At 68.9% G+C, this 114,546-nt stretch carries 101 protein-coding genes (2 of these 101 only partly in view); 53 read left to right on the top strand and 48 right to left on the bottom strand.

All coding sequences use genetic code 11. The features are described 5' to 3' along the window. A protein-coding gene (locus DID99_RS01250) for a helix-turn-helix domain-containing protein (RefSeq protein ID WP_044843072.1) crosses the window boundary here: on the top strand, positions 1-286 show its 3' portion. It extends 494 nt beyond the left edge of the window; only the last 286 of its 780 coding nucleotides appear in the window; its start codon lies beyond the left edge, outside the window; the stop codon is at positions 284-286. A 20-nt stretch (positions 287-306) separates the two neighbouring features. Here DID99_RS01250 and DID99_RS01245 read toward each other — a convergent pair whose 3' ends face one another. The 6 genes from DID99_RS01245 to DID99_RS01220 all read right to left on the bottom strand — a co-directional run bounded on the left by DID99_RS01245 (position 307) and on the right by DID99_RS01220 (position 4,643). Beyond that, a complete protein-coding gene (locus DID99_RS01245) occupies positions 307-660 on the bottom strand; it encodes a metal ABC transporter ATPase (RefSeq protein ID WP_124665889.1) in 354 nt (117 codons plus the stop codon). A gap of 169 nt (positions 661-829) precedes the next feature. Beyond that, positions 830-1,069, bottom strand: coding sequence for a UDP-glucose 4-epimerase (locus tag DID99_RS01240; RefSeq protein WP_124519488.1), 240 nt, complete (start codon positions 1,067-1,069; stop codon positions 830-832). A gap of 16 nt (positions 1,070-1,085) precedes the next feature. Continuing rightward, complete coding sequence (locus DID99_RS01235; protein WP_044843069.1) at positions 1,086-1,376, bottom strand: DUF1488 domain-containing protein; 291 nt, start codon at positions 1,374-1,376, stop codon at positions 1,086-1,088. Between the two features lie 103 nt (positions 1,377-1,479). Continuing rightward, positions 1,480-1,878, bottom strand: a complete 399-nt coding sequence (locus DID99_RS01230) for a DUF488 domain-containing protein (protein WP_124484871.1) — start codon at positions 1,876-1,878, stop codon at positions 1,480-1,482. 131 nt (positions 1,879-2,009) lie between these two features. Continuing rightward, the gene (locus DID99_RS01225) at positions 2,010-3,212 is read right to left on the bottom strand and encodes an amino acid aminotransferase (protein ID WP_124484872.1); all 1,203 of its coding nucleotides are present in this window, start codon (positions 3,210-3,212) and stop codon (positions 2,010-2,012) included. A 45-nt stretch (positions 3,213-3,257) separates the two neighbouring features. Next, positions 3,258-4,643 (bottom strand): amino acid permease, encoded by a 1,386-nt coding sequence (locus DID99_RS01220; protein WP_124484873.1) that lies wholly within the window; start codon positions 4,641-4,643, stop codon positions 3,258-3,260. Between the two features lie 318 nt (positions 4,644-4,961). Here DID99_RS01220 and DID99_RS01215 point away from each other — a divergent pair, with 318 nt between their 5' ends. Further along, positions 4,962-5,435: an Lrp/AsnC family transcriptional regulator gene (locus DID99_RS01215; protein WP_044843065.1), complete on the top strand. Its 474-nt coding sequence runs from the start codon at positions 4,962-4,964 to the stop codon at positions 5,433-5,435. Between the two features lie 48 nt (positions 5,436-5,483). Here the strand turns inward: DID99_RS01215 and DID99_RS01210 are convergent, their stop codons facing one another. Beyond that, entirely contained in the window at positions 5,484-6,395 is a 912-nt protein-coding gene (locus DID99_RS01210; protein ID WP_124665888.1) for an EamA family transporter, read from the bottom strand. Positions 6,396-6,739: 344 nt separating this feature from the next. On the opposite strand from DID99_RS01210, the gene DID99_RS01200 reads away from it, so the two are divergent. Beyond that, positions 6,740-8,413: a phospholipase C gene (locus tag DID99_RS01200; RefSeq protein WP_124665887.1), complete on the top strand. Its 1,674-nt coding sequence runs from the start codon at positions 6,740-6,742 to the stop codon at positions 8,411-8,413. Between the two features lie 111 nt (positions 8,414-8,524). Next, the gene (locus DID99_RS01195) at positions 8,525-9,943 is read left to right on the top strand and encodes a cytochrome-c peroxidase (RefSeq protein WP_124665886.1); all 1,419 of its coding nucleotides are present in this window, start codon (positions 8,525-8,527) and stop codon (positions 9,941-9,943) included. Between the two features lie 24 nt (positions 9,944-9,967). Here DID99_RS01195 and DID99_RS01190 read toward each other — a convergent pair whose 3' ends face one another. The 5 genes from DID99_RS01190 to DID99_RS01170 all read right to left on the bottom strand — a co-directional run bounded on the left by DID99_RS01190 (position 9,968) and on the right by DID99_RS01170 (position 14,359). Continuing rightward, positions 9,968-10,699, bottom strand: coding sequence for a class I SAM-dependent methyltransferase (locus tag DID99_RS01190; protein WP_124665885.1), 732 nt, complete (start codon positions 10,697-10,699; stop codon positions 9,968-9,970). Between the two features lie 79 nt (positions 10,700-10,778). Then, on the bottom strand, positions 10,779-12,089 hold the full coding sequence (locus tag DID99_RS01185) for an FAD-binding oxidoreductase (protein WP_124665884.1): 1,311 nt from the start codon (positions 12,087-12,089) through the stop codon (positions 10,779-10,781). Continuing rightward, a complete protein-coding gene (locus tag DID99_RS01180) occupies positions 12,086-12,841 on the bottom strand; it encodes an amino acid ABC transporter ATP-binding protein (protein ID WP_124665883.1) in 756 nt (251 codons plus the stop codon). The genes DID99_RS01185 and DID99_RS01180 overlap by 4 nt, the downstream gene beginning before the upstream one ends. Next, entirely contained in the window at positions 12,838-13,494 is a 657-nt protein-coding gene (locus tag DID99_RS01175) for an amino acid ABC transporter permease (protein ID WP_124665882.1), read from the bottom strand. Before DID99_RS01175 ends, DID99_RS01180 begins: the two co-directional genes overlap by 4 nt. An 88-nt stretch (positions 13,495-13,582) precedes the next feature. Then, the gene (locus tag DID99_RS01170) at positions 13,583-14,359 is read right to left on the bottom strand and encodes an ABC transporter substrate-binding protein (RefSeq protein ID WP_059690034.1); all 777 of its coding nucleotides are present in this window, start codon (positions 14,357-14,359) and stop codon (positions 13,583-13,585) included. 160 nt (positions 14,360-14,519) lie between these two features. Between DID99_RS01170 and DID99_RS01165 the strand changes: the two genes are divergently transcribed. Further along, complete coding sequence (locus DID99_RS01165) at positions 14,520-15,311, top strand: IclR family transcriptional regulator (RefSeq protein WP_059700324.1); 792 nt, start codon at positions 14,520-14,522, stop codon at positions 15,309-15,311. 203 nt (positions 15,312-15,514) lie between these two features. Here the strand turns inward: DID99_RS01165 and DID99_RS01155 are convergent, their stop codons facing one another. From DID99_RS01155 to DID99_RS01145, 3 genes are all read right to left on the bottom strand, one after another. Next, positions 15,515-16,849, bottom strand: coding sequence for a chloride channel protein (locus DID99_RS01155; protein ID WP_124665880.1), 1,335 nt, complete (start codon positions 16,847-16,849; stop codon positions 15,515-15,517). 188 nt (positions 16,850-17,037) lie between these two features. Further along, entirely contained in the window at positions 17,038-18,279 is a 1,242-nt protein-coding gene (gene codA / locus DID99_RS01150) for a cytosine deaminase (RefSeq protein ID WP_124665879.1), read from the bottom strand. Between the two features lie 75 nt (positions 18,280-18,354). After that, the gene (locus tag DID99_RS01145) at positions 18,355-18,819 is read right to left on the bottom strand and encodes a VOC family protein (RefSeq protein WP_124484884.1); all 465 of its coding nucleotides are present in this window, start codon (positions 18,817-18,819) and stop codon (positions 18,355-18,357) included. A gap of 309 nt (positions 18,820-19,128) precedes the next feature. Here DID99_RS01145 and DID99_RS01140 point away from each other — a divergent pair, with 309 nt between their 5' ends. Both DID99_RS01140 and DID99_RS01135 read left to right on the top strand, forming a co-directional pair. Next, positions 19,129-20,280: a porin gene (locus DID99_RS01140; protein ID WP_044843051.1), complete on the top strand. Its 1,152-nt coding sequence runs from the start codon at positions 19,129-19,131 to the stop codon at positions 20,278-20,280. A 223-nt stretch (positions 20,281-20,503) separates the two neighbouring features. Then, positions 20,504-20,806, top strand: coding sequence for a DUF4148 domain-containing protein (locus tag DID99_RS01135; RefSeq protein WP_124484885.1), 303 nt, complete (start codon positions 20,504-20,506; stop codon positions 20,804-20,806). Positions 20,807-20,955: 149 nt separating this feature from the next. Here the strand turns inward: DID99_RS01135 and DID99_RS01130 are convergent, their stop codons facing one another. Continuing rightward, positions 20,956-21,903 carry a LysR family transcriptional regulator gene (locus DID99_RS01130; RefSeq protein WP_124484886.1) on the bottom strand — a complete coding sequence of 316 codons (948 nt, stop codon included), beginning with the start codon at positions 21,901-21,903 and terminating at the stop codon, positions 20,956-20,958. A 191-nt stretch (positions 21,904-22,094) separates the two neighbouring features. On the opposite strand from DID99_RS01130, the gene DID99_RS01125 reads away from it, so the two are divergent. Together DID99_RS01125 and DID99_RS01120 are read left to right on the top strand one after the other, a co-directional pair. Further along, on the top strand, positions 22,095-24,278 hold the full coding sequence (locus DID99_RS01125) for an FUSC family protein (protein WP_124665878.1): 2,184 nt from the start codon (positions 22,095-22,097) through the stop codon (positions 24,276-24,278). Positions 24,279-24,436: 158 nt separating this feature from the next. Further along, positions 24,437-24,649: a hypothetical protein gene (locus DID99_RS01120; RefSeq protein WP_044843047.1), complete on the top strand. Its 213-nt coding sequence runs from the start codon at positions 24,437-24,439 to the stop codon at positions 24,647-24,649. A gap of 147 nt (positions 24,650-24,796) precedes the next feature. Here DID99_RS01120 and DID99_RS01115 read toward each other — a convergent pair whose 3' ends face one another. Then, entirely contained in the window at positions 24,797-25,906 is a 1,110-nt protein-coding gene (locus tag DID99_RS01115) for a P1 family peptidase (RefSeq protein ID WP_124484888.1), read from the bottom strand. A 47-nt stretch (positions 25,907-25,953) separates the two neighbouring features. Next, positions 25,954-27,360, bottom strand: a complete 1,407-nt coding sequence (locus tag DID99_RS01110) for an APC family permease (protein WP_044843045.1) — start codon at positions 27,358-27,360, stop codon at positions 25,954-25,956. 132 nt (positions 27,361-27,492) lie between these two features. Here DID99_RS01110 and DID99_RS01105 point away from each other — a divergent pair, with 132 nt between their 5' ends. Continuing rightward, positions 27,493-28,293: a helix-turn-helix transcriptional regulator gene (locus tag DID99_RS01105; protein ID WP_124665877.1), complete on the top strand. Its 801-nt coding sequence runs from the start codon at positions 27,493-27,495 to the stop codon at positions 28,291-28,293. A gap of 18 nt (positions 28,294-28,311) precedes the next feature. Here the strand turns inward: DID99_RS01105 and DID99_RS01100 are convergent, their stop codons facing one another. Further along, positions 28,312-29,619, bottom strand: a complete 1,308-nt coding sequence (locus tag DID99_RS01100; protein ID WP_409362689.1) for a cytochrome P450 — start codon at positions 29,617-29,619, stop codon at positions 28,312-28,314. A 219-nt stretch (positions 29,620-29,838) separates the two neighbouring features. Here DID99_RS01100 and DID99_RS01095 point away from each other — a divergent pair, with 219 nt between their 5' ends. After that, positions 29,839-30,777, top strand: a complete 939-nt coding sequence (locus DID99_RS01095; protein ID WP_124665875.1) for an AraC family transcriptional regulator — start codon at positions 29,839-29,841, stop codon at positions 30,775-30,777. Between the two features lie 21 nt (positions 30,778-30,798). Here the strand turns inward: DID99_RS01095 and DID99_RS01090 are convergent, their stop codons facing one another. After that, entirely contained in the window at positions 30,799-31,176 is a 378-nt protein-coding gene (locus DID99_RS01090) for a nuclear transport factor 2 family protein (RefSeq protein ID WP_124665874.1), read from the bottom strand. 404 nt (positions 31,177-31,580) lie between these two features. On the opposite strand from DID99_RS01090, the gene DID99_RS01085 reads away from it, so the two are divergent. The 3 genes from DID99_RS01085 (at position 31,581) to DID99_RS01075 (ending at position 34,266) form a co-directional block, all read left to right on the top strand. Beyond that, a complete protein-coding gene (locus DID99_RS01085; protein WP_124665873.1) occupies positions 31,581-32,465 on the top strand; it encodes a LysR substrate-binding domain-containing protein in 885 nt (294 codons plus the stop codon). 164 nt (positions 32,466-32,629) lie between these two features. Beyond that, positions 32,630-33,562, top strand: coding sequence for an AEC family transporter (locus DID99_RS01080; protein ID WP_124665872.1), 933 nt, complete (start codon positions 32,630-32,632; stop codon positions 33,560-33,562). 329 nt (positions 33,563-33,891) lie between these two features. Then, positions 33,892-34,266 carry a hypothetical protein gene (locus DID99_RS01075; RefSeq protein ID WP_044843040.1) on the top strand — a complete coding sequence of 125 codons (375 nt, stop codon included), beginning with the start codon at positions 33,892-33,894 and terminating at the stop codon, positions 34,264-34,266. 161 nt (positions 34,267-34,427) lie between these two features. Here DID99_RS01075 and DID99_RS01070 read toward each other — a convergent pair whose 3' ends face one another. Both DID99_RS01070 and DID99_RS01065 read right to left on the bottom strand, forming a co-directional pair. Further along, complete coding sequence (locus DID99_RS01070) at positions 34,428-35,945, bottom strand: CoA-acylating methylmalonate-semialdehyde dehydrogenase (protein WP_044843039.1); 1,518 nt, start codon at positions 35,943-35,945, stop codon at positions 34,428-34,430. Positions 35,946-35,994: 49 nt separating this feature from the next. Then, positions 35,995-37,353 (bottom strand): aspartate aminotransferase family protein, encoded by a 1,359-nt coding sequence (locus DID99_RS01065; RefSeq protein ID WP_124665871.1) that lies wholly within the window; start codon positions 37,351-37,353, stop codon positions 35,995-35,997. 105 nt (positions 37,354-37,458) lie between these two features. Here DID99_RS01065 and DID99_RS01060 point away from each other — a divergent pair, with 105 nt between their 5' ends. Further along, positions 37,459-38,424 carry a LysR family transcriptional regulator gene (locus tag DID99_RS01060; protein WP_257772540.1) on the top strand — a complete coding sequence of 322 codons (966 nt, stop codon included), beginning with the start codon at positions 37,459-37,461 and terminating at the stop codon, positions 38,422-38,424. A gap of 105 nt (positions 38,425-38,529) precedes the next feature. Beyond that, on the top strand, positions 38,530-39,021 hold the full coding sequence (locus DID99_RS01055; RefSeq protein ID WP_124484895.1) for a 2,4'-dihydroxyacetophenone dioxygenase family protein: 492 nt from the start codon (positions 38,530-38,532) through the stop codon (positions 39,019-39,021). A 113-nt stretch (positions 39,022-39,134) separates the two neighbouring features. Here DID99_RS01055 and DID99_RS01050 read toward each other — a convergent pair whose 3' ends face one another. Further along, positions 39,135-40,283 carry an epoxide hydrolase family protein gene (locus tag DID99_RS01050; protein ID WP_124665869.1) on the bottom strand — a complete coding sequence of 383 codons (1,149 nt, stop codon included), beginning with the start codon at positions 40,281-40,283 and terminating at the stop codon, positions 39,135-39,137. Between the two features lie 76 nt (positions 40,284-40,359). Continuing rightward, complete coding sequence (locus DID99_RS01045; protein ID WP_124665868.1) at positions 40,360-41,319, bottom strand: GlxA family transcriptional regulator; 960 nt, start codon at positions 41,317-41,319, stop codon at positions 40,360-40,362. Between the two features lie 135 nt (positions 41,320-41,454). On the opposite strand from DID99_RS01045, the gene DID99_RS01040 reads away from it, so the two are divergent. The 3 genes from DID99_RS01040 (at position 41,455) to DID99_RS01030 (ending at position 45,125) form a co-directional block, all read left to right on the top strand. Continuing rightward, positions 41,455-42,255, top strand: coding sequence for an SDR family oxidoreductase (locus DID99_RS01040; RefSeq protein WP_124665867.1), 801 nt, complete (start codon positions 41,455-41,457; stop codon positions 42,253-42,255). Positions 42,256-42,266: 11 nt separating this feature from the next. Further along, a complete protein-coding gene (locus DID99_RS01035; RefSeq protein ID WP_124519513.1) occupies positions 42,267-43,028 on the top strand; it encodes an SDR family oxidoreductase in 762 nt (253 codons plus the stop codon). Between the two features lie 306 nt (positions 43,029-43,334). Further along, the gene (locus DID99_RS01030; protein ID WP_124665866.1) at positions 43,335-45,125 is read left to right on the top strand and encodes a sensor domain-containing diguanylate cyclase; all 1,791 of its coding nucleotides are present in this window, start codon (positions 43,335-43,337) and stop codon (positions 45,123-45,125) included. Positions 45,126-45,208: 83 nt separating this feature from the next. Here the strand turns inward: DID99_RS01030 and DID99_RS01025 are convergent, their stop codons facing one another. From DID99_RS01025 to DID99_RS01015, 3 genes are all read right to left on the bottom strand, one after another. After that, positions 45,209-46,564, bottom strand: a complete 1,356-nt coding sequence (locus DID99_RS01025) for an MFS transporter (protein WP_124665865.1) — start codon at positions 46,562-46,564, stop codon at positions 45,209-45,211. 88 nt (positions 46,565-46,652) lie between these two features. Continuing rightward, a complete protein-coding gene (locus DID99_RS01020) occupies positions 46,653-48,026 on the bottom strand; it encodes an MFS transporter (RefSeq protein ID WP_124665864.1) in 1,374 nt (457 codons plus the stop codon). Between the two features lie 182 nt (positions 48,027-48,208). After that, entirely contained in the window at positions 48,209-49,168 is a 960-nt protein-coding gene (locus tag DID99_RS01015; protein ID WP_044843030.1) for an MBL fold metallo-hydrolase, read from the bottom strand. Positions 49,169-49,345: 177 nt separating this feature from the next. Here DID99_RS01015 and DID99_RS01010 point away from each other — a divergent pair, with 177 nt between their 5' ends. After that, positions 49,346-50,998, top strand: coding sequence for an IclR family transcriptional regulator (locus DID99_RS01010; RefSeq protein ID WP_124519516.1), 1,653 nt, complete (start codon positions 49,346-49,348; stop codon positions 50,996-50,998). An 846-nt stretch (positions 50,999-51,844) separates the two neighbouring features. Here the strand turns inward: DID99_RS01010 and DID99_RS01000 are convergent. Beyond that, positions 51,845-52,327 carry an Lrp/AsnC family transcriptional regulator gene (locus DID99_RS01000; protein WP_006755380.1) on the bottom strand — a complete coding sequence of 161 codons (483 nt, stop codon included), beginning with the start codon at positions 52,325-52,327 and terminating at the stop codon, positions 51,845-51,847. A 282-nt stretch (positions 52,328-52,609) separates the two neighbouring features. Here DID99_RS01000 and DID99_RS00995 point away from each other — a divergent pair, with 282 nt between their 5' ends. Then, positions 52,610-53,257, top strand: coding sequence for a LysE family translocator (locus tag DID99_RS00995; protein WP_124665863.1), 648 nt, complete (start codon positions 52,610-52,612; stop codon positions 53,255-53,257). Between the two features lie 90 nt (positions 53,258-53,347). Continuing rightward, the gene (locus DID99_RS00990) at positions 53,348-53,779 is read left to right on the top strand and encodes a YqaA family protein (RefSeq protein WP_124665862.1); all 432 of its coding nucleotides are present in this window, start codon (positions 53,348-53,350) and stop codon (positions 53,777-53,779) included. Positions 53,780-53,849: 70 nt separating this feature from the next. On the opposite strand, the gene DID99_RS00985 is transcribed toward DID99_RS00990, so the two are convergent. Next, positions 53,850-55,502, bottom strand: a complete 1,653-nt coding sequence (locus tag DID99_RS00985; protein WP_124665861.1) for an acyl-CoA synthetase — start codon at positions 55,500-55,502, stop codon at positions 53,850-53,852. Positions 55,503-55,698: 196 nt separating this feature from the next. Here DID99_RS00985 and DID99_RS00980 point away from each other — a divergent pair, with 196 nt between their 5' ends. From DID99_RS00980 to DID99_RS00955, 6 genes are all read left to right on the top strand, one after another. Continuing rightward, entirely contained in the window at positions 55,699-56,463 is a 765-nt protein-coding gene (locus DID99_RS00980) for a Crp/Fnr family transcriptional regulator (RefSeq protein ID WP_124665860.1), read from the top strand. A gap of 239 nt (positions 56,464-56,702) precedes the next feature. Beyond that, entirely contained in the window at positions 56,703-59,870 is a 3,168-nt protein-coding gene (locus tag DID99_RS00975; protein ID WP_124665859.1) for an efflux RND transporter permease subunit, read from the top strand. A gap of 28 nt (positions 59,871-59,898) precedes the next feature. Then, on the top strand, positions 59,899-61,131 hold the full coding sequence (locus tag DID99_RS00970; protein WP_124665858.1) for an efflux RND transporter periplasmic adaptor subunit: 1,233 nt from the start codon (positions 59,899-59,901) through the stop codon (positions 61,129-61,131). Further along, positions 61,128-62,627, top strand: a complete 1,500-nt coding sequence (locus tag DID99_RS00965) for an efflux transporter outer membrane subunit (RefSeq protein WP_124665857.1) — start codon at positions 61,128-61,130, stop codon at positions 62,625-62,627. The genes DID99_RS00970 and DID99_RS00965 overlap by 4 nt, the downstream gene beginning before the upstream one ends. A 21-nt stretch (positions 62,628-62,648) precedes the next feature. Next, positions 62,649-63,344: a heavy metal response regulator transcription factor gene (locus DID99_RS00960; protein ID WP_044843022.1), complete on the top strand. Its 696-nt coding sequence runs from the start codon at positions 62,649-62,651 to the stop codon at positions 63,342-63,344. Then, positions 63,341-64,789 (top strand): heavy metal sensor histidine kinase, encoded by a 1,449-nt coding sequence (locus DID99_RS00955; protein WP_124484911.1) that lies wholly within the window; start codon positions 63,341-63,343, stop codon positions 64,787-64,789. The genes DID99_RS00960 and DID99_RS00955 overlap by 4 nt, the downstream gene beginning before the upstream one ends. 73 nt (positions 64,790-64,862) lie before the next feature. On the opposite strand, the gene DID99_RS00950 is transcribed toward DID99_RS00955, so the two are convergent. From DID99_RS00950 to DID99_RS00935, 4 genes are all read right to left on the bottom strand, one after another. Next, a complete protein-coding gene (locus DID99_RS00950; RefSeq protein ID WP_124665856.1) occupies positions 64,863-65,918 on the bottom strand; it encodes a helix-turn-helix domain-containing protein in 1,056 nt (351 codons plus the stop codon). A gap of 144 nt (positions 65,919-66,062) precedes the next feature. After that, positions 66,063-67,589, bottom strand: coding sequence for an amidase (locus DID99_RS00945; RefSeq protein ID WP_124519524.1), 1,527 nt, complete (start codon positions 67,587-67,589; stop codon positions 66,063-66,065). A gap of 56 nt (positions 67,590-67,645) precedes the next feature. Beyond that, the gene (locus DID99_RS00940) at positions 67,646-68,704 is read right to left on the bottom strand and encodes a phenylacetaldoxime dehydratase family protein (protein WP_124665855.1); all 1,059 of its coding nucleotides are present in this window, start codon (positions 68,702-68,704) and stop codon (positions 67,646-67,648) included. Positions 68,705-68,799: 95 nt separating this feature from the next. Beyond that, a complete protein-coding gene (locus DID99_RS00935; RefSeq protein WP_124665854.1) occupies positions 68,800-69,696 on the bottom strand; it encodes a transporter in 897 nt (298 codons plus the stop codon). A 512-nt stretch (positions 69,697-70,208) separates the two neighbouring features. On the opposite strand from DID99_RS00935, the gene nthA reads away from it, so the two are divergent. From nthA to DID99_RS00915, 4 genes are all read left to right on the top strand, one after another. Beyond that, positions 70,209-70,808, top strand: a complete 600-nt coding sequence (gene nthA, locus DID99_RS00930) for a nitrile hydratase subunit alpha (RefSeq protein ID WP_124665853.1) — start codon at positions 70,209-70,211, stop codon at positions 70,806-70,808. Between the two features lie 46 nt (positions 70,809-70,854). Further along, a complete protein-coding gene (gene nthB, locus DID99_RS00925; protein WP_044843016.1) occupies positions 70,855-71,508 on the top strand; it encodes a nitrile hydratase subunit beta in 654 nt (217 codons plus the stop codon). Beyond that, positions 71,505-72,767, top strand: coding sequence for a GTP-binding protein (locus tag DID99_RS00920; protein ID WP_124665852.1), 1,263 nt, complete (start codon positions 71,505-71,507; stop codon positions 72,765-72,767). Before nthB ends, DID99_RS00920 begins: the two co-directional genes overlap by 4 nt. Positions 72,768-72,951: 184 nt before the next feature. After that, on the top strand, positions 72,952-73,557 hold the full coding sequence (locus DID99_RS00915) for a LysE family translocator (protein WP_124484912.1): 606 nt from the start codon (positions 72,952-72,954) through the stop codon (positions 73,555-73,557). Positions 73,558-73,611: 54 nt separating this feature from the next. Here the strand turns inward: DID99_RS00915 and DID99_RS00910 are convergent, their stop codons facing one another. Further along, positions 73,612-74,460: an AraC family transcriptional regulator gene (locus tag DID99_RS00910; RefSeq protein WP_124665851.1), complete on the bottom strand. Its 849-nt coding sequence runs from the start codon at positions 74,458-74,460 to the stop codon at positions 73,612-73,614. Between the two features lie 161 nt (positions 74,461-74,621). Between DID99_RS00910 and DID99_RS00905 the strand changes: the two genes are divergently transcribed. Beyond that, positions 74,622-75,416: an SDR family NAD(P)-dependent oxidoreductase gene (locus DID99_RS00905; RefSeq protein WP_124665850.1), complete on the top strand. Its 795-nt coding sequence runs from the start codon at positions 74,622-74,624 to the stop codon at positions 75,414-75,416. A 39-nt stretch (positions 75,417-75,455) separates the two neighbouring features. Here DID99_RS00905 and DID99_RS00900 read toward each other — a convergent pair whose 3' ends face one another. The 5 genes from DID99_RS00900 to DID99_RS00880 all read right to left on the bottom strand — a co-directional run bounded on the left by DID99_RS00900 (position 75,456) and on the right by DID99_RS00880 (position 80,626). Next, positions 75,456-75,830: a hypothetical protein gene (locus DID99_RS00900; RefSeq protein WP_044843011.1), complete on the bottom strand. Its 375-nt coding sequence runs from the start codon at positions 75,828-75,830 to the stop codon at positions 75,456-75,458. Between the two features lie 219 nt (positions 75,831-76,049). Then, entirely contained in the window at positions 76,050-77,120 is a 1,071-nt protein-coding gene (locus DID99_RS00895) for an AI-2E family transporter (RefSeq protein WP_124665849.1), read from the bottom strand. A gap of 159 nt (positions 77,121-77,279) precedes the next feature. Next, positions 77,280-78,389 carry an NADH:flavin oxidoreductase/NADH oxidase gene (locus DID99_RS00890; RefSeq protein ID WP_044843009.1) on the bottom strand — a complete coding sequence of 370 codons (1,110 nt, stop codon included), beginning with the start codon at positions 78,387-78,389 and terminating at the stop codon, positions 77,280-77,282. 145 nt (positions 78,390-78,534) lie between these two features. Further along, positions 78,535-79,221: a type 1 glutamine amidotransferase domain-containing protein gene (locus tag DID99_RS00885; protein WP_044843008.1), complete on the bottom strand. Its 687-nt coding sequence runs from the start codon at positions 79,219-79,221 to the stop codon at positions 78,535-78,537. Between the two features lie 370 nt (positions 79,222-79,591). Continuing rightward, positions 79,592-80,626 carry a substrate-binding domain-containing protein gene (locus DID99_RS00880; protein WP_124484916.1) on the bottom strand — a complete coding sequence of 345 codons (1,035 nt, stop codon included), beginning with the start codon at positions 80,624-80,626 and terminating at the stop codon, positions 79,592-79,594. 167 nt (positions 80,627-80,793) lie between these two features. On the opposite strand from DID99_RS00880, the gene DID99_RS00875 reads away from it, so the two are divergent. Continuing rightward, the gene (locus DID99_RS00875) at positions 80,794-82,356 is read left to right on the top strand and encodes a glycoside hydrolase family 68 protein (RefSeq protein WP_124484917.1); all 1,563 of its coding nucleotides are present in this window, start codon (positions 80,794-80,796) and stop codon (positions 82,354-82,356) included. Positions 82,357-82,556: 200 nt separating this feature from the next. Continuing rightward, complete coding sequence (locus DID99_RS00870; protein ID WP_124665848.1) at positions 82,557-84,212, top strand: glycoside hydrolase family 32 protein; 1,656 nt, start codon at positions 82,557-82,559, stop codon at positions 84,210-84,212. Positions 84,213-84,282: 70 nt separating this feature from the next. Here the strand turns inward: DID99_RS00870 and DID99_RS00865 are convergent, their stop codons facing one another. After that, positions 84,283-85,032 carry an SDR family oxidoreductase gene (locus DID99_RS00865; protein ID WP_124665847.1) on the bottom strand — a complete coding sequence of 250 codons (750 nt, stop codon included), beginning with the start codon at positions 85,030-85,032 and terminating at the stop codon, positions 84,283-84,285. 144 nt (positions 85,033-85,176) lie between these two features. Continuing rightward, positions 85,177-86,094 (bottom strand): LysR family transcriptional regulator, encoded by a 918-nt coding sequence (locus tag DID99_RS00860; RefSeq protein ID WP_124665846.1) that lies wholly within the window; start codon positions 86,092-86,094, stop codon positions 85,177-85,179. A gap of 298 nt (positions 86,095-86,392) precedes the next feature. Here DID99_RS00860 and DID99_RS00855 point away from each other — a divergent pair, with 298 nt between their 5' ends. From DID99_RS00855 to DID99_RS00820, 8 genes are all read left to right on the top strand, one after another. Further along, the gene (locus tag DID99_RS00855; RefSeq protein ID WP_124665845.1) at positions 86,393-87,874 is read left to right on the top strand and encodes a PLP-dependent aminotransferase family protein; all 1,482 of its coding nucleotides are present in this window, start codon (positions 86,393-86,395) and stop codon (positions 87,872-87,874) included. A gap of 94 nt (positions 87,875-87,968) precedes the next feature. Further along, on the top strand, positions 87,969-88,406 hold the full coding sequence (locus tag DID99_RS00850; protein ID WP_044843002.1) for a carboxymuconolactone decarboxylase family protein: 438 nt from the start codon (positions 87,969-87,971) through the stop codon (positions 88,404-88,406). Between the two features lie 12 nt (positions 88,407-88,418). Then, a complete protein-coding gene (locus DID99_RS00845; RefSeq protein WP_124665844.1) occupies positions 88,419-88,844 on the top strand; it encodes a cupin domain-containing protein in 426 nt (141 codons plus the stop codon). 430 nt (positions 88,845-89,274) lie between these two features. Beyond that, the gene (locus DID99_RS00840; RefSeq protein WP_124665843.1) at positions 89,275-89,973 is read left to right on the top strand and encodes a TetR/AcrR family transcriptional regulator; all 699 of its coding nucleotides are present in this window, start codon (positions 89,275-89,277) and stop codon (positions 89,971-89,973) included. Beyond that, positions 89,970-90,935 (top strand): HlyD family secretion protein, encoded by a 966-nt coding sequence (locus DID99_RS00835; protein WP_124665842.1) that lies wholly within the window; start codon positions 89,970-89,972, stop codon positions 90,933-90,935. Before DID99_RS00840 ends, DID99_RS00835 begins: the two co-directional genes overlap by 4 nt. Next, positions 90,932-91,903 carry an ABC transporter ATP-binding protein gene (locus DID99_RS00830; RefSeq protein WP_124484925.1) on the top strand — a complete coding sequence of 324 codons (972 nt, stop codon included), beginning with the start codon at positions 90,932-90,934 and terminating at the stop codon, positions 91,901-91,903. The genes DID99_RS00835 and DID99_RS00830 overlap by 4 nt, the downstream gene beginning before the upstream one ends. After that, positions 91,900-93,054 (top strand): ABC transporter permease, encoded by a 1,155-nt coding sequence (locus DID99_RS00825; protein ID WP_124665841.1) that lies wholly within the window; start codon positions 91,900-91,902, stop codon positions 93,052-93,054. Before DID99_RS00830 ends, DID99_RS00825 begins: the two co-directional genes overlap by 4 nt. A gap of 10 nt (positions 93,055-93,064) precedes the next feature. After that, complete coding sequence (locus tag DID99_RS00820; RefSeq protein WP_124665840.1) at positions 93,065-94,555, top strand: efflux transporter outer membrane subunit; 1,491 nt, start codon at positions 93,065-93,067, stop codon at positions 94,553-94,555. A gap of 226 nt (positions 94,556-94,781) precedes the next feature. On the opposite strand, the gene DID99_RS00815 is transcribed toward DID99_RS00820, so the two are convergent. Continuing rightward, positions 94,782-96,002 (bottom strand): porin, encoded by a 1,221-nt coding sequence (locus DID99_RS00815; protein WP_044842995.1) that lies wholly within the window; start codon positions 96,000-96,002, stop codon positions 94,782-94,784. A gap of 503 nt (positions 96,003-96,505) precedes the next feature. After that, positions 96,506-97,570 carry a phytoene/squalene synthase family protein gene (locus DID99_RS00805; RefSeq protein WP_124665838.1) on the bottom strand — a complete coding sequence of 355 codons (1,065 nt, stop codon included), beginning with the start codon at positions 97,568-97,570 and terminating at the stop codon, positions 96,506-96,508. Between the two features lie 426 nt (positions 97,571-97,996). On the opposite strand from DID99_RS00805, the gene DID99_RS00800 reads away from it, so the two are divergent. Beyond that, on the top strand, positions 97,997-99,142 hold the full coding sequence (locus tag DID99_RS00800) for a glycerophosphodiester phosphodiesterase (protein WP_124665837.1): 1,146 nt from the start codon (positions 97,997-97,999) through the stop codon (positions 99,140-99,142). A 92-nt stretch (positions 99,143-99,234) separates the two neighbouring features. Here DID99_RS00800 and DID99_RS00795 read toward each other — a convergent pair whose 3' ends face one another. Beyond that, on the bottom strand, positions 99,235-100,860 hold the full coding sequence (locus DID99_RS00795) for a rhodanese-related sulfurtransferase (RefSeq protein WP_124665836.1): 1,626 nt from the start codon (positions 100,858-100,860) through the stop codon (positions 99,235-99,237). A 122-nt stretch (positions 100,861-100,982) separates the two neighbouring features. After that, complete coding sequence (locus DID99_RS00790) at positions 100,983-101,549, bottom strand: cysteine dioxygenase (protein ID WP_044842991.1); 567 nt, start codon at positions 101,547-101,549, stop codon at positions 100,983-100,985. Positions 101,550-101,623: 74 nt separating this feature from the next. On the opposite strand from DID99_RS00790, the gene DID99_RS00785 reads away from it, so the two are divergent. Next, on the top strand, positions 101,624-102,547 hold the full coding sequence (locus DID99_RS00785; protein ID WP_124519553.1) for a LysR family transcriptional regulator: 924 nt from the start codon (positions 101,624-101,626) through the stop codon (positions 102,545-102,547). Between the two features lie 79 nt (positions 102,548-102,626). On the opposite strand, the gene DID99_RS00780 is transcribed toward DID99_RS00785, so the two are convergent. Continuing rightward, on the bottom strand, positions 102,627-103,964 hold the full coding sequence (locus DID99_RS00780) for an acyl-CoA dehydrogenase family protein (RefSeq protein ID WP_124665835.1): 1,338 nt from the start codon (positions 103,962-103,964) through the stop codon (positions 102,627-102,629). 451 nt (positions 103,965-104,415) lie between these two features. On the opposite strand from DID99_RS00780, the gene DID99_RS00775 reads away from it, so the two are divergent. The 8 genes from DID99_RS00775 (at position 104,416) to DID99_RS00740 (ending at position 112,563) form a co-directional block, all read left to right on the top strand. Further along, positions 104,416-105,501: an LLM class flavin-dependent oxidoreductase gene (locus DID99_RS00775; RefSeq protein WP_044842988.1), complete on the top strand. Its 1,086-nt coding sequence runs from the start codon at positions 104,416-104,418 to the stop codon at positions 105,499-105,501. Between the two features lie 20 nt (positions 105,502-105,521). Next, positions 105,522-106,367 (top strand): class II aldolase/adducin family protein, encoded by an 846-nt coding sequence (locus DID99_RS00770; protein WP_124484933.1) that lies wholly within the window; start codon positions 105,522-105,524, stop codon positions 106,365-106,367. A gap of 35 nt (positions 106,368-106,402) precedes the next feature. Next, complete coding sequence (locus tag DID99_RS00765; RefSeq protein ID WP_044842987.1) at positions 106,403-107,437, top strand: ABC transporter substrate-binding protein; 1,035 nt, start codon at positions 106,403-106,405, stop codon at positions 107,435-107,437. 4 nt (positions 107,438-107,441) lie between these two features. After that, a complete protein-coding gene (locus tag DID99_RS00760) occupies positions 107,442-108,548 on the top strand; it encodes an ABC transporter permease (RefSeq protein WP_124665834.1) in 1,107 nt (368 codons plus the stop codon). Continuing rightward, the gene (locus tag DID99_RS00755; protein ID WP_124665833.1) at positions 108,542-109,366 is read left to right on the top strand and encodes an ABC transporter ATP-binding protein; all 825 of its coding nucleotides are present in this window, start codon (positions 108,542-108,544) and stop codon (positions 109,364-109,366) included. Before DID99_RS00760 ends, DID99_RS00755 begins: the two co-directional genes overlap by 7 nt. A 50-nt stretch (positions 109,367-109,416) precedes the next feature. Then, the gene (locus DID99_RS00750; RefSeq protein WP_124665832.1) at positions 109,417-110,601 is read left to right on the top strand and encodes a cytochrome c; all 1,185 of its coding nucleotides are present in this window, start codon (positions 109,417-109,419) and stop codon (positions 110,599-110,601) included. A gap of 37 nt (positions 110,602-110,638) precedes the next feature. Then, the gene (locus tag DID99_RS00745) at positions 110,639-111,598 is read left to right on the top strand and encodes an ABC transporter substrate-binding protein (RefSeq protein WP_124665831.1); all 960 of its coding nucleotides are present in this window, start codon (positions 110,639-110,641) and stop codon (positions 111,596-111,598) included. A gap of 98 nt (positions 111,599-111,696) precedes the next feature. Beyond that, entirely contained in the window at positions 111,697-112,563 is an 867-nt protein-coding gene (locus DID99_RS00740) for an MOSC domain-containing protein (protein ID WP_124485076.1), read from the top strand. Positions 112,564-112,735: 172 nt separating this feature from the next. Here the strand turns inward: DID99_RS00740 and DID99_RS00735 are convergent, their stop codons facing one another. Then, a complete protein-coding gene (locus DID99_RS00735) occupies positions 112,736-114,136 on the bottom strand; it encodes a sensor histidine kinase (protein ID WP_124665830.1) in 1,401 nt (466 codons plus the stop codon). A gap of 196 nt (positions 114,137-114,332) precedes the next feature. Beyond that, positions 114,333-114,546: the final stretch of a response regulator gene (locus DID99_RS00730; RefSeq protein ID WP_044842980.1), read on the bottom strand. 461 nt of this gene lie beyond the right edge of the window; the window shows 214 of its 675 coding nt (coding positions 462-675); its start codon lies beyond the right edge, outside the window; it ends in the stop codon at positions 114,333-114,335.

The following is a 114,546-nucleotide window of genomic DNA, read 5'->3' as shown; positions in this document are numbered from 1 at the left end:
CAGCGAGATCGTCCGTGAATCGAGCCAGATGCTGCTGCTCGGCACGATGTCGGCCGAGCAGCGCGTCGCGCAGTTCCTGCTGAACCTGTCGGCGCGATTCGAGGCGCGCGGCTATTCGGCATCGGAATTCAACCTGCGGATGACGCGCGAGGAAATCGGCTGCTATCTCGGCATGAAGCTCGAGACCGTCAGCCGGATGTTCTCGCGGTTCCATCGGGATTCGCTCGTCGAAACGCGCGGCAAGCGCGTGCGGATCCTCGACGCGCAGGCGCTCGCGCAGGTCTGACGCCCGACGCGCGGCCGGCGTCATTGCGCGGCCGCGCCCGTCGTGGCCGCATGCCGCGCGACCGCTTCGGGTTCGCCGGCCTGCCAGGCGGACAGCGCCTGTTCGGCTTGCGCGAACACGCGCCGGATCGTCTCGTTCACGTCGTCGCCGCTGCTGCCCGGCAGCACCGCCGGCGCGCGATCATGCATGAGCAGTTCGAGGCGCACGTCGTAGGTCCGGCCGCCGTCGCCGGTCGTGCGCGACTCGATCGCCAGCAGGCAATCGTCGAGCCGCGCGCGGAATCGTTCGAGCCGCACCAGCTGCGCCCCCGCCTCGCCTTCGAGCGCGGCGGAACCCGCGAATCCGACGCAGACGATCTGCATGCCCACGCCCATGTCGTTCCTCCTGACGCGGTCGCCGCTCGTCGACCGGATTGCCTGCCCCATGTTTCCCTGCCCTGCCCGCCGCGGAATCCGCCCGCACGCATGTCGCGCGGCGCGACGACGGATGCGGCGATCACTGCCGTGGCAGCATCGCCTCCGCGCGCCGTCGGCGCGAGGCGGTTCACATGCTGAACGTCTGCGACGCCTTCATTTCGATCCACGTCATCCCGGCCCGCAACCCTTCGATCGCGGCCTCGTGCTCCGTGGGATACGCATGACTGTGCTCGAACGTGTGGTGAAAGCGCGCCGGCCCGGTGCCGTGCTCGACCGACACACGGCAGCGGAACTCGCCGGATTCGCACTGTCGCGTCTCGATCTCGACCGACCAGTCGCGTTCATGAATCGTGCCTTGCAGTGTCATGCGTCCTCCTGCGGAATCAGCCGTCCATCCGGAAGTGACCACTGTGCAGCAACACCGGCCGGCCGCCGATTTCGTCGAGCATTTGTCGTGCCTTGGCCTCGATCGCCGACCGGTGCGCATCGAACGCATCCAGCAAATCCCGTTCCAGCAGCGACGGCGCACCGAAATGGTCTTCCAGTGCTTCGGCCGTGATCGCGCACTGCACGCAGCGGCCGTCGACCAGCGCCGAAAACGCGACGACCAGATCGCGCGCGCAATATTCGGGCGGTTCGGGTGGAAAGGCAATCTGCATCTGTCCGCCTGTCATCGTCGGGGCAATTCATGACATGAGCATAGCGGCCCGCGGCACCGCACGCTTGACCCACGTCAACCGGTTCGCTGCGCCGCACGAAGCAACGCCCGACGGGCGCTCAGCCCGCTTCCGCGTCGATCGCCGCGCCGCGCTCCGCCAGCAGTTCGCGCAGCACGCTGCGATGGCAGCGGCGCTCGTCCTCGCAGTAGCAGCCGATCGAGAACGCGCTCGTCGCCGACAGCGCGGCGAGCAGGTCCAGCACCTTCGGTGCGTCGCCGTGCGCCATTTCCGCGCGGAAGTGGCGCGTGAACGCACGCCATTCGGCATCGGTTTCGGCAGCCTGCGCCTGCGCGACCAGCTCGGGGCTCGGCGACAGCGTCGGCAGCCACACATCATAGTAGTTGCGCGATGCGAATTCCGCCTTGGGTACCCCGCGCGGCGGCCGCCGCACCGTGCCGATCCTCAGGCCCTCGCCGGCCGCGCGCGGCGTGCCGAGCCGTACGATTCGAATTGCCATGCCGCTCCTTCGTCTTGCGTTCGATCCGCCATCGTACCGCCGCGCCGCCGCCGCGCAAGAAAAAACCGGCTGCCTCCGCGAGGGAGACAGCCGGTTCATGCGATGCGATCGGGCGCCCGGGGGCGCACCGGTCAGACGCCGCTCTTCAGCACCTTGCCGATCGCATCCGCGACGATGCCGACGTTCGAATCGTTCAGCCCCGCGACGCACATGCGGCCCGAACGCAGGATGTACACGCCGTGCACTTCGCGCAGCGCATCGACCTGCGATTCGGTCAGGCCCGTGTACGTGAACATCCCGCGCTGCTTCACGTAGCGCGTGAGGGCTTCGCCGCTGACGTAGTCGCGCAGGCCGTCGTGGATCGACTGGCGCATCCGCGCGATCCGGCGGCACATCGCGGCGAGTTCCTCTTCCCACTGCTTGCGCAGCGCGGGCGTGTTCAGCACGGTCGCGACGACCTTCGCGCCGTAGGTTTGCGGGTTGCTGTAGTTCGAGCGCACCGCGCCGGCCAGCTGGCCCAGCACGCGCTCGGCCGCGGCTGCATCGTCGCAGACGACGCTCAGGCCGCCGACGCGCTCGCCATACAGCGAGAAGTTCTTCGAGAACGAGTTCGCGACGAGTGCCGGCACGCCGCGGCGGGCCAGTTCGCGCACGGCGAACGCGTCCGCGTCGAGGCCCGCGCCGAAGCCCTGGTACGCCATGTCGACGAACGGCAGCAGCCCGCGCGCCTCGATCACGTCGATCAGCTTCTCCCACTGGCCTTCGTCGAGATCGACGCCGGTCGGGTTATGGCAGCACGCGTGCAGCAATACGATGCTGCGCGCCGGCAGCGCGTCGATCGCCGCGAGCATCGCGTCGAACTTCAGGCCGCCCGTCGCTTCGTCGTAGTACGGGTACGTGTTCACCGTGAAGCCCGCGCGCTCGAAGATGAAGCGGTGGTTTTCCCAGCTCGGGTCGCTGAGCCACACCTGCGCGTCCGGGAAGTAGCGCTTCAGGAAATCGGCGCCCACTTTCAGCGCGCCCGAGCCGCCCAGCGTCTGCACGGTCGCGATGCGGCCGGCCGCACGCGCCGGATGATCGGCGCCGAACACCAGCGCCTGCACGGCGTCGCGATACGCGGCGAGGCCGACCATCGGCAGGTAAGGCTTCGGGCCGAGGTCGCGCTGCAGCGCGGTTTCGGCTTCGCGCACGGCCCCCATCACGGGAATCCGGCCTTCGGCATCGAAATAGATGCCGATGCTCAGGTTGACCTTCTGATCGCGCGGATCTTTCTGGAAGTTCTCGTTGAGCGTCAGGATCGGATCGCCCGGGTACGCGTCGATGTGTTCGAACATGGCTATGTCGGTCTCGTTTGGAAGAATGGTCGGGAGATGCCCGTGTCAGCGCGCGGACGCGCCGTCGCGCATCACATAGTCCGCATTCTTCTGACGGAAGCGATACCCGACCGCGAGCACCGCGAGCCATACGGGAATCAGGTACACCGACAGGCGGAGATCCGGCGTCAGGTACATCACGACGAGAATGCCGGCCATGAACGCCAGGCACAGGTAATTCGTGAAAGGATAGCCCAGACTGCGGAACGAAGTCTGCTCTCCGGCGATGCGCTTGGCCTGGCGGAACTTCAGGTGGATCAGCGTGATCATCGCCCAGTTGATGATCAGCGCCGACACGACGAGGCCCATCAGCACCTCGAACGCCTTGCCCGGCATGAAGTAGTTGACCAGCACGCACGCGCCGGTGGCGAGCGCCGACGCGCCGAGCGCGGCGAGCGGAATGCCGCGCTTGTTCACCGAGCACAGCACCTTCGGCGCGTTGCCCTGCTTCGCGAGGCCGAACAGCATCCGGCTGTTGCTGTACACGCCGCTGTTGTAGACCGACAGCGCGGCCGTCAGCACGACCACGTTCAGCACGTTCGCGACCAGGTTGCTGCTCAGCGCGTGGAAGATCAGCACGAACGGGCTGCCGCCGGTGACGACCTTCTCCCACGGATACAGCGACAGCAGCACGGCGAGCGCGCCGATGTAGAAAATCAGGATCCGGTAGATCACCTGGTTGGTCGCGCGCGGAATGCTGTGCTTCGGATCGTCGGCCTCGGCCGCGGTGATGCCGATCAGCTCCAGCCCGCCGAACGAGAACATGATCGCCGCCATCGACATCACGAGCCCCGACACGCCGTTCGGGAAGAAGCCGCCGTGCTGCCACAGGTTCGCGACGCTCGCTTCCGGCCCCGCATGGCCGCTCGCGAGCAGCCAGCCGCCGAAGCCGATCATCCCGACGATCGCGGCGACCTTGATGATCGAGAACCAGAATTCCGTCTCGCCGTACGACTTCACGCTCGCCAGGTTCAGCAGGTTGATCGCGACGAAGAACACCAGCGCCGACACCCAGGTCGGCACGCCGGGCCACCAGTACTGCACGTAGATCCCGACGGCCGACAGCTCGGCCATGCTGACGAGGATGTACAGCACCCAGTAGTTCCAGCCGGACAGGAAGCCGGTGAAGTGGCCGACGTACTTGTCGGCGAAATAGCTGAACGAGCCGGCGACCGGCTCGTCGACCACCATCTCGCCGAGCTGGCGCATGATGAAGAACGCGACGACGCCGGCCACCGCGTAGCCGAGCAGCACGGACGGGCCGGCCATCTTGATCGTCTGCGCGATGCCGAGGAACAACCCCGTGCCGAGCGCGCCGCCGAGCGCGATCAGCTGGATGTGCCGGTTCTTCAGCCCCCGCTTCAGGCCGTCCTTCTCGTTTCCAGAAACCATGTCTTCTCCATTTTGCCCGCCTCCGCCGGAAGCGGTGCGGCGCGCCTCGGTGTGCCGGGCGCTGTTTTGCTGTGCCGGCGGCCGTTCGTGGAGCCGCCGGGTTGGGGACTGCAATCTTCGCGTGGCGACCCCCGATTCCTGTCGGCAGGCCCACCAGACCGGCCACCGACCGTCGCTCTCGCCGCCTTGCTGCAGGCGCACACGAAAATCCGGCGTCAGTTTAGCGTCGCGACAGCGAAATCGGGTTGCGTAACCGGCTCATGCAAACCCTACATTATGAGATAAGATTGCGCCCGGGAGACAGATGAGGAAACAAAAATGCCTGAACCGGTTCTCGATCGCATCGATCGCCATTTGCTGTCGGTGCTGCAGGAGAACGGCCGTGCGTCGAACCTCGACCTGGCGAAGGCCGTCGGCCTGTCGCCCGCGCAGACGCTGCGACGCCATCGCCGGCTGGAGGAGATCGGCGCGATCCGCCGTTACGAAACCCGTCTGTGCCCCGACACGCTCGGGTTCGGTGTCACCGCGTTCGTGCACGTGACGATGGAGCGCGGGCATATCCGCGACCTGTCGAAGTTCCAGAAACTCGTGTCGGATCTCGCGCAGATCCAGGAGTGTTTCTCGGTGACGGGCGATATCGACTACGTGCTGAAGGTCGTCGCGCGCGACCTGAAGGGGCTGTCCACGTTCCTGCTCGAAACGCTGATGCGGATTCCCGGCGTGAGCGGCGTGCATTCGAGCGTGTGCCTTGACGAGATCAAGTGCACGAGTGCGATGCCGGTGGAAGGCTGATGCGGCGCCACGCGAACGGCGGGGCGATGCCCGGTTCGGCAGCCGCGCTCAGCGCACCGCCTCGAACGCGCTGATCAGCAACGCGCCGCACGCAATCACCAGACACCCGCCGGCGCGACGCGGCGTCAGCCGCTCGCCGAGGTAGACGCGCGCGATCAGCGCCGCGAACACCACGCTCGTTTCGCGCAGCGCCGATACCGGCCCCATCGGCGCACGCTCCATCGCCCAGATCACGATCCCGTATGCGAGCGCCGCGCACACGCCGCCGCATGCGGCCTTCGCCGTTTCACCGACATCCTGCGCGAGCCGCAGCGGCCCCGCCCGCAGCCGGTAGTACGCGGCCATCAGCAAGCCGGTCAGCACGAACATCCACGCCGTATAGCCGACCGTGCTGCCGCTTTCCCGCACGCCGATCCCGTCGACCACGCTGTACGCGGCGATCGATACGCCGGTGGCGAACGCAGTCGGCAGCACCTGCGTCATCCGATGCCGCGCGCCGCGTCCGCGCTCCAGCCCGATCGCGATGATGCCGGCGCAGATCAGCAAGAGCCCGCATTGGGCACCCGCGTTCAGGCGCTCGCCCGCGAACGCCGCGGCGCCCAGCGTGACGAGCAGCGGCGCGGTGCCGCGTGCGACCGGATACGCGACGCTCAGGTCGCCGTGCTCGTAAGCGCGCACCAGCAGCAGCGTATAGACGACGTGGAGCACCGCCGATGCGACGACGCAGGCCCAGCTCGCGGGCGTGATCGGCGCGGCGGCCGGCAGGAACAGCAGCGCGAACAGCCCGATCGCGATCTGCAGCACCGTGGCCGAGCGCAACCGGTCGCCGCTGCTGCGCACGAGCGCATTCCACGACGCATGCAGGAAGGCGGCGCACAGGACGGCAAACAGAACGGGAATCGGCACGTTGAGTACTCGCTGACGGCCGGCAACGCGAAATCGTCGCCGCGGGCCAACCATCGTATGAATGCGTCACACGATTGTCAAAAAAAGAACGCGGCCCGGCACCCCGCGAACCGGCCCGCCGCGCGCTGCCGCCCGCCCCGCGCGGCATGCGCGGCCGTGACCGTGCCCACCGCCCACTGTGTCGCCCAGGTTGCATCCGCGTGGCCCCTTTCCGCTTTCTTTCGCGCCGCGTCGCGCCGTAATGGAATCGATACCGCGGCGCAACCGTCGCGAAACCGGTCCGCCCCCATATCTTCATACCGAACTGCTTCAATGCCGGTGCTTTATCGCGTTCCGCGCCGGACCGACACGGCGACGGGGCCGATCTTCACCGTCGAAAGCCTACCTGGAGTTTCCCGATGTTCCGTCAAGCCTTGCTCGTCACCGCCTGCGCAGCCGCGGCGCTTGCGCTGTTCGCCTGCGGCGGCAGCGACGATCCCACGTCGACGCCCGCCGTGTCGTCGCAGGACGCGCTGCAGACCGCCACGCCGATCAAGCACGTCGTCGTGATCTACGGCGAAAACGTGTCGTTCGACCACTACTTCGGTACCTACCCGAACGCGTCGAACCCGTCCGGCGAACCGGCCTTCAACGCGAAGCCCGGCACGCCGGCGATCAACGGGCTGACGGGCACGCTGCTCACCGCGAACCCGAACTTCACGAACACGGCCAACGGCACCGACGCCGCGAACCCGTTCCGCCTCGACCGCACGCAGGCCGCGACCGCCGACCAGAACCACGCGTACACGGCCGAGCAGCAGGCCGAGGACAACGGCCTCGCCGACCTGTTCCCGAAGTACACCGGCAAGGGTTCGTCCGGCGGCGCCGGCGCGTTCGGCACGAAGGGCCAGGTGATGGGCTACTTCGACGGCAACACGGTGACCGCGCTGTGGAACTACGCGCAGCGCTTCGCGATGAGCGACAACGCGTACACGACGGTCTACGGCCCGTCGACGCCGGGCGCGCTGAACGTCGTGTCGGGCCAAACCAACGGGATGCAGATCGTCAAGACGTCGAAGCAGCCGTCGACGCTCGCCGCCACCTCGTACTACATCAACGACGGCCAGGGCGGCTTCACGATGATCAACGACGTCGACCCGGGCTTCGACGTGTGCTCGAGCACGACCGACCAGGCGATGATGAGCGGCAAGAACATCGGCGACCTGCTGAACGGCGCGAAGATCACGTGGGGCGGCTTCATGGGCGGCTTCAACCTGTCGACGACCAACAGCAACGGCACGACCGGCTGCAGCCGCAGCACGGTCGCCACCGCCGTGAACGCCGCGACGACCGACTACATCCCGCACCACAACTGGTTCCAGTACTACGCGTCGACCGCGAACCCGCAGCACACGCGCCCGAGCGCGGTCGCGGCGATCGGCTCGAGCCTCGAAGCCGACGGCAAGACGGCCGAACCGGCGAACCACCAGTACGACACCGACGACTTCTTCGCGGCCGTGAAGGCCGGCAACGTCCCGTCGGTCAGCTTCCTGAAGGCACCGGCCGCGCAGGATGCGCACGCGGGCTACTCGGATCCGCTCGACGAGCAGGCGTTCGTGACGAAGGTCGTCAACTTCCTGCAGCAGCAGCCGGACTGGCAGAACACGGCCGTGATCGTCACCTATGACGACTCGGACGGCTGGTACGACCACGCGTACACGGCACCGACCCGTGCGTCGTCCGACGCGGTCGACCAGGTGAACGGCAACGGCAAGTGCGGCTCGGGCGGCACCACCGGCGTGAACGGCGGCACGGTGAACGGCCGCTGCGGCCCGGGTGTGCGCATTCCGCTGGTCGTGATCTCGCCGTACGCGAAGCAGAACTACGTCGACCACACGTTGATCGACCAGGCGTCCGTCGTGCGCTTCATCGAGGACAACTGGCTCGGCGGCCAGCGCATCGGCGGCGGTTCGTTCGATGCGACGGCCGGCGACCTGCGCGGGCTGTTCGACTTCTCGTCGAAGCCGAACACGGCGCCGCTGTATCTCGATCCGGCGCAAGGCACCGTGCTGAGCGCGGCGCCGTCGATCTGACCGGCATCGCGTAACCGGTCGCAGCAGGCAACAGCAGGCCGGCGCATCGTGCGCCGGCCGTTTCCGTTTAACGCGCCGCTTTCACACGGTGCCCGATTTTCGACCGACAGCATGACAGCTCGTCCCGCGTTCCCGTCTCCCGACGCATCCGGCGGCGCCGCGCCGCGTTCCCCTGCCCGCATGCTGCGCCGCGCGGCGTTCGCGCTCGGCGCGGCCGTGCTCGGTTACGGCGCGTTCGCGATCGCGTTTCCGGCCCGCACGCCGGCGGCGATCGGCGACGTCGTCGCCGGCTGGACGGGTGCGAATCCGCATCCGGTCGTGCTGCAGCGCCCGGCCGCGCAGCCGCTGTCGGCGGTCGCGCAGCTCGGGCGCGCGCTGTTCGCCGATCCGTCGCTGTCGGCATCCGGCAAGCAGTCGTGCGCGTCGTGCCACAGCCCCGATCATGCGTACGGCCCGCCGAACGGGCTCGACGTGCAGCCGGGCGGCCTCGCGATGACGCAGCAGGGCTACCGCCCGCCGCCGTCGCTGATGTACCTTTATCGTCAGCCGAACTTCAGCATCGGCCCCGATGCCGGCGAAAACGACGCCGCGCCGAGCGTCGCGCAGCAGGCGGCATCCGCGGCCGGCGTAGTCAAGGCGCAGAAGGTGGCCGGCACGTCGGCCGCGCCGCAGCTCGTGCCGCAAGGCGGGATGTTCTGGGACGGCCGCGCCGATACGTTGCAGCAGCAAGCGTTCGGGCCGCTGCTGAATCCGGTCGAGATGGCGAACGCGAGCATCGACGACGTCGCGCGCAAGCTCGCGCAGTCGCCGCATCGCGCGCAGTTCGAGCAGCTGTTCGGGCCGCGCGTGTTCTCCACGCCGCAGCTCGCGGTGTCGGAGGCGATGTTCGCGATCGCGCGCTATCAGGTCGAGGATCCGTCGTTCCATCCGTACAGCAGCAAGTACGATCGCTGGCTCGAAGGCCGCGCGCGCCTCACGCAGGCCGAGTTGCGCGGGCTGAAGCTCTTCAACGATCCCGACAAGGCGAATTGCGCGGGCTGCCACCTGTCGAAGCCCGGCAAGGACGGCTTGCCGCCGATGTTTACCGACTACCAGTACGAGGCGCTCGGCGCGCCGCGCAACAAGGCGCTCGCGCAGAACCGCAACCCGGCGTTCTACGATCTCGGCGTGTGCGGGCCGTTCCGCGAGGACCTGAAGGACCAGACGCAGTACTGCGCGATGTTCCTCACGCCGACGCTGCGCAACGCGGCGACGCGCCATGTGTTCTTCCACAACGGCGTGTTCCATACGCTCGACCAGGTGATGGCGTTCTACAACGAGCGCAGCATCTCGCCGCAGAAGTTCTATCCGCGCGGCGCGGACGGCAAGCTCGACGTGTACGACGACATCCCGGCGAGGTACCGCGCGAACGTCGACGTGACGGATGCGCCGTTCGACCGCAAGCCCGGCGACCAGCCCGCGATGACCGAGCAGGACATCAAGGATATCGAAGCGTTTCTCGGCACGCTGACCGACGAGCCGGCACGCTGACGGCTGGCCCGCCGCCGCTTTTGGTCAGCGCTGCGCGCGAATGCAGAGGAACGCCGGCGCCAGCGACAGCTCCGCATGGAGCCGCTCCGTCACGGCCTTCATCTCGGGCAGCGGCTTCGGTTCGACGAACCGGTCGAGCCGCCAGCCGGCGTCGGCGAGCGCGTTCAGGATGTCGGCAAGCGGCCGGCGCCACGCTTCGACATAGGGCTTCGGTTCGCCGAAACCCGACCAGTGGAAGCCGAAACGGCTCGTATCGAAGTACGTGGCGTCCCCGCGTGTGCGCTCGTCCATCCAGTCGCGCATCGGGTGCGCCATCGAGAACACGAGCGTCCCGCCGGGCCGTGCGACGCGTCTGAATTCACGCAGCGTCGGGGCGAGGTCACGCACGTAGTCGAGCGCGAGCGAGCACAGCACCTTGTCGACCGACGCGTCGGGCAGCCACGCGAGCGGCGCCTCCAGGTCGCCCTCCACGACGTCGACCGTGAGGCCTGCGCAGCGCGTTTGCGCGAGCGCGACCATCTCGGGCGTGATGTCGAATGCGTGGACGGTCGCGCCGTGGCGCGCGAGATGCGCGCTGCAGATGCCGGGCCCGCAGCCGGCGTCGAGCACCGTCAGGCCGTCGACGTCGCCGAGCAGTGCCATCGTTGTCGGACGCTCGTAGAGTGCGTTGTGCGCCTTGGTCGGCGCGATGTCCGCGTAGCGTTGCGCGAAGCTCGCGTAAGCGCGGCGGGCGGGAGGTTCGGTCGGGTCGGTCATGCGGCGTCCGTCGGTGGAAAGGCGGCAGGCCGATTCTGCCCGATCGGACGATGGATGGCGACCCGCCCTCGCACCGGCGTCAGGACAGGCTGTCGAGCAGCCGATACCACGCGACCCCGGCCGCGATATAGAAGCGCTGCAGCCCGTGCAATGGAATCGGCCGGATCTGCGTGACCCGGAACGGCAGCGGCAGTTGCGCATCGCCCGACAGATGCGCGGCCAGATGTTTACCGAGCGTCGTCGCCATTGCGATACCGCGACCGTTGTAGCCGAGCGCGATCGTCACGCCCGGCGCGGGCTCGTGCACGTGCGGCAGGAAATCCGCGGTGATCGCGACGCGCCCCGCCCAGCGGTATTCGAACCGGACGCCCTTCAGTTGCGGATACAGCAGCGTCGTCGCGCGCTCGAGATGGCGCCAGTCACCCGGCGCACGCGGTTCGGCGAACGGGCCGCGGCCGCCCATCAGCAGGCGCCCGGCGGCGTCACGGCGGAAGTACAGCAGCAGACGCCGCGCATCCGATGCGACCTCGCCGCCGGAGAGGATGTCGCGACCAAGCTCCGGCGCGAGCGGTTCCGTCGCGACGATGAAACTGTTCGCGGCGATCACCGACTGGCGCAAGCCGGGCCACAGCCCGTCCGTATAGCCGTTGGTCGCGATCACGACGCGCTGGGCGGACAGCGTCGCGCCGCCCGACGTCGCGATCCGCCAGCGGCCGTCGACGCGTGTCAGCCCGACGGCGCGGGTCGAGCCGTGCACGACGGCCCCGCTCGCCTGCGCGGCGCGCACCAGGCCGCGCGTATAGCTGAGCGGCTGCACGCTGCCCGCGCGGCGATCGATCCAGCCGCCCGCATACGCATGCGTGCCGAGCCGCCGCGCGACGTCGTCGCGGCCGAGCACCTCGACCGGCGCACCGCGCGCGGCCCATTGCTGCGCCCGGCGCGCGACCGTGTCGAGCATCGCGGCGGTCGGCGCCGGCTGGATCCAGCCGTGGCGACGCGCATCGCAGTCGATCGCGTGCCGCGCGATCAGGTCGAACACGGTGTCGGCCGCGCCGCCGACGATGCCGGCAAGCTGCTCGCCGGCCGAATCGCCGAACCGGCGCACCAGTTCGTCCGGGTCGTATTTCAGCCCGGGAATCACCTGCCCGCCGTTGCGGCCCGACGCGCCCCAGCCCGGCTGCGCGCCGTCGATCACGCGAACGTTCACGCCGCGCTCGGCCAGGTGAAGTGCGGTCGACAGGCCGGTGAAACCGGCGCCGACGATCGCCACGTCGCACGATACGGACGCGTCGAGCGCGGGCGTATCGGGTGCCGGCGCGGCCGTCGCCGCCCATAGCGAATCCGGCCACGGCGAGTCGGGCCATCCGGGTGCCGCGTTCGTTGCACTCATGTTCGATCCGGGTTGTCGGCGCCGTCCGACGCCAGCAGGCGGCGCAGGAATTCCTGCGTGCGGGGATGCGTCGGCTGCGTCAGCACGGCGCGCGCCGGCCCGCTTTCGCAGATGGTGCCGTCGTGCAGGAAGCACACGCGATCGGCCACCTCGCGTGCGAACGCCATCTCGTGCGTGACGACCACCATCGTCATTCCGTCGCGGGCGAGCCCCCGCATCACGCCGAGCACTTCGCCGACGAGTTCGGGGTCGAGCGCCGACGTCGGTTCGTCGAACAGGATCGCCTGCGGCTCCATCGCGAGCGCGCGTGCGATCGCGACGCGCTGCTGCTGGCCGCCCGACAGCTCCGACGGATACGCATTCATCCGGTGCGCGAGCCCGACCTTGTCGAGCAGCGCGCGGGCCTGCTCGCGCGCTTGCGCGGCCGGCCTGCGACGCACGTGCACCGGCCCTTCCATCACGTTCTCGAGCGCCGTGCGGTGCGCGAACAGGTTGAAGCGCTGGAACACCATGCCGACGCGCATCCGGAGCTCGTGGATGCGCTTCGAATGTGCGTCGACCTTCACGCCGTCGATCGTGATCGCCCCTTCGTCGTAGGTCTCGAAACCGTTGATACAGCGCAGCACGGTCGACTTGCCGGAACCGGACGGCCCGATCAGGCACACGACTTCACCCTGCTGCACGTCGAGGCTCACGCCCTTCAGCACCGCGTGTTGCTGAAACCGCTTGTGTATCGATTCGATCCTGATCATGCGCCCCTCCTCAGTGCGAGCCGCTTGCCGAGCCGGTTCACGCCGAACATCAGCGGCAGGCCGAGCGCGAGATACAGCAGCGCGACGAGCGTGTAGACGCTCATGTTCTGGAACGTCGACGACGCGATCAGCTGGCCGGCACGCGTGATTTCCGCGACCGTGATCGTCGACGCGACCGATGAATCCTTCAGCAGCATCACGAGCGTATTGCCGTACGGCGGCAGCGCGATGCGGAACGCCTGCGGCAGCACCACGCGCTGCATGATCATCGGGCCGCGCATGCCGATTGCGTGCGCGGCTTCGATCTGGCCGCGATCGATCGCCTCGATGCCGGCGCGGAAGTTCTCGGCCTGGTACGCCGAATACGCGATGCCAAGGCCGAGCACGCCGGCCTGGAACGCCGACAGTTGCACGCCGAGATCGGGCAGCACGAAGTACATGTAGAACAGCTGCACGATGATCGGCAGCCCGCGGATCACGTTGACGATCGTGCTGCCGGCCGTCGACACCGCCCGGTTGCGCGACACTTTCATCAGCGCGAGGATCAGTCCGAGCACCGAGCTGAGCACGAACGCGCATGCCGTGATCTCGACGGTGATCACCGCGCCCTTCAGCAGGATCGGCAGGAAATCGATCGCGTTCTGAAAAAACATGAGGTCTCCTATGCGACGCCCGAACGGCGCGCCGCGGTGGATGCCCGCGACGCGCGGGCGATGCCGGACGGGAATCGGGCGCCGATGCTCAGCTCATGTGCCACTTCTGCAGGATCTGCTGCAGCGTGCCGTCGCTCTTCATCTTGCGGATCGCGCCGTTGAGCTGTTCGAGCGTCGCGTTGTCGCCTTTGCGCACGATGAAGCAGACCTGCCCCTTCACCACGCTCTGGTATTCCGGCACGAGCCGCACCTGGCGATTGACGCCGTGCTCGATCTGGTAAGCGACGATCGGCTGGTCGGCGAAGCCGGCCTTGATGCGCCCGAGTGCGACGTCGCGCATGATGTCGGCGATCGAATCATAGGTCCGGACTTCCTTGAAGATGCCCTTCTTGTTGAGCGCATCGACGAACGCGGTGCCGACCTGCGCGCCGACCACCTGCCCGTTGAAATCGTCCATCGACGTATAGCGGCCCGGATCGTCGGCCTTCACGATCAGGCCTTCGCCGAACGAGTAGACGGTGTCGGAGAAATCGACGACCTGCTGGCGCGCAGGCGTCTTAAGCATCGCGGCCGAGATGATGTCGATCTTCTGCGTGGTGAGCGACGGGATCAGCGCCGAGAACACGGTCTGCTGCACGTCGACGCGAAACCCGGCCGACTTCCCGGCCGCGGTGATCGCATCGACCATCATCCCCTGGATCGAATTGCTCTTGACGTCGAGAAACGTGAACGGCACGCCGGTGGCCGTCGCGCCGACCTTCAGCGTGGGCTCGGCCGCAACGGCGCTCGCCGAAGCCGTCGAGAGTGCGATACAGGTGGCGAAACCGGCGGCCAGTGCGCCGAACCGCTTGATGAACGAAACCATGATGTCTCCTTCTCGATTAACCCGGTGCGTCGGCCGGCCGCTGATCGACACTGCGACGATGACCCGATCTTAAAACGAATCAAAAATATCGCGAAAAGATTTTTGCGTATCGATAGTCGATACGATAGGATGTGACATCGAATCAATCCCGTCCCTCGCCATGGAAACGTCACCCGATCAATCAAACGATCTGCTGTTCAATCAGTCGCTGGAAAAAGGGCTCAACGTGCTGCGCGCGTTCAGCGCGAAGCGGCGCACGATGACGCTGGCGGAAGTGGCCGACGCGGCAGGGATCACGAAAAGCTCCGCGCAGCGAATGGTCTATACGCTCGAGCAGCTCGGTTACATCCGCAAGCATCCGGTCACGCGGCGTTTCCAGCTCACGCCGCACGTGATGCGGATCGGCTTCAACTATCTCGCGGCCGATACGTTGATCGACGTCGCGAATCCGTTCCTGTCCGAGCTCACGAACCTGACCGGCGAGACCACCAATCTCACCGAGCCGGACGACGACGAAATGGTCTACGTCGCGCGTTTCGTATCGACGAAGTTCGTGCCGATCCACATGCCGATCGGCAGCCGTATCCCGATGTACTGCACCGGCAGCGGCCGTGCATTCCTGAGCGCGTTGCCGCCGCAGGAAGCGCGTGTGCGGCTCGACGGCATGGTGCGTACGCCGCATACGCCGCGTACGGTCACGGCGCTCGACGAGCTCGTCGCATTGCTCGACGGTGCACGGCGCGAAGGCTACGCGACCAACCAGGAAGAACTGTTCATCGGGGACATGTCGATTGCCGCGCCCGTGCTCGGCAGCCAGGGGCAGCCGGTCGCGGCCGTGCACGTGGTCGCGCCGACGAGCCGCTGGACGTTCGACGATGCGCGCCGCAAGCTCGCGCCGGCGGTGATCGACTGCGCGCGCGGAATCAGCAATTCGATCCGGACGCTTGAATAGCGTCGGCGAAACGGCATATGGCGCGCCGTTGCATTGCGCAACGGCGTCTTATCGCTACTGCGACTTCGGCGAATGCTCGGTCCGATAGGTGCTGTTCGGGCGTAATACGAGCTGCTTCGCCGCGGCGTCCAGTTCCTTGCCGTGATATAGATCGATGCACTTCAGCGGCGCAGCCCGGGAGCCGCAGCCTGTGCCGAGGAGGGCTACCGGGTCGCCGTCACCGGCGTGGCGACGGCCGCGGCCGCCCCCAGCCGCCCCTCCACCACCCACTGCGCGAACCGGTACGCAACCAGCGAGCCCGCCACGGCCAGCAGCATCGGCACCAGGCTGTCGTGATTCGCGCGCGTGAATTCGAGCAGCAGCACGACGGCCGTGATCGGCATCTGCATCGACGCGGCGAGGAACGCGGTCGCGCCGACCAGCGCGCATCCGCCGATCGACGCGCCCGGCCACACGAGGCTCCACAGCCCGCCGAGCACGACGCCGAGCAGCGCGCCGTTCGCGAGACCGGGCGTCAGCAGCCCGCCCTCCGCCCCCGCGCGCAGGCTGCCCGCCTCGATCGCCACCTTCAGCACGAGCAGCGTCGCCGCGAGCCCGATCGTCAGCGTGCCGTCGAAGCCCATCGAAGCCGGCCCCTTGCCATTGCCGAGCAGTTGCGGAAAGCGCATCGCCAGCACGCCGATCACCGCGAAGTTGACCAGCGCGAGCACCGGCAGCAGCCGGCCCTTCGGCGCATCCGCCCGTGCGCGGCTCGTGAGCCGCACGAAGCCGTACGCGGCGCAACCGAACAGCGGCCCGCAGACGATCGACCACGCGACGAGCGGTGTGCTCAGCACGAACGCAGGCACCGTGTACTGATGTTCGTTGCCGAGGCCGATCCATGCGACGGCCGCCGCGATCGCCGACGTGACGACGGCGACCACCAGCGCGCGCAGTTCGAACGTGCCGAGCAGCACTTCGAGCACGAACACCGCACCGCCGAGCGGCACGTTGTAGACAGCCGCGAGCCCGGCACCCGCGCCGCACGCGACCATCAGCCGGCAGTCGGCGGGCGTCAACCCCGCGCGGTGCGCGAACTGCCCGGCCAGCAGCGAGCCGATCTCGCGCGGCGCGACTTCGCGGCCGAGCGGCGAACCGAGCGCAACGGTGACGATCTGCAGCAGCGAGTGCACCGTCGTGCTGACGAACGGCATCCGCGGATCGGCGGCACGCACTGCACGGCGGATGCTGACGAGCGGCCGGCCATAGCGATACAGCGCCCACCAGCCGCCGCCCGCGACCAGCCCGCAGACGACGAGCACCGCGAGCCGGCGCAGCGGGTCGGCCTGGCTCACGCCGGTAAGGAAGCTTTCGGTGCCGACCACGTGCGCGAGGCTGTAGTCGTACGCGACGTGCTGGATCGCGTGCAGCAGCAGCGCGAGCAGCATCCCGCCGACGCCCGCGCCGACGCCGGTCAGGATCGTGACGGCAGCCATCCGCGCGAACGGACTGGCGGACGGTGAGGAAGACACGGGAGCAGACGGAAGATCGAGGCGCATGAGGTCGGCGGACGATGATCGACAAGACGGCGCGCACCATGCACGCCGCCGTCAGGACCGCATCGTAGGCGTCGATCTCTCATGAGACAAACGTATTTTTCTGATCAACTCATGCATTCAGCGCATACAAGAAAGACGGCAGTTCCCGACGGGGCGTGCCGCCGTGCGCCGCCGTCGCGGCAGCCGCGTCACTCCGGATACGTGACGCGCTCCGGCTCGCGCCGCATGATCACCTTCCCGTGGCGCACCGACAGCGTGGCCTTCACCTGCCGGCGCACGGCTTCATAGTCGCTGTCGGCATCGAGCACGACCAGGTTCGCCGGCCGCCCGACCGCGATCCCGTAGCCGTCGCCGAGATGCATCGTCGTCGCGCTGTGATCGGTCACGAAGTCGAGGCAGCGCTGCAGGTCCTGGTAGCCCATCATGTGGCAGATGTGCAGGCCGGCGTCGAGCACGCGCAGGATGTTGCCGTTGCCGAGCGGATACCACGGATCCTTGATCGAATCCTGTCCGAAGCACACGTTCAGGCCCGCGCGATCGAGTTCAGCGACACGCGTGAGCCCGCGCCGCTTCGGAAACGTGTCGAAGCGCCCCTGCAGATGAATGCTCTCGGTCGGGCACGACACGAAGTTCAGGCCCGCGCGCTTCAGCAGCCGGAACAGCTTCGAGCAATACGCGTTGTCGTACGAGCCCATCGCGGTCGTGTGGCTCGCGGTCACGCGCGCGCCCATGCCGCGCACGCGCGCCTCTTCCGCGAGGACTTCCAGAAAGCGCGAATGCGGATCGTCGGTCTCGTCGCAGTGCACGTCGACGAGGCAGCCGGTGCGCTCGGCCAGCTCCATCAGGAAGCGGATCGAGCTGACGCCCTGCTCGCGCGTGTTCTCGAAATGCGGGATCCCGCCGACGACGTCCGCGCCGAGTTCGATCGCCTGCGCCATCAGCGCGCGGCCGCCGTCGAACGACTCGATGCCTTCCTGCGGAAACGCGACGATCTGCAGGTCGATCAGCCCGCGCGCCTCGTCCTTCACTTCGAGCATCGCCTTCAGCGCGGCCAGCGTCGGATCGGTGACGTCGACATGGGTGCGCACGTGCTGGATGCCGTGATCGCGCAGCATGCCGATCGCCGCATGCGCGCGCGCCTTCGTGTCCTCGTGCGTGATCGTCGCCTTGCGCTCGGACCAGCGCTCGATGCCCTCGAACAGCGTGCCGCTCATGTTCCAGGCCGGCTCGCCGGCCGTGAGCACCGCATCGAGATGGATATGCGGTTCGACGAGCGGGGCAATCGCGAGACGGCCGCCCGCATCGACATCGCCGGCGCCAACCGATGTGACCGGCGCGGCTTGCGCGTCGATCCGCGCGATCCGGTCGCCGTCGATGCCGATCGTGAACAGCCCGTCGCGGCCGCGCAGGCGTGCATTGAAGAGGTTCATGGTGGGTCCAGGCGTCATGCGGCGTCAGCGCGCCGCGTGGTGGGGAAAAACCGGCTCCTGCGATGCGTGCCGCGCTTATTTGAAATCCTCGATCGTCAGGCCGGTCGCCGCGCTCATCTCGTCGTTCGTCACGTCGCGCACGTGCTTGCCGAACGTCCACACATGCCGGCCGGGATCGCGCGCGCGATACATGCGATCGCCGTAGAACTGGTCGGCCGGCGCCTGCAGGATCTCCGCGCCGGCCGCACGTGCGCGTTCGCAGTGCGCGTCGATGTCGGCGTCGTCGGGAAGATGCACGTGGACGTGCTGCGTGTTCCGGTTGCCCGTGTCCTGCGGCGACGCGATGAAGTCGGCCCACGCGCCGCCGATCATGACGAGCCCGTCGCCGAATCTCATTTCGGCATGCGCGATGTCGCCTTCCGGCGTGGTGACGACCAGCGCGCGCTCGAAGCCGAATGCGCGTTCGAGCCACGCGAGCGCGGCTTTCGGGTCGCGGTAGCACAGCGCGGCACTCAAGGAAGGACGGCGCGGCGTGGTCATCGGGGGGCTCCGGATCTCGGCAATGGTCTGCCCATTCTCCACGCGCGCGGCGCGGCGATCAACTCCCGCGCCGGCGACGTGCGTGTTGTCAATGCGCGACACGGCATGCGCGGCCGCCCGACCGCTCGCGTCGCGCCGTCGGCGAAAACGCACGCCGTCCGGCCTCCGGGCCGATTTGTGAACGCCGTGTGACGCACTCTTGCGCAACTCGCAACGGTGTACTCGCGCGCCTGCGGCCGGAATCGCGCGACCCCGCCCCTACACTTGCGCCGAACTTTGGTCACCCGTCCCACACGCAGGAGCTGTTACATGCACAAAACGAACAAAACCCTGATTGCCGCCGCATCCGCCGCCGCACTCTTCGCCCCGCTCGCGCACGCCCAGAGCTCGGTCACGCTGTACGGCCTGATCGACGCCGGCATCGCGTACACCAACAACGCCGGCGGCGCATCGCTGTGGCGCATGACCTCCGGCACGGTCAACGGCAGCCGCTTCGGCCTGCGCGGCACGGAAGATCTCGGCGGCGGCCTGAAGGCGCTGTTCGTCCTGGAGAACGGCTTCAACGTGAACAACGGCGCGCTCGGGCAGGACGGCAAGCTGTTCGGCCGCCACGCGTATGTCGGCCTGACCAGCAGCGGCTACGGCACGCTGACGCTCGGCCGCCAGTACGACACGATGGTCGACTTCGTCGCGCCGCTGTCCGCGACGGCCGGCGACTTCGGCGATACCGGCTTCGCGCATCCGTTCGACAACGACAACCTGAACCACTCGGTGCGCATCAACAACGCGGTGAAGTACACGAGCGACACGATCGCGGGCTTCAAGGTCGGCGCGCTGTACGGTTTCTCGAACTCGACGAACTTCGCCGGCAACCGCGCGTACAGCGTCGCGGCAAGCTACACGAACGGCCCGCTGAAGCTGGCCGGCGCGTACCTGCAGATGAACGGCACGAAGGGCTCGACGAGCGCAAGCCCGGGCGCGACCGACGTAGCCGAAGCGAAGAGCGTGAGCCAGGGCGGCTGGTCGGTGGGCGCGGACCGCATGCGCTCGTACGGCGGCGGTGTCAGCTACGTGTTCGGTCCGGCGACGGTCGGCTTCGTCTATACGCGCTCGCAGTACGACAACTCGGGCTCGTTCGGTTCCACCGGCCAGGTCGCGTTCAACAACTACGACGTGAACGTGCGCTATGCGGTGACGCCGGCCGTCAGTCTCGGCGCGGCCTACGTGTACACGGACGCCAGCGTGTCGAACCCGGACAGCAAGCACGGCACCGATCCGAAGTGGCATCAGGTCGACCTGCAGGCCGTGTACAAGCTGTCGCGCCGCACCGACCTGTACGCGGAAGCGATGTACCAGCACGCGTCGGGCCGCGGCTACCAGGCCTTCATCAACACGTCGGGCGGCGCCTCGAGCACCGCGAACCAGATCGTCGGCACGATCGGCATGCGCACGCGGTTCTGAGTTCCGCGCCGCGTGAGCGCCCGGCGCCCGTCCGCCAGGACCCTGTCCTGGCGGACGGGTTCGCGCGCTGTGGGCGACCTGCACCAATGTTGTTCCATCTGGAAAGCTGCCTGCCCGGAATCGGGGTTTTTGTGCGCGCGTGGGCTGCATAGACTGGCATCGACGGTTCGGATCGCGCGTCGATCACCGGACCGGCCTCACACCCCGTCTACTGGAGAACATCGTGAAATCGCTCGTCGTTACCGCCGCCGCTGCCGTCCTGCTTGCCGCACCGGCCCTGTCGTTCGCTCAGTCCGCCAAGGCGCCCGTCACGCGCGCACAGGTGCTGCAGGAGCTCTACGACCTCGAATCGGTCGGCTACAACCCGTCGCTCGGCGACGCCGGCAACTATCCGGACGACATCATGGCCGCGCAGGAACGCCTGGCAGCAAAACGGCTCGCCGAGCACAAGGCCGCGCAACGCGCATATGGCCCGGCCGGTGCGGGCGCAACGGAATCGGGCGTGGCGGCAAAGCCCGCGCTGTGAAGACACGCAGCAACGCCGCACCCGCGTGACATGCGTCCCGCGGGCACGGCGGAAATCGCGCGAACCGGTTCGTCACGATGGATGCGGCCGGACAGCGTGCCGTCCGGCACGCGGCCATCTCGTCCTGGATTCGCGCTCGGGCTGCCTGATCAGGCAGCCTGCGGCTCGCGGTCGATCGCGTTCAGCATCTCGACGTCGCGGGCGATCATCCCCGGCACCTGCGCACGCAGCATCTCGACCCAGGTGCGCACCTTCGCGTCGATGAAGCGGCGCGACGGATACAGCGCATACACGTTCATCTTCTGCAGGATGTGCCCGGGCAGCACGCGCACGAGCGTACCGTCCTGCAGCGCGTCGATCGCCGCATACAGCGGCAGCATGCCGATCCCGATACCGTCGCGGATCGCGAGCGCAAGCGACTCGGCCGTATTGGTCTGCACCGGCCCGGTGACATGGATCTGCTCGATGCCGTCGGCGCCTTCGAGCACCCATTCGTGGGTCGGGAACGCCGGCGTGCAAAGTGTCAGGCACGCGTGCGCGCCGAGATCCTGCGGGCGGGCCGGCGCGCCGTGGCGCTTCACGTACTCGGGCGACGCGCACAGGATGCTGAAGGTCGAGCCGAGCAGGTGCGACACGAGCTCCGAATCGGGCAGCGACGATGCGGTCACGACCGCCATGTCGCTCGTGCCGTCGAACAGGTCGGGCATGCGCTGCGACAGCGACAGCTCGATCGACACGTCCGGATATTGCGTGTGATAGCGCGTGAGCGCGGGCATCACGTAGTGATGGCCGACGCTCGCGAAGCTGTGCATGCGCAGCACGCCGGCCGGCCGTTCGTGCGCGCAGCTCGCCTCCTCCTCGGCGCGATCGACGTCGGCAAGAATCTGGCGGCAGCGCCGCAGATAGCTTTCGCCAGCCGACGTCAGCGCGAGGCGGCGCGTCGAGCGATTCATCAGACGGGTGCGCAGACGCGCCTCGAGTTCCGACACCGCGCGCGACATCGCGCCCGTCGTCGAATTCAGCGATTGCGCGGCCGCGGTGAAACTGCCCGTCTCGACGACGCGCGTAAACACCCGCATGTTTTGTAGGGTATCCATTCCTGTGAGCCACCTGTAGCGGAGCCGCTATTTTCCTCCAGCGGGTGCGACAGATTGTTACGCGGCCTGCAACTATCGTTTCCCCGTAGCTGCGTTAATGCCCGCGCGCCGCACTCCTACAATCGGCGCCTCACCAGTCGAACGGACCCGTCCGGACGCGCCGCGGCACCGCACGCGCCCCGCTTTTTTTCATGAAGCCACAACCTGCGATCGAGCGACCTTCCATCGAACCGGCCCGATGGAGAACCTGGCTCGATCCGCTCGGCGGCGCCGCGCGCGACTGGGCCGCGACCGACGGGCTGATCTGGCTGCACCTCGCCAAGACCGTGCTCGCCGCGCTGCTCGCGATGGGGATCGCGATGCGGCTCGAGATGTCGCAGCCGCGCACGGCGATGACGACCGTGTTCGTGCTGATGCAGCCGCTGTCGGGGATGGTGTTCGCTAAGAGCTTCTACCGCATGCTCGGCACGGCGGCCGGCCTCGTCGCCGCGCTCGCGCTCGGCGGGCTGTTCGCGCAGCAGCCTGAGCTGTACATGGCCGGCATCACGCTGTGGGTCGGCGGCTGCATCGCGCTCGCGGTGCGCAACCGCCATTTCCGCTGGTACGGGTTCGTGCTCGCCGGCTACACCGCCGCGCTGATCGGCCTGCCCGCGGTGATGACGCCGCAGACGCTGTTCCCGTCCGCGCTCACGCGCGCCGCGGAAGTCGCGCTCGGCATCGCATGCTCCGGCGCGGTCAGCGCGCTGATCCTGCCGCTCAGTTCCGCGAAAGCGCTGATGCGCTCGCTGAGCGCGCGTCATGTGAAGTTCGCGGCGTTCGCGGCCGGCGCGCTGTCGGGCGACCTCGCGCGCGGCGACTTCGAGCGGCGCTTCGCCGATTTCGTCGACGAGATCGTCGGGTTCGAGGCCAACCGCGCGTTCGCGTCGTTCGAGGATCCGCACATTCGCGCTCGCAGCCGCCGGCTCGCGCGGCTCAACAGCGAGTTCATGAATGCGTGCACGCGCCTGCATGCGCTGCACCAGCTCGTCAAACGCCTGCGCGCGAACCGGTCGGACGCGGTGCTCGACGCACTCGCGCCGCACATCGATGCGCTCGCGCAGCGGATCACCGCATTGCGCGACGAGCGGCAGCGCGGCATCACGTCGACCACCGGCGCACTGCTCGAACTGCGCCGCTTTCACGCCGCGTTGCCGAAGGCCGCGCGCGCGTCGCGTCGCGCGATCGAGGATCACGCGGCCGGCGGCCTGCTCGACTTCGACACCGCGATCGAGCTGATGTATCGCTTCATCGGCGAGTATCTCGGCTACGCCGACACCAACGCATCGCTCGATCGCGACGATCACGCGTTCGAACGCTCGGTCACGCACTACGCGGTGAAGACCAATTCGTTCTTCGTCGGCTTCGCGTTCCTGCGCACGCTCGTCGCCGTCGGCGCGATGAGCGCGTTCTGGCTCGCGTCCGAATGGCCGAGCGGCTCGCTCGCCGTGATCGCGACCGCGATCGCGTGCGCGCTGAGCTCGACGTCGCCGCGCGCACCGAAGTTCGTCGCGCAGATGGGCGTCGGCGCGGCGTTCGCGACGGCCGTCGGCTACGTGTTCCTCTGTTACGTCTATCCGAACATCGACGGTTTTCCGCTGCTGTGCGCGGCACTCGCGCCGGTGCTCGGCCTCGGCGCGTTCCTCGCGATGCGCCCGGGCCTGTCAGGTTACGGCATCGGCTTCGCGGTGTTCTTCTGCCTGCTCGCGGGCCCCGACAACGCGATCGCGTATACGCCCGAGGTGCTGATCAACAACGGCTTCGCCGTCGTCGTCGCGATGCTGGCATGCTCGATCGTGTTCGCCGTGGTGTTTCCGACCCACATGCCGTGGCTCACGTCGCGGATCGCGCACGACCTGCGCCGCCAGGTCACGTTCGCGTGCGAAGGCGCGCGCGACGGGCTCGCCGCGCGCTTCCAGTCGAGCACGCACGACCTGATGGCGCAGCTGCGCACGCTGCTCGTCAAGCGCACGCGACAACATCGCGACGCACTGCGCTGGATGCTGTCGACGCTCGAAGTCGGCCATGCGGTGATCGACCTGCGCGACGAGCTGCACGGGTTCTGCGAATCGAAACCGCCGCAGACGCTGCGCTGGACCGCCTCGGTCGACGCGGTGCTGCACGAGCTGCCGCGCTTCTTCGACGATCCGACGCCGGGCCATCATGCGCGCACGCTCAAATCGGTGAACCTGTCGATTCGCGCCGCACAGCACACGCTGCACGCATGGTACGCGGTGCCCGATGAACGCCACCGCATGCAGCGCATCGTCGGCTGCCTGCACTTCATTCGCAGCGCGCTGCTGGACAAGGATGCGCCGTTCAACCGCCATCGTCATTGAGCGCCGACGAGGGTCGGCGGGAGATCGATGCGTACGCAACGTCACCCTTGTTCCGATTGGAAATAAGCTCTGCACCCGCGGTGATTAATTTACAGGCAGTGCGAGCCTATAGTTTCCTCACTGCCAGCGAGACTGGCACTGACCCAGGAGAAACCGAAATGAAGCCGCTGCACCTCGCCCTCGTTGCCCTGTCGCTCACCGCCGCCGTCGCGCACGCCCAGAGCGCGCCGGCCGACGTCGCGCAACAACCGGCGAACCGCGCCGAAGCCGTCCAGGCCTCGGGCCGCGTCGATCGTGCGCAATCGAAGCAGGAAGACCCGAACGCATGCGTGGGCCCCGTCAGCTTCTGCAACGTCTACTTCGGCAGCTGAGCATGACGCCGCGTCGTCACGGCCGGGCTCGCCGCGCGCACATCGCACGTATCGCACGTATCGCCTGCGCGCGTGCACGACGAGCCGGCCGATCGCCGCAACGACACTGCCCGCCACGCCGCTTCGATTGAAGCGGCGCATGCCGTTTCAGGCGCCGCGCACCGGCCGCCACCCCACTTCGCGCAACGCATCCAGCAAGCGCGCCTGCCCCAGCCCTTCGACCCGCGCGCCGCGCGACTCGACGTCGCTCCCCGCGACCAGCGCATTCACGATCGCTTCCTCCACCGCTTCCGCCGCGGCGACGAACAGTGCGGAGATGTGGTCGTTGTTCACCATCTTCACGGCCGTCGTCGGCGCGCCCTTGCTGCCGTAGTTCGCGGCGGGCAAGCCGTCGTTCCCCGTTGCGAACGCAAGGAAGATGTCGCCGCTCGAATCCTCGGTGCCGCCGCCGACGCGTGCCAGCCCGACGCTCGCACGCTGCGCGAGGCGCGTGCATTGATGCGGCAGCAGCGGCGCGTCGGTCGCGATCGTGACGACGATCGAACCCATCCCGGCCTCGCCCTGCCCGTCGGGCGCGCGAAACGGCGAAGGCACGTGCCGCAGCACGTCGCCGACCGGATAACCGGCCACGCGCAGCATCTCGCGCACGCCGTAGTTCGCCTGCACGAGCGCGCCGACGGTCCAGCCGCCCGCGTCGGCCGTCACCACCCGCGACGCGGTGCCGATGCCGCCCTTGAACTCGTGGCAGATCATGCCGGTGCCGCCGCCGACGCCGCCTTCGGCGACCGGCCCCGACTGTGCGGCGGCCAGCGCGCGCAGCACGTGCTCGGCGCGCACGTGCTGCCCCCAGATGTCGTTGAGCAGGCCGTCGTAGGTTTCCATCACGACTGGCATGCACCAGTACACGCGGCCGGCCGCCGCCTCGCGTTCGTTCGCGACCAGCGCATCGCGCACCGCGCCGACGCTGTGCGTGTTCGTATAGGCGATCGGCGTCGTCAGCAGGCCGGCTTCGCGGATCCATTCGAGCCCGGTCGCGTCGCCGTTGCCGTTCAGCACATGGACGCCCGCGAAGCACGGCGAATCGTGCGCGGCACCCGCGCGCGGCTCGATCACGGTCACGCCGGTGCGGATCGATGCATCGCCGTTCTCGACGTTCAGCGTGCAATGTCCGACCCGCACGCCCGGTACGTCCGTGATCGCGTTGAAGCGGCCCGGCGTGCCGAGTCCGATGCGGATGCCGAGATCCCTCGTGCGCATGATGCAATTCCTCCAGTCTTTCAATGGTTCAGTGTGTGTCGGGTGGTTCAGAGCGAGCGGAACGCATCGCTGTGGCGGGCCCAGACCGCATACATCGCGAGCGCGGCCACCAGCAGAGCGCCGATGATGATCAGGTCGGTCGGCTTGGTCGCCGTCGCCAGCGTCGTGTAGAGCGTGTATGCGGCACCCGCGACCGCGACGAGCGGCGTCACGGGCCACAGCGGCATCCGGTAATGATGCTCGACGTCGCGGCGCACGAGCCGGCTCGCGAGCGCGGCCAGCCCGACGACCAGGTAGATCAGCAGCAGCAGGTCGACCGTGAACGCGGTCAGCTCGTCGAGACTCGACACGAACACCAGCCCCGACGACGGCACGGCGAGCGCGAGCGTCGCGAGCCACGGCGATTCGAAGCGCGGATGGATCGTCGAGAACGCGCGGTTGCAGGTGCGCGACCAGAGCGCATGGCGGCCGCTGCTGTACAGCAGGCGCCCCATCGTGATCACGATCGCGATGATCGCGTTGAATACCGACAGGAAGATCCCGCCGCTGACCGCGCGCGACACCGCCGGGTTGCTCAGCGAGCGCACGACATAGCCGATCGGGTCTGCGCTCTTCGTCAGTTCCGTCAGCGACGGCGCGCCGAGCACGATTGCGGTGAGCGGAATCAGTTCGACGACGAGGATCACCAGCAGCGAATAGATCACCGCTTTCGCGACGTTGCGGTTGCCGCCGCGCAGGTCTTCCGCGAGATAGGCGGCGGAGCCGAAGCCGTTGTAGCAGAAGATCGCCGTGCCGATCGCGGGCACGATCGCCGCGAGCGTGGCCGGCACCAGCGCATTGCCGCTCGCGACGACCGGCGCGACCAGTGCGTCCGCGCCGCGATGCGGCGAGCCGAAGCCGAGCCCCGCAATCAGCATCAGCACGCCGATCTCGACGACGAGAAACGCGCCGGTGATCCATGCGTTCGTCTTGATGTTCAGCATGCCGAGCACGTAGCTGAGCAACACGATCGTCAACGCGACCGACTGGTTGCTGAAGTGCGTGCCGAGCGCGTTGTTCAGGTAGGGCGCGGCACCGCTTGCGAGCACCGCGGGAATGAACACGCTGACGGACAGCACCGTGATGAAGGTCAGATAGCCGGGCAGCGTGCCGAACACGCGTTTGGCCATCACGTATTCGCCGCCCGCGCTGCGGTGCGCGGCGCTGAGCTCCGCGTAGCAGAGCGCGAACGCGAGCGCGAGCACGCCGCCGAGCAGGAACGACAGCACCGCGCCGCTGCCGGCCTGCTGGATCGCGAACGGCGCGATCACGAAGATCGAGCTGGCGGGCGTCACGCCCGACACGGTGATCATCACCGCGTCGCGCACGCTGAGCGTCTGCGACAACGCGCGCGGCGCGCCTTCCGTGGCAGGCGTCGCTTGCAGCGTGCCCGTCGATTCCGACATCATCGCCATTTCGTTCTCCTGTTGCTTCTGTCCTGCGCTTTTTTGAACACCCATACTCGGGCCCGATTGATTGCGTGGCAGTCTAGGAAGCCAATTTCAGGACCGCTATTCCCCCTTCGTGTTACACCCTTCGGTGGTGATATGGATCGACTCTTCTCCGAAATCGCGATGCACCAGGCGCTCGGCCGCGCGATCGATCATCTCGGCCAGCCGCGCTTCTGGCGTTTCCTGGTGCTGCTGCTCAACGAAATGGTGCCGTTCGACAACGCGCTCGCGACCGCGATCGGCCGCGACGGCGTGCCGCTCGTCCTCGACGAATACGACACGGGCGGCGCCGACAGCGCATCGCCCGTGCCGCTTTACCTCAACGGGTTATATCTGCTCGATCCGTTCCTGCAGGCCGCGCACGACGGGCTCGCCGACGGCTGCTACCGGCTCGAGGAGGTCGCGCCCGACCTGTTCCGGCAGAGCGAGTATTTCCTGAACTACTTCCGCCATGCGGTCGGCGACGATGAAATCCAGATCCTGCTGCGGCCGAACCCCGACCTGCTGCTGTCGTTGTCGCTCGGCGCGGCCGCGCGCTTCGACGTCGAACCGCTCGGCAAGCTGACGGCCGCGATGCCGTGGGTGCTCGCGACGATCCGGCAGCACTGGCGGCTGGTGGGCGACGCCGCGCGCGTGACACCCGACGACGATCTCGGCGCGCGCGTCGAGCAGGCGCTCGCGCGCTTCGGCGCGGGCGTGCTGACCGATCGCGAGATGTCGATCGCGCGAATGGTGCTGCGCGGCAATTCGTCGAAGGCGATCGCCGAGCGGCTGGCGATTTCACCGGAAACGGTGAAGGTGCATCGGCGGCATCTTTACGCGAAGCTCGGGATCTCGTCGCAGCCGGAGCTGTTTTCGCGGTTCATCCAGGCGCTTGGGGAGGATGCGGCGGGGTAAACGCGACACGCCGCCGCGTTACGACAATGCGACGTCCGCCGCCAGCCCGGTCGGCGCGATCGCCACGTGCAGGGCGCGCTCGGGCCGCAACGTCACGTTCAGCGCCGCGCGCGGCGCCGCCATGCCGGGCGGCACGGACAATTCATGGCGCTGCAGGATCATCGCCGCCACCACCGTCATCTCCGTCATCGCCAGATGCTGCCCGAGGCACACGCGCGGCCCCGTGCCGAACGGCAGGTATGCGCCGCGCGGAATCGCCGGCGCGTCGTCGGCGAAGCGCTCGGGCCGGAAGGCCCGCGGCTCCGGAAACCATCGTGCATCGTGATGCATCAGCTGAATCGGCAGCATGAACAGCGTCCGCGCCGGAAACCGCCATGCGCCCAGCGCGACCGGCCGCAATGCGCGACGGCTGATCAGGATCGGTGCCGCCGGATACAGGCGCATCGTTTCCTCGAGCGTCTGCGTCAGGTAGCGCAACGCGGGGCGCGTGTCGGCGGTCGGCGCACGGCCGCCCAGCACGCGCACGACCTCGTCGCGCGCGGCGGCCTGCGCGGCCGGATTCGCGGCCATGTTCCACACCCACCAGGTCAGCGTGGCCGCGGCCGTCTCGTGGCCGGCCAGGAATGCCGTCATGCACTCGTCGTGCACGGCCCGCAGCGGCCATGCGTACCCGTCGGCACGGTGCAGCCGCAACAGGCGCGACAGCAGGTCGTCCGGCCAGCCGTGCTCCGGCATGTCGAGACGCGCATGCAGTTGCCGGTCGATCAGTCCGTTCAGCACCGCCAGCGCCCGCGCCTTGCCGCGCTTCCACGGCATCCAGTCCGGCGCGCTGGCCGGCTGGTAGAACTCCGCGTTCGCCGCCGCGCTGACCGTGCGCACGGCCTCTTCGGCAACGCGCGCGTGTGCGCCGATCGAATCCGAGAACATCGTGCGCATGATCACGTCCATCGCCAGCGACGTCAGCGCGCTCTCGACCGGCCAGTGCGCGTCGCACGCGGGCCACTGCGCGAGCGCACGACCGGCTGTCGCGGCGATCGACGGCACGAACGCCTGCACCGGTTTCGGCGCGAAGTTCGCCTGCAACGCGTGCCGCTTGTCGCGCCATGCGTCGCCCTCGGCGACCAGCACGCTGTGCCCGTGAACCCGCGAGAACACGCGAATGCCGCGCTCCCAGCGCACGAACGCATCGTGATGCGTGACCAGCAGCTCGCGCACGAGCGCGGGATCGGTCACGACCACCGCATGTTCGGGCCACATGCGCAGGTGCACGACGTCGCCATGCGCACGCTGCCAGCCTGCGAGCGCGCCGGTCAGGTCGCGCGACATCGCGCGCAGCAGCGGCCAACCCGTCAGGCCGGCACGCGGCCCCGGCGGCCATACGCCGGGCGGGTGAAGCACGGGCGACGCATCAGCGGCGTCCGCATGAAACGGGCATCGGGAAGAGGATCGTGGGTTCATGCTCCGGATTGTCCGGATCGACGCGCTGCCAGTCTTGAACGCAAACGACATCGACACGTGCGGCGCCGGTCCCTATACTCCGGCGTCATGCCCTCCGGTCCGTCTCCGAATCCGTCACCATGTCCCGATCCGCACGCGCGTGCGCCGCGCGTGCGGTGCGACGGCCGGTCGCCGCCCACGCGGCTGTATCCGCCGCCGGCCGCGCTGCGAGGCGCGGTCGTCGCGATCGTCTGCCGCGACACGCGCGGCTTCGCGTTGAGCGACGCGCAGCGGCTCACGCATTTCCCCGCGTCGCCGATCGTCTGCCTGTCGTGGTATCGCGGCTTCGACGTCGGGCTCGTCCGGTGCACGGACGACGGCCCCGTATGGCGGCCGTTCGGCGCATCGGCGACGCTGTCGGGCAGCCAGTCGATGCCGGTCGCGAGCTGGGCGCCGACGGGCGGACAAGGCGGCATCGTCTGCCTGCATGCCGATGCTGCGCGCGCGCTGTTCGGCGTCGCGCTGCCGGCGATCCACGACACCTTCGTCGACGCACATGCATGCCTCGACGACAGCTGGCGGCCGCTGCTCGATGCGCTCGCCGCTGCCGAGCACGACGACGACGCGCTCGCCGCGCTCGACCGACACCTCGCGCCGCGCTGGCATGCGCTGCGCGGCAGCGTGTCGCCGCTGTGGTCGCTCCGCGATGCCGGGCGCAGCTGGGTCGGGCGTCTCGCGTCGATCGCGCGCGAATGGCGGCACACCCACAGCCCGCGCCAGGTGGAACGGCGCATCAAGGCGTACAGCGGGCGCTCGTTGCGCGACTGGCAAATGCTGGTGCGCACCGAAGGCGTGTTCTTCGCCGCGCGCGACCGGCAGGACGCCGGACAACCGGTAGACTGGGCCGCGCTCGCGCTGGACGAAGGATTCGCCGACCAGGCGCACCTGAGCCGCGCGACGCGGCGCATCACGGGCTTCTCGCCAACCGAGTTCGTGCGGCGCTTCGCCGAGGACGAATCGTTCTGGATGTACCGGCTCTGGGTGTGACGTGCCGCTGCACGTCGCGCGTCAACCGCCCGATTCGATGAACGCGCCATCGGGCGCCTGATGCGGCACGTACCAGCCGAAATACACCTCGGCCTCGACGATCCGGCCGTCGCGGACCCGCAACCGCTCCGCATTCCGGAACCGCCTGCCGGCGGTCGTCGCGGCTTCGTACACGACGAACACGTATTCGCCGTGCACGGCGACGTCGACGAACTCGAAACCGGCGAGCATCGCGCTGTTCGGCCAGCAGCGCGCGAGATACGCGTCGCGATCGAGCCGGTTGTCGAGCGGGCTCGTGAAATGGAAGTCCGGCGCGATCAGCGCTTCGATCGCATCGCGGTCCTTGTCGACATACGCGCGATAGCTGGCGCGCGCAACCTCACCGGGGTCCTCTGGCATCGTCATTACCTCCGCAAAGAGCCGGGGCGACGCGACGGCACGCGTCGCCCCGAGGTATCGATGAAACGCAGGCGGGCGGCAGGCGCGAGCGCGGCCCATCCTGCGTTCACGGATGAGCGCGCCCGCCCGGCTCGATGCCATTCGCGAAAACCCGCACCGGCCGGTCCGCATGCGACGCACCGCTCGTTCTGCCGCATTCTGCCGCGGGCAGCCGATGCCGCCGCTGCCGCGGTTGCCCGTTTTCGCACGCGCGGGCATGATGTCCGGCAGCGTGCCGGCCGCACCCGTCCGCTTCGGCGGCCGTCGGCGGCGTCGGCGGCGCAATCGGCACGTCGCCCCTGCACCGCCTCCGGCATCATCGAGCAATCCGCGTGCCGGTCCCGGCCGCCCCTCTCATCGAGCCCATGTCACTACGCGCATTCAGAACCCTGGTCGCGATCGCCCGATACCGCACCTTCGCGCGCGCCGGCGAAGCGATCGGGCTCACGCAGTCCGCCGTGAGCCTGCAGGTCAAGACGCTCGAAAGCGAATACGACGTCCGGCTGTTCGACCGTTCGCGCCGCCAGCCGGTACTCACCGAAGCCGGCAAGATCCTCGTCGCGCAGGCCGAGCAGGTGCTCGCGATGGTCGACCGGATTCCCGATGCGCTCAGCGACGAGAAGAAGCTCGTCGGCCGTCTGCGAATCGGCGCAATCCATACCGCGCTGTCCGGCCCGCTGCCCGATGCGCTGCTCGCGCTGCGCGATGCGCACCCGTCGTTGCGCGTGCACGTATCGGCCGGCATGTCGGCCGAACTGGCGAACCGCGTCGCGGCCGGCGAACTCGACGCGGCGATCACGACGCGCCCGGTGCGCCCGCATCCGGCGGAACTGACGTGGACCACGCTGTACGAAGACCGCTTCTGGCTGCTCGCGCCGCCGCACTACGCGGAGCGCGACGCGGGCACGCTGCTCGAGGCGCTGCCGTTCATCCGCTTCGACGCGCAGGCGTGGGCCGGCCGGATGATCGCCGCCGAGCTGCGCCGCATCGGCGTGCGCGTGCGCGAGGAAATGGTGCTCGACAGCGCGGAGACGATCGCGCGGATGGTGGCGCGCGGGCTCGGCGCGGCGATCGTCGCGCTCCCCGACGCGACGATCGCGCGGCTGCCGCCCGTCACGCGCTTGCCGTTCGGCCAGCCGCAGATGGGCCGCGCGGTCGTGCTGCTCGAACACCAGTCGCGTCCGGCCGAACGTTTCGCACGTGCGCTGGCCGCCGAAGTCAGCGCATCATCGATGAGAATTTCTCATTGAACACCCGATAATTCACCATTATTCCTGCTGCTTGCGCGTGTTAACTTGGCGGCATCGTCACTCTTTCGATTGCGTGCCGCCATGTTGCCCGCCGGATGGATTCCCGCTTCGTTCCGCCGCGCCGCCCGCCGGCCGTTCGGCCCGCGTCGCCTGAAGGCGCGTCGATGATCGGCCCGATCGTGCTCGCGCTCGCGCCGGTCGCGCTGCTGGTCGCGCTCGGCCACGGCCTGCGGCGCACGGGCTTCATCGCCGATGCGTTCTGGCCGCACGCCGAGCGGCTTTGCTATTACGTGCTGCTGCCCGCGCTGTTCGCGCACGGTCTCGCGAATGCGCGGCTGCAAGCGCTGCCCGTCTTGCCGCTCGCGGCGGCGCTGGTCGGCTCGACCGTGCTCGTCGCGGCGCTGCTTCTGCTGGTCCGCCGGTTCGTGCAGGTCGACGGCGCCGGGTTCACGTCGGTGTTCCAGGGCGCGGTGCGCTTCAACAACTATGTCGGCACCGCCCTCGCCGCCGGACTGTTCGGCGCGCACGGCATCGCGCTCGCGGCCGTGTGCGTCGCGGCGATCGTGCCGACCGTGAACCTGATGTGCGTGCTGGTGTTCGCGCGCTACGGCGACACGCGGCTCGGCGCGTGGGCGCTCGTGCGCCAGATCCTGTCGAATCCGCTCGTCGTCGGGTGCGCGCTGGGGATCGCGATGCAGGCCGCCGGCCTCGCGTTTCCGGCCGCCGTCGAACCGGCCGTGCGCGCGCTCGGCGCCGCATCGATGCCGCTCGGCCTGCTGTGCGTGGGCGCGGCACTGAAGTTCGACGCGGCGCGCGGATGGATGCAGCCGATGTGCATCGCGTCGGCGTTCAAGTTCATGGCGATGCCGCTCGCCACGCTCGCGGCCGGCCGCCTGTTCGGGCTCGGCGATGCCGCGCTGACCATCGCGCTGCTGTTCCAGGCGCTGCCGACTTCGTCCTCGTCGTACATCATGGCGCGCCAGCTCGGCGGCGACGCGCCGCTGATGGCCGGCATCACCGCGTTCCAGACGATCGCCGCCGCGCTCGCGATGCCGGCCGTGCTGACGGCGCTCGCATCGGCGCCGGTGTTTCGCTGACGGCGTGGCACTGTTGCCGAACGCAACGAGGCAGCACATGCGGTTCCGCTTCGCGCTGCTGCGGGGACGGATAGCAAATACCGCTGCGCGCGCACGACCGCCGCGACGTTGCGCGACGCCTACGCGCCGCCGATGCGCCCCCGGTTCTTCTCGCAGCCCCGCGAAAAACCGCCTATGGTGAATGAAGCGGGTCCGTTCCGCCGTCATTCGACTTCGCGTCGCTCGCACCGGCGGCCACGGCGCCGCGTTCCGGCACCATTCCCCGCGCTCGCGCGCACGCCCGGCCGTGCGCGCGAGCGCGCCGCCCACCGGACTACAAGGAGGTAATCATGAAAGCCGTGCTGCTCGTCAGCTCCGCCCTGCTCGCCATGGCGTCCGTTTCGGCCTCGGCTCAAGGCTCGATCACCAAGGTCGAAAACGGCGCGCTCGTCGCCGCGAACGGAATGACCGTCTACACCTTCGACCAGGACAAGCCCAACGCCGGCACCAGCGCATGCAAGGGCCAATGCGAGTCCTTCTGGCCGCCGTACAAGGCCAGCGCGACCGACGTTCCGGTCGGCCCCTATACGATCGTCAAGCGCGACGACGGCAGCCCGCAATGGGCCTACAAGGGCAAGCCGCTGTACTTCTTCGCGAAGGACATGAAACAGGGCGACCGCAACGGCGACAACTTCAAGAACATGTGGCACGTGGTCGCGCCGTAAGCGTTCTTTCCCCGTCTTCAGCGTCGGCACGACCGCCGTATATGTAAAAAGGCCCGCCCCGATCGTCGACCGGGGCGGGCTCGTGGGTCCTTGCGCGGGCCGCGTGGCGACACACGCCGAGCGGCGCGCGTCGCGTTGCGGCCCGATCGCGCGTCAGCGCGTCAGCGGTTCGACGGGAAGCTGAACACCGTTCCTTCCCGCACGCCTGCCGACGGCCAGCGCTGCGTGATCGTCTTGCGCTTCGTATAGAACCGCACCGCATCCGGGCCGTACGCGTGGAGATCACCGAATAGCGAGCGCTTCCAGCCGCCGAACGAGTGGTACGCGACCGGCACCGGCAGCGGCACGTTGATGCCGACCATGCCGATCTGGATGTTGTCGCTGAAGTAGCGCGCCGCTTCGCCGTCACGCGTGAACAGGCACGTGCCGTTGCCGTATTCGTGCGCGTCGATCAGCGCCATCGCCTCGTCGAGCGACTTCAGGCGGATCACGCCGAGCACCGGCCCGAAGATCTCGTGCTGATAGATCGGCATGCCGGGCTTCACGTTGTCGAACAGGCACGGGCCGAGGTAGTAGCCGCCGTCGTGGCCGTCGACCTTCACGCTGCGGCCGTCGACGACGAGCGTCGCGCCGGCCGCCACGCCCGCCTCGACGAAGCCCGTCACCTTCTCGAAATGCTGCTGCGTGACGAGCGGCCCCATGTCGACGCCGGCCCCGTTGCCCGGGCCGACCTTCATCTTCGCGATCTCGGCCCGCAGGCCTTCGACCACCTTGTCACCCGTTTCCTCGCCGATCGCGACCACCAGCGGAATCGCCATGCAGCGCTCGCCGCACGAGCCGTACGCGGCGCCCATCAGCGCGTTCACCGCGTTGCCGATGTCGGCGTCGGGCATCACGACCGCGAAGTTCTTCGCGCCGCCGAGCGCCTGCACGCGCTTGCCGTGCGCGCAGCCGGTCGAGTAGATGTATTCGGCGATCGGCGTCGAGCCGACGAAGCTCACCGCCTTCACGCGCGGGTCGGTCAGGAGCGTGTCGACGGCTTCCTTGTCGCCGTTCACGACGTTCAGCACGCCAGGCGGCAGGCCGGCCTCGAGCGCGAGCTCGGCCATGCGCAGCGTCGACGACGGCGTGCGCTCGGACGGCTTCAGCACGAACGTGTTGCCGCACGCGACGGCCATCGGCCACATCCACAGCGGCACCATCACCGGGAAGTTGAACGGCGTGATGCCGGCGGCAACGCCGAGCGCCTGGAATTCGCTCCACGAATCGATCGCGGGGCCGACGTTCTTGCTGTGCTCGCCCTTCAGCAGCTCGGGCACGTAGGACGCGTATTCGACGTTCTCGATCCCGCGCTGCAGTTCGCCCATCGCGTCGGCGAGCACCTTGCCGTGCTCGGCGGTAATCAGCGCGCACAGTTCGTCCGCATGCTCCTCGAGCAGCGTCTTGAAGCGGCTCATCACGCGGGCGCGCTTCAGCGGCGGCGTATTGCGCCATGCCGGGAACGCGGCCTGCGCGGACGCGATCGCGGCTTCGACGGTCAGCTTGTCGGCGAGCGCGACGCTCTTGTGCGATTCGCCGGTGGCCGGGTCGAACACCGGCTGGACGCGGCTGCCGCCGTCGACGCGCTTGCCGTCGATCAGGTGGCCGAGGGTGGAGGTCACATTGCTGTCGTGTTTCATCGTTCAGGCTCTTTCGTGAATTCGGTTGTCGCGGAAAACGGGCCGCGGCTCAGTCCACTTCGTTCAGCGCGTCGGACAGCGCGTTCACGAGGTTGTCGATCTCGCGCTTCTCGGCGATGAACGGCGGCGCGAGCTGGATCGTGTCGCCGCCGTAACGCACGTAGAAGCCCTTCGCCCAGCAGCGCATCGCGATCTCGTACGGGCGCCGTGCCGGCTCGCCCGGCAGCGCCGCGATCGTCAGGCCGGCCGCCAGCCCGTAGTTGCGGATGTCGGTGATATGGCGCTGGCCCTTCAGCCCGTGCACGGCCGCCTCGAAATGCGGCGCGAGATCGCGCACGCGGGCCACCGCGTCTTCCTTCACGAGCAGGTCGAGCGCCGCGACGCCGGCCGCGCACGCGACCGGGTGCGCCGAATACGTGTAGCCGTGCGGGAACTCGAGCATGTACTCGGGGCCGCCCGCGGCCATGAACGTGTCGTAGATTTCCTTCGTCGCGATCACGCCGCCGAGCGGCTGCACGCCGTTCGTCACCTGTTTCGCGAAATTCATGATGTCCGGCACCACGCCGAACGCGTCGGCGCCCGTCATCGCGCCGGCACGGCCGAAGCCCGTGATGACTTCGTCGAAGATCAGCAGGATGTCGTGCGCGGTACAGATGTCGCGCAGGCGCTTCAGATAGCCCTTCGGCGGGATCACCACGCCAGCCGAGCCGGAGAACGGCTCGACGATCACGGCCGCGATGTTCGACGCGTCGTGCAGCATGATCAGGTCGAGCAGGCGGTCGGCCAGGTCGGCGCCGTTTTCCGGCATCCCGCGCGAGAACCGGTTTTCCGCGAGCTGCGTGTGCGGCAGGAAATCGGCGTCGATCCCCTGGCCGAACAGCTTGCGGTTCGCGCCGATCCCGCCGACCGAGATGCCGCCGAAGTTCACGCCGTGATAGCCCTTCTCGCGGCCGATCAGGCGCGTCTTCGTGCCCTTGCCCTTGGCGCGCCAGTACGCGCGGGCCATTTTCAGCGACGTGTCGGCCGCTTCCGAGCCCGAGCCGGTGAAGAACACGTAGTCGAGGCCGGCCGGCGTCAGGTCCTTGATCCTGTTCGCGAGCTCGAACGACTTCGGATGACCGAACTGGAACGCCGGCGCGTAGTCGAGCTGCGCGACCTGGCGGCTCACGGCTTCCGTGATTTCCGTGCGGCCGTGACCGAGGCCCGTGCACCACAGGCCCGACAGGCCGTCGAAGATCTTGCGGCCTTCGCCATCCGTGTAATACGCGTCCTTCGCCGACACGATCATGCGCGGATCGGACTTGAACTGGCGGTTCGCCGTGAACGGCATCCAGTGGGCGTCGAGCCACGCGGCGTCGGTGCGGAGGTTCGTCTCTTCCTGCTGCTTGGCGATGGTCGTATCGGTCATGTCGGTCGGCGCGGCGCGCCCCTCCTTCTTGTGTTGATGTTGCGCATTGTCGGGACGACAATTAGTCTCTTCAATATCGCAATATCAATGTTCACTTGCTCATCTATGCAAGCAAAGAAACCGAAGAGCCGCGCGCTGCTCGGGCAGCTCAGCGACATGGATCTGCGGCTGCTGCGGGTCTTCAAGGGCGTCGTGCAGTGCGGCGGGATGGCGGCGGCCGAACTCGAGTTGAATATCGGCATCTCGACGATCAGCCGGCACGTGAAGGATCTGGAAACGCGCCTCGGCCTCGTGCTGTGCCGACGCGGCCGCGCGGGCTTCACGCTGACCGCGGAGGGTCAGACCGTCTATGAGGAAACCCTGCGCCTGCTCGCATCGATGGAGGCATTTCGCAGCAGGATCGACGGCATTCACGACAAGATGGGCGGAGAACTGCACGTCGCCGTATTCGACAAGACCGCCACCAACCCACAGGCGCGGCTCGGCGACGCGATCCGCCAGTTCGCGGACGAGGCGCCCGACGTCGCGCTGAACCTGCACGTCGCGTCGATCAACGAGGTCGAGCGCGGCATCATCGACGGCAGCTATCAGGTCGGCATCATCCCCGCGCACCGCAGCTCGGGCAGCCTCGTGTATTCGGAACTGTTCGACGAGCGGATGCTGCTGTACTGCGGCCGCCAGCACCCGCTGTTCGACGCGCCGCACGGCAAGCTCACGTGGACGACGATCCGCAACCATGCGTTCGCCGGGCTCGGCTTCCATTCGCCGAACATGGAACTGAGCCATCGCGCGAAGCTCACGCGCAGCGCGACGGCGTCGGACCAGGAATCGATCGCGACGCTGATCCTGTCCGGCCGCTATCTCGGCTTCCTGCCGGACCATTACGCGGAGAGCTTCGAAAACAAGGGGCTGATGCAGCCGATCGCGCCGCACCGCTTCAACTACCGGTGCCGGTTCGTGAGCCTGCTGCGGCGCTCGCCGCGGCCGTCGCGGGCGGCGCTGCTGTTCCAGTCGTGCCTGGAAGCCGCGCATGCGGCGCCGCGACCGGGCGACGACAGCGCCGCCGCGTAGCCCGGTTCAGGCTTCGCCCGCGCTGGCGTCGGGCCGCGGCCGTGGCTGCCGCCCGCTCGCGCTCTGCGATAATGCGCACTTCCCCGTTTCCGCTCTCCCTCCGCCATGACGCAGCCGTCCGCCCCGCTCTCCACCGACCTGCCGCCGATTTCGTGCCTGCCCGGCGACGCGCTGCCGTGGCTGCCGATGAGCGCCGACCTGCCGGGGCTCGCAATCAAGTATCTGCATATCAATGCGGCGGAAGACACGCTGACCGCGCTGCTTAAGATGCCGGCCGGCGGCACGCTGCCGCGCCATCGCCACGACGGCGAGGTGTTCGTCCATACGCTGCAGGGTGCGTGGCGCTACCGCGAGTACACGTGGATCGCGCAGGCCGGCTCGACGGTGCTCGAACCGGCGGGGTCGGTGCACACGCCGGAAACGCTCGGCGCGCCCGGCGACGACGTGATCACGCTCAACGTGATGCGCGGCGACCTGGTGCTGCTCGACGACGACGGCCGCGAGACCGCGCGCGAGAATTGCCGCGTCGCGCTGCTGCGCCAGCGCAAGCATGCGCGTACCGCGCCGCACGATGCGGCGCCGTTTGTAACGCGGTAAGTCATGCGATAAGACGGGCGGGATCGTCGCGTCACGATCCGCACGGTGCCGGCGCTCGCCAGCGCGCGAATGGCCGCCGGCGCACTTCGCCAGCGACGCCGCCTCCCGGCGCCTTACCGAAAACGCCGGAAAAATCGGCGAATATCGCTGGCCAGCAGGTCCGGTTCTTCCATCGCGGCAAAATGCCCGCCGCTCGGCATGTCGGCCCACTGCACGACGTCGAACACCCGTTCGAGCCAGCTGCGCGGCGGGCGGCTGATCTCCTTCGGAAAGCGCGCGAACGCGACGGGCACCGCCACGCGTTCCCCGGCCGCGAAGCGCATCGGCTGCAGCCGGTTTTCCCAATACATCTGCATTGCCGAGCCGATGCTGCCGGTAAACCAGTAGAGCGAGATGCCGGTCAGCAGCGTGTCGTGCGAAAACCGCCGCGCGACGTCGCCGCCGCAATCGCTCCACGCGCGGAATTTCTCGGCGATCCACGCGGCCAGCCCGGCCGGCGAGTCGTTGAGCGCGACGGCCAGCGTCTGCGGCTTCGTCATGTGCACATGCGCGTATCCGCCCTCCAGCGCGGCCCACTCTCCGCGCTGCGTCACGAAAGCCCGTTCGTCCTCGGTGAGCGGCGAAGCCGCGTCGGCCGGAGGCTCGTAGCTGCCGGGCAGGTAGTTCAGATGAATGCCGTCCACCACGCCGGGATGTCGCGCGCCGAGCGCAATCGACACGCCTGCGCCGAGATCGCCGCCTTGCGCGCCGAAGCGGCGATATCCGAGCCCGGACATCAACGCCGCCCAACTGTCGGCGACCTGAAATGCCGACATGCCGCGCGCCGCGGGCGCGGGCGAGAACGCGAAGCCCGGAAGCGACGGCGCGACGACGTCGAACGCGTCGTGCGGATCGCCGCCGAACGCGGCCGGATCGCACAGGCGATCGATCAGCGCGTCGAACTCGAATACGGAGCCCGGCCAGCCGTGCGTGATGACGAGCGGATACGGCTTCGGCCCCGCCCCGCGCCGATGGATGAAATGCACGCGTTGCCCGCCTGCGTCCGCGACGAACTGCGGCAGCCTGTTCAGCGCGCGCTCCGCCGCACGCCAGTCGAAGCGCTCGGCCCAGTACGCAACCAGTTCGCGCAGCCACGCGCCATCCACACCCTGCTGCCACGGGTCGGCGGGCGTCAGCAGCGGTGCGCGCATGTCGCGCAGGCGCCGACGCAGGTCATCGAGCGCGCGATCGGGAATCGCAATGTTGAACGGGGCGGCGTGCATGGTGTCTCCTCGCGAGGAATGCGGGAGATTCTGCGCGATTTTCCCGACCCGCGCTGGCGGCTCGCGCCCGCGAACGTCAGGCCGTTTCGCGCTCGTCTGCCCGCGCGTCGCGCCGCACCGCCTGCGGCGGCACGCCGAAACCGCGCACGAACGCGTCGCGCAGGTGGCGCCGGTCGCGAAAACCGTTCTCCTTCGCGATCACGTCGAGCGAGTGCCGGCTCTGCTCGATCATCAGCCGCGCGGCCTCGAGACGCAGCCGCTCGATCGCCTTCGCCGGCGACTGCCCGGTTTCCAGCGTGAACACGCGGCTGAACTGGCGCGGACTCAGGTGGACGGCGTCAGCCAGCTCCTCGACGGTCAGCGCGCGGCCGAGGTTCTGCCGCGCATAGTTCAGCGCGTTCTGGATCCGGTCCGATTTCGGCGCGAGCTCCAGCATTTCGGAATGCTGCGACTGCCCGCCCGAGCGGCGCTGGTGCATCACGAGCTTGCGCGCGACCGAGCGCGCGGCGTCCGCGCCGAGATCCTTCTCCACCATCGCGAGCGTCAGGTCGAGGCCGGCCGTCATCCCGGCCGACGTCCAGATCGAGCCGTCGACGATGTAGATCCGGTCCTCCTCGACACGAATGTCCGGAAAGTGCTTCTGCATCTCGCGGCCGTACGCCCAGTGCGTCGTCGCGCGGCGCTGCGCGAGCAGCCCGGCCTCGGCGAGCACGAACGCGCCCGTGCAGATGCCGGCGACCCGCCGCGCGCGCGCGTTCGCGCGCCGCAGGAACGCGACGACGCCGGCCGGCGCCGGCGATGCGAGCGGATCGTTGACGCCCGCGACGATCCACGTATCGACGTCGACCCGGCCGCTGAGCGCGCGCGTCGCGACCGACAACCCGAGCGACGAGCGCACGTCGCCGCCCTCGACGGAATAGTTGTCCATCACGTAGAACGGTTCGCCCGCGGCCAGGTTCGCGTACTCGAACACCGATTGCGTGGCGAGCGCCATGATCTGGAAGCCGTCGCTGATCAGAAAGCCGATGCGGTGCATGCGTGTCTCCGGTGGCGGGCGGCACGATCGGCACCCGATGTCCTGAATCATACCCATCTACGTCATTTGTGTCGCGGCGATTCGAGGCCAGAATGCCTTCACGCACTCACCCTTTCCTCGACACGGAGCGACATCATGACTGAAGCACATCGCGGTACCGCCGTCATCACCGGCGCATCGTCCGGCATCGGCGCGATCTATGCGGACCGCCTCGCGCGCCGCGGCTACGACCTGATCCTCGTCGCGCGTAACCGCGACCGGCTGGCCGCGCTCGCCGAGCGCATCACGAACGACACGCAGCGCAGCGTCGAGATCGTCGGCGCCGACCTCAACGACCGCGCGGCGCTCGCCGCCGTCGAAGCGAAGCTGAAGCAGGACGCGAGCATCACGCTGCTCGTCAACAACGCGGGCGTCGGCACGCACACGCCGCTGCTCGACAGCGACGTCGACGCGATGACGCGGCTGCTCGACCTGAACGTGACCGCGCTCACGCGCCTGACCTATGCAGCCGTGCCCGGCTTCGTCGCGCGCGGCCGCGGTGCCGTGATCAACATCTCGTCGATCGTCGCGCTGTCGCCGGAAACGCTCAATGGCGTCTATGGCGGCAGCAAGGCATTCGTGCTCGCGTTCAGCCAGTCGCTGCATCACGAACTCGCGGACCACGGCGTGCAGGTGCAGGCCGTGCTGCCCGGCGCGACGGCCACCGACTTCTGGCAGACCGGCGGCCTGCCGATCGAACACCTGCCGAAGGAGATCGTGATGCCGGCGTCCGACCTGGTCGACGCGGCGCTGGTCGGCTTCGACCGCCGCGAGCTCGTGACGATTCCGTCGCTGCACGCGGTCGACGAATGGGATGCGTTCGAGGCCGCGCGCCGCACGATGGCGCCGCACCTGTCGACCGATTCGCCGGCGCCGCGCTATGCGGCCGCCCGCTGAGGCGCATCGTCATGAAACTCGACGGCAATACCATCCTCATCACCGGCGGCACGTCCGGGATCGGCCGTGCTCTGGCGATCGCGCTCGACGAGCTGGGCAACAAGGTCGTCGTCGCCGGCCGGCGCACGAAGCTGCTCGACGAGATCGCGCGGCAGTATCCGAACATCGACACGATCGAGCTCGACGTCGGCGATGCCGCGCAGATCCGCACGGTCGCGGCGCGGCTGATCGACCGCTACCCGGCGTTGAACGTCGTGATCAACAACGCGGGCATCATGCCGTTCGACGATGCGGCCGGGCCGCTCGACGACGAACAGGCCGTGCGCCTCGTCGAGACGAACCTGCTCGGCCCCGTGCGCGTCAGCGCGGCGTTCGTCGAACACCTGAAGCGGCAGCCGGACGCGACGATCATCAACAACAGCTCGGTGCTCGCGTACGTGCCGCTCGCGTCGGCCGCGCTGTATTCGGCGACGAAGGCCGCGATCCATTCGTACACGCTGTCGCAGCGTTTCATGCTGCGCGACACGAGCGTGCGCGTGCTGGAAATCGCGCCGCCGTGGGTCGACACCGATCTCGTGCACAAGAGCGGCGATCCGCGCGCAATGCCGGTCGATGCGTTCGTCGCCGAGACGCTGGCGCTGCTCGAGACCGCCACCACCGAAGTCGTCGTCGAAGCGGCGAAGCCGTTGCGCGACAATGCCGGGCCGAACGAGCACGCGTTCGTCGACGAGTTCAACCGCTTCGTTGTCGACAACCCGATTCCCGTCGCGTGACGTCGCGCAGCGCAATCCTGCGCACGCATTGATCTGCCGAAAGGCGCCGGCTTCCGCACGATCGGACTGCGAAGCCGGCGCTTGCCGGTTTGCCCGCGCATTCATTCAGGACCTGAAGCGGCCCTTCTCTGCGCTGCTTCTCTGCGACCCTTCTCCACGCCCCGAACTCGCCGCCCACCCACCCGGTTTCGCCCTTGCTTGCCACACATTCCTCGCGACGATAAGCTCTACGATCTCAGCCTCCGAAGCAGCGCCCTCCGGCATTCGTCCGATCATCGGCGCAATCGACCGTCGCGGATTTCGACCATGCGGTTCCGTATGTTCACCACCGGGACCGGCGACACGCCCGGCTCCTGTCGCGCTCCCGCCGACGATCGACCGGCGCTTGCGCCGTTGCCCGAACTCGACACCGTGTGCCGTCTCGCCCGCGCGCATTTCGGCACGGCCGGTGCGTTCATCGCGTCCGCCGAAGCCGGCGCGCAACGCGTGGCGGCGTCCGACGGCACGCTGCCCGCCACGCTTCCTGCCATGCGTTTCCCGTCGCGTGCCGAGCCCGCTCGGGCGGCCGGCCGACGCTTCATCACGCCCGCCGCGGGCGACCTCCCGAATGACGCGCCGCACGTCGTCGCGGCCTGCGAGTTGCTCGCGCCCGACGGCAGCGCGCTGGGTGCGCTGTGCGTCGCCGGCAGCACCGGCCTGACGCTCGACGCCGCGCAGCGCGCTTTCCTGCACGACCTGGCGACACTGGCGGAACGCGCGATCGGCCGCGCGAACGCGCAAGCCGCGCTGCGCGAACGGCTCGGCGTCGTCGAGGAACACAGCGCGCTGACCACGCTGGCGCTGAACGAAAGCGGCACCGGCGTGTGGGATCGCAACGTCGAAACCGGCGAGATCCATTACTCGGCAGCCTGGAAGGCGCTGCTCGGATATGCGCCCGATGAACTGACGAGCCGGATCGAGGATGCATACGAACGGCTGCACCCGGACGACGTCGCCGGCGTGAAAGCCGCGATGCTCGCGCACTTCGAAAGCCGGACCGACAGCTATGCGGTCGAACACCGCATCCGCTGCAAGAACGGCACGTACAAATGGATCTGCAGCCGCGGCAAGGTCATCGCCCGCGACAGCCACGGGCGCGCGCTGCGCATGGTCGGCACGACCACGGACATCACCGCGCTGCGCGAACTCGCCGGCCGGTTGAGCGACTCCGTCACGCTCGTGACGAGCCTGACCGACCAGGTGCCGGGCCTCGTGTTCCAGCTGCGGCAGACCGCCGACGGCCGCCGGTTCTTTTCGTACGCGAGCGCGGGCGCACGCGACATCTACGAACTGACGCCCGAGCAGATCGCCCGCGACGCGGATGCGGTCGAAACCCGGATTCATCCTGCCGATCTGGTTGCCTACCGTCAGTCGCTGCGGGTGTCGGCGGAGCGCCTGGCGCCGTGGCGGCTCGAATACCGCGTGCTGCTGCCGGACCAGGGAATGCGCTGGCGCGAAGGCGACGCGCGCCCGCAACGCACGCCGGACGGCGGCACGGTCTGGCACGGCTTCATCACGGATGCGACCGAGCGCAAGCACATCGAGACCGAACTGCACCGGATGGCGACGACCGATCACCTGACCCAGCTGTCCAACCGCCACGCGTTCATGCGGCATAGCGAAGCCGCGTTGCGCGGCGTGCGCGCGACCGGCCAGGACGCCGCGGTGCTGATGCTCGACCTCGATCACTTCAAGGCGCTGAACGACCGCTGGGGCCATCCGCTCGGCGATCGCGCGCTCCGGCATTTCGCGCGGCTGCTGCTCGCGGAGATCGGGACGGACGGCATCGTCGGGCGCATCGGCGGCGAGGAATTCGCGATCGTGCTGCCGCACACCGGGATCGACGCGGCGTGCGCGCTCGCGCTGCGCGTGCAGCAGCGCGTGGCCGATTCGCGGCTCGTGCACGAGGATCAGCCGCTCGTGCTGACCGTCAGCATCGGCATCGACGCGATGCGGACGTCCGACTTCGGCGCGTACCAGGCGCTGTCGCGGGCCGACAAGGCGCTGTATGTCGCGAAGGAGCGCGGCCGCAACCGGATCGAGGTGTATCGGGCCTAGCGCGCGTTCCCGCCGACAACGGGCTCGCGCCCGTCCTGGCCGCCCACCCCGTCGTACGCGCGCCGCGCCGACACATCACGCGATCAACGCGACACGGGCGCCGCGTCGCGCGAGGTCGCCCGCACACCGAGCAGCATCGCGACCGCGCACGCGGCCAGCAATCCCGCGATCATCAGCATCGCCGCATCCATGCTGCCGGTGCGCGTGCGGATCAGCCCGACGATCCACGGCGTGATCATCCCGCTCGATACGCCGATGCTGCTGATCAGCGCGATCCCGCCCGCCGCGCCGGCGCCCGAGAAATACGCGGACGGCACGGCCCAGAACACCGGGTGCGCGGCGAAGATCAGCATCGCCGCGATCGACAGCAGCGCCATCATCGCGACGATGCTCGGCAAGTGCAGCGTCAGCAACGCGAGCGCCACCGCACCGCCGAATGCGCACGCGGCGAAGTGCCGGCGACGCTCGCGCTTGCGGTCGGAGCGCCGCGCGATCGCGATCAGGCCGGCCGCGCCGATCGCGTTCGGCACGATCGACAGCAGGCTGATGTGCACGACGTCGTGAATGCCGAATTCGCGAATCATCAGCGGCATCCAGAACAGCAGCATCAACAGCGCCGTCGTCAGCGAAAAATAGATGAATGCGAACAGCCAGGTGCGCGGCGCGGCGAGCACCTGCCGCAGCGACGACGCCGCATGTGCGGGCGCCTCCGCCCGGTCGGCGGCCAGGTCGGCCGCGAGCCGCTGGCGGTCGTCGTCGGACAGCCAGCGCGCCTGTTCGGGGCGGTCGCACAGCCAGAACCACGCGATCACGCCGAGCAGGATCGCAGGCGCGCCCTCGATCGCGAACATCCACTGCCAGCCGTGCAGCCCGAGCACGCCCGACATCGCGCGCATCAGCCAGCCCGACAGCAGCCCGCCGACCATCCCGGCCACCGCGACGCCCGCATAGAAGATCGACAGCACCGACGCGCGCCGGCGCGCCGGATACCAGTAGGTCAGGTAGAACACGACGCCCGGGAAGAAGCCGGCCTCGAACAGCCCGAGCAGGAAGCGCAGCACGTAGAAGTGCTTCGCGCTGTCGACGGTGATCATCGCGACCGACACCGCGCCCCACAGGACCATGATCCGCGCGAACGTGCGGCGCGCGCCGAAGCGGCGCAGCAGCGCGTTGCTCGGCACCTCGAACAGCACGTAGCCGACGAAGAACAGCACCGCGCCGAGGCTGTACATCGCATCGGTCAGGCCGAGATCCTGCCGCATCTGCAGCTGCGCGAAGCCGATGTTGCTGCGGTCGAGGATCGACACGATGTAGCAGATGAACAGGAACGGCACGATCCGCGCGCCGATACGGCGGTACAGCGCGTCGTGGTCCGACGCCGGCGCACGGGAACCGGACGCAACCGCCTGCGCGGCGTCCGCTTGAAGGGGGGCTGACATCGATCGTCTCCTCGATGGATGCGGATACGGTGCGGACAGGAAATGCAGCGCCGGTCGCCGCCGCCCGCCGGCAGCGCCCAGCCGCGATTCAGGCGCGGCGTGCGGGTTCGCCCTTCACGCCGAGCATCAGCGCGGCGCCGCTCAGCGCGAGCAGCGCGGCCAGCAGGTACACGGCGAGATCCATGCTGCCGGTGCGCGTGCGGATCAGCCCGATCACCCACGGGCTGACGATGCCGCTCGTGATCCCGATGCTGCTGATCAGCGCGATCCCGGCCGCGGCCGCGTTGCCCGACAGATAGCGGGTCGGCACGGCCCAGAAGATCGGCAGCGCGGCGAAGATCAGCGTCGCCGCGATCGACAGGCACGCGAGCATCGCCGCGAAGCTGTGCAGGTGCAGCGTCAGCGCCGCGAGTGCCAGGCCGCCGCCGATCGTGCAGCACGCGAAGTGCTTGCGGCGCTCGCCGGTGCGGTCGGAATGGCGGGCGATCAGGATCAGCCCGACCGCGCCGACCGCGTTCGGCACGACCGTGTAGAGGCTCACCGACACGACGTCGGTCACGCCGAAATCGCGGATCATCAGCGGCATCCAGAAGTTGAGCGTCAGCGATGCGCAGGTCAGCGAGAAGTAGATGAACGCGAACAGGTAGACGCGCGGGTTCGCGAGCGCGGCGACCAGGCTGCGTTTGTCGTGCGCACTGTGCGCGCCATGCGCACCGCCATCGCTGCACAGCGCGGCGACGCGCGCCTTTTCGTCGGACGTGAGCCACGCTGCGTCCTGCGGCCGGTCGACCAGGTACGTGAACGCGAAGCATGCGAGCACGATCGCCGGCGCGCCTTCGATCGCGAACATCCATTGCCAGCCGTGCAGCCCGAGCACGCCGCTCATGTCGCGCATGATCCAGCCCGACATCAGGCCGCCGAGCACCCCCGCCACCGCGACACCCGCGAAGAACACCGAGATCGCCGCCGCGCGGCGGTTCGCCGGGAACCAGTAGGTCAGGTACAGCACGATGCCGGGAAAGAAGCCGGCCTCGAACACGCCGAGCAGGAAGCGCAGCACGTAGAAATGCGACGGCTGCGACACGAACATCATCGCGGTCGACGCGATGCCCCACAGCAGCATGATCCGCGTGAACGTGCGGCGCGCGCCGAAGCGCGCGAGCAGCAGGTTGCTCGGCACCTCGCAGAACACGTAGCCGACGTAGAACACCGCGGCGCCGAGGCCGTACATCGCATCGCTGAAGCCGAGGTCGTGCTTCATCTGCAGTTGCGCGAAGCCGATGTTGATGCGGTCGAGGAACGACACGACGTAGCAGAGGAACAGGAACGGCACGATCCGCCACGCGATCTTGCGGAACAGCAGCGCGTCGCCGGCAACCGGTGCCGACGCGGATTCGTGGACGGAAGACGACGCGGCACTCGCGTGCGCGATCGTCGCTTCGGCGGGAAGCGATTGGGGCATGTCTCTCTCCAAACGGGCCGCGCGATTCGGGCGCGCGGCAGTCTCCGCGGGCGTACATGCGCCCGGCTTTCTTGTGAGAACGGAAGTCGGCTCCCTGAACCGCCGCGCGATGCGGCCGCCGCTCAGGCGCCGTCAGGAACGCGGCGCGGCGCCCGCCCGGACGCCCCGCCGCGGTGACCCGCTCAGTCCTGCAGCGCGTCCCACATTTCCTTGTCGCGCTGCGCGGTCCAGATGCGCGGATGCGTGATGCCGCTCGCCTCGTCGTACGCGCGCGACACGTCGAACGGCAGACAGTGCTCGTAGATGAACACGTGGCCGAACTTCGGATCCATCGCTTCGCGCGTGAGCGCCATCGACGCCTTCAGGTCGAGCTTGCGCTCGACGGCCTTGCGGCCCTGCGCGAGCAGCGTCGTCACGAAGTCCTTCGTGTAGTCGAGGCCCTTGTTCACTTCGGCCGGATTCAGCAGCGCGGGGCCGCGGCCCGGCACGAGCTTTTCCGCGCCGAGCGCGCGCAGCGCCTCGAGCGTGGCCGGCCACTGTTCGAGCTGCGCGTCGCCGCAATAGCAGGCCGCGTCGTACTCGACCAGGTCGCCCGAGAACAGCACCTTCTGCGACGGCAGCCAGACGATCGTGTCGCCCTTCGTGTGGCCCGAGCCGACGTGCATGATCTTCACCTCGAGCTTGCCGAGGAACAGCGTGATCTCGCGCTCGAACACGAGCGTCGGCCAGGTCAGGCCCGGCACCGTCTCGACGCCCGCGAACAGCCGCGGGAACCGCTCGATCTCCGACTTCATGTCGGCCTCGCCGCGCTCGACGATCATTTCGTAGGTGCCGCGGCTCGCGATCACGTGCTGCGCGCCTTCGTCGAAATACGCGGACGCGCCAAGCACGCGCACCGCGTGGTAATGCGACAGCACGACGTGCTTGATCGGCTTGTCGGTCACGCTGCGGATCTTCGCGATCAGGTCCTGCGCCATCGCGGGCGTCGCGGTCGTGTCGACGATCAGCACGCTGTCGTCGCCGATGATCACACCCGAGTTCGGGTCGCCTTCGGCGGTATAGGCGTACGCGTTCTCGGACAGCTGCGTCCAGGTGACTTTCTTCTCTTCCAGATCGGCTTGGGAGGCGAATGCTTTGGCCATGTTGCGTTCCGTGGCTGCGAGCCATGTGTTGAGGGGAATGAGCGGATCATCTTCCCGCGCCGATTATTTGTCAATGACAAATTAACTTGCTATTGTCTAATTCTGGTAAACCTGCGGGCTGGCGCGTCAAATGGCGTCGGATACCATGCGGGGTTTCGTCAACGGAAGAATCATCGCGTGCAGAACCACGAAGTCAGCGCAGACGACGCGCCGCCCAAGGCGCAGCGCGGGATCCAGAGCGTCGAGGTCGGCGGCCGGCTGCTCGACGCGCTCGCGCGCCGGCGCAAGCCGCTCGGGCTGTCGGAGCTGGCGGCCGCGGCCGACCTGTCGACCGCGCAGGCGCACACCTATCTCGTCAGCCTGACGCGGCTCGCGCTCGTGAAGCGCGACGCGCTCACCGGCAACTACGAGCCGGGGCCGCTGTCGCTGCGGCTCGGGCTGATGTCGATCGAGCGCCAGCCGGCCTATCGCGCGGCGCTGCCGCACGCGGCGCGGCTCGCGGAAGCGGTCGGCCTGAGCGTCGCGCTGTCGGTGCCGGGCGCGCTCGGGCCCACGATCGTGCGCATCGAGCACGGCGGCTATCCGCTGCACGTGAACCTGCACGTCGGATCCGTCATGTCGCTCGACACGACGGCGACCGGCCGGGTGTTCCGCGCGTTCGGCGACCCCGCCCAGCTCGACGCGATGGCGGCCAGCCAGGCCGGCGCCGGCGCCACGCTCGCCGGCGCGGAAGGCGACCAGCCCCCGTCCGACGCCCGCGCGTGGCAGGCCGAACTCGACGCGATCCGCGCGCGCGGGATCGAGCGCGGCGTGGATCGGCCGAGCCCCGGTGTCAGCGCGATGTGCGTGCCGGTGCTGGACGCGGACGGCCGCCTGCAACTCGCGTTGACGGTGATCGGTTCGAGCGGCTCGATCGATGTCGGCTGGGACGGCCCGATCGCGACGGCGCTGCGCGATGCGGCACGGCAAGCCACCGCGGCGCTCGACGCGGGACGCGACGCACCGCCGGTCGCGCCGGGCATGCCGCCGGCCACGCAGCGCATGCCGCCCGCGCTCGCCGACGACACGAAGGCGCAGCGCGGCATCAACGCGCTCGACAGCACGGGCGAGCTGCTGCTCGCGCTCGTCTCGGCGGGCCGTGCGCTGCCGTTGCGCGATCTCGCGGCAGCCGCCGGCATGCCGGCCGCGAAGGCGTTTCCGCATCTGGTGAGCCTGCAGAAGATCGGCCTGCTGAGCCGCGACGACGCGGGCTGCTTCGGCGGCGGGCCGCTCGCCCAGGCGCTCGGCCTGATCGCGATGCAGCGCGTGTCGCCGACGCGCGATGCGGAAGCCGAAATCGTCGCGCTGGCGGCCGCGACCGACCTGAGCGTGGCCGCGGCGACGCTCGGGCCGCTCGGGCCGACCGTGATCCGTCTCGAGGAATCGGCACGGCCGCAGCACGTGAGCCTTCAGGTCGGCACGGTGATGTCGCTCGTGAATACGGCGATCGGGCGGATTTTCGCGGCCGGCATGTCCGACGACGTGCTGGCCGGCCTGCTGGCCGACGAGCCGGTGCGCCTCGCAGGCCGCGCGACGCAGGTCGACGACGCGTTCCGCGCGCGGCTCGCGACGATCCGCGCGGACGAACTCGATTTCGCATTCGATGCGCCGGTGCCGGGCATCGGGACGATCGCCGCGCCCGTGTTCGATCACACCGGCAGCATCCGGCTCGTGATTGCGATCATCGGCTCGTCGCGCGGCTTCCCGCGCGGGCCGCACAGCGAACTCGCGCATACGCTGCTCGCCGCGGCGCGCCGCCTGTCGTGGCGCTTCGGGTGGATCGGCGGGTAATCGCCGCCCCGCTGCCGCGCCCGTTCTCGTCGCTCCGTTTTCCCTTTTCGCCCGTCAATGCGAGGCCGCGCTCGCCGCGGTCTCGTCACGCCTGCCCGCCACGCAGAAGGTGGCGCAGCTCATGTTGCGCGGCAGCAACATAAATTGTCAGTAATTCTCATATAACGAAATCGCATTTCACAAGACGGTGACGTTTCTTTATGATTAGGGTTATCCCTAACTCGCCACCTACATGGGGCTTCGTCATGCAAACGTCTAATGTCTCCGATCGTTCCACCCAATCCGCTGGCTGGCTCGCACGTGTCGGCGAGCTGCTTGCAGAAGCATGGGCACTGCACCTCGAGAACTGCGCAGTCATCGCTGAAGCGCACGCACGCCTGCCGCGCTGAGCGCAGCGACCGGCCGCCAGCCGGCCACGCGCCATCTCCATCCGTCTGATGCGCCTCGCCGGGACGCGCGCCGAAAGGCCGCCGGGTCCGGCATGGGGCGCCTGACGGAAGTCGCAAAAAGGGCGAATGCCGTCGATGGAATGGTGCTCACGCGCTGTGAGCACGGTCGCAGCGATGTCGATACGCGGATGCCGGTCCCGACGAACTTGTCGGCACGGTGTTGATCGCAGCTTCCCGGAATGTCCGGCCGCTGCGTAGCCGATGCATGCCCGCTGCGCGCCACGCGCCGGGCCTGGCCGTCACGGAAGATTCATCCGTTTTCCCGCCGCGCGGGCACGGCCTGCCGGTATCCGGCTCCGGGCCGCGCGCAACGGGCGCGACAGCCCGATTCCCACCCTTCTCCAGCACCGCCGCGAACCGCGTCGTCACGACGCCGCGCGGCGCGTCGCCCCCGTCTTCACACCTGAATCGACGGCACATCTTTCATGCACCGCAGCGCGAACATCGAGCGGCTGTGGCGAATGCTCGAAATCCTGTACAGCTTCTCGCGCAGGAAGCGTTCGTAGCCGGCCGTGCCGTCCACCGCGACCTTGATCCAGTAGTCGTATTCGCCCGATACGAGGTAGGCCTCGAGCACTTCGGGCAGTGCCGCGAGTTCGGCGCCGAAACGCGCGAGCGCATCGTCCTCGTGGCGATCGAGGGTGACTTCGAGGATCACGATGTCCGCGTAGCCGAGCATGCGCTGGTTGACCAGCGCGACGTAGCCGTCGATGTAACCGTCGAGTTCGAGCTGCCGCGTGCGGTTCCAGCAGGCGGTGGTCGACATGCCGATCTGTTCGGCCAGTTCGGCGTTCGACAGGCGCGCATTTTTTTGCAGTGCACCGAGGATCTTGCGGTCCTGGTTGTCGAGGGTTTTCGGCGTGCGTTCGCGGGTAGCCATGACAGGAAGAATCTTCTACTGAAAATCCGCATTCTATCTGAATAGGCTTCCGGTTTCGGGTGCGTTTTGCTGGAAAACAGGAAGCCTTTTAACCGGCCCGCTTGATACATTTTCTCCATGCCTGGTGTCCGGCACGCTCCCTGCGACAACCCCTTCGCACCGGGACGCCTGGCCGCAATCACGAGTTGCGGCGCAGGACACGCAGGCATGCAACGTCCCGCCCCCGCGCGCCTACCCGGTCGCACGGGCCGGCGCCTGATCCTCCGTTTCCGCACTCCCGTCATGTCGTTCAGGCTTTATCTGTCGTTCCTCGCTGCGTCCGCCGTCCTCATCTACGCCCCCGGCCCCGTCAACCTCCTCACGATGAACCAGGCATTGCGCGCCGGCTGGCGCCGTGCGCTGCCGTGCGTCTGGGGCGGCACGCTCGCCGTGCTGCTGCAGCTCGCGCTGACCGCGCTGTGCCTGAATTCGCTGGTTCACCTCGACGAGCACGCGCTGACCGTGCTGCGCTGGGCCGGCGCCGCCTACCTCGTATGGCTCGGCTGCAAGCAATGGGTCGGCCGGGCGCCGGTCACCGCGCCCGCCGCGTCGACGGACGCCGGCAACACGGCATCCGACCACACCGCCACCGGACGCGCGCTGTTCTGGCGCGGCGTCGCCACCTCCGGCCTGAACCCGAAGACGCTGCTGTTCTTTCCGTCGTTCTTTCCGCAGTTCATCGTCCCGGATCCCGACTGGAGCCTGAACGCGCAATTCCTGCTGCTCGCGGCGAGCTTCGCGCTGCTGTTCGCCGGCGGCGTCGCGTCGATGGCGCTGTTCTCGCACCGGCTGAGCCGTGCGCTGCAGCGGCCGGCGCGGATGCGCGCGATGAATCGCGTGACGGGCGGGCTGCTGGTCGGGATGGGCGCGATCATGGTCGGCTGGAATTGAGCGGCCGCCGGCGCGCGTGACGTCGCGCGCTGCGGCGCGCGCCACCCACGCCGGCCGACGCGCGGCCGGTACGACCAGTACAATCGCGCGATGTCCGAACTGCTCACTTACGGCGGCCTGTTCGCCGTGTCGATGGTCGCCGCGACCCTGTTGCCGCTCCAGTCCGAAGCCGTGCTTGCCGGCCTGCTGCTTGCCGGGCGCGAGCCCGTGTGGGCGCTGGTGCTGGTGGCGAGCGTCGGCAACGTCGCGGGCGCGGCGATCAACTGGGCGCTCGGCCGCGGCATCGAGCACTTCCGCGACCGCCGCTGGTTTCCGGTGAAACCGGCCGCGCTCGCGCGCGCCGAGGGCTGGTATCGGCGCTATGGCCGCTGGTCGCTGCTGCTGAGCTGGGCGCCGGTGATCGGCGACCCGCTGACGATGATCGCCGGCGTGCTGCGCGAGCCGCTGCCGACCTTCGTCGCGATCGTGACGATCGCGAAGGTCGGGCGGTATCTGGCGATCGCGTGGCTCGTCGTGCCTTGACGCCTTGACGCCTTGACGCCTTGACGCATTCACGCATCAAGGCGTCCGCCCGCACGACGCCCCGTCGCCGTTACTTCTTGTCTCCCGCCAGGTCGATCGCCTTGTCCGATCCGACCGCGTTGCGCAGCTGGAATTTCTGGATCTTGCCGGTCGACGTCTTCGGCAGCTCGCCGAAGCGCACGACCTTCGGCACCTTGAACCCCGCGAGCAACTGCCGGCAGTGGGCGACGATCTCCGCCTCGGTCGCGCTCGCGCCTTCGCGCAGCTCGACGAACGCGCACGGCACCTCGCCCCACTTCGGGTCGGGCATCGCGACCACCGCCGCGACCGCGACGGCCGGATGCCGGTACAGCGCATCCTCGACCTCGATGCTCGAGATGTTCTCGCCGCCCGAAATGATGATGTCCTTGCGGCGATCCTTGATGCGGATGTAGCCGTCCGGCGTCAGCACGCCGAGATCGCCCGTATGGAACCAGCCGCCGTGGAACGCTTCCTCCGTCGCGTGCGGGTTCTTCAGGTAGCCCTTCATGCAGATGTTGCCGCGGAACATGATCTCGCCGAGCGTCTCGCCGTCGGCCGGCACCGGCGTCATCGTGTCCGGATCGAGCACCGTCGCGCCCGCTTCCAGGTGATAGCGCACGCCCTGCCGCGCATTGAGCCGCGCGCGCTCGTCGTCGGGCAGCTCGTCCCAGTGCGCCTGCTTCGCGCATACGGTCGCCGGGCCATAGACCTCGGTCAATCCGTACACGTGCAGCAGGTCGAAGCCGATCTCCTTCATCTTCGCGATCACGGCCGGCGCGGGCGCGGCACCGGCGACCATCGCGTGCACCGTGTGATCGATGCCGGCGCGCAACTCGGCCGGCGCATTCGCGATCGCGCTCTGTACGATCGGCGCGCCGCAGTAATGCGTGATGCGCTCGCGGCGGATCAGGTCGAACACCGTCTTCGCGTCGAACCTGCGCAGGCACACGTTCACGCCCGCGCGCGCCGCGACGGCCCACGGGAAGCACCAGCCGTTGCAGTGGAACATCGGCAGCGTCCACAGATACACCGCGTGCTTCGGCATGTCCCATTCGAGGATGTTGCTGATCGCCGCGAGATACGCGCCGCGATGGTGATACACGACGCCCTTCGGGTCGCCCGTCGTGCCGGACGTGTAGTTCAGCGCGATCGCCTCCCACTCGTCGGCGGGCGGCGTCCATGCGTAGTCGGGATCGCCGCCCGCGACGAACGCTTCGTAGTCGGTCGCGCCCGCGAAGCGCGCGGGGTCGGCCGGCATCGCATCGGCAACGCTGACGATCTTCAGGCCCGGCACTTCGAGCGCCGCGCGATGCGCGAGCTCCGCGTATTCGGTGTCGACGATCAGCACCTTCGCCTCGCCGTGACGCAGCATGAACAGCACCGATGAAATGTCGAGCCGCGTGTTGATCGTGTTGAGCACGGCGCCGGCCATCGGCACGCCGAAGTGCGCCTCGACCATCGCCGGGATGTTCGGCAGCAGCGCGGCCACCGTCTCGCCGCGCGCGACGCCGGCCCGCGCGAGCGCGCTCGCGAGCTGCTTCGCCCGCGTGTAGGTCTCGCCCCACGTGCGCCGCACGTCGCCGTGCACGATCGCGAGGCGCGCGCCGTAGACTTCGGCCGCACGGACCAGAAAGTCGATCGGCGTGAGCGGCACGTAGTTGGCATCGCGGCGGCCGAGTCCGGCCTCGAACATCTGCGTCATGATCCTGTCTCCCGTTTTCTGTCGACCGGCGCGTGCGTCGGCCTCGTATCCGGCAAGTGTGCATGCACCCCGACCGGTCTTGATGTGGTTCAATTGCCGACAGCCTAACGGGCGCTATTGTGAGCCGTCTGTCATCGAAACGACAGAGTGCCTCATGAGCGCTGCGCGTTATCCCTATCCTCGCAAACCCGCATCCATGCACGACCACCCCGTTGCGCCGCCCGACGCGGCCGCCGCTGTCAGCCCGCCGGCCGACACGCCGCTCGAACCGGGCCCGTTGCCCGCCCTGTCCGTGCTGTTCGGCCAGTGCGCGTGGTTCCGCGCGCTGGCGCCGGAACACCAGGCGCTCGTGCTCGCGCAGTCGCGCGCCGAGCAGCACGAGGCCGGCGACGTGATCGCGCAGCGGCTCGCGCCGTCCGAATACTGGATCGGCGTGCATCGCGGGTTGCTGAAGCTCGCGATCTTCAACGCGTCGGGGCGCGGCTGCACGTTTTCCGGCGTGCCGTCGGGCGGCTGGTTCGGCGAAGGCAGCGTGATCAAGCGTGAGCTGCGCAAGTACGAAGTCGTCGCCGTCCAGCGCTCGATCGTGCTGTTCGTCCCGGTCGACACGTTCCATGCGCTGCTCGACACGAGCCTGCCGTTCACGCGCTTCGTGATCCACCAGTTGAACAACCGGATGGGCGAGTTCATCGCGTCGATCCAGAACAGCCGGCTGCTCGATGTCGACGCGCGCGTCGCACAGGCGCTCGCGCAGCTGTTCAACCCCGCGCTGTATCCGGACACCGGCCCGTCGCTCGCGATCTCGCAGGAGGAACTGGGAATGCTCGTCGGCGTGTCGCGGCAGCGGATCAACCAGGCGTTGCAGCAACTCGAGAAGCTCGGCGTGCTGCGGCTCGCGTACAACCACATCGAAGTCGTCGACCTGGCCGCGCTCGCGCGGGTCGGGATGGAACAGATCTGAGCGACGCCCGATGAACGGAAGCGTCGCTGCTGCGGCATGCGCGTGCGGTGCGGCGGCCTTTTTCGGGCATCGGCGTCCGCGCGCGTTTTCATCCGATCAATCGACCTGAAGTCGCCTCAGTCGCCGCGCGCCGAACCTGACAAATCCGCCAGTTTCGTGTCAGTGACTCGTTCAGCCCCGACGCCTATCATTCGGGTTCCCCTCACCGACGCCTGAGCACCGCCTGTCCCGCCGCCTCCATGTGGATCGTCAATCTCGCGCTCAGGCGCCCCTACACGTTCATCGTGATGGCCATCATGATCGTGCTGGCCACCCCGCTCGCGCTGATGCGCACGCCTGTCGACGTCCTGCCGGCGGTCAACATTCCCGTCATCAGCGTGATCTGGAATTACACCGGCTTCTCCGCGAAGGAGATGACCAACCGCATCACGGCCGTCCATGAACGGATCCTGACGACGACCGTCAACAACATCCAGCACATCGAGTCGACGTCGCTGCCGGGCATCGCGGTCGTGAAGGTGTTCCTGCAGCCCGGCGCGAACGTGCAGACCGCGATCGCGCAGACGGTCTCGTCCGCGCAGGCGATCGTGCGGCAGATGCCGCAGGGCGCGACGCCGCCGCTCGTGATCACCTATTCGGCGTCGAGCATCCCGGTGATCCAGCTCGGGCTGTCGAGCAAGACGCTTAGCGAACAGTCGCTCGCCGACATCGCGCTCAACTTCCTGCGGCCGCAACTGATCACGATCCCGGGCGCGCAGATCCCGTTTCCGTACGGCGGCCGCACGCGCGTGGTCGCGATCGACCTCGATCCGCAGGCGCTGCTCGCGAAGGGCCTCACGCCCGCCGACATCGTCAACGCGGTCAACACGCAGAACCTCGTACTGCCGACCGGCACCGCGAAGATGGGCCAGACCGAGTACCGGATCGACACGAACGCGTCGGCCGACACGGTCGCGGACATCAACGGCCTGCCGGTCCAGACCGTCAACGGCGCGACGACCTACCTGCGCGAGGTTGCGTCGGTGCGCGACGGCTTCGCGCCGCAAACCAACGTCGTGCGCCAGAACGGCCAGCGCGGCGTGCTGATGTCGATCCTGAAGACCGGCGACGCGTCGACGCTGAAGGTCGTGTCGGACCTGAAGGCACTGCTGCCGAAGGTGATCCCGACGCTGCCCGAAGGACTCACGATCACGCCGCTGTTCGACCAGTCGGTGTTCGTCAACGCCGCCGTGCAGGGCGTGATCCACGAGGCGCTGATCGCCGCCGTGCTGACCGCGATGATGATCCTGCTGTTCCTCGGCAACTGGCGCAGCACGCTGATCATCGCGATCTCGATTCCGCTGTCGATCTTCACGTCGCTGATCGCACTCTCCGCGCTCGGCGAGACGATCAACATCATGACGCTCGGCGGCCTCGCGCTCGCGGTCGGGATCCTGGTCGACGACGCGACCGTCACGATCGAGAACATCGAGCGGCACCTGCATCTCGGTACGAATCTGCACGACGCGATCCTCGAAGGCGCGGGCGAGATCGCGGTGCCCGCGTTCGTGTCGACGCTGTGCATCTGCATCGTGTTCGTGCCGATGTTCTTCCTGACGGGCGTCGCGCGCTTCCTGTTCGTGCCGCTCGCCGAAGCCGTGGTGTTCGCCATGCTCGCGTCCTACGTGCTGTCGCGCACGCTCGTGCCGACGCTGGCGATGCTGCTGTTCCGCCCGCAGCAGGCCACGAGCGGCCCCGATCATGCGACGTCGCGGTTCGCGCGCCTCCATCACGCGTTCAACGCCGCGTTCGAGCGGCTGCGCGCGTGGTACATCGTGCTGCTCAGCATGCTGCTGGTGCGCCGCCGCTTCTACGCGACGTGCTTCCTCGGCTTCTGCGTGCTGTCGACCGGCCTCGTGTTCGTGCTCGGCCGCGACTTCTTCCCGAACGCCGATTCCGGCAACCTGCGGCTGCACATGCGCGCGCCGACCGGCTACCGGATCGAGGAGACCGCGCGCCTTGCCGACCAGGTCGAGCGCGTGATCCGCGAAACCGTGCCGGCGGACGAACTCGGCGCGATCGTCGACAACCTCGGGCTGCCGGTGAGCGGCATCAACCTGTCGTACAGCAATGCCGGCACGATCGGCACGCTCGACGGCGAACTGATGATCGCGCTGAAGCCGGGCCACCGCGCGACCGCGCACTACGTGCAGACGCTGCGCACGCTGCTGCCGCAGCGCTTCCCGGGCGTCGAGTTCTTCTTCCAGCCGTCGGACATCATCACGCAGATCCTCAACTTCGGTCAGCCGGCCGCGATCGACGTGCAGGTGCTCGGCAACGATCTCGCGAGTAACATGGCTATCGCGAGCAGCCTGATGAAGAAGATCAGGCAAATCCCCGGCACCGTCGACGTGCACGTACTGCAGCGCAACGACGAACCAACCCTGGTGGCCGACATGGACCGTACGCGCATGCAGCAGCTCAGCCTCTCCGCGCAGAACGTCGCGCAGAACATGCTGATCTCGCTGTCCGGCAGTTCCCAGACGACCCCGTCGTTCTGGATCAATCCGCGCTCGGGCGTCCAGTACCCGCTGCAGATCCAGACCCCGCAATACAGCATCGCGTCGATCGACGACCTGCTCGGCACGCCGATTTCCGCGAGCGGGCGCACCGGCATGCCGCTGCAATTGCTCGGCAACCTCGTGCAGATCCATCCCGTCGCGAACCCGGCGGTGATCACGCACTACAACATCCGCCCGGCGATCGACCTGTACGTGAGCGTCGAGGGCCGCGACCTCGGCTCGGTCGCGGGCGCGATCGACCGCATCGTGTCCGACGCGCGCGCGACGCTGCCGCGCGGCACCGACCTGTCGGTGCGCGGCCAGGTCGAGACGATGCGCACGTCGTACCTCGGCCTCGGCGCGGGCGTCGCGATGGCGATCGTGCTCGTCTACCTGCTGATCGTCGTGAATTTCCAGTCGTGGCTCGATCCGCTGATCATCATCAGCGCGATGCCGGCCGCGCTCGCCGGCATCGCGTGGATGCTGTTCATCACCGGCACGCACCTGAGCGTGCCCGCGCTGACGGGCGCGATCATGACGGTGGGCGTCGCGACCGCCAACAGCATCCTGGTCGTGTCGTTCGCGCGCCAGCGCCTCGCGGCCGGCGCGCCGCCGCTCACGGCCGCACTGGAGGCCGGCGCGACGCGAATCCGCCCGGTGCTGATGACGGCGCTCGCGATGATCATCGGGATGGTGCCGATGGCGCTCGGTCTCGGCGAAGGCGCCGAGCAGAACGCGCCGCTCGGCCGCGCGGTGATCGGCGGCCTGCTGTTCGCCACCGTTTCGACGCTGCTGTTCGTGCCGCTCGTGTTCGGCGGCGTGCATGCGCGGCTGGCCCGTCGGCGCGCGCGCCCGGCCGGACACTGACTTTTTAGCCTATCGACCCGGTCAATTCATGGAAGAGAAACATCACAGCTCCGTCGGCATCCAGGTGGACGAACACGGCATGCACCTGCCGACGCGCACGTCGGTGTCGCGGCGCGGGCGGGTCGTCCTGATCGTGATCGGCGTGCTGCTGGCCGCGGGCGCCGCGCGCACGATCGTCGTCAACGTGCTGAACCGGAATCACCTCGACGCGGTGGCCGAGCAGAACACGCGCCAGTACGTGAACGTCGTGCATCCGGTCGATGCGGCCACCGGCGGCAAGCTGGCGCTGCCCGGCACCCTGCGCGGCTTCGTCGAAGCGCCGATCTACGCGCGTGCGAGCGGCTACGTGCTGCGCTGGCAGGCCGACATCGGCGCGCACGTGAAGCAGGGGCAGCTGCTCGCCGAACTCGACACGCCCGAGCTGAACCAGGAACTCGCGCAGGCCACCGCGCAGCGCCAGCAGGCGCAGGCCGCGCTCGCGCTCGCGAAGACGTCGTTCGACCGCGCGCAGCAGCTGCGCCAGCGCGATGCGGTGTCGCAGCAGGAACTCGACGACCGGCAAGGCGCGTTCAACCAGGGCACCGCGAACCTCGCGGCGGCCGATGCGAACATGCGCCGGCTCACCGAGCTGAAAGGCTTCCAGCGCATCGTCGCGCCGATCGACGGGATCGTCACGCAGCGCAACGTCGACGTCGGCGACCTCGTCAATTCCGGCAACGCGGGCCGCGCGCTGTTCACGGTCGTGCAGGCCGACCGGCTGCGCCTGTACGTGCAGGTGCCGCAGGCTTATGCGCAGCAGGTGAAGGTCGGCCAGCGCGTGAGCGTCGCGCAGGCAGAACTGCCCGGCCAGACCTTCGACGGCACCATCACGCGCACGTCCCAGGCGATCGACGTCGCGACGCGCTCGCTGCAGATCGAGATCACGCTGCCGAACCCGGACGGGCGGCTGCTGCCCGGCGCATACGTGCAGGCGACCCTGCCGATGACGCCGGTCGGCCGCCTGCAGATTCCGGCCAACACGCTGCTGTTCCGCGCCGAAGGGCCGACGGTCGCGACCGTCGACGCGAACGGCCAGGTGCGCCTGAAGGCGGTGACGGTCGTGCGCACGATCGGGCAGAGGCTCGAAGTCGACGGCCCGCTCACGCCGAACGACCGCCTCGTCGCGAACCCGAGCGATGCGCTCGCGAACGGCGACACCGTGATCGTGCAGGCGCCGCCGGTCGTGAAGCCGGCCTCCGCGGCCGCGGGAGCGCAGTCATGAGCGCGCTGCGCGCCTGCCTGCCCCCCGCAGCGGTCGTGGCCGTCGTCGCGGTCGCGACGCTCGCCGGCTGTACGGTCGGCCCCGACTACCGGCGCCCCGCCGTCGAGACGCCCGCCGCGTGGCGGCTCGACCCGGCGGATGCATACTGGCACCCGGCCGCGCCGGCCCGTGCGCCGCTCGACCCGGCGTGGTGGACCGCGTTCGGCGACGCGCAGCTCGACGCGCTCGAAACCGACGCGCTGCGCAACAACCAGAACCTGAAGGCCGTCGCCGCGCGCTACGACCAGGCGAAGGCGACGCTCGCATCGGTCGCGTCCGCGCAGTATCCGGCCGTCGGCCTGAACGCGAGCGGCCAGCGCTTCAAGATCTCCGCCGACCGGCCGCAGACCAACTACGCGACGAAGAGCATGTCGACCGTGCAGAACGACATCCAGGTCGCCGCGAGCGTCAGCTACGAACTCGACCTGTTCGGCCGCGTGCGGCGCAGCGTCGAATCCGCGCAGGCCAGCTCCGAGCAGGCGCGCGACGATTTCGCGAACGCGCGCCTGGTGCTGAGCGCCGATCTCGCATCGAGCTACTTCGCGCTGCGCGAACTCGACACCGAGATCGACGTCGTCAGGCGTTCGATCGACCTGCAGCAAAAGGCGCTCGACTACGTGAGCGCGCGCCACGACCTCGGCGCGGTGTCCGGCCTCGACCTGCTGCAGCAGCGCGCGCAACTCGACGCGACGCGCACGCAGGCGCAGTTGCTGATCCAGCAGCGCGCTCAGGTCGAGACGGCGATCGCGACGCTGGTCGGCACGCCGGCCCCCGCGTTCTCGCTGCCGCCGCGCGTGGCGCCGATCAACGCGCCCGCGCTGCCGACCGGGATGCCGAGCGACCTGCTGCAGCGCCGGCCCGACGTCGCATCGGCCGAGCGCGCGATGGCCGCGGCGAACGCGCAGATCGGCGTCGCGCGCGCCGCGTATTTCCCGCGCATCGCGCTGTCGCCGGACCTCGGCTGGGACGCGACGCGCTTCTCCGGCCTGTTCACCGTGCCGGCGCTGCTGTGGTCGATCGGCGCGTCGGTCAGCCAGCCGCTGTTCGAAGGCGGCAAGCTGAAGGCCGGCGTCGATTTCGCGCAGGCGGGCTACGTCGCCGCGCAGGCCAATTACCGGCAGACCGTGCTCACCGCGTTCCAGGAGGTGCAGAATGCGGTGACGGGCCTGTCGGTGCTGGCCGAGGCCGCGCAGCAGGCGTCGGCGGCCGTCGACGACGCGCGCAAGCTCGTGTCGCTCGCGCAGGACCGCTATGCGGGCGGCCTGACGCCGTTCATCGACGTGCTGACGGCCCAGCAGCAGTTGCTGACGAGCGAGCGCCAGGCCGTGCAGATCCAGGGCCAGCGCGCGGCGCTCGTGGTGTTTCTTGCGAAGGCGCTCGGCGGCGGCTGGGACGGCGCCACGCCGACCGACGTCGCGGCGGCCGGCACGCGCCCCGCCACGAGCGTCACTCCCTAACCCGGTTACGCGGACCCACCCATGAAAGTCCTGATCGTCGAAGACGAACCGAAAGTCGTCGAATACCTGAAGAGCGGCCTGAGCGAGGAAGGCTGGGTCGTCGACACCGCGCTCGACGGCGAAGACGGCGCGTGGAAGGCCGTCGAATTCGACTACGACGTGGTCGTGCTCGACGTGATGCTGCCGAAGCTCGACGGCTTCGGCGTGCTGCGCGCGTTGCGCGCGCAGAAGCAGACGCCCGTGATCATGCTGACCGCGCGCGACCGCGTCGACGATCGCGTGCGGGGCTTGCGCGGCGGCGCCGATGACTACCTGACCAAGCCCTTCTCGTTCCTCGAGCTGATCGAGCGGCTGCGCGCGCTGACGCGCCGCGCGCGCGTGCAGGAATCGACGCTGATCTCGATCGGCGACCTGCGCGTCGACCTGATCGGCCGGCGCGCGACCCGCGACGGCACACGCCTCGACCTGACCGCGCAGGAATTCCAGCTGCTCGGCGTGCTCGCGCGGCGCAGCGGCGAGGTGCTGTCGAAAACGACGATTGCCGAACTCGTGTGGGACGTGAACTTCGACAGCAACGCGAACGTCGTCGAGACGGCGATCAAGCGCCTGCGCGCGAAACTCGACGGCCCGTTCGCGGAGAAGCTGCTGCATACGATCCGCGGCATGGGCTACGTGCTCGAGGCGCGCGAGGACGGCGACGCGGAGCGGCACGCATGAAACGCTCGATCACCCTGCGCCTGTCGGCGATGTTCGGCATCGTGTCGCTGCTCGTGTTCACGCTGGTCGGCTGCGGGCTGTTCGTGATGATGGAGCGCCAGCTGCTCGCCGAACTGCGTGCGACGATCGACACGCGCGCGAAGGTCGCGCAGATGATCGTGTCGCACGCGACCACGGCCGCGCGCGGCCGCCTGATGCAGGAAAAGCTCGCCGACCTCGAACCGCCCGACGGTTCGACGCGCTACCAGGTCGACAGCCCCGACGCCGACTTCCGCTTCGGCCGTCCGGTCGACGGCGTGCCCGTCGGCGAACCGTTCGGCGCGTTCCAGCAGTACGCGCTGAACCACAGCAGCTACGACGTGATGACGAAGACCGTCCCGATCGCAGGCAGCGGCGAGCGCCCCGACCTGAAGCTGATCGTCGCGTCGTCGTGCGAGCGCACGCAGCGCATGCTGCGTCGTTTCGCGTGGACGCTCGCCGCGCTGATCGCGATCGCCACCGTCATCACGCTGCTGCTGAGCCGCGCGGTCGCACGCTTCGGGCTCGCGCCGCTCGAACGGATGTCGCAGGACGCCGCGGCCATCGGCGCCACCGACCGCCGCCAGCGGCTGCACACCGACGCGCTGCCGACCGAGCTGCGCGATCTCGCCGCGTCGTTCAACGGCGCGCTCGAACGCATCCAGCAGACCTACGCGCGGCTCGAGGCGTTCAATGCGGACGTCGCGCACGAGCTGCGCACGCCGATCAGCATCCTGATCGGACAGACCCAGGTCGCGCTGACGAGCCGCGACCGCTCGGTCGACCGGATGCGCCAGACGCTGCAGTCGAACCTCGAGGAATTCGAACGGTTGCGCGTGATCATCAACGACATGCTGTTCCTGTCGCGCAGCGATCGCGGCGAACGCGCGACCGACCTGAAGCACGTGTCGCTCGCCGACGAAGTGCGCCGCATGCTCGACTTCCTCGAGATTCCGCTCGACGAAGCGCAGTTGCGCGCCGAACTGCACGGCGATGCGCGCGCGGCCGTCGACCCGTCGCTGTTCCGCCGCGCGATGACCAACCTGCTGATCAACGCGATCCAGCATTCGGCGCCTGGCGCGACGCTGAACGTGACGATCACGCCGCGCGATACGCTCGTCGACGTGTCGGTCGCCAACCCCGGCGAGCCGATCGACCCGGTGCAGCGCGCGCACGTGTTCGAGCGCTTCTACCGGCTCGAGGAAGCGCGCGCGAACAGCAAGGAGAATCACGGGCTCGGGCTGTCGATCGTCAAGGCCGTCGCGGAGATGCACGGCGGCAGCGTGTTCGTCGCATGCGCGGGCGGCGTCAATACGTTCGGCTTCTCGGTGTCGACGCAACCGGGAGGCAGCGGCCCGCTGCGCGCGGCCGACGCCGGCGACCCGCACGCGCTGCGGCCGGCCCACGCGCCGCGCGCAATGCATTGACGGCGGCCGTGCCTGTCGAAGTCCAGCCGCTTCCGATCGCCGCGTGCCCGCCATGGACGCGCCCCGGGACGCGTCACGCGCGTGGCTTGCTGCCCTGCTCGCGCCACGCCCGCGGCGACATCGCAAACCGCTCGCGAAACACGCGACTGAAATGCGACATGTCGTTGAATCCCCAGCGCAACGCGATGTCGGACACGCGCAGCACCGCGCATTGCGGATTCACGAGATCCTGCGCGCACCGTTCGAGCCGCAGGTTCCATACGTAACGCATCAGCGACGTGTTCTCGGCCTCGAACAGCTTGTTGATGTACCGCGACGAAATCCCGATCGACCGCTCGATCATCAGCGGGTTCAGCTCCGGGTCGTGCAGGTGCTCGAGCAGATGCCGCTTCACACGCGTCAGCGTCAACGCCTTCATCCTCGACTGCGCGAGGTCGTTGCGCTGCATGCCCCCGAGCGTCATCGCGATCAGCGAGATCGCGGTATCCGACAACTGCCGCATCTCGTCCTCGGTCACGCTACCGATCTGCGACGACATCTGCTCGAGAAACGCGCGCATGACGCTGCCGACGCCCTCGCCGGTTTGCGTCGGGCTGGCCGTGCGGTGTTCCATCCCGACGACGAGCTGGTTCAGCGTCGTGCGGGGAATGCTGACGACGATCTCGCGCCACGACTGGCCGAACTGCAGGTGGTGCGGCCGTGTCGCGTCGTAGATCGCGAAATCCCCGGGGTGCAGCGTGACGATCTTGCCGTCCTGCTCGACCGATTGGCTGCCCTCAAGCATCAACACGCCGAAATACTTGTCCTCATACTCGCTGCGCGCCTGCCGATACCGCCGGATCACGGCCTGCTCGCTCGCGTGGATTTCCGAGATTCGCATCTTTTCGCATTTGCGCTGTCGCACCTGGCCGAAGAAATCGTCTTTCTGCACGGCCGCGATCTGCACGGCCGCGATCTGCACGTCCGCGAACAGGCGCAGAATCGTCTCGCGCCAGAATTCGATACGCTGGCTGAGCGAGCCTTCGGTCGCCACCTCGATGGCCGAATTCGTCCGCTCATCCGGCGGGCTGTCGGACGCCGGGCCGGGCGCGTCGCCGCTTGCGGCGCGCGCGATAGGACGCATCGTCATGGTCGTGCCCCACATGGGTTAGCAAACACGCAGCCGGTAGCGTGCCCGTTCAAAAGCGCATTGTCCAATCGATCGCCGTGTACGCCGCGTTGCCGGTCGGACCGGCACGCGGCGCGGCGGCGATGCGCTACCGCTCCGGACATGTCATGCGAATGTCGTCTGCCGCCAGTCGGAAGACTGTTCGTACGCGTATGCGCAGCGGTAGAGCGTCGCCTCGTCGAAGCGGCGCCCGACCAGTTGCAGCCCGATCGGCAGTTCGTCGGCCACCCCGCACGGCAGCGACATGGCCGGATGCCCGGACACGTCGAACGGCGCGGTATTCGCGAGCATCTCGAACGCCCGCGTCAGCGACTCGGACATCGCACAACCGGGCTCCGGCAGTTTCGACGCGCGCATCGGTACGGTCGGCATCACCAATACGTCGTACGACTGCAGCGCCGCGTCGTAAGCCGATCGCAAGCGCCGCGCGAGGTTCTGGCACTTCGCGTAGTAGCGCCCGCGATACCGGCTCGTGAAATATTCGCCGAGCAGCATCGTCACCTTCACGGTATCCGGCAACTCGTCGGCGCGCTCGCGCCAGCCCGCGTGATGATCGATCATGCCGGTCACGTACAGGCCGCCCCAGTTGAAACCGTGACTGTTGCCCTTCATCATCTGCTGCGTCGCCCCCTCGGCCGCGATCGGCAGCCAGATCGCGGTGCCGGCCGCATGCAGCGGCACCGACACCTCTTCGACGCTCGCGCCCAGCTTGCGCAACCGGTGCGCGGCGACCAGCACGGCCTCGTCGACCACTTTCTCCGAATTCGCGAGCCCGAACGCCTCGCGCAGAATGCCGATCCGCAGGCCTGCGATGCCGTCGCGGATCCCTCCGAGATAGTCGGTGCGCGGCGGCAACGCCCGCTGGCGCGGATCGAGCCCGTCGTCGCCCGCGATGACATCGAGCAGCAGCGCGTTGTCGAGCACGGTGCTCGTCATCGGCCCCAGATGATCGACGGTCGCCTCGATCGGCATCGCGCCGGTGTAGGGCACGAGCCCGTGCGTCGGCTTCATCCCGTAGACGCCGCAATAGGCGGACGGGATCCTGACCGAACCGCCCTGGTCGCCGCCGAGCGCCATGTCGACCTCGCCGCTCGCGACCAGCGCGCCGCTGCCGGACGACGAGCCGCCGGACGAGTGCCCGGCCTTGCGCGGATTGTGCACGGGCCCCGACGCGCTCGTGTGCGAGCCGCCGGAAAAACAGTAGTACTCGCAGGTCGCCTTGCCGGCGATCGTGCCGCCGGCGTCGAGCACGCGCGTGACGACGGTCGCATCGATATCGGGCACGTAGCCCTCGAACGTGCTCGAGCCATTGCGCATCGGCACGCCGGCGACGCAGATGTTGTCTTTCACGGCCACCGTCTTGCCGCGCAGCTTGCCGTCGGCGGCGCCGTGGATCGTGCTCTTGCGCGCCCACGCGCCGTACCGGTTCTCGTCGCCTTCCGGGCGGTAGCCGGGCGTGCGCGGATACGCGACGACGGGCAGATAGTCGGGCAGCGCGTCGATCGCGTCGTACGCGTCGAAGTTCGCCTGCAGCGCCTCGTCGTATTCGGCGAGTTGGCGGGAATCGACATGAAAGCCGAAACCGGCTGCAATGTCGGACAGTTGTTCGCGGGTCGGGCGTTTGATGGCCATCGACGTTCTCCAGTTCGGTAAGCGGCACCGCCGGCTCCCGGCGGTGCCGGCGGGATTCAGCGGGCGATGGCGACGGCGTCGCGCATCAGCCCCGTGCGCGGTTGGCAGTTCACGTATTCGTAGACCTGATGCCTGGCGTCGAAGACGGAAACCTCGTGATACAGCCGCAGTTTCGACAGCCCGGTGACGACGCGGAAGAACGTGACGAAGATCCGCAGGTGCGTCGGATGGGATTCGGCCCAGCGCTCGAGGCGGTCGAGCGAGCGCCAGTGGCCGATGTTGTAGCTCTCGTCGAGCACGTTGCCGTCGAGATCGATCGAGCGCACGTAGCGATTGCTGTAGCAGCCGACGTCCGTGCCGTTGTCGCGCAGGAATTCCATTCCGCTGCGCAGCGTCGGCTCGATCTCCTCGAGATACAGTCGGCGCTCGTCGTGCTCGGCCGCACGCCAGTCCTGACCGGATCGAATCAGCGCGATGTTGTCGTGGGCCAGTACGACCACGCGGCCACCTCGGGCCGGATCGCCCTCGACGATGCGCAGCTCGCCGTCCGCGCGCATCCAGTCCGTCTGCGAGATCGGGAACCGGTCGCGCATCGATCCCCAGTAGCCGTGCTCCTCGATCTCGCCGCTGACGCCGTCCATGATCGCGCCGACGCCCGGGAAATCGCTCGTGAATGCGTAAAGCGTCTCGAACTGCTCGGCGCGCGGCGCGACGATTTCCCGGAAGTAGCCGATCCCGTCCGCGAGGCGCGCGTCGGAGGCCCACCATTCGACGAGTGCCGGCGACGCGATCCAGCGCGCATACGCGGCCGGATCGCGCCAGTAGCCGACGGCAATCAGGTTCTCGTAGCCCTGGTCGTCGGTGTGTTGCGTCAGATCGAAGTTGTTCGGCCCGTCCTGCGCACCGAAATCGGCGACGATCCGGCGCAACGCGGCCAGTGCCGTGGCGCGCTTGTCGGCGCCGCGATACTGCACGCCGAAATAGCCCATCACGACCTGGCTCAGGTCTTCGGCGGCCCGGGCGACGTACATCGGGAACGGCGGCTGGTAATCGTCGGCGACGCGGCGCGACAGCGTCCGCGGGCAGATCAGGTGTTTGTCGATGGCGGATTCCATGCGTGACCTCTCTGGAAAGGGAATCGGATGTCGAGGTTTCGACGTGGGGGACAAGGAGCGGCCTGCGCCGGGCGTATCCCGGCGCAGGCGGGTCGTCAGAAGATGTGCGCGTAACGCAGGCCGGCGAGCAGGCTGTTCTTCGGGCCGTTGCGCACGCTCAGGTCGGTGCCGAGCTGGATTTGCACCTGATCGGCCTTCGTCACGAATTTCGCCGCGGTGATCCGCATGCGCGTCGTGCGAAGCGCGTCGTTGTTGTCCGCGCCGCCGACGCTCGTTTCACCGCCCCAGAGCTGGGTGACGCCGATCCCGAGCGACGTGCCCGGATCGGGCATGTAACGCACCATCGCCTGTGCGCTGTAGCTCATCCGCTGATGCAGCGTCGTGCCGCTCGCGCCGTACGACGTGTTGTTGCCGTACCAGATCGCGTCGCCGACGAGATCGAGCGCCCACTGCGGCGAAAAGTGCTTGATGTAGGCCGCCTGGAAATCGAGCGACCAGCGGTTGGCGCCGAGATTGAGACCGCGGTTCTGGTCGTAACTCCCCGTCGGCGCGTAAACGTAGACCGTCGCGGCGACGACGTCCTTCGCGTCGTTCAGGCGGAATTTCAACGGCGCGGTCAGGATCACGTCGCCGACACCGTTCGTACTGCCAAGCGTGCCGGCGTTGCCGAAGCTGCTGACGTGACCGAACGGCAGCAACACCTGCGGATCGATCGTGAGCCTGTCGGTGAGCTGGAACACATGCAGCAGACGGGCGATGCCGACATTGGACTGCAGGTCGAAATCCGACGTCCGGTGGCCGTTCGCATAGTACGCGTTCGTCGCCGAATAGTTGTAGTACAGCACGCCGATCGTCGCGCCGACCGGATACTGCTCGTAGTCGCCGGGATCGACCTCGACCGCGCCCGCGTAATGCGATGCGACGATCATCAGCGACAAGCCGATCCAGCGCGCGATTCGCTTCAGTTTCATTCTGTTGACGTTGTCCATCATGCTCCTCACCTGGATGCGCAGACACCGCCACGCTCGACGTACGACGAACGGGAACCGTTGCCGGACGATCAAATCGCGGGGTGCTGGCTGACTGTTGTTCCGCCGGTACTCGCGGGAGTGCCGGCGATTCGCGACATCGAACGGCCGTCGCTTGAGGGTGAGAATAGAAAGGCAAAATCCGCATTTCTGTTTTCCGGCGGAACAAGAAGTTGGCTGTGGCGGACCTGTGCTGCCAGTGCCATACGGCGGTCGCAAAGCGTGCGCGGGCGGCCGCCGTCGCGTGCCGGGCGCCCCGTCGATGCCGCGAATCGCCGTGCATCCGGTGCGCGCCGGCCCCTGCAGCGCGGCGGGACCGTCTCAGCATAGTTTCCGATCCGTGCCGGCAAAGAACCGCGCTTTTTCTCTTCTTACCCTGCTCGTCGAGCGTGGCCGACACCACGCCTTTGCACCCCGCCACGGCAGCCGCAACGCCACGGCGGCGGTCAACCCGAACCACCATAAGGAGCCCCACGATGAGCGCGATCCCTTCCGCGGAAACAGCCTCGACGCCCGGCGAACGTGCCTGGGCGCTGTTTCGCGTGATGAAAGAAAAGAACCTGATCCCCGACGGCTATATCGAAGGCCTGACCGAGCTGATGTCCACGACGTGGGATCCGGCCAACGGCGCGCGCATCGTCGCGCGTGCGTGGGTCGACCCGGCATTTCGCGAACTGCTGCTGAAGGACGGCACGGCCGCGTGTGCGCAGTTCGGCTACACCGGCCCGCAGGGCGAATACATCGTCGCGCTCGAGGACACGCCGACGCTGAAGAACGTGATCGTCTGCAGCCTGTGCTCATGCACGAACTGGCCGGTGCTCGGGCTCCCGCCCGAGTGGTACAAGGGCTTCGAATATCGTGCGCGGCTCGTCCGCGAAGGGCGCACGGTGCTGCGGGAGCTCGGCACCGACCTGCCCGACGACGTCGTCGTGAAGGTCTCGGATACGACCGCCGAAAGCCGCTATCTCGTGCTGCCCGTGCGGCCGGCAGGCAGCGAGCACATGACCGAGGAACAACTGCGCACGCTCGTCACGAAGGACGTGCTGATCGGCGTTGCGCTGCCGCGCGCGCACTGACGCGCCCCCGTTTCGCTCTCGACCTTCATCTCGGAGATCACCTCATATGGACGGCTTTCACGACCTCGGCGGATTCCAGGGTTTCGGCCCGGTGCCGCACACGATCAACAGTCTCGGCTACAAGCCGGTCTTCAAGGAAGACTGGGAGCATCTCGCGTACAGCCTGATGTTCGTCGGCGTGGACCAACTGAAAAAATTCAGCGTCGACGAGGTACGTCACGCAGTCGAACGCATCGACGTGCGCCAGCACGTCGGCACGCGCTACTACGAGCGCTACGTGATCGCGACCGCAACCTTGCTCGTCGAAACCGGCGTGCTCACGCAGGACGAACTCGACCGCGCGCTCGGTTCGCATTTCCGGCTCGCGAACCCGCCGCGATCCGGCGGCCGGGCGGCGCCGCCCGACTCGACGCGGTTCGAGGTCGGCGATCGCGTCGTCGTGCGCGACGAATACGTCAGCGGACACATCCGCGCGCCGGGCTACGTGCGCGGCAAGGAAGGCATCGTGCTGCACCGGACGACCGAATCGTGGCCATTCCCGGACGCGATCGGCCACGGCGACACCGGCGCCGCGCATCAGCCGACCTATCATGTCGAGTTCCGCGTGAAGGATCTGTGGGGCGACGCCGCCGACGACGGCTACGTCGTGGTCGACCTGTTCGAAGGCTACCTGGATCGCGCGTCCGGGCAGAACGCATGACGACGCCGGAACACCGGCGAGCGCCGGCCGCCGCGCCGCCGAGGATTCCGGTCACCGTGCTGTCCGGCTTCCTCGGCGCCGGGAAAACGACGATGCTGAACCACATCCTGCGCAACCGCGCCGGCCTGAAGGTCGCCGTGATCGTCAACGACATGAGCGAAGTAAACGTCGACGCCGACGATGTGCGGCGCAACGTCGAGCTGCATCGCGGCGAGGACGAACTGGTCGAAATGAGCAACGGCTGCATCTGCTGCACGCTGCGTGCCGATCTGCTCGAGCAGATCAGCACGCTGGCGCGGCAGCGTCGCTTCGACTATCTGCTGATCGAGTCGACCGGCATCTCGGAGCCGATGCCGGTCGCGGAGACGTTCGCGTTTCTCGACCGCGACGGTTTCAGCCTCAGCGAGCTCGCGCGGCTGGACACGCTCGTCACGGTGGTCAACGGCGAGACGTTCGAGGACATGATCTCGTCGGCCGAACCGGTCACGCGCGACGCCACGCTCGCGAACGGCAGCGATTCCGGTCCGCCGCGCAAGCTGTCGGACCTGCTGATCGAACAAGTCGAATACGCGAACGTGATTCTCGTGAGCCGACTCGACCGGATCGGCCATGCGGGTTTCGACCGGCTGCGCGCCATTCTGGCGTCGCTGAATCCCTCTGCGCGAATCCTGCCGATGCAGCACGGCAAGGTCGATCCGTCAGACGTCCTGGATACGCGGCGCTTCGATCTCCCGGCGCTCGTCGAATCGCCGGGATGGATGCAACGCATGCAGGTCGACGAGCGCCCCTCGGAATCGGATGCGTACGGGATCGCATCGTGGACCTATCGCGAACGTGCGCCGTTTCATCCGGCGCGCCTGCTCGCGTTGCTGCGTCGCCCCTGGACCAACGGCCGACTGCTTCGCTGCAAGGGATATGTCTGGGTTGCGCACCGATATGCAGACATCGCCATGCTCGTGCAGACGGGCGGAGCGTTCCAGTGGGGTTACGTGGGGCGATGGTGGCGATTCGTTTCTCGGGCGGACTGGCCGCACGACGACTATCGTCGCGATGGCGTGCTGCAAAAATGGCAAGAGCCGACCGGTGATTGCCGGCAGGAAATCGTGTTCATCGGGCAGTCTCTCGATCACGTCCGGTTGCGTCGCGAACTCGATGCGTGTCTGCTGACGGTCGAAGAAATCGACGCAGGCCCGGAGTCGTGGCTCCAGCTTCCGGAAGCCGACGCGTTCGACGCGCTCGCGACCACCGCCCGTCCGTGACGCGAGACTCGATGACTTCGGCCGCAACGCCAGCGTCCAGTGGCTTTCGGTCGCCGGTGAGCGCTGCGCCCGGTTCAGCGTGACGTGAATCCCGACAGCACCGCCGAGGGCAGTTTTCTTCAATACGGACCCGCGCAGCTTCTTTAGTCTCGATGCGACTTTGACATTCGCATGGAGGCAATCAATGAGCATGCTGGTTTCGATGGCCGCGTTCGCGCTGGCGTCGTCGATCACGCCCGGTCCCGTCAACATCGTCGCGCTCAGCGCGGGCGCACGCCACGGCCTTGGCGCGAGCCTGCGCTATGCGGCCGGCGCGACGCTCGGCTTCGTCGCGCTGTTCCTGCTGATCGGCCTCGGGCTGCACGCGGTGATCGCGCGCTGGCCGATGCTGACCACCGTCACCCAATGGTCGGGAATCGCGTTCCTGCTTTACCTCGCGCTGCGGCTCGCGCTCGACGACGGCCGGCTGTCGGCCGATCCGGACGATCCGGCTGCGCCGAACGTCGCCGGCCCGTCGGCGGCGGCCGGCGCGGCGATGCAATGGCTGAATCCGAAGGCATGGCTCGCGTGCGTGGCTGCGATGGGCGCATATGCGGCCGACGGCGAGCCCGCGCAGGTATGGCAATTCGCGGCGTTGTATCTGGTGATCTGCTTTGCGTCGATCGCGTGCTGGGCGTATGCGGGTGCGTCGCTGCGGCACCGGCTCGCGAATGCGCGGCGGATGCGGCTGTTCAACCGCGCGATGGCGCTGCTGCTCGCGGGCAGCGCGCTTTATCTGCTCGACGTTTAGCGCCGTTGCTTCGGTGTGTGGTCGCGGCGCCGGCACCGCCCCACGGTTCGCCGGTCAGCTCGCGGCGCTTCGATACTGCCCCGGCGTGGCGGCCGCGATGCGCCGGAATGCGCGCTGGAAATGCGCCTGGTCCGCGAAGCCCGCATCGAGCGCGACGTCGGCGATCGGCCGGCCGCGGCGCAACTCAGCCCGCCCGTACTGCACGCGGCGGTCGATCAGGAACGCATGCGGCGTCATCCCGTAGCGGGCGTTGAACGCGCGGATCAGGTAGGACGGCGACAAGTCGGCGGCCGCGCAGATCGCATCGAGCGAGACGGCCTGACGGCAATGCGCGGCGATGTAGTCGGCCGCGCGCGCGAGCTTCGCGTTGTCAGCCCCGCGCCGGGCGGCGTCGGGCAGTTCGCGATCGAGCGCGCCGTGCAGCCGTGTGAAGAACTCGACCGCCGCGCTCTCCTTGCCGAGCGGATCGACGCCGGGCGCCACGAGCGTGCGGTAAAAGCCGCCGAACCGTGCGAACAGGTCGCGCCGTTCCGTCAACTTCGGCGAAAAGCCGTGAAAATCGCGGTTCGGGTCGCGCCCGAGCGAATGCTGCAGGCGGGTGAGCCACGGAACGTCCACGTAGACCATCCGGTACGCCCATGCGTCGGGGCCGTACGGATTGCACGCATGCACCTGCTCCGGATCGATGATCACGAGCACGCCGCGCCCGACGTGCTCCTTCGTCGCGCCGTTCAGGTAGGTGCTCGTGCCGCCGACGATCGCGCCGAGCGAAAACGTGTCGTGCGTATGCTTCGCGTAGCAGATCGTCCGACCGTCGTCGACGGTGCGCGCCTCGATGAACGGCAGCGCGGCGTCGCGCCAGAACGGCGACGGCATGGCGCAGGGGTTGGCGGAACGGCTCACGCTACGGGCTCCCGGATCGGATGGCGAACGCACACCGTACAAGACTGCGCGGCGCGATGCAACCGCGACCCGACGCTTCGCGGCCGGATCGCCTAAGCTTTGAATTCCGGCCGCCGCGGCACGCCCGGCGGGTTCCGTTCCCTCTTCCAACCGATACACTCATGCACATCGATCTGACAGGCAAGACCGCGGTCGTCACCGCTTCCACCGCCGGCATCGGGCTGGCGATCGCCGAAGGGCTTGCGCAGGCGGGCGCGCGCGTCGTCGTCAACGGACGCAGCGACAAGTCGGTCGACGCCGCGCTCGCGCAGCTGCGCAGCGCCGTACCCGGCGCGGACCTCGACGGCGTCGCGGCCGACCTGTCCGACGCCGCCGGCGTCGCGCGCATCACGCAGCACACGCCGGAGGCCGACATCCTCGTCAACAACGCGGGCATCTACGGGCTGAAGGCGTTCTTCGACATCGACGACGACGAATGGGCCCACTACTTCCAGATGAACGTGATGTCGGGCGTGCGTCTCGCGCGGCACTACCTGAAGGGGATGCTCGCGCGGAACACGGGCCGCATCGTGTTCATTTCGTCGGAGTCCGGGCTGAACATCCCGGTCGACATGATTCACTACGGGTTCACGAAAACCGCGCAGCTCGCGATCGCGCGCGGCCTCGCGAAACTCGCGGCCGGGACGCGCGTGACGGTCAATTCGGTGCTGCCGGGGCCGACGATGTCGGAAGGCGTGCGGGCGCTGCTGAAGGAAACGGCCGACGCCACGGGCCGCAGCATCGACGACGTCGCGGTCGATTTCGTGCGCAGCGAGCGCGCGAGCTCGATCATCCAGCGGCCGGCGAGGACGGAGGAAGTCGCGAATCTCGTTGTGTACGTGTGCTCGCCGCAGGCCTCGGCGACGACGGGCGCGGCATTGCGCGTCGATGGCGGCGTGGTCGACACGATAGCGTGACGACGGCGTGACACGCTCGCGCGGCGCATGGCGGCCGCACTAGCGCGAGGCGGCCTTGTCCGATTGAAGCGTGCCCTTGCGATCGGCGTCCATGCAGGTATCGAAGCCGTGTTGCGTGACCGCACCGGCCTTGTCGAACACGACGAAGAAAGCCCGGTGATCGTTGTCGTGCTCGATGAAGTAGTTGTAGCAGACGCCGCTGCCGTTGCGGACCATCCACACGCTGCGCGGGTTGCCGCCGGCGCGGACGACGTCGGCGCGCGTCGCGCCGTGCCGCGACGCGGCCCTCGCCAGCGGCGTGCGCGAATACGAGAACGGCAGCCACGAGTCAAACCACGCGCAACCGTGCAGCATCAGGCAGCTGGCGGCCAGGGACAGCGTCGCTGCGGGGCGGGACATCGGAATCAATCGCATGCTTGGTGAAATCTGCTGCGCCATGCCGGCGTGATCGAAAGCCCCATGCTACTCGACCTTTGGGTCCGGATCGAAAAGAAATGTAGAGACTTGTGTCCGATGCGCTGCCCGACGCAGTCCGGCGCGTGCCCGATCGTCACGAATCGTGGCCGTGCCGGGCGCGTTCGCGCGCCCGCCTTCTGACGTCGATGCGTCGGAGCGGCGCGACGGGCGGCGTCGTCAAGCAACCCATTCCGCCCACAGCATCGTCAGCACCGTCATCAGCGCGGGGCCGACGAACAGCCCGATGAGGCCGAACGTCTCGGCCCCGCCGAGGATGCCGAACAACACGAGCAGGAACGGCAGGCGGGTCGAGCTGCCGATCAGCACCGGCCGCACGAAATGCTCGGCGACGAACACGACCACGAAGCCGAGCACCAGCACCACGACGGCCCACGCGGTCGCGCCCTGCACGAACAGCCAGAGCGCCGCGCCGCAGAACACGATCGGCGCGCAGAACGGCAGCATCGCGGCGACGGCCGTGACGAGGCCGAGCAGCGCCGCATGCGGAACCCCGGCGAGCGCATACGCGACGCCGAGAATGGCGCCCTCGCCCAGCCCGACGACGACGAGCCCGGTCACCGTGCCGTACACGGCCGAGACCATCCGTTCGATCAGATCCGCGCCGCCGCGGCCGAACGCGCGCCGCGCACCCTGCAGCAACGCGCCCGACAGCTTGTGGCCGGCCCGCATGATCACGAACAGCGTGACCAGCATGAAGCCGAACTCGAACAGCGCATGCGCGAGCTTCGTGCCGAACTGCCGGCCGAACGCGATGAACTTCTCGCCGCTCGCGCCATGCATCGCGCTGCCCGCGTGCAGCGGATGACCGAGATTGGCCTGCCACCACTCGGTGACCTGCGCGGCACCGTACGGCAACCGGCCGACGACGTCCGGAAGCGGAATGCCGTTGTCCTGGATCGAATGCAGCCAGAGGCGCAGGTCGTGCGCCTGCGAGATCGCCTGCGCGAGCGCGATCGCGACCGGCAGCACGACCAGCAGCGACACGCCGGCGGTAATCACGGTCGCGATCAGGGTCGGCCGGTCGCGAAACCAGCGGTGGGATTCGAAGCGTTTCAGCAGCGGCCACAACGCGATCGCGATCACGCAGGCCCACGCGATGGCGGGCAGGAAATCGCGGATCACCCACAGCGCGAGCACCAGCAGCGCCGCATACAGCACGACGCGGGCGATCTGCTGGGCACGCGGCCGCGTGGCGGAATCCTGGGAAGGCGAGACATGTGCGCGCATGGCACCTCGGTCGAAATGAAAAAATGGCGGTCGTGCAGGCCGCGAGCCTGTACGAACCGCCATTCTATCCATCGACGCCGCAACGGCATGCGCACGCACTGCCAAGCATCGTCAAATGCGTGCCGCGAACGCCGCACCGCCGCGCGGTGCAACGCGTGCTCAGGCCGCCTTGTCGGCGACGCGGTAGCGTTCGAGCCAGTGCGCGTACGGCGCGGGCAGCGTCCACGACGGCCGCTCGACCCCGAGCTGCCTGGCCGCGTAGTACGGCCAGTGCGGATCGGCAAGATGCGCGCGGCCGACCATCACGAGATCGAGCTGCTGCTCGGCGACGACGCGCTCGGCCAGTTGCGGCGTATCGATCCCCCAGGCGGACGACACCGGCAAGCCGGCCTCGCGGCGCACGCGTTCCGCGATCGGCGCGAGGAACGCCGGGCCCCACGGAATGCGCGCGTCGGGCGTCGAGAAACCGACCGACACGCTCAGCATGTCGAGGCCTTCCTGCTTCATCCGCTGCGTGAGCGCGATCGATTCGGCGAGCGTTGCTTCATCGCGCCCGTCGTATTCGATCACGCCGAGACGCGCGGTCAGCGGCAGGTGCTCCGGCCAGACCTGGCGGACGGCCTTCAGCGTGTCGACGAGGAACCGGCCGCGGTTTTCCGCCGAACCGCCGTACTCGTCGTCGCGCTGGTTCGAATGCACGGAGAAGAAGCTCTGGCCGAGGTAGCCGTGCGCGAAGTGCAGTTCGAGCCATTCGAAGCCGAGGTCGCGGGCGCGCTTCGCCGACGCGACGAAGTCGGCCTGCACGCGGGCGATGTCGTCGTGCGTCATCGCGCGCGGCGTCTTCGGCAGGTGCGCGCCGAACGGCACCGCCGACGGTGCGATGGTCTGCCAGCCGCGCGGATCGCCGTCGGCGATGTGGTCGTCGCCTTCCCACGGACGGTTCGCGCTCGCCTTGCGGCCCGCATGCGCGATCTGGATGCCGGGCACCGCGCCGGCCGCCTTGATCGCCGCGACCGACGGCGCAAACGCCGCGGCCTGCGCATCGGTCCACAGCCCGGCACAGCCCGGCGTGATGCGGCCTTCCGGCGACACGGCCGTCGCCTCCGCGATCACGAGGCCCGCGCCGCCGCGCGCGATACCGGCCAGATGCACGTGATGCCAGTCGTTGACGACGCCGTCTTCGGCGACGTACTGGCACATCGGCGGCACCGCGATGCGGTTGCGCAGCGTGACATCCTTGAGTTTGAACGGTTCGAACAGGGCAGACATCCACCACTCCTTTGCTTGGTTCTGCGAAACGACTGGATGAGCCGCCGCGCGGTGCGCACGGCGGAAAGATGCGAGCCGTCGCCGGGACGGTCGCGCCCGACGACGGAAACCATCCGGCGCCGGTCATGCCGGCGCCAGGCTCGGCTTACTGACGGCCGAGCTTCGCGAGCAGCGCCTCGGCTGCCGGCTCCGACGACGCGGGGTTCTGCCCCGTGATCAGCAGCCCGTCGGTGACGACATGCGGCGCCCAGTCGGCGCTGCGCTCGAACTGCGCACCGTTGGTCTTCAGCATGTCCTCGACGAGGAACGGCACCACTTCCGTCAGCTCGACGGCCGCTTCCTCGCTGTTGGTGAAGCCCGTCACACGCTTGCCGCGCACGACCGACTCGCCGGTCTTCGGGTCCTTCACGTGGCGCAGCACGCCCGGCGCGTGGCACACGGCCGCGACCGGCTTGCCGGCCGCCAGCGCGCGCTCGATCAGGCCGATCGAATGCAGGTCCTCGGCGAGATCCCACAGCGGGCCATGCCCGCCCGGATAGAACACCGCGTCGTAATCGTCGACCGACACCTCGGCCAGCTTGCGCGTGGCGGCGAGTTCGGCCTTGGCCGCCGGATCCGCGTCGAAGCGGCGCGTCGCGTCGGTCTGCGCGGACGGATCGCTGCTTTTCGGATCGAGCGGCGGCTGGCCGCCCTGCGGCGACGCGAGCGTCAACTCGACGCCCGCATCCTTGAACGTGTAATACGGCGCGGCCAGTTCCTCGAGCCAGAAGCCGGTTTTCTTGCCGGTGTCGCCGAGCGTGTCGTGCGAGGTCAGGACAACCAGAATCTTCATGATCGGACACTCCTTAGAAATGGGGGAACGGGGCCGCGTCGCGGCGGCGGCGACGGCGCGCCTGCGGGTTAGGCCGCTGGCGCGCGTCAACGTGCCGGCTCCGTACCAAAAATATTGCCAGGCCTAATAGACCAGTCGTCTAGAAATGGCTCGAAAAAAAGCGACGGCATAACCTGCGCGCCCAGCATCGCAGCGCGATATGGCATTTTCGCGACGTCGCATTTCATGAGGCTGGATGATAGCGTCGAATTAGACCGGTCGTCTAGAAACCCGGCATTCGGCCCTGCCGCCGTCATGGCTTTTGCGACGGAGCGCGTGCCGCAACGTCCGTTGCGGAGCGCGCCCCGCTCCCCGGTTCGCGCCGCGTCGGCTACCCGTGCAGCGGCCCGTCCGTATCGCCGGCGTCGATCACCGGCGTCTCGAGCCGATGGCCGCGAACGCCGTCCGTGAGCAACGCCAGCATCAGGTCCGCGAGCGCACGCCCGGTCGCATGTCCGGTCGGCTGCACCACCGCCGTCACGCGATGCGGATGCGCGACGTCCGGCGGCACGCCGTCGTAGACGATCAGCGACATGTCCCGCCCAAGCTGCAAGCCGCCGTCGATCAGCGCCCGGAACGCGCCGCCGCCCACGATGTTGTTGTCGACCAGCAGCGCGGTCGGCCGTTCGGCCCGGGTGAGCAGTGCCTGCACGCCCTGCTGCCCGCCCTCGCGCGTAAACGGACACTCGACGAGCAGTGCCGGATCGGGCGCGATACCGGCCTCGCGCAGCGCCGCAAGATACCCGGCGCGACGCTGCATCGCGAAATTGAGCGACAGCGGCGCACTGATCATCGCGATACGGCGATGACCGAAGCCGATCAGGCGCCGCACCGCATCGCGCGCGCCGGCCTCGTTGTCGAAATCGAACCACGCATAGGGCTCGGCGGCTTGCGTGCGGCCGTACGCGACGTACGGAAACGCTTGCGAACGCAGGTACGCGAGGCGCGGATCGTCGACCAGCGTGCGCGCGACGATCAGCCCGTCGACGAGCTTCCCGTCGACGAGCCGGCGATACGTGTCCAGTTCGGCGTTCGGCCGCGCGGCCGCGATGATGAAGTCGAGATTGCGCTCTGCGAGCCGTTCGGTGATGCCCGCGACGACCTCGCCGAAGCGCGGATCGCCGAGATCTCCCGCGCCGAACGGGTACACGATGCCGATCGCATCCGAGCGCCCCGTCGCCAGCCGGCGCGCGGTCGGATCCGCGACATAGCCAAGGTCGCGCGCGGCCTTCATCACGCGCTCGCGGGTCGCCTCGCTCACATCGTCATAGCCGTTCAGCGCCCGACTGACCGTCGTGCGCGACAGCCCGAGCGCATCCGACAGTGCCTTCAGATTCACCTTCACGTCGCTCCTCGCGTTGTGCATGCCATTCGGCCGCGCCGCTCGCGCAGCAATTATTGCCGAATGGTAGTTATTACCGTCAAAAATTAATCTTTTGACGTCCAAACCGGTTTGAATTAGCATCCAAACCGGTTTGGATATCGATATCCCGTCAGCAGTTCCTTCTCACCGTCAACGGAAACTACGCCTACATGACTTACTTTCCTTTTTGCCGCGCGACCGCGGCCAAACGTTTGCTGTTCGCTGGCGCGGCACTGGCCGCCTTCGCGTCCGCGTCGGGCGTCGCCCATGCACAGAGCACCGGCGCCCCCGCGCCCACGCCGCATACGCAGCAGGCCTATGACCCCGAAGGCAACTTCACGATGCGCTGGACCCGCGCGGACATCCGCCAGATCGTCGCGCAGTCGCACACGGCCGGCGCCGACAAGAACTCGCTGCCGCAGGCGCTGACGATGCCGGACATCCCGCAGGATTTCCCGCTGATCAACTCGAACGTGTGGGTCTGGGATACCTGGCCGCTCGCCGACCTGCGCGCGAACCAGCTCAGCTACAAGGGCTGGGAGGTGATCTTCTCGCTCACGGCCGACCCGCATGCCGGCTACACGTTCGACGATCGTCACGTCCACGCGCGCATCGGCTTCTTCTACCGCCGCGCCGGCATTCCCGCGTCGCAGCGGCCCGCGAACGGCGGCTGGACCTGGGGCGGCCACCTGTTCCCGGACGGTGCGAGCGTCAAGGTGTTCGGCACGTCGCCGATGACCAACAACGCCGAATGGTCGGGCTCCGCGCGCCTCACGCAGGGCGACAACGTCAGCCTGTACTACACCGCGACGTCGTTCAACCGCTCGGCGCCCGGCGGCGCCGACATCACGCCGCCGCAGGCGATCATCACGCGCGCCGACGGTCATATCCATGCCGACGACAAGCACGTGTGGTTCAGCGGCTTCGACGATCACAAGGCGCTGCTGCAGCCGGACGGCAACTACTACCAGACCGGCCAGCAGAACACCTACTTCTCGTTCCGCGATCCGTTCGTGTTCACCGACCCCGCGCATCCGGGCAAGACCTACATGGTGTTCGAAGGCAACACGGGCGGGCAGCGCGGCGCCCGGACCTGCACCGAGGCCGACCTCGGCTACGCGCCGAACGATCCGTACCGCGAAGACCTCAACGCCGTGATGAACTCGGGCGCAGTGTATCAAAAGGCCAACGTCGGCCTGGCGGTCGCGACGAACCCGCAACTGACCGAATGGAAGTTCCTGCCGCCGATCCTGTCGGCGAACTGCGTCGACGACCAGACCGAGCGCCCGCAGATCTATCTGAAGGACGGCAAGTACTACCTGTTCACGATCAGCCACCGCACGACGATGGCCGCGGGCGTCGACGGGCCGGACGGCGTCTACGGCTTCGTCGGCAACGGCATCCGCAGCGACTTCCTGCCGCTGAACGGCGGCAGCGGCCTCGTGCTCGGCAACCCGACCGACTTCTCCGCACCGGCCGGCGCGCCGTATTCGCAGGACCCGAACCAGAACCCGCGCGAATTCCAGTCGTATTCGCACTTCGTGATGCCGGGCGGGCTCGTCGAGTCGTTCATCGATGCGATCGGCCCGCGTCGCGGCGGCACGCTCGCGCCGACGGTGAAGGTCAACATCAACGGCACGTCGACGGCGGTCGACCGCACGTACGGACGTGGCGGCCTCGGCGGTTACGGCGACATCCCGGCGAACCTGCCGGCGACGGGCGCCGGTCACTGACGGCGACGCGGGCACCCGTCCGTAACGAGTCCGTAAAGGGCTCGCTACGAACGCGGCGGGCACCGCCCGCGTCGAGGCGGCGCACGTCATGCGTGTCGCGTGCGCGCCGCCTCCCTCCTTCGCAGAAATCGCGCATGCCGCCGTCGCAAGCGGCATGCGCGTTCCTTTCCCGCTTCGCGCGCCGAAGCACGGAACTCCGCATGAAATCGACGTTTTTTCGCTTTTCCCGCCGGATCGCCCGGCTGCTGTTCGCGTGTGCGGCAAGCGCGGCCTGCACGCACGCCACCGCCGCGCCCTGCGGCACGCCGCCCGGGAACGCCACGCCACAATGGCGACCGGCCGTGCATTACACGCCGCAACGCAACTGGATGAACGATCCGAACGGCCTCGTGTACGAGAACGGACGCTATCACCTGTTCTACCAATACAACCCGCTCGGCCACGACTGGGGCAACATGTCGTGGGGCCATGCGACCAGCACCGACCTCGTCCACTGGCGCGAGCAGCCGGTCGCGATGCGCGCGAACGCGACGGAGGAAATCTTCTCCGGCTCGATCGTCGCCGACACGCACAATACGTCCGGCCTCGGCGCGGCGGGCGAGACGCCGCTGGTTGCGCTTTACACGAGCGTCTACAAGGACGGCTCGGGTCACGCAGCCGGCACGCAGGCGCAGTCGCTCGCGTACAGCCTCGACCACGGCGCGACCTGGCGGCCCTACGCGCAAAATCCGGTGCTCACGCTCGATCCGGAATCGAAGCAGTTCCGCGACCCGAAGGTGTCGTGGTACGCGCCGGGACGCTACTGGCTGATGACGACCGTCGTCGCCGATGCGCAGGTCGTGAAGCTCTACCGTTCCGACGACCTGATTCACTGGTCGTTCCTGAGCGATTTCACGCTGCCGGACGTGCCGCATGCGGGCGCGTTGTGGGAAATGCCCGACCTCGTGCCGCTGCCCGTCGACGACGATCCGCGGCACATCAAGTGGGTCATGATCGTCAACGTCAACCCGTGGTCGATCGCCGGCGGTTCCGGCGCGATGTATTTCGTCGGCGACTTCGACGGCCGCACGTTCGTCCCCGATCGGGTCGCACCGGCCGGTTCGGATCCCGCACGATTCCGCTGGGTCGATCACGGCGCCGACTTCTACGCGGCCGGCACGTTCTCCGGCGCGCCGGGCGCGCGCCCTGTCGCGATTGCATGGATGAGCAACTGGGACTACGCGGCGAAAGCGCCGACGGCGCCCTGGCGCGGCGCGACGACGGTGCCGCGCGAACTCGCGTTGAAGACGATCGGCGGTGAACCGACGCTCATCGTGACGCCGGCAGCCGCGTTCGATGCGTGGGCCGACGGGCGGCCCGCCGTGCATGAAGGCAACCTGAACGTCGAGTCCGCCACGCGCACGCTGTCGGACACCACGCGCGGCACCGTCCAGCGCATCACGGTGACGATCGCGCCGCGGCGCGCGGCCCGCGCGGGTTTGATCGTGCGGGGCTCCGCGGATGGCTCGATCGGCACCCGGATCGTGTACGACACGGCGAAGCGCACGCTGACGCTCGACCGCTCGCGCTCCGGCGCCACGGATTTCGCGGGCACGTTCAGCCGCGAGCACATCGTCGATCTGCCACTCGAGCACGGGAAGCTTCGGCTCGAAATCGTCGTCGATCGTGGTTCGGTCGAGGTGTTCGCGAACGGCGGCCGCGTCGCGCTGACGGACCTGATCTTCCCGCCGCCCGATGCGGACCGCGTCGCCGTGTTCGCCGAGCACGGGAGCGCGACGTTCTCGGGGTTGACGGTCACGCAGCTCCACGGACGCGATCAGGCCGGCGACGTCCGTGACGCCTGTGCATCGCGCTAGCGATGCGATTGCATGGCGGGCTGCAGCTCCTGACCTCGCGTCAGGCCGTGCAGCCCCGCCGGTTCTACGCTCAAAGCAAGCCCATCCCGCCCGACGCGATGATTTCCGCGCCGACGATGAACGCCGACTCGGGCGCGCTCAGGTGCAGCACCGTCGACGCGATTTCATCCGGCGTGCCGAACCGGCCAATCGGGACGAGCCCCCTGATCTTGTCGGCCGTCTCGTCGAGCGTCGCCGCATCGAGGCCGAGCTTGCCGTACAGCGGCGTCTGGACCGGCCCGGGGCTCACCACGTTCACCCGTACGCCGTGCGGCAGCAGTTCCGTCGACAGCGTCTTCGCGAACGAATTGACGGCCGCCTTGCTCGCCGCATACACGGACGACCCCGGCATCCCGATGTGCGCGTTGATCGAGCCGTTGATCACGATCGACGCGCCGCGGTTCAGCAGCGGGACGAGCGCCTGGATCTGGAAATACGCGCCCTTCACGTTCGTGTCGAACACGAGGTCCCACAACGCCTCGTCGATATCCGCGAACGGTGCGAGTTTGGCGACGCCCGCGTTGATGAACACGGCGTCGAGGCGCGCACCGGCGGCCGCGATCGCGTCCGCCAGCGCCCGCGCCGACGCGACGCTGCCGGCCTCGTTGCGGATCGCGAGCGCGCCGTCGCCGAGCGACTCGCGCGCGGCGGCAAGCGTCTGCTCGTCGCGGCCGGTGATGACGACCCGCGCGCCTTCGGCCGCGAATGCCCGTGCGGCCGCCAGGCCGATGCCGCTGTTGCCGCCCGTGACGAGGACCGTTTTTCCTTCGAAGCGTTGCATGATGTTCTCCTTGAACCGGTGAGTTGACCGTGAACACAGGATGCGCGCGGCGCCCGGCCTTGCCGTACGACCGGCGCGGCAGACACGTGCGAAATCTTCGAACGTGTTTGCCCCGGCCGTCCGGCGCGTGCCGGCCCGGCGCGCTCAGCCCGACACGTCGATCCCGTCGAGCAGGCGCTGCGCGAGCCGCGGTTCGCGCAGTTGCTCCAGCCACCATTGCAGCGCGCGGCCGTCGCGGTCGCCGCGCCACGCGACATACAAAACGTTCGGCTCGCGCGGATCGGCCGTTTCCTTTTCGACCAGCTCGCCGCGCGCCAGCAGCGACGCGACCCGCCGGCGCGGCACCCAGCCGACGCCGAGCCCGTCGCGCTGCGCGAGGATCTTCGCGCGCATCGACGGCACCGCGAGCACCGCCTGCCCGCCGAGCAGTCCGTACACACGGCCGACGGCCTGCCGCGACGAGTCGGCGACGACGACCGCGCGATGCGCGCCGATCGCGTCCCGGGTCAGCCGCGCGCCCGCCGACGCCAGCGGATGGCGCGGCGCGACGGCGAACACCCACTCCATCGCGCCGAGTTCGAACCATTTGAAGCCCGGAATCGCCGGCGGCTCGTTGGTCGCGCCGACGACCAGATCCGCGCGACCATCGCGCAGCGCTTCCCAGGTGCCGCCGAGCACTTCGTGCGTGAAACGCAGCGACACGCCCGAATCGAGCGCATCGAATGCGCGGACGACCGGCAGCAGCGTATCGAATTCCAGCACCTCGTCGCTGACGATCCACAGCCGGTCCTCCCAGCCGCTCGCGACCTGCCGCACGCGCTGCGTGAGCCGCGCGACGTCCAGCGCGAGGCGCGATGCCTCGTCGGTCAGCAGCTGGCCGGCCGGCGTGAGCTGCAGCCGGTAGCCGCGGCGGTCGAACAGCAGCGCGTCGAAGCGTGTTTCGAGCTGCCGCGCGGCGTGCGACACGGTCGACGGCGCCTTGCCGAGCCGTGCGGCCGCCCGCGACAGGCTGCCGGTGGCGCGGATCGCATCGAGCAGCGCGAGTTCGTCTTCGGACAGCATGAGCGCACTCCGGTCGGGGGGTCTGGTGGATCGTAAGGCAGCGGCGGGCGCCGACGCAATCGAATGGCACTGCCGGCAGCGGGCGGATGCCCAGCCGGCCGGGGCGCCGCAGCGCGCCGTGCCATTTGCCGCATCCGGCGCGCGTTGCGTGCCATGTGCCGCCTTTCACTGCCTCCTCGACGCCACGCGCGTGCCCTGGCCGAACGATGCCGCCCGCGCATGCGCGAACGCCGATCCGGCCATGAACTTCCGGTATGCTGATCGACGTCATATTTCCGCATTCGAGGTAACCACTGCGATGGACATCGCGATCCGCATCGAAGGCCGTCACGACCTGACCGGGCAGATCTTCCGGCAGTTGCGCACCGCGATCGTCGACGGGCGGCTCGAAGGCGGCGCCCGGCTGCCGTCGACGCGCGATCTCGCGAAGCAGCTCGGCGTGTCGCGCAAGACGACGCTCGACGCGTTCGAACGTCTCGTCGCCGAGGGTTACCTGAACACGCGCGCGGGCGACGGCACGTTCGTCGCCGGCGGCCTGGCGCGGGTTCCGCACGCGGCGGCGGCAACGCCGTCGCTCGTCGAGGACGCGCCGCCCGTCCATGCCGTCGACGCACGCGCGCTGTGGGACGAACTGCCCGACGCGCTCGCGATGCCCACGCCGCAGGACGCGCCCGCGTTCGACTTCCGCGGCGGCGTGACCGACAAGGCACTGTTTCCGTTCGACGCATGGCGCCGCTGCCTGCATCACGCGCTGCGCCAGCAGGCGCGCGGCCCCGGCCAGTACCATGCGCCGGCCGGCGACCCGCAGCTGCGCGGCGCGATCGCGCGCTACGTCGCGTTCAGCCGCGCGGTCGCGTGCGGCTGGGACGACGTGCTCGTCACGCAAGGCGCGCAACAGGCGCTCGACCTGATCGCACGCGTGGTCGTGCGGCCCGGCGACGTCGTCGCGGTCGAGAATCCCGGTTATCCGCCGGCGCGCGCGGCGTTCGCGTCGCTCGGCGCGACGGTGATCGGCGTGCCGGTCGATGCGCACGGCCTCGTCACCGGGCGGCTGCCCGACGACGCGCGCCTCGTCTACGTGACACCGTCGCACCAGTTCCCGCTCGGGATGCCGATGACGCTGGAGCGGCGCGTCGCGCTGCTCGAATGGGCGCAGCGCCGCCGCGCGGTGATCATCGAGGACGACTACGACGGCGAGTTCCGCTTCGAAGGCCGGCCGGTGGAATCGCTGAAGAGCCTCGACCGCACGGGTCTGGTCGCGTACGTCGGCACCTTCTCGAAGACGATCTTTCCCGAACTGCGGATCGGCTACGCGATTCCGCCGCGCGCGCTGCGCGGCGCGCTCGCCAAGGCGAAGCAGATCGTCGACTGGCACACCTGCACGCTGACGCAGGCGGCGCTCGCGCGCTTCATGCTCGAAGGCGATTTCGCGCGGCACCTGCGGCGCGTGCAGAAACACTACGACGCGCGCCGCAAGATGCTGCTCGCGCATCTGCGCGGCGGCCTCGCGCCGTGGTTCGACACGATCGTGCCGACCGCCGGCATCCACCTCGCCGCGCACCTGAAACCGGGGCTCGACGAAGCCGCGCTGGTCCGCGCGGCGCGTGAGCACGACATCGGCCTGTACGGGATCACCGCGTTCCACGTCGGCTCGGCGGCCCGCGCGGGGCTGCTGTTCGGCTATGGCGGGATCGACGCGCTGCGCATCGACACCGCGCTCGCGAAGCTGGCCGCGCTGCTGGATTCAGGCCGTGTCGGCGGCCCGCCACTGGTTACCTGAATTTTCCAGGAATTGGCCATTCAAGCAGGCCAGTGGCACGCTTAAAGTGGGTCCTGTCGCGCCACCGGGCGCATCCAACCGAACAGGACCTGCCATGCAACCGCGTCTGAACTTCTATACCGCCAGCCCGAACGCCATCAAGGTGATGCGCAACGCCGAGGAATTCCTCGCGAAAAGCTCGATCGAGAAGCCGCTCGCCGAACTCGTCCGGCTGCGCGCGTCGCAGATCAACGGCTGTGCGTTCTGCGTCGACATGCACACCACCGACGCACGCAACGGCGGCGAAACCGATCGCCGCCTGGCGACGGTCGTCGTCTGGCGCGAAACGCCGTTCTTCACCGAGCGCGAACGTGCGGCGCTCGAATGGACCGAAGCGCTGACGCTGGTCGCCGACAATCACGTGCCCGATGCCGTGTGGGAAGCCGTGAAGCCCCATTTCAGCGACACGGAGTTGTTCGAGCTGTCGATGCTGATCGCGACGATCAACACGTGGAACCGCTTCGCGATCGCGTTCCGCAAGATGCCCGAGTAAGGGGAGACGACGATGATGCGCTCCAGCTCCACGCTCCGCCGCGCGATGCTGTGCACGTCGCTCGCGCTCGGCGCCGCGCTGCCGGCCGCCGCCCGCGCGCACGATACCGGCGACAGCGTGCACGCGATCATGCAACAGGCCGTGCCCGAAGCGCCCGGCAAGCGCGCCGTCGTCGCGACCGTCGACTATGCGCCCGGTCAGGCATCCGAAGCGCACAAGCACCTCGGCTCGGTGTTCGCGGTCGTGTCGAAAGGCGAAGTGCTGTCGCAGGTGAACAACGGCCCGGTGCGCCGCTATCGCGCCGGCGAAGGCTGGTACGAGCCGCCCGGTTCGCGCCACCGGGTGTCGCGCAATGCGAGCGCGACCGAACCCGCGCAACTCGTCGTGTTCGGGCTGACGGGCGAGCATGTGCCGCTGAAGTCGCCGATCGATCAGTGATTTAGGAGGCCGTGCCGCGTCGGGCGCGCCGCCGTGCTGCACGGCCGGCGTCCCGCCCCGTGCCGCGCGACTTCCTAGCAGGTGTCGGGCTCGGCCGTTTCGCCCGCTGTTTCGCCGCTGTTTCGCCGCTGTTTCGCCGCTGTTTCGCCGCTGTTTCGCCCGCCGTTTCGCCGCCGTTTCGCCGGCCGTTTCACCCACGTTTCGATCAACGTTTCACCCGCCATTTCCCCCGTCGATCACCCGCCAGTTCCCCGCGAGTTCCCGCGTCTTCCGCATTAGCCGCTCCCTACACTCCACCGCCGGCGCACGCCCCTTCGCCACGCCGCCGCCCCGCCCGTCCGCCCCGCCATTCGCCACTCGCCTGATCGCGATCAACGCGGGCGAAAACCCTGCCTTGAAATTAACTAACTCATCAATTAGCGTCGATTTCATGAACGCGAAATCCACCGTCGCCAGGCCGCGCGGGCGCCGCCCGTCGGTGGACGACTTCGACCTGCGCGACCACATGCTCGACGTCGCGATGCAGCTGTTCGCCGAGCGCGGCATCGCCGCGACGACGGTCGCGCAGATCGCTGCGGCCGCCGGCGTCACGTCGGCGATGGTTCACTACTACTTCACGAATCGCGAGCAGCTGCTCGACGCGATCGTCGAGGAGCGGCTCGCGCAGGTCATCGCGTTCGTGTGGCGGCCGACCGCGCCGCAGATCGAAAACGATCCGTTCGCGCTCGTCGCCGAGCTCGTCGACCGCTTCTTCGACGTCACGCATCGCATGCCCTGGCTGCCGTCGATCTGGCTGCGCGAGATCGTCCACGAGGGCGGGCTGCTGCGCGAGCGGATGATCCGGCGCATTCCGCTCGAGCATGTCGGGCGGTTTGCCGAGCGCATCCGCGCCGCGCAGCAGGCCGGCACGCTGAACCCCGCGCTCGAACCCGCGTTCCTGTTCCATTCGATCATCGCGCTGGTGATGCTGCCGCTCGCCACCGCGAAGCTGTGGCAGAGCGCGCGCGGCCTGCCGCCGATCGATCGCGACGTGCTGCAGCGCCACGTCCGCGCGCTGCTCGGTTCCGGCATGCAACCGCCCGCCGCCGCGCCGCATCCCGACGCGCATGCGCGACGGAGGCCATCGTGAACGCGCCCCGCCCGCTGCCGCTCGCGCTGGCCGCCGCCGTCGCGCTGCTCGCCGGTTGCGGACGGCCGGCGAACGACGTCACGACCTTCCAGGGCTATGTCGAAGGCGAGTTCGTATACCTGTCGTCGTCGCAGGCGGGCACGTTGACGCAACTGTCGGTCGAACGCGGCCAGGCCGTCGCGGCCGGCGCGCCGGTGTTCTCGCTCGAAGCCGTCAACGAAACGGCCGCGCTGCGGCAGGCGCAACACCAGCTCGAGGCCGCGCGCGCGCAGCTTGCCGACCTGCAGACCGGCAAGCGCCCGCAGGAAGTCGCGGTCACGCGGGCCCAGCTCGCGCAGGCCGCGGCACAGGCCGCGCGGGCCGCCGCGCAATTCGCGCGCGACGAACGCCAGTACGCGGCCGGCGGCCTGTCGAAGCAGCAGCTCGACGATTCGCGCACGTCCGCGCAAACCACCGCCGCACAGGTGCGCGAGTTGCAGAACCAGGTCGACGTCGCGCGCCTGCCGGGCCGCGCGCAGCAGGTGGCGGCCCAGGCCGCGCAGGTCGATGCCGCGCAGGCGGCCGTCACCGAAGCGCAATGGAAACTCGACCAGAAGCGCGTCGCCGCGCCCGCCGCCGGGCGCGTGTACGACACGCTGTATCGCGTCGGCGAATGGGTGCAGGCCGGCAATCCGGTCGTGCAGATGCTGCCGCCGCAGAACCTGAAAGTGCGGTTCTTCGTGCCGGAGGCCGCCGTCGCGTCGATCGCGCCGGGGCGCACGGTTGCGATCCGCTGCGACGGCTGCCCGGCCGACGTCCCCGCGCGCGTCACCTACGTGTCGCGCGCGGCCGAGTACACGCCGCCCGTGATCTACAGCAACGAGAGCCGGACCAAACTCGTATTCATGGTCGAGGCGCGCCCCGCCGTCGCCGACGCGCCGAAGCTGCACCCGGGCCAGCCCGTCGCCGTGAGGATGCGATGAACGCACCGCCCGCCCCGTATGCGATCGACGTCGACCGCCTGAACAAGCGCTTCGGCGACAAGCACGTCGTGAAGGACGTCTCGCTGCGCGTCGCGCGCGGGGAGATCTTCGGTTTTCTCGGGCCGAACGGCAGCGGCAAGACGACGTCGATCCGCATGATGTGCGGCCTGCTCACGCCCGACTCGGGCAGCGGCACCTGTCTCGGCTACGACATCGTGCGCGACAGCGCGCAGATCAAGCGCCGCGTCGGCTACATGACGCAGCGCTTCTCGTACTGGGAAGACCTGTCGATCCGCGAGAACCTCGATTTCGTCGCACGCGTGTACGGGATGCCCGATCGTCAGGCGGCTGTCGCGCGCGCGCTCGACGGGCTCGGTCTCGCGAGCCGCGCGGACCAGCTCACGGGCGCGTTGTCGGGCGGCTGGAAACAGCGCCTCGCGCTCGCCGCGTGCATGCTGCACGAGCCGGAGCTGCTGCTGCTCGACGAACCGACTGCCGGCGTCGATCCGGCCGCGCGCCGCGACTTCTGGGAAGAGCTGCACCGGCTGGCCGCGCAAGGCATCTCGGTACTCGTCAGCACGCACTACATGGACGAGGCCGAGCGCTGTCACAAGCTCGCGTACATCGCGTCCGGCGAACTGCTCGCGCAGGGCACGGCCGCGGAAATCGTCGCGTCGCAGCACCTGTCGACGCGCACGGTCACCGGCGGGCACCTGGCGGAACTGTCCGCGCGCCTGCGCACGATGCCGGGCGTCGACCAGACGGTCGTGTTCGGCTCGACGCTGCACGTGAGCGGCCGCGATCGAGCGCTGCTCGACGCGACGCTCGCGCAGGTCGCGGCGCAGCCCGGCGCGCAGGAGAACGGTCACGCGCAGCTGCAGGTCTCGCCGATCGACACCGGGCTCGAAGACGTCTTCATCTACATGATGGGCCGCGCATCCGGGCCGCCCGGCGGAGCGGCGACATGAGCACGTGGACGGGCCTGCGCGACGCGTTCTCGGTCGCGCGCTGGTGGAGCATCGTGCTGAAGGAATTCCTGCAGCTGCGCCGCGACCGCGTGACGTTCGCGATGATCGTCGGCGTGCCGATCATCCAGCTCGCGCTGTTCGGCTTCGCGATCAACACCGATCCGAAGCACCTGCCGACCGCGGTGATCGTCGCCGACTCGAGCCCGTTCGCGCGCAGCTTCATCGCCGCGATGCGCAATTCCGCGTATTTCGACATCGTCGCGACGCTGCCCGACGAAGCGGCCGGCCAGCATGCGCTCGCACGCGGCGACGTGCAGTTCGTGCTGAGCGTGCCGGCCGACTTCTCGAAGCGGCTGCTGCGCGGCGAGCGCCCGTCGCTGCTCGTCGAGGCGGACGCGACCGACCCCGTCGCGACCGCATCGGCGCTCGGCGCGCTGCCGGGCCTCGTGCAACCCGTCGCCGACAAGGACCTGACGGGCCCGCTCGCGCACCTGAACGGTCGCCCGGCCGCGTTCGACATCGTGCTGCACCGCCTGTACAACCCGGAAGGCATCACGCAGTACAACGTCGTGCCGGGCCTGATGGGCGTGATCCTGACGATGACGATGGTGATGATGACGGGCCTCGCGATCACGCGCGAACGCGAGCGCGGCACGATGGAGAACCTGCTGGCGACGCCCGTGCGGCCGCTGGAGGTGATGACGGGCAAGATCGTCCCGTACGTGTTCATCGGGCTGATCCAGGTGTCGATCATCCTCGTGGCCGCGCGCTTCGTGTTCCACGTGCCGTTCGTCGGCGGCATGGTCGCGATCTACCTGTCCGCGCTGCTCTTCATCGCCGCGAACCTGACGGTCGGCATCACGCTGTCGTCGCTCGCGCAGAACCAGTTGCAGGCGATGCAGCTCGCGGTGTTCTACTTCCTGCCGAACATCCTGCTGTCGGGCTTCATGTTTCCGTTCGCCGGGATGCCGAAGTGGGCGCAGTTCATCGGCAACCTGCTGCCGCTAACCTACTTCAACCGCCTGGTGCGCGGCATCCTGCTGAAAGGCAACGGCTGGGCCGACCTGTGGCCGTCCGTGTGGCCCGTCGCGCTGTTTACGCTCGTCGTGATGGGCGTCGCGCTGCGCTTCTACCGGCGCACGCTCGACTAGGGGCCGCACGATGAAACCGGCTTCGCGTCGCGCCCGCCCCGCCGCCCGCCGCAGCGCATGGGCAGCCGTTGCGCTGCTCGTCGCCGGCTGCTCGGTCGGGCCGGATTTCCGCACGCCCGATGCGCCGGCCACACGGCAATACACGCGCGATGACCCGCCGGTCACGACGGCCGCCGCCGGCGGCCCGGCCGGCGACGCGCAGACGTTCGCATCGGCCGCGCACACGCCGCAACAGTGGTGGACCGCGTTCGGCTCGGCACCGCTGAACCGGCTCGTCGATACCGCGTGGCACAACAGCCCGACGCTCGCCGAGGCCCGCGCGCGGCTCGACGAAGCGCGACAGAACCACGCGGCCGAAGCCGGCGCGACGATGCTGCCGCGCGTCGATGCGAACCTGTCCGCCACGCGCGAGAAGGTCGACATCGCTGCATTCGGGCTGCCCGCCAACGTGCCGAATCCCGGGCCGTTTACGCTGTACGACGCGTCGGTGAGCGTGTCGTACGCGCTCGACGTGTTCGGCGGCAACCGGCGCGCGCTCGAGGCGTTGCGCGCCCAGGTCGACTATCAGGCGTACCTGCTCGACGCCGCACGCCTGACGCTCGCGGGCAACGTCGTCGCGACTGCGATCCTGCGCGCGTCGCTCGCGCAGCAGATCGCGCTCACGCGGCAGCTCGTCGACGCGCAAGCCCGGCAGTTGCGGATCGTCGACGCGCGCTTCGCGGCGGGCGGCGTATCGCAGGCCGACGTGCATGCGCAGCGCACGCTGCTCGCGCAGACGCAGGCCTCGCTGCCGCCGCTCGCGGCCCGCTACGCGCAGGCCGGCCACCGGCTCGCGATCCTGCTGGGCGCGCCGCCGTCCGGTGCCGAGCTGCCCGACCTCGCGCTCGACGCGCTCACGCTGCCGCGCACGCTGCCGGTCGCACTGCCGTCGACGCTCGCGCGCGAACGGCCCGATATCCGCGCGGCGGAGGCCGTGTTGCACCAGGCGAGCGCGAACGTCGGCGTGGCGACCGCGAACCTGTATCCGCGTTTTTCGATTTCGGCGGGGATCGGTTCGGAACGCACGCGCATCGCGGATATCGTGAGCGGGCTCAATGTGTGGAATGTCGGCCTCGGCCTGACGCAGCCGCTCTTTCATGGCGGCGAGCTGCACGCGAGGAAGCGCGCGGCCGAAGCCGCGTACGACGCCGCGTTCGCGAGCTATCGGGAAACCGTGCTGCTGGCGCTCCAGCAGGTCGCCGACGCGATGCGCGCGGTCGAACACGATGCGACGGCGCTGCAAGCGCGGGACACGGCCGCACGGGAAGCGGCGGCAGGCAACGCGATCGCCGGCGACCGTTACGCGGCGGGCGGGATCAGCGCGTTCGCGCTGCTCGACGCCCAGCGGCAGGCATTGCAGACCGCGCTCGACCGCACGCGCGCGCAGGCCGACCGGCTGGCCGACACGGCGGCGCTGTTCCAGGCGCTGGCGGGGAACTGGATGGATGATGCGGCGCGGTGATCGACACGACGGCGTCGGCGCCGACCGGGCATTGCCGGCCTGCACGTCATGCACCGCATGAGCGGCACACTTGTCGGGCTCGACAGCCGTCGCCGCGCGCTTCCATTCGACGACCATCCATGACCGAACCCGCAATACGCACCACACGTGCCGCAAATGGAAAAACCGGCCCGAAGGCCGGTTTTCGTACCGGAAGCCGTAAGCGGCGCTCGCGCGCCGCGCGGCATCAGAAGCGGTGGATCAGGCCGACGCCGGCCGCGATCTGGTTCTGCTTCGAACCTGCGCCCACGCCGTCGCCGATCGACGTCGTTGCATTGACGATGCCGCCGGTCAGGCCGCTGATCGTGTTGCCGGTAGCGTGCTGATACGCTTCAACCGCGTACAGGCCCGTGCGCTTCGACAGGCTGTAGTACTGCGACAGCGTGACCTGATGGTACTTGGCCGAGCTCGAGATGCCGTTCGACTGGGTCGCACGCGTGTACGAGTAGCCTGCCGCGAAGTCCCACTGCGGCGCTGCCTTCCAGTGCAGCACTGCGCCCGCCGTGTTGAAGATCGCCGTATTGTGGAATGCCGACAGGTTGCCCGGGATGTACTGGACGTTCGAGTACGACACCGAGATGTCCCACGCCGGCGTGAACTGGTAACCGGCCGTCACGGCGACACGTTGCTGCGACTGTGCCGTCTTGTAGCCGCCGTTGATCGACGACACGGCCTGCTCCGCACCGTTGCCGCTCGAATCCAGACCGTTTTGCGCGGTCGAGTTCGCGCCCCACACGCCGCCGCCGAGCGTCGCGTTGTTGATGCGCTGATAGCCAACCGCGATGCCTGCCGGGCCGTTCAGGTACTGGACCGCCGCGCTCCAGGTCGAGCCGCGGTTGAAGCTGCCTGCCACGCCGCCGAGCGAGTACGAACCGCCGACCGTGAAGCCGTAGAACTTCGGCGACATGTAGACGAGCGAGTTGTTCGCGCGGTAGCTGGTGTCGAGCGAGTCGATATCGCCCGGGTGCGCGCCGTAGTAACCGGTCAGCCAGGTCGTCGGGCTATACGGCGACAGCAGCGTGTAGTACGCGGTGTACTGGCGGCCGGCCGTCAGCGTACCGTACGTCGCGTTGGTCAGACCAACCCACGCCTGACGCGTGAAGATGCCGTTCGTCCATTGCGACGAGCCGTTGTTCGCGTTGAAGCCGGCTTCCAACTGGAAAATCGCCTTCGTGCCGCCGCCGAGGTCTTCGCTGCCCTTCAGGCCGAAGCGGCTGCCTGCCCAAATGCCGGTGGCCATCTGCACCTTCGAGTGACCGCCCGAAACCGCGCTGGTGGCCGACGAGTTGTTCTGCCAGGCGATAGCGTTATCGACGATACCGTACAGGGTCACGCTGCTCTGGGCGTGGGCTGCGGTAGCGGCTGCGAGACCCGCTGCCGTCATGGCGAAAGCGACGCGCTTTTTCATTGATTCTCCGTCCTCAAAGAATGATTTCTTTTCTGGTGTGGTTTTATGACTGACACATGTGCGAGTACATGCCGGTGCGATTCTGACGGATTACCAATCGTTTCCCAACATGTGCGGTCGGTCATCGTATGATCGACGCAACGCGGGGGTTCACCAAACGGTTACATAACACCTGAAAACGCTTACGCAGCGGGCCTTGCCGGCATTTCCCGGTGAAAACCCTAGCTTTACATTTTTACTGGTGCATCGCGACCGTCCAATGTCGTCAGACGCCCTCGGCAACAACCTTCTTACGAATGCGCGAGCGCGGCTGACGCCGCGATTCACGCCGCCGCGCAGGATCGCTGACATTCATGACACCCACGTTTCGGGAAGCGAAATCGTGAAAACGTTTCAGTCCGCGCGCGGACCATCGGACGGGAGACGTGAGCGGCCCGGCGAACGCGGGCCGAGGGGCGATGCCGACGCTGGTCGCGTCACGCGCCGGCATCGTTCAGCGCGATTCAGCGCGCGGACGGCTGCGCGATCCGCGCGTTCACCGCGTCGACGAGCGCGGTGATCCGCGCACGGATCGCGGCGTTCGAACCGACGAGCGCGAGCGACGACGCCATGATCCGGTAGATCCGCTTGCGCGGCACCTTCGCCGGCGTCGCCGGATCGAGCCACGCATCGTGGCCGGCCAGCAGTTCGAGCGTTTCGAGGCCGATCATGATCGGCCACAGGCACGCGAGCCGCAGCCGCACGAAGCGGCGCGGAATCGCGAGCGTGTAGCGGCACGCGTCGCGATACTGGTCGAGCGTCACGCGCAGCAGGTCGACCAGCACGCCGCGCGCGCGCGCCGACGCATCGGGTGTCATCAGGTCGGCGACGCCGACGCCGTATGCGGCCAGCACGTCCTCCGGCAGATAGCAGCGGCCGATCCGCAGATCCTTCGCGCAGTCGCGCAGGATGTTGGTCATCTGCAGCGCCTTGCCGAAACGGATGCCCTTCTCGCGCATGTCCGGCACGTCCCAGCCGCGCGCGGCGCGCGTGTGCGCGCCGGTCATGTCGGTCCAGAATTCGCCGACGCAGCCGGCGACCAGGTACGTGTAGCGATCGAGCTCGGCACGGTTCGGCAGCGACGCGACGCGGCCCGACTGTTCGTCGGGGAACGTGCGCAGGTCGAATTCCATCCCCGACGTCAGCGTCGCGACGACCTTGCGGATCGATGCGCAGTCCGCATCCGGCTGCGCGCGCAGCAGCGCGAGCATCGGCTGCATCGAGCCGAGCAGCACGTGTTCGTGCGAATCCGTCTGCATCCGCGTCACGTCCTCGAGCGAGCGCGACAGCACCGCGCCGTCGCCGAGCCGCTCGACTTCGTTCCGCAGGTCGGTCAGCAGCGCCGCGCGGCGATCGGGCGCGACCAGCGCCGTGTCGGCGATCGTGTCGGCCGCGCGCGCGAGCAGGTAGGCCAGGCCGACCGGGTCGCGCATGCCGTCGGGCAGCACGCGCAGCGTCAGGTAGAAGGAGCGGGAAACGTTCTTCAGCAGGTCGCCGAGCAGGTAGGCGGGATCGGTATGCGTCGTCATGGGTCGGTAAAAATCGGCCGGCGCGGGCCCCGGACGCACGCGGGCGCCGGGCGCCCGCGCCGGCCAGCGAGTCGCCGCATCGCCGTGCGCGGGCGGGTGTCGGCCCGGCGCGGCGATGCAAAAGTCCCGCAAGTTTAGTGCATCCGGCGACCACGCTCGCGATCCGTCCGACGAAGTGGGCGCGCAACTGCCGAACCGCGTCGGCGCGACGATCGCGGCGCCGGCTGGCGGCGACGGGCGGATCGCACCGTCTCGACCGCGACGTGTTCCCGCAATTCTCACGCCTGACGCGACAACAAAACAGAAAGGCGCAAGTAATACATATGTAATGATCCGGTGCGACGATCGCGTCCCGTTCGCTCACGCGGCCCCGCATCGCCGGACCGCTTGCCCTTTCACCGACTTCCGTTCCGAAGGTTCATCGACATGCTCTTCCCGCGCCCGACCGCCCTGCGCTGCATCCCGTTCGCCTGTGCCGCCGCCGTCCTGCTTGCCGCCTGCGGCGGCGACGACGTCTCGGCGTCCGATTCCGCCCGGCCGATCTCCGCGAAGGTCCAGGTGGTCGGCCATCGCGGCGCGAGCGCGCTGCGCCACGAGCACACGCTCGCGTCGTACCGCAAGGCGATCGAGGACGGCGCGGACGTGATCGAGCCCGACCTCGTCGCGACCCGCGACGGCGTGCTCGTCGCGCGCCACGAGAACGAGATCTCCGGCACGACGAACGTGTCGACGCTGCCGCAGTTCGCGAGCCGCAAGGCGACCAGGACGATCGACGGCACGCAGCTGACCGGCTGGTTCACCGAGGACTTCACGCTCGCCGAGCTCAAGACGCTGCGTGCCCGCGAGCGCATTCCGCAGGTGCGCCCGGCGAACACCACGTACAACGATCAGTTCGAGATTCCGACCTTCGACGAGATCGTCGCGCTCGCGAAACAGATGTCCGCGCAGACCGGCCGCACGATCCACCTGTATCCGGAAACCAAGCACCCGACCTACTTCCAGTCGATCGGCCTGCCGCTCGAGGACCGTCTCGTCGACGCGCTGCAGAAAGATCCGTACACGGCGCGCACGGCGACCGTCTACATCCAGTCGTTCGAGGTCGCGAACCTGAAGGCGATCCGCAACCGGATCAAGTCGAGCCAGCCGAACTGGAAGCTCGTGCAGTTGATGGACGAAGCCGGCCAGCGTCCGTACGACTTCGTGAAGGCGAACGACAAGCGCACTTACGGCGACCTGTCGACGCGCGACGGGATGCGCGAGATCGCGTCCTATGCGAACGGCGTCGGCCCGTACAAGACGTCGATCATCGCGGTGGCCGCGGACGGCACGCTGCAGCAGCCGACGTCGTACGTGCGTGACGCGCACGCAGCCGGCCTCGTCGTGCATCCGTATACGTTCCGTCCGGAGAACAACTTCCTGCCCGCGTCGCTGAAGGACGGCGGTACACCGGCCACGCGCAACACCGCGGGCTCGGTGCGCGAGATCCAGGCCTACCTGCGCGCGGGCATCGACGGCTTCTTCACCGACGATCCGGCCGTCGGCCGCACGGCCGTCGATACGTTCAAGCGCTGAGCGCGCTGAACGTGCCGCATACGATGAGCCGCTGAACATGCGGCAACCGGGCGCGGCGCATCGCGTACCGCACGCCGGTTGCCGCGCCGTGGTCAGATCACGCGGAAGTGGTGCGTGCCGTCCCGCTTCAGCTGGTCGACCAGCCCGTATTCCCAGTCGAGATACGCCTGCATCGCGGCGGCCGCGTTGTCGGTGCCTTCGTACGGGCGCCGGTAGCGATCGACGCGCGGCGACGCGAGGCGTGTCTCGCCGTGCTCGAGCGGCAACCCCGCGTCGATCCATGCGGCCGTGCCGCCGGTCAGCACCGAGATCGCCGCGGAAGCCGGCAGCAAGGAGCGCGCGTCGTCCGCCGCGAACCGCGCGAGCAGGCTCGATCCGCACGTGAACACATAGCGCCGCGCCGGCGGAATCGCGGCGAGCGCGTCGCGCAACTGCGCGCGCACGACGAACCACGCGCCGGGGATATGGCGCTTCACGTAGTTCGCGCTGGCCGTCACGTCGACGATCGCGAGCTCGCCCGCGGCCGCCTCCTTCAGCCAGCCCGCGAGCGTCGCGGGCGACACCTCGCTCACCTGCGGCGTCGCGGGCACGTCGCGCGGCGGCTGGCCGCGCTCGGTGAACGCCGCCGTGCCGGCCGGCTCGAGCACCCGCACGTCCCAGCCCATCTGCGCGAGCCACGACGCGGTCATGTCCGCGCGCACGCCGTCATCGTCGGCGAGCACGATCCGCGCGCCGCGCACGGCCGCGTGATGGTCGGTCTCCTGCACGAGCTGGCCGCCCGGCGTGCCCAGGAAGCCCGGCAGATGGCCGGCCTCGTATTCCTCCGGCGTGCGCACGTCGAAGCGGTACAGCGTGCGGCCCGGTTCGTCGAGCGCGGCGAGCTCCGCGAGCGCGATGCGCGGCACGCCCGCGCGCTCGGCCACCGCGCGCGCGGCGCGGCGTGCTTCCTCACGCTGCGCGGGTGCGATCTCGTCCGGAAAGCGTCGCGCGGCGCCGTGCTCGAGCGTCTGGCCGGCGAGCGTCCACCCGATCGTGCCGTTGCGCAGTGCCGCGACCGGGTTCGGCAACCCCGCGTTGACGAGCGACTGCGTGCCGATGATGCTGCGCGTGCGGCCCGCGCAGTTCACCACCACCTGCGTTGCCGGATTCGGCGCGAGCGCGCGCACGCGCAGCACGAGTTCCGCGCCCGGCACGCTCGTCGACGTCGGGATGTTCATCGTCTGGTATTCGTCGAAGCGGCGCGCGTCGACGATCACGACGTCGGCCTTTTCATCGATCAGCGCCCGCACCTCCTGCGCGGACAGCGACGGCGTATGGCGCTCGGCCTCGACCCATTCGCCGAACGACTTGCTCGGCACGTTCACGTCGATGAACAGTTCGCCGCCCGCGGCGAGCCAGCCCGCGAGGCCGCCGTCGAGCAGCCGCACGTCGGTATAGCCGAGCTGCGCGAGTTTCTCGGCCGCGCGCGGCGCGAGATCCTCGCCGCCGGCTTCGCCGAACACGACGATCGGCGTGTCGCGGCGCGGAATGCGCGTCCATGCGTCGAGTTCGAGCTTCGACAGCGGAAAGTTGGCGGCCCACAGCGGGTGGCCCTGCGCGTAGGGATCTTCCTCGCGCACGTCGATCAGCGCGATTTCGTCGCGGGCCAGCAGGCGCGCGCGTACGTCCTGGTACGACGCGACGGGGAAACGGGAAGTGGAATCAACGGATTGCGTCACGATGTCTCTGTCGGATTCTGTTGGAGTCGGTGAAGAAAGCACACGGAAAACGGATGCAGTTCGATGCCCGCGGGCGTGCCCTCGCAACGGGGCGCCCGCGACTTGCGGCGTCACGCGTCCGGTCACGCATTCGAATAGCCGGACACGAACGGCTTCACGGTGCCGTCGTCCAGGAACACCGCACGTTCGACCTGGCCGATGTTCGCGCCGTACACGTGGATGCTGATCGACACCTGGTCGTCGAACGCGTTGGTCACTCGATGGACGTCGCCGATGCGCGGCGACACGGCCTCGACGTCGCCCGGCTGCAGCCGTACCGCGTCGCCCGCCGGCACCGGCCTGCCGGCCGCGTCGAACCGGTACGGTTGCGAAAACTCGCCGCCGCGCAGCATCCCGATCAGTCCCCACACCGTGTGGTTGTGGATCGGCGTCGTCTGGCCGGGCCCCCACACGAAGCTGACGACGGAAAACCGCGCGTCGGGATCGAGATGCAGCAGGTACTGGCGGTAACGCTCGGGATCGGGCTGCGCGAACGCGTCGGGCAGCCAGTCGTCGTGCGCGACGAGCGCGGCCAGCAGCGCGCCGCCCTCGTCGAGGATGCGCGCCTCGTTCGCGCCGGACGCGAGCAGCGCGCCCAGCCCGTCGACGAACGGACGCAGCGGCGTCTGCTGCAACGAAAGCGTACTCATCGGCTGCCTCCTCGAATATGATGCCGAATATGATGGCTCGTCATGATGCACCCGAAATACCATGCAGAACAAACATGAAAATTAGCGATATCGATGCTTTTGCAGCGGTCGTTCGCGGCCAGACGCTGAGCCAGGCCGCGGCCGAGCTCGGCATGACGCAGCCCGCGATCACGCGGCGCGTGCAGAACCTCGAGGAGGCGCTCGGCGTCACGCTGCTCGACCGCAACACGAAGCCGCCGCGCCCGACCGACATCGGCCTGCAGGTGTTCGAGCAGTGCCGCGCGATCCTGCGCGAAGTCGACGCGCTGCGCGAACTGACGGCCGGCCAGCGGCCGCCCGCCGGCGAATTCCGTGTCGGCCTCACGCAAGGGCTCGGCGAGCTGATGCTGCCCGGCCTGATCGCGCAGCTCGCCGCGCAATGGCCGGCGCTCGCCACGCAGGTCACGACCGCGTGGGGCGGCATGCTCGTCGAACGCGTCGCGCACCGCGAACTCGACGCCGCGCTGGTGTTTCTGGCCCGCGAGATGGTGCTGCCGCCGCAGGTCGAAGGCGAGCGGCTGCTGGCCACGCGGCTCGTCGCGGTCGGCCGCAAGGGCGACTGGCCGCGCCGCAGCTACCGGCTCGCCGACTGCCATGCGCGCGGCTGGGTGCTCAATCCCGACGGCTGCGGCTTTCGTGCGGGGCTGCGCCGCGCGCTCGACGCGCAGGGGCTGCCGATGCCGGTCACGCTCGACGCCTACGGCCGCGACCTGCAATTGCAGAGCGTCGCGAACGGCTTCGGGATCGGGCTGATGCCGCTGCCGCTCGTCGAAGGCAGCCCGCTGCGCGACGCGGTCGACATCGTCCCGCTCGCCGATTTCAAGCCGCAGATCGATCTGTGGCTGCTGCACCGGCAGGACGCCGCGCGCTTCAAGGCGCCGCTCCTGGCCGTGGCCGCGCACGCGCGCACCGCGTTTGCGCTGCCGGCGGATGCGGCCGGGCACGACGAAGCCGCTTGACCACGCGCGACGGCGCCTGCGCGGCGGCGTTGCGTTTGCGTTTGCGTTGGCCTTTGCGCCCACCATCCCGCCGCCCCGCTCACGCATCGCTGTCGCGACCGGATGCCGGCGCGTCGCGTGACGTTCCGCCCGCTTCCCCGTTCGTGGCAGCGCGTCGGGCCGCCGCGTCGAGCACGGCCCGTCCGGCGGCCACCGCGATCGCATCGTCCTGCGGCGTATGCACGCGGCTGCACAGCACGTCGCGATAGTGGCGTTCGAGCGGATTGTGGCGGCTCAGCCCGTGATTGCCCGACAGCTTCAACGCATGCTCGACCGTGCGGATCGCCTGTTCCGTCACGGTCCGCTTGACGAGGCCGCTCGTCGTCACCGTCGGCGGGTCGCCCGCATCGGTGCGCGCGATGTGCTCGTCGAGCAGCACGCGGTTCGCATGCAGCCACCCTTCGATCTCGCCGACGGCCTCCTGCACGCGCGGCAGCGTCGCGAGCGGCGCACCGAGCCCGCTCGGCGCGCGCGTCGTCGCGAAATCGAGCAGCCAGTCGCGCGACGCGCGGGCGACCGCGTCGTAGAGGCTGCCGAGCAGCGCGACCATCCAGGCCTGCTGGTCGGCCTGCGCATCGACATCCGCATGACTCGCGGCCGACACGGCCCACGCATCGGGCGCACGCACGTCCACCGCATGATCCGCGGGCAGCCGCACGTCGTCGAATACCACCTCGTGACTGCCCGATGCGCGCAGGCCCAGGTGATTCCAGCTTTCGATCACGCGGATGCGCGCATCGACTTCCGTGTCGCGCTCGCGCCGCACGAGGAACACGCCGACGCGCGGCTCGGGTTCGTCCGTGCGGGCCCACACGGCCAGCCAGCGCAGCGCCGGAATGCCGGTGCTGTACAGCTTGTGGCCGGACAGCCGCCAGCCGTCGCCGTCGCGACGCGCGATCGTTTCGGGCAGGCCGCCGCGCGACGGCGAACCGAGCGCCGGCTCGACGCGCAGCGCGTTGATCAGCGCGCCGTCGGCAACCGCGCTGTCGAACACCGCACGCCGCAGGCGCGCGGGCCAGCGGTTGTCCGCGCGGCCGAGCGCGCGATGCTGCAGATAGGTCATCGTCAGCACCAGCGCGGTCGCCGGATCGGCGCGCGCGACCGCGGCCACGATCCGGCTCGCCTGCGCGAGCGTCGCGCCCGCGCCGCCGTGCTCGCGCGGCACGACCTGCGCGATCAGCCCGGCGCGATGCAGCCGCGCGAAATTCTCGTGCGGGAAACGGCCGTCGACGTCGTTGCGGGCGGCGTCAGCCGCGAGTTCGGGCGCGAGACGCGCGAGCAGCGCGGTAACGCGCGCATCGTCGGCAGGCAGGTGGCGCAGCGACGACTGGGACGACTGCGGCGATAGCGGCGAGGAAGCGGCAAGGCTGGCGGACATCGGTACGGATTCCCTCGGTGACTGGGTAACGGGATAAAACGTCGTGGCGAAGATCGCTCGGCGAATGGCGGCGGTGGCTCGTGGAGCCGGCGGCGATCGGCGCTGGATTCGCCGGGGGCGCGTGGCGTGGATCCGGGGCGCTCGCGCACGCATCCGCCGCACACCTCTGCCTTCGCCCCGAGCCGCTGCTTCCGAACCCGATGCCGATCCGGCTCCCGTCGTGTTGATCCGGCGCGCAAGCCCCGCTCGACACGCAGCCGGCGCCCCGTCCGGCCCGATCGTGAGCCCATAGCGTATGCGCAACGCACACGCGCCCAAACCATGCAAATCTGATATTCAATTCGGGATTGATTATTTCCGTTCCGCATGATCCCGGCGGTAATCTGCGCTCCATTCCCGCCCGGCCGGCCATCGCTGGCCGCGCCGGGCCGTCCTTGCATCGGAGACCCAGATGAGCGTCGAATTCATCGGCATGATCCAGAGCCAGAAGCAGTCGGAAATCCATCCGCCTGCCGGCCCCGTCGTCGACCCCGACTACGTGCGCGACTTCGCCCGCGCCCACGAAACGGCCGGCTTCGACCGGATCCTCGTCCCGCACCACTCGACCGGCCCGTCGGCGACGCTGACGATCGCGTTCGCCGCCGCGGCGACCGAACGCATCCACTTCATGCTCGCGCATCGCCCCGGCTTCACCGCGCCGACGCTCGCCGCGCGGCAGATCGCGACGCTCGACCAGTTCAGCCGCGGCCGGCTCGCCGTGCACTTCATCTCCGGCGGCTCGGACAGCGAGCAGCAGCGCGACGGCGATTTCCTCGACCACGACGCACGCTACGCGCGCACCGACGAATACCTCGGCATCCTGCGCCGCATCTGGACCGACACGCAGCCGTTCGATCACGACGGCGCGCACTACCGCTTCACGCAGGGTTTTTCGGAAGTGAAGCCGTTCCAGAAGCCGCACGTGCCGATCTACTTCGGCGGCGCCTCGGAAGCGGCGCTGGAAGTCGCGGGCAAGCACGCGGACGTCTATGCGCTGTGGGGCGAATCGCTCGACCAGGTGCGCGACCTGACGACGCGCGTGCGCGCCGAAGCCGCGAAGCACGGCCGGCAGGTGCGCTTCTCCGTGTCGTTCCGGCCGATCCTCGCGGCGACCGAAGACGAAGCGTGGGCGCGCGCGCACCGGATCCTCGACGAAACCCGCCGGCTGCGCGAAGCGGCCGGCCTCGCCACCGGCGGCCCGCAGCAGAGCGAAGGCGCGCGGCGCCTGCTCGCCGCGGCCGAACGCGGCGCGCGCGTCGACAAGCGGCTGTGGACCGAGATCGCGAAGCTCACCGGCGCGCGCTCGAATTCGACCGCGCTGGTCGGCACGCCCGAACAGGTCGCCGACGCGCTGCTCGACTACTACGACCTCGGCGTGACGACGTTCCTGATTCGCGGCTTCGATCCGCTCGAAGACGCGATCGACTACGGCCGCGAACTGATTCCGCGCGTGCGCAGCGCCGTCGCGGCACGCGACGCGGCGCGCCGCGCAGCCTGACGCACGGGGAGATGCCGACCATGTCCGCCGTCCTGTCTTCGTCCTCGCCCGTGCGCACCGCGTCGGGCCTCGTCCTCGCCGACACGCCGCGCCAGCATTTCTGGTTCGATCCGCCCGCGCCGCGCTTCGACGTCGCCGCCGAGCGCCGCCACCGGCAGGAGCGGCTCGCGGCCGCGTTCCGCCTGTTCGCGCGCTTCGGCTTCGCGTCGGGCCTCGCCGGCCACATCACCGCGCGCGACCCGGAACTGCCCGACCACTTCTGGGTGAATCCGCTCGGCGTGCATTTCTCGCAGATCAAGGTGTCGGACCTGCTGCTCGTCAATTCGCGCGGCGAAACCGCGATCGGCAACCGGCCGCTGAACAAGGCCGCGTTCGCGATCCATGCGGCGATTCACGACGCGCATCCGCACCTCGTCGCGGCCGCGCATACGCATTCGACCTACGGCAAGGCGTGGTCGACGCTCGGCCGCCCGCTCGACCCGCTGACGCAGGACGCGTGCGTGTTCTACGAGGACCACGCGCTGTTCGACGACTTCACCGGGATGGTCGTCGATACGAGCGAAGGCGCGCGGATCGCGGATGCGCTCGCGAAGCCCGACGGCACCACGCACAAGGGCGTGATCCTGAAGAACCACGGCATCCTGACGGCCGGCCCGACGGTCGAGGCCGCCGCGTGGTGGTACATCGCGCTCGACAACGCCGCGCACACGCAGCTGCTGGCCGAAGCGGCCGGCACGCCGCAACCGATCGATCATGCGACCGCGCGACACACGCACGGCCAGATCGGCGGCCCCGACGGCGCATTGCACGCGTTCGACAGCCTGTTCGCGCGCGTCGTCGCCGACGAACCCGACCTGCTCGACTGAGCGCCCGCCGCACGACCGGAACCGGAGACCACACCATGACCAAAACCACCGCACCCGCGCCGACCGGCGCCCATGACGACAAGCGCCGCCGGCTGCTGCGCGCGGCCGGGGCCGCCGCGCTCGCCGCACCGGCGATCACGCTCGGCCGCAAGGCCTGGTCGGCGCCGCCGCTGAAGAAGCTCACGTTCGCGTGGAACCAGAACGCGTTCTGCCTGACGCCGATCGTCGTCGCGCAGGAGAACGGCTTCTTCGAGAAGAACGGGCTGAAGGTCGAACTGATCAACTACAGCGGATCGACCGACCAGCTGCTCGAATCGATCGCGACCGGCAAGGCCGATGCCGCGGTCGGGATGATCCACCGCTGGCTGAAGCCGCTCGAAGCCGGCTTCGACGTGAAGATCATCGGCAGCTCGCACGGCGGCTGCGTGCGGCTGCTCGGGTCGAAGACCGCGGGCGTGACGACCCTGCAGGCGCTGAAGGGCAAGACGGTCGGCGTCAGCGATCTCGCGGCGCCCGGCAAGCACTTCTTCTCGATCCTGCTCGCGAAGAACGGCATCGATCCCGAACGCGACATCACGTGGCGGCAGTATCCGGCCGACCTGCTCGGCGTCGCGGTCGACAAGGGCGAGATCCAGGCCATCGCCGACGGCGACCCGAACCTCTATCTGCTCGAGAAGCGCAGCAACGGCGCGTACACCGAACTCGCGACGAACCTGTCCGGCGAATACGCGCGCAAGGTGTGCTGCGTGATCGGCGCGCGCGGCGACCTCGTGCGCAACGACCGGCCGGCGGCCGCCGCACTCGCGCGCTCGATCGTGCAGGCCACCGAGTACACGCACGACAACCCGAACGAAGCCGCGAAGGCATTCGCGAAGTATTCGCCGAAGATCAACCCCGACGACCTGCGCAAGCTGTACGCGACGCTGACCTACACGCACCACCCGACCAACGTCGACCTGCAGCAGGAAATCGCGTTCTACGCGGACGATTTCCGCCGCATCAGCGTGCTGAAGAAGAGCACCGACCCGCAGCGCTTCGCGCAGCAGGTCTATGCGAACGTGCTGGGGTGACGCGATGTCGACGATCGAACACGCGTCCGCCGCGCGCACCGCATCCAACTCGTCCAATGCCGCCACCGCGGCGCCGCCCGCGACTGCCGCGTCCCGTCCCGCGTGCACGGCCTGCGACGCGACGCTCGCGGTCGAAGCCCGCCGGGCACGCAGCTGGCCGACCGGCGTCGTCGCGGCGCTCGCGTGGGCCGCGCTCGGCGCGGTGACCTACGTGTGGCCGAACCGCGTCGTCGGTTTCACCGACTGGGCGTACACCGACACGTTCGGCATCGCCGCGTGGGCGATCGGCGCGCTGCTGCTGGCCGCCGCGACGCTCGGCCATCGCGTGCCGGCCACGCGTGCGCGGCTCGCCCGCGTGCGCCCGGCCGGCCCGTGGCTCGTGGCGCTGCCGCTCGTGCTCGCCGTGTGGGAAATCGTCACGGCCAAGACCGGCTGGCTGCCGACGCCGTTCTTCGCGCCGCCGCAGGCGCTGATCGAGGTCTACGCCGACGACTGGCCGCGCCTTGCCGGCAGCGCCGGCAACACGCTGAAGCTGCTTTCCCTCGGGTTCGCGTACGGCGTCGCGGTCGGGTTCGCGGTCGGCGTATCGATCGGCTGGTCGCGCCGCATCGGCTACTGGGTGCATCCGGTGCTGCGCGTGCTCGGCCCCGTGCCGGCCACCGCGCTGCTGCCGCTCACGTTCTACTTCTTCCCGACGAGCTATTCGGCCGCCGCGTTCCTGATCGCGCTGTCGACCGGCTTCCCGGTCGCGGTGCTGACGTGGTCGGGCGTCGCGAGCGTAAACCGGCAGTACTACGACGTCGCGCGCACGCTCGGCGCGAACGCGCGCTTCCTCGTGTTGCGCGTCGCGATTCCGGCCGCGCTGCCGCACGTGTTCGTCGGCATCTTCATGGGGCTGAGTGCGTCGTTCACGGTGCTGGTCGTCGCCGAGATGATGGGCGTCAAGTCGGGGCTCGGCTGGTACCTGAGCTGGGCGCAGGGCTGGGCATCGTACGTGAACATGTATGCGGCGCTGATCGTGATGGCGCTGCTGTTTTCCGGGCTGATCGCGCTGCTGTTCGCGGTGCGCGACCGTGTGCTCGCGTGGCAGAAAGGAACCGTCAAATGGTAAGCGCCGCCGTTCTCGAATCGTCCGTTGCCACGCCGCCCGCCGCGCTCGACGCCACGGCGCCGCGCGGCGCGCGCATCGACATCCGCCGCGTGAGCCATGCGTTCGACGGCCCCGGCGGCCCGCTGCCGGTGCTCGACGACGTCACGCTGTCGGTCGCGGCCGGCGAATTCGTCGCGCTGCTCGGCCCGAGCGGCTGCGGAAAATCGACGCTGCTGCGGCTCGTCGCGGGCCTCGACACCGCACGGCAAGGCACGATCGCGCAGGACGGCGCGCCGATCGAGCGGCCCGATCCGTCGCGCATCGTCGTGTTCCAGGATCCGACGCTCTACCCGTGGCGCCGCGTGCGCGCGAACGTCGCGCTCGGCCTCGAGGCGCGCGGCGTGGCCCGCACGTCGCAGCATCGCGTCGACGATGCGCTCGCGCGCGTCGGGTTGCAGGAATTCTCGAACGTGTTTCCGCATCAGCTGTCGGGCGGGATGGCGCAGCGTGTCGCGCTCGCCCGCGCGCTTGTCAACGATCCACGCCTGCTGATCCTCGACGAACCGCTCGGCAAGCTCGATTCATTGACGCGGCTGACGATGCAGGCCGAGTTGACCGCGCTGTGGCAACGCGACGGGTTCTCCGCGCTGCTCGTCACGCACGATGTCGAGGAAGCGCTGTTTCTCGCGCAGCGCGTGATCGTGTTCGGGCCGCGGCCTGCACGCATCGTCGCGGAACTGCGTGTCGACCTGCCGTATCCGCGCCATCGCGGCGACCCGCGTCTCGCCGAACTGCGTCACGAAGCACTGCGGCATCTCGGACTCGATGCGAGCTGGTAGATGCGCAGTGCCTTTCGCAGGATGGCCGGTGCGCGGCAAGGGCCGCGCCGATGAACGCGCCGCCGTTCGCCGACTGGGCGCTCCTGTTCCTGCAACTGCTGTATCGCGCACAGATCGCGTTGGCCCGGGTGCTGCATGCGATCGGCCTGACCGGCGATGCCGACGGACAGGCCGCGTGGCCCTGGGCACACCGCATCGCGCTCGAAACGCTGCGCATCGACGCGGGGCTCACGCGACAGCTTGCATTCGCCGTCGCAATGACCACGCTCGCCGCGGCGCTCGGCTGCATTGCTCTCGTGTCGCGCAAGTGGCGGGCGGCAGCGGCGATCGCCGCGCTGGCCGTCGCGTGGTTCGCGCCGTGGCCGCCGGCGTCGCTGTGGCTCGCGCCGGCGGCGCCCACGAGTTTCCAGCGCAGTCCCGCCGCGTTTTCCGTCGTGAACCTGATGCGCGGCGCGCATCTGTATGCGCAGCATTGCGCAGCCTGTCACGGCGCGGACGGCCGCGGCGAAGGCCCGCTCGCGGCGAGCCTCGCGCATTGGCCGCCGACCTTCGCGGGCGCACTGCTTGCCCGCCGGCTCGACGGCGAACTGTATTGGCGCATGCGCCACGGTACGCGCGACGCGCGCGGCGCGGCTTCGATGCCGGGCTTTGCCGCGACGCTCGGCCCGGCCGACACCTGGGCCGTGCTCGATTACCTGAAAGCGCTGTCGGCCGGCAGCGGCGCGCAGGCGGAAGGGGCGTGGCCCGTGCCCGTTCCGCTGCCGGCGCTCGACGTGCGCTGCGGCAGCGCCGCGCCGCAACCGCTCGAGCGCTGGCGCGAAGGCCAGCGTGTGCGCATCGTCGCGCTCGCGCCGGGCGGCACGCCGCCTCGGGAAGACCCGCGCTGGCAGACGCTGCTCGTCACCGCCGGCGATCCGTCCACGCCGCCACCGCCGGTCGGCACGCGCGCGAACTGCGTCGCATCGACGCCCGATGCATGGCAAGCGTTCGCGACGATTGCCGGCGTGCCGCCCGCTGCGTTCGGCGGCACGCAACTGCTTGCCGACCGGCGCGGCTGGCTGCGGGCGCGCGCGTTGCCGGGCAGCGCGGGCTGGTCGGCCGACGACTTGCTGTGCCGCTCGGATGCCGCGGCGCGAGCGCCGGCCGACGCCGCGAACGTCGATCCGCTGACCGCGCTGCTGCTGCGCGTGGATGCCGAACCCGTACGCGACGTGCAGGCCGGGCTCCCGCATTGAATCCCTGAACCGTTTTCCCGACGAACCGAACTTCACGATGAATCCGACCCGACGCCACTTCCTCGCGCAAGCGAGCGCCCTCGCCGCCGCCACCCTCGCCGCCGCGCCGACCACGCTGCATGCGCAATCGGACGCGCGGCCGCTGCTGCGTGCCGGCGACCAGAAAGGCGGCCTGCGCGCGCTGCTCGAAGCCGCCGGCGAACTGAACGGCCTCGCGTACGACATCGCATGGACCGAATTCCCGGCCGCCGCCCCCCTGGCCGAAGCGCTGAACGCGGCGGCCGTCGACTGCGGGCCGATCGGCGACGCGCCGGTGATCTTCGCGCTCGCCTCGGGCGCCCGCATCAAGGTGATCGGCGCGAACCGGTCCGACCCGTACGGCACCGCCGTGCTCGTGCGGCCCGACGCGACGCTGAAGGACGCCGCCGACCTGAAAGGCAAGCGCATCGGCACCACGCGCGGCTCGATCGGCCATTTCGTCACGTTGAAGGCGCTCGACGCGGCCGGCCTGCCGCCCGACGCCGTCTCGTTCCGCTTCCTGCCGCCGGCCGACACGATGCTTGCGCTCGCAACCGGTTCGATCGATGCGTGGGCGACGTGGGAACCCTATACCGCCCTCGCGGAAACGAGCGGCCGCGCGCGCGTGCTCGTCAACGGCCGCGGCCTGTGGTCGGGCTTCAGCTACATCGCGGCGACCGACGCGGCGATCGCGTCGAAGCGCGACGTGCTGCACGACTTCCTGCAACGGGTGGTGCGCGCGCAGGTCTGGTCGTACCGGCACGTCGACGCGTATTCCGCGGCACTCGCGCGCATCATCGGCATCCCGCCGGCGGCCGCGAAGCTGCAGTTCGAGCGCCGCAACACGCGCTGGCAGCCGATCGACGCGACTGTGATCGCCGGGCAGCAGCGCACGGCCGACTTCTACCTGAAGGCCGGGCTGCTGCGCCAGCCGCTCGACGTGCGCACGACCTTCGACCTCGGCTTTCCGCTGGCGTAACCGGCCGCGGCCGTGCGGCGGCCGGCAACCGCCCAAACGGCTTTCGCACGATCTGGCACAATCGCGATTCGACCATCCTGCCCGTGTCAGCCAGCGTCATGCCAGCCATCTCCGAACTCTTCGTCTACCCGATCAAATCCTGCGCCGGCATCGCGCTGTCGCGCGCGCAACTGCTCGAAACGGGCCTCGCGTACGATCGCCACTGGCTGATCACCACCCCGGACGGGATGATGATCACGCAGCGCACGCACCCGCGCCTCGCGCTGATCCGCACCGCGCTCGAGCACGACGCGCTCGTGCTGAACGCGCCGGGCATGCCCGAGATCCGCACGCCGCTCGACGGCGACGCGACGCCGGCCACGCCGAAGATGGCCGCGACCGTGTGGCGCGACACCGTCGACGCGATCGACACGGGCGCCGCGACAGCCGCATGGCTCACCGAATTCCTCGGCACGCCGCTGAAGCTCGCGCGCTTCGGCGCGGATGCGCGCCGCGGCTGCAACCGCAAATGGACCGGCGACATCGACACGCACACGCAGTTCGCGGACGGCTATCCGCTGCTCGTGATCGGCCAGTCGTCGCTCGACGACCTGAACGCGAAGCTCGTCGCGAAAGGCGCGCCGGCGATTCCGATGAACCGCTTCCGCCCGAACATCGTCGTGTCGGATCTCGATGCGTATGAAGAGGATTTCGTCGAGCATCTCGACGCCGAAGGCGACACACCCGTGCGGCTGCGCCTCGTGAAGCTGTGCACGCGTTGCCCGATGCCGACGATCGACCAGGTGACCGGCGCGCCAAACCCGGCGTGGCCGCACGAGCCGACCGACACGATGCAGACGTATCGCGCGAATCCGAACTACGACGACGCGCTGACCTTCGGCATCAATGCGATCGTCGTCGAAGGCGCGGGAGCCTGGCTGGAGGTCGGGCAATCGCTCGAAGCGGAGATCGGATTCGGCGATTGAGCGACTGAGCGGGGCGGCGGACGGCGCGTCGTATGCATCGCCGCCGAGGGCGATGCGTCGAAGACATCCGCCGCGACGTGCCGGCGCGCCCACCTCCCTCCCTCGGAGATGCCGCTCGCCGCCATTCGCTCACATTCGCCGCGATTCTCCGCGACCAAGCGAACCAGCCCTTCTACTGCGCCGCCGCCGGCGCCGTCGGCAACATCACCGTCACGATCAACCCGCCTCCCGCCGCATCGGCCAGCGTCACGCTGCCCTGATGCACGCGCGCGATCTCGCGCACGATCGACAGCCCGAGCCCCGTGCCTTCGACCGTCTGCGTCTTGCTGCCGCGATGGAAACGCTCGAACACCGCGTCGCGTTCGCCGGCCGGAATGCCCGGCCCGTTGTCGATCACGTCGAGCCGCGCATGGTCGCCATCGCGCGACACGCGCACCGTGATCACCGCGCGGTCGCCCGAATAACGAATCGCGTTGTCGATCAGGTTGCCGATCAATTCGCCGAGCAGGTCCGGTTGGCCGAGCACGTCGACATCCGCCTCGTGCTCGAAGCCGAGATCGATGTCGCGCGCGCGCGCGACCGGCGACCAGTCGAGCGTCACGCTGCGCGCGAGCCGGTGCAGCGCGACCGGCTGGTGCGCGACCGCCTGGCCGCTGTCCGAATCGAGCCGCGACAGCGACAGCAGCTGCTGGACGATCTTCACGGCCTGCCGCACCGCGCCGTTCACGCGCCGCAGATGCACGTTCACGCGCGGCTGCTCGTCCGGCCGCAACGCCAGCTCGACGCCGGCCTGCACCGCCGCGAGCGGGGTCTTCAGCTGATGGGCCGCGTCCGCGAAGAAACGCCGCCGCGCGACCTGCATCCGCTGCGTGCGGCCGATGTACTGGTTGATCGACTCGACGAGCGGCGCGAGTTCACTCGGCATGCCGCCGGTATCGAGCGGCGTCGGATCGCCGTCGCTGCGCGCGGCGACCGTCGCCGACAGCCGGTTCAGCGGCCGCAGCCCGCGCCCGACGCCGAGCCACACGATCCCGAGCGCGAGCACGACGAGCAGCCCCTCCTGCAGCAGCGAGCCCATCAGGATCTCGCGCGCGAGCGCCTGGCGCGCCTCGATCGTCTCGCCGACCATCACCCACACGATGCGCGTCTGCGCGGTCGGCACGTCGTGCACCGGCACGCGCAGCGCGGCCATGCGCAACTGCTCGCCGCGATAGACGACGTTGTAGTAGCGCGTGACGAACAGCGTGCCGTCGCCCTGCGGCAGCGGCAGGTCCGGATAGCCGGTGATCGTGCGGCCGTTGTCCTCGCGAATCAGGTAGTAGATCTTGCCGCCGTCGCCCGACTCGAACATTTCGAGCGCGAGATACGGCAGGTCGACCTCGATCTCGCCCTCGTTGAACCGCACGCCTTCGCGGATCGACTTCAGCGACGACGACAGCGTGCGGTCGAACGCGACGTGCGCGGCGCTCATCGCGCGCTGGTACGTGAGCCACGAGTCGAGCGCGAGCAGCCCGAGCAGCGGCAGCAGCAGCCACAGCGCGACCTGCGCGCGCAGGTTCGGGCGTGTCACCATGCTTCCCGCCGGATTGCACCAGCCAGCGTGGCGGAGAACGCGTGCGGCCTCGCTCCGCGCCCGCGCAGCCGGCCGGCTTTGCCAGGCCGGCCGCGGATGGCAGACGCGCCCCCGGCAGGCCGCGAACGTGTCGATCCCGAGCAGCGCTTTGGCGCGTACCGCGACCCCATGCAAAGAAGGCAAGCCCGGCGGCGGTTCATCCGGCCGCCTTCGCTTCGAGCAAGTATCCGAGGCCGCGCAGCGTGACGATCGCGACGCCGGTGTTCTCCAGTTTCTTGCGCAGCCGGTACACGTAGATCTCGATCGCATCCGCGTTGACCGACTCGTCGAGCCCGAAGATCTTCTCCGACAGCGTCTCCTTGTTGATCGCGCGGCCGTTGCGCAGGATCAGCACCTCCAGCACCGAGCGC

The sequence above is a fragment of the Burkholderia sp. Bp8986 genome, assembly GCF_003854225.1.
Classification (GTDB): Bacteria; Pseudomonadota; Gammaproteobacteria; order Burkholderiales; family Burkholderiaceae; genus Burkholderia.
Note: the sequence above shows the minus strand (reverse complement) of the source record. Positions and strands in the feature narration are given on the sequence as shown.

Bases quoted from the DNA above. Each gene is read 5' to 3' on its own strand.
- DID99_RS01225 (WP_124484872.1), bottom strand. From the start codon at position 3,212: ATGTTCGAACACATCGACGCGTACCCGGGCGATCCGATCCTGACGCTC.
- DID99_RS00860 (WP_124665846.1), bottom strand. From the start codon at position 86,094: ATGCTGTCCGAAGACGAACTCGCGCTGCTCGATGCGATCCGCGCCACC.
- DID99_RS01125 (WP_124665878.1), top strand. From the start codon at position 22,095: ATGAAGCCACAACCTGCGATCGAGCGACCTTCCATCGAACCGGCCCGA.
- DID99_RS01235 (WP_044843069.1), bottom strand. From the start codon at position 1,376: ATGACAGGCGGACAGATGCAGATTGCCTTTCCACCCGAACCGCCCGAA.
- codA (WP_124665879.1), bottom strand. From the start codon at position 18,279: ATGAACCTCTTCAATGCACGCCTGCGCGGCCGCGACGGGCTGTTCACG.
- DID99_RS01190 (WP_124665885.1), bottom strand. From the start codon at position 10,699: ATGACCGACCCGACCGAACCTCCCGCCCGCCGCGCTTACGCGAGCTTC.
- DID99_RS00980 (WP_124665860.1), top strand. From the start codon at position 55,699: ATGCACGACCACCCCGTTGCGCCGCCCGACGCGGCCGCCGCTGTCAGC.
- DID99_RS00760 (WP_124665834.1), top strand. From the start codon at position 107,442: ATGTCGACGATCGAACACGCGTCCGCCGCGCGCACCGCATCCAACTCG.
- DID99_RS00855 (WP_124665845.1), top strand. From the start codon at position 86,393: ATGGACATCGCGATCCGCATCGAAGGCCGTCACGACCTGACCGGGCAG.
- DID99_RS00815 (WP_044842995.1), bottom strand. From the start codon at position 96,002: ATGAAAAAGCGCGTCGCTTTCGCCATGACGGCAGCGGGTCTCGCAGCC.
- DID99_RS00950 (WP_124665856.1), bottom strand. From the start codon at position 65,918: ATGACGATGCGTCCTATCGCGCGCGCCGCAAGCGGCGACGCGCCCGGC.
- DID99_RS00780 (WP_124665835.1), bottom strand. From the start codon at position 103,964: ATGTCCGCCAGCCTTGCCGCTTCCTCGCCGCTATCGCCGCAGTCGTCC.
- DID99_RS00820 (WP_124665840.1), top strand. From the start codon at position 93,065: ATGAAACCGGCTTCGCGTCGCGCCCGCCCCGCCGCCCGCCGCAGCGCA.
- DID99_RS01065 (WP_124665871.1), bottom strand. From the start codon at position 37,353: ATGACCGATACGACCATCGCCAAGCAGCAGGAAGAGACGAACCTCCGC.
- DID99_RS00840 (WP_124665843.1), top strand. From the start codon at position 89,275: ATGAACGCGAAATCCACCGTCGCCAGGCCGCGCGGGCGCCGCCCGTCG.
- DID99_RS01100 (WP_409362689.1), bottom strand. From the start codon at position 29,619: ATGTCGCGCGACCTGACCGGCGCGCTCGCAGGCTGGCAGCGTGCGCAT.
- DID99_RS01030 (WP_124665866.1), top strand. From the start codon at position 43,335: ATGCGGTTCCGTATGTTCACCACCGGGACCGGCGACACGCCCGGCTCC.
- DID99_RS00960 (WP_044843022.1), top strand. From the start codon at position 62,649: ATGAAAGTCCTGATCGTCGAAGACGAACCGAAAGTCGTCGAATACCTG.
- DID99_RS00900 (WP_044843011.1), bottom strand. From the start codon at position 75,830: ATGCGATTGATTCCGATGTCCCGCCCCGCAGCGACGCTGTCCCTGGCC.
- DID99_RS00870 (WP_124665848.1), top strand. From the start codon at position 82,557: ATGAAATCGACGTTTTTTCGCTTTTCCCGCCGGATCGCCCGGCTGCTG.
- DID99_RS01155 (WP_124665880.1), bottom strand. From the start codon at position 16,849: ATGCGCCTCGATCTTCCGTCTGCTCCCGTGTCTTCCTCACCGTCCGCC.
- DID99_RS00800 (WP_124665837.1), top strand. From the start codon at position 97,997: ATGCTCTTCCCGCGCCCGACCGCCCTGCGCTGCATCCCGTTCGCCTGT.
- DID99_RS01180 (WP_124665883.1), bottom strand. From the start codon at position 12,841: ATGATCAGGATCGAATCGATACACAAGCGGTTTCAGCAACACGCGGTG.
- DID99_RS00770 (WP_124484933.1), top strand. From the start codon at position 105,522: ATGTCCGCCGTCCTGTCTTCGTCCTCGCCCGTGCGCACCGCGTCGGGC.
- DID99_RS00940 (WP_124665855.1), bottom strand. From the start codon at position 68,704: ATGGAATCCGCCATCGACAAACACCTGATCTGCCCGCGGACGCTGTCG.
- DID99_RS01055 (WP_124484895.1), top strand. From the start codon at position 38,530: ATGACGCAGCCGTCCGCCCCGCTCTCCACCGACCTGCCGCCGATTTCG.
- DID99_RS01050 (WP_124665869.1), bottom strand. From the start codon at position 40,283: ATGCACGCCGCCCCGTTCAACATTGCGATTCCCGATCGCGCGCTCGAT.
- DID99_RS00990 (WP_124665862.1), top strand. From the start codon at position 53,348: ATGTCCGAACTGCTCACTTACGGCGGCCTGTTCGCCGTGTCGATGGTC.
- DID99_RS01240 (WP_124519488.1), bottom strand. From the start codon at position 1,069: ATGACACTGCAAGGCACGATTCATGAACGCGACTGGTCGGTCGAGATC.
- DID99_RS00915 (WP_124484912.1), top strand. From the start codon at position 72,952: ATGAGCATGCTGGTTTCGATGGCCGCGTTCGCGCTGGCGTCGTCGATC.
- DID99_RS01195 (WP_124665886.1), top strand. From the start codon at position 8,525: ATGACAGCTCGTCCCGCGTTCCCGTCTCCCGACGCATCCGGCGGCGCC.
- DID99_RS01080 (WP_124665872.1), top strand. From the start codon at position 32,630: ATGATCGGCCCGATCGTGCTCGCGCTCGCGCCGGTCGCGCTGCTGGTC.
- DID99_RS00935 (WP_124665854.1), bottom strand. From the start codon at position 69,696: ATGATGGACAACGTCAACAGAATGAAACTGAAGCGAATCGCGCGCTGG.
- DID99_RS00995 (WP_124665863.1), top strand. From the start codon at position 52,610: ATGTCGTTCAGGCTTTATCTGTCGTTCCTCGCTGCGTCCGCCGTCCTC.
- DID99_RS01230 (WP_124484871.1), bottom strand. From the start codon at position 1,878: ATGGCAATTCGAATCGTACGGCTCGGCACGCCGCGCGCGGCCGGCGAG.
- DID99_RS00830 (WP_124484925.1), top strand. From the start codon at position 90,932: ATGAACGCACCGCCCGCCCCGTATGCGATCGACGTCGACCGCCTGAAC.
- nthA (WP_124665853.1), top strand. From the start codon at position 70,209: ATGAGCGCGATCCCTTCCGCGGAAACAGCCTCGACGCCCGGCGAACGT.
- DID99_RS01145 (WP_124484884.1), bottom strand. From the start codon at position 18,819: ATGACCACGCCGCGCCGTCCTTCCTTGAGTGCCGCGCTGTGCTACCGC.
- DID99_RS01035 (WP_124519513.1), top strand. From the start codon at position 42,267: ATGAAACTCGACGGCAATACCATCCTCATCACCGGCGGCACGTCCGGG.
- DID99_RS00825 (WP_124665841.1), top strand. From the start codon at position 91,900: ATGAGCACGTGGACGGGCCTGCGCGACGCGTTCTCGGTCGCGCGCTGG.
- DID99_RS00975 (WP_124665859.1), top strand. From the start codon at position 56,703: ATGTGGATCGTCAATCTCGCGCTCAGGCGCCCCTACACGTTCATCGTG.
- DID99_RS01200 (WP_124665887.1), top strand. From the start codon at position 6,740: ATGTTCCGTCAAGCCTTGCTCGTCACCGCCTGCGCAGCCGCGGCGCTT.
- DID99_RS01210 (WP_124665888.1), bottom strand. From the start codon at position 6,395: ATGGTTGGCCCGCGGCGACGATTTCGCGTTGCCGGCCGTCAGCGAGTA.
- DID99_RS01075 (WP_044843040.1), top strand. From the start codon at position 33,892: ATGAAAGCCGTGCTGCTCGTCAGCTCCGCCCTGCTCGCCATGGCGTCC.
- DID99_RS01120 (WP_044843047.1), top strand. From the start codon at position 24,437: ATGAAGCCGCTGCACCTCGCCCTCGTTGCCCTGTCGCTCACCGCCGCC.
- DID99_RS00740 (WP_124485076.1), top strand. From the start codon at position 111,697: ATGCCAGCCATCTCCGAACTCTTCGTCTACCCGATCAAATCCTGCGCC.
- DID99_RS00785 (WP_124519553.1), top strand. From the start codon at position 101,624: ATGAAAATTAGCGATATCGATGCTTTTGCAGCGGTCGTTCGCGGCCAG.
- DID99_RS00985 (WP_124665861.1), bottom strand. From the start codon at position 55,502: ATGACGCAGATGTTCGAGGCCGGACTCGGCCGCCGCGATGCCAACTAC.
- DID99_RS01085 (WP_124665873.1), top strand. From the start codon at position 31,581: ATGTCACTACGCGCATTCAGAACCCTGGTCGCGATCGCCCGATACCGC.
- DID99_RS01110 (WP_044843045.1), bottom strand. From the start codon at position 27,360: ATGGCGATGATGTCGGAATCGACGGGCACGCTGCAAGCGACGCCTGCC.
- DID99_RS01170 (WP_059690034.1), bottom strand. From the start codon at position 14,359: ATGGTTTCGTTCATCAAGCGGTTCGGCGCACTGGCCGCCGGTTTCGCC.
- DID99_RS00850 (WP_044843002.1), top strand. From the start codon at position 87,969: ATGCAACCGCGTCTGAACTTCTATACCGCCAGCCCGAACGCCATCAAG.
- DID99_RS00965 (WP_124665857.1), top strand. From the start codon at position 61,128: ATGAGCGCGCTGCGCGCCTGCCTGCCCCCCGCAGCGGTCGTGGCCGTC.
- DID99_RS01105 (WP_124665877.1), top strand. From the start codon at position 27,493: ATGGATCGACTCTTCTCCGAAATCGCGATGCACCAGGCGCTCGGCCGC.
- DID99_RS00735 (WP_124665830.1), bottom strand. From the start codon at position 114,136: ATGGTGACACGCCCGAACCTGCGCGCGCAGGTCGCGCTGTGGCTGCTG.
- DID99_RS01215 (WP_044843065.1), top strand. From the start codon at position 4,962: ATGCCTGAACCGGTTCTCGATCGCATCGATCGCCATTTGCTGTCGGTG.
- DID99_RS00895 (WP_124665849.1), bottom strand. From the start codon at position 77,120: ATGCGCGCACATGTCTCGCCTTCCCAGGATTCCGCCACGCGGCCGCGT.
- DID99_RS01140 (WP_044843051.1), top strand. From the start codon at position 19,129: ATGCACAAAACGAACAAAACCCTGATTGCCGCCGCATCCGCCGCCGCA.
- DID99_RS01000 (WP_006755380.1), bottom strand. From the start codon at position 52,327: ATGGCTACCCGCGAACGCACGCCGAAAACCCTCGACAACCAGGACCGC.
- DID99_RS01045 (WP_124665868.1), bottom strand. From the start codon at position 41,319: ATGCACCGCATCGGCTTTCTGATCAGCGACGGCTTCCAGATCATGGCG.
- DID99_RS00845 (WP_124665844.1), top strand. From the start codon at position 88,419: ATGATGCGCTCCAGCTCCACGCTCCGCCGCGCGATGCTGTGCACGTCG.
- DID99_RS01095 (WP_124665875.1), top strand. From the start codon at position 29,839: ATGCCCTCCGGTCCGTCTCCGAATCCGTCACCATGTCCCGATCCGCAC.
- DID99_RS00945 (WP_124519524.1), bottom strand. From the start codon at position 67,589: ATGGCCATCAAACGCCCGACCCGCGAACAACTGTCCGACATTGCAGCC.
- DID99_RS00775 (WP_044842988.1), top strand. From the start codon at position 104,416: ATGAGCGTCGAATTCATCGGCATGATCCAGAGCCAGAAGCAGTCGGAA.
- DID99_RS00885 (WP_044843008.1), bottom strand. From the start codon at position 79,221: ATGAAGATTCTGGTTGTCCTGACCTCGCACGACACGCTCGGCGACACC.
- DID99_RS01090 (WP_124665874.1), bottom strand. From the start codon at position 31,176: ATGCCAGAGGACCCCGGTGAGGTTGCGCGCGCCAGCTATCGCGCGTAT.
- DID99_RS00750 (WP_124665832.1), top strand. From the start codon at position 109,417: ATGAACGCGCCGCCGTTCGCCGACTGGGCGCTCCTGTTCCTGCAACTG.
- nthB (WP_044843016.1), top strand. From the start codon at position 70,855: ATGGACGGCTTTCACGACCTCGGCGGATTCCAGGGTTTCGGCCCGGTG.
- DID99_RS01025 (WP_124665865.1), bottom strand. From the start codon at position 46,564: ATGTCAGCCCCCCTTCAAGCGGACGCCGCGCAGGCGGTTGCGTCCGGT.
- DID99_RS00880 (WP_124484916.1), bottom strand. From the start codon at position 80,626: ATGCACAACGCGAGGAGCGACGTGAAGGTGAATCTGAAGGCACTGTCG.
- DID99_RS01115 (WP_124484888.1), bottom strand. From the start codon at position 25,906: ATGCGCACGAGGGATCTCGGCATCCGCATCGGACTCGGCACGCCGGGC.
- DID99_RS01175 (WP_124665882.1), bottom strand. From the start codon at position 13,494: ATGTTTTTTCAGAACGCGATCGATTTCCTGCCGATCCTGCTGAAGGGC.
- DID99_RS01165 (WP_059700324.1), top strand. From the start codon at position 14,520: ATGGAAACGTCACCCGATCAATCAAACGATCTGCTGTTCAATCAGTCG.
- DID99_RS00875 (WP_124484917.1), top strand. From the start codon at position 80,794: ATGACTTACTTTCCTTTTTGCCGCGCGACCGCGGCCAAACGTTTGCTG.
- DID99_RS00755 (WP_124665833.1), top strand. From the start codon at position 108,542: ATGGTAAGCGCCGCCGTTCTCGAATCGTCCGTTGCCACGCCGCCCGCC.
- DID99_RS01015 (WP_044843030.1), bottom strand. From the start codon at position 49,168: ATGGCCAAAGCATTCGCCTCCCAAGCCGATCTGGAAGAGAAGAAAGTC.
- DID99_RS00790 (WP_044842991.1), bottom strand. From the start codon at position 101,549: ATGAGTACGCTTTCGTTGCAGCAGACGCCGCTGCGTCCGTTCGTCGAC.
- DID99_RS01220 (WP_124484873.1), bottom strand. From the start codon at position 4,643: ATGGTTTCTGGAAACGAGAAGGACGGCCTGAAGCGGGGGCTGAAGAAC.
- DID99_RS00805 (WP_124665838.1), bottom strand. From the start codon at position 97,570: ATGACGACGCATACCGATCCCGCCTACCTGCTCGGCGACCTGCTGAAG.
- DID99_RS00765 (WP_044842987.1), top strand. From the start codon at position 106,403: ATGACCAAAACCACCGCACCCGCGCCGACCGGCGCCCATGACGACAAG.
- DID99_RS00955 (WP_124484911.1), top strand. From the start codon at position 63,341: ATGAAACGCTCGATCACCCTGCGCCTGTCGGCGATGTTCGGCATCGTG.
- DID99_RS00745 (WP_124665831.1), top strand. From the start codon at position 110,639: ATGAATCCGACCCGACGCCACTTCCTCGCGCAAGCGAGCGCCCTCGCC.
- DID99_RS01245 (WP_124665889.1), bottom strand. From the start codon at position 660: ATGGGCGTGGGCATGCAGATCGTCTGCGTCGGATTCGCGGGTTCCGCC.
- DID99_RS01040 (WP_124665867.1), top strand. From the start codon at position 41,455: ATGACTGAAGCACATCGCGGTACCGCCGTCATCACCGGCGCATCGTCC.
- DID99_RS01020 (WP_124665864.1), bottom strand. From the start codon at position 48,026: ATGCCCCAATCGCTTCCCGCCGAAGCGACGATCGCGCACGCGAGTGCC.
- DID99_RS01130 (WP_124484886.1), bottom strand. From the start codon at position 21,903: ATGGATACCCTACAAAACATGCGGGTGTTTACGCGCGTCGTCGAGACG.
- DID99_RS00905 (WP_124665850.1), top strand. From the start codon at position 74,622: ATGCACATCGATCTGACAGGCAAGACCGCGGTCGTCACCGCTTCCACC.
- DID99_RS01060 (WP_257772540.1), top strand. From the start codon at position 37,459: ATGCAAGCAAAGAAACCGAAGAGCCGCGCGCTGCTCGGGCAGCTCAGC.
- DID99_RS00890 (WP_044843009.1), bottom strand. From the start codon at position 78,389: ATGTCTGCCCTGTTCGAACCGTTCAAACTCAAGGATGTCACGCTGCGC.
- DID99_RS01185 (WP_124665884.1), bottom strand. From the start codon at position 12,089: ATGAGTGCAACGAACGCGGCACCCGGATGGCCCGACTCGCCGTGGCCG.
- DID99_RS00970 (WP_124665858.1), top strand. From the start codon at position 59,899: ATGGAAGAGAAACATCACAGCTCCGTCGGCATCCAGGTGGACGAACAC.
- DID99_RS00865 (WP_124665847.1), bottom strand. From the start codon at position 85,032: ATGCAACGCTTCGAAGGAAAAACGGTCCTCGTCACGGGCGGCAACAGC.
- DID99_RS00920 (WP_124665852.1), top strand. From the start codon at position 71,505: ATGACGACGCCGGAACACCGGCGAGCGCCGGCCGCCGCGCCGCCGAGG.
- DID99_RS01070 (WP_044843039.1), bottom strand. From the start codon at position 35,945: ATGAAACACGACAGCAATGTGACCTCCACCCTCGGCCACCTGATCGAC.